We start from the raw sequence: 115,343 nt of genomic DNA on the forward strand, positions 1-115,343 counted from the left end.
CAGCGCCGCCTCACACTCCGCCAACCGAGCCGCGAACACCGCACTCACCTCGGCGAGTTCACGACCCATACCGACCCACTGCGAACCCTGACCCGGGAAGACGAACACCGGGCGCACATCGGCCCGGGCCACACCTGACACCACCGAACCGGCGGACGCACCCGCCGTCAGGCTGTCCAGCCCCGCCACGAGTTCCGCGCGGTCACCGCCGACCACGACGGCCCGGTGCTCGAACAGGGACCGGGTCGCGGCCAGCGACCACGCCAGGTCGGCCGGCTCGGCCTCCGGCCGGGCGGCCACCCACTCGCGCAACCGGCCCGCCTGCCCCGACAGGGCCTTGGCCGACCGGCCCGACAGCACCCACGCGCCGACACCCGACAGCACCGGCCCGGTGGCCGGTGTCCGCGGTTCGGCGGCGTCCTCGGCGGGCGCCTCGGCGGGGGCCTCCTCCAGGATGACGTGCGCGTTGGTGCCGCTCATCCCGAACGAGGACACCCCGGCCCGGCGCGGGCGCTCCCCCGCCGGCCACGGCACCGACTCGGTGAGCAGCCGCGAGTGCCCGGCCGACCAGTCGATGTGCGGCGACGGCTCGTCCACGTGCAGTGTGGGCGGCAGTTCCCCGTGCTGGAGCGCCAGCACCATCTTCATCACACCGGCCACACCGGCCGCGGCCTGGGTGTGCCCGATGTTGGACTTCACCGAGCCGAGCAGCACCGGCCGCTCCTCCGGCCGGTCCTGGCCGTAGGTGGCCAGCAGCGCCTGGGCCTCGATCGGGTCGCCCAGCTTGGTGCCCGTACCGTGCGCCTCCACGGCGTCCACGTCACCCGCGGCCAGACCCGCGCTGTCCAGGGCGGCGCGGATGACACGCTGCTGGGAGGGGCCGTTGGGCGCCGTCAGACCGTTGGACGCACCGTCCTGGTTGACCGCCGAACCGCGGATCACCGCCAGCACCGGGTGCCCGTTGCGGCGCGCGTCCGACAGCCGCTCCACCACGAGCATGCCCACACCCTCGGCCATGCCCATGCCGTCGGCGGACGCGGCGAACGCCTTGGAGCGCCCGTCCACCGCCAGGCCGCGGGCCTGGGAGAAGGCGATGAAGCCGTCCGGGGCCGCCGTGACCGTGACGCCGCCGGCGAGCGCGAGCGAGCACTCCCCCGCCCGGACCGACTGCCAGGCCAGGTGCAGCGCCACCAGCGACGAGGAGCACGCCGTGTCCATCGTCACCGCCGGGCCCTCCAGGCCGAGCGTGTACGACAGCCGGCCGGACAGCACGCTGGTCGCGTTCCCGGTCATCACGTGGCTGTCGATGCCCTCGAACTCCGAATCGCCGTCAAGGCTCATCGCGGCGTACCCCGAGCTGTAGCCGCCGACGAAGGCGCCGGTCTGCGAGCCCCGGAGCGAGGCCGGGTCGATCCCGGCCCGCTCGAAGGCCTCCCAGGAGGTCTCCAGCAGCAGCCGCTGCTGCGGGTCCATCGCCAGCGCCTCGCGCGGGCTGATCCCGAAGAACGCCGGGTCGAAGCCGCTGACGTCCTGGAGGAAGCCGCCCTCCCGGGTGTAGGAGGTTCCGGCGTGCTCGGTGTCCGGGTCGTACAGGGCGTCGAGGTCCCAACCGCGGTCCTGCGGGAACGGGCCGATCGCGTCCCGGCCCCCGGCCAGCAGTGCCCACAGCTCCTCCGGTCCGTCGACGCCGCCGGGGAACCGGCAGGCCATGCCGACGATCGCGACCGGCTCGTCCGTCACCGCGCCGGACGGCCGGACCGGGCCGGCCGCGGCGGGCAGGTCGCCCGCCAGCTCGCCGCGCAGCAGCGCGGCCAGGGCGACGGGGGTGGGGTAGTCGAAGACCAGCGTGGCCGGCAGCCGCAGCCCGGTCTCCGTCCGCAGCCGGTTCCGCAGCTCCACCGCGGTGAGCGAGTCGAAGCCCAGGTCGGTGAACGCCCGGGTGGGCTCGACCGCCTCGGCGGAGGCGTGCCCCAGCACCACGGCCACGTGGGCCCGCACCAGGTCCAGCAGCGTACGGTCGCGCTCCTGGCCGGACAGGCCGGCCAGCCGGCGGCGCAGCGCGTCGGCCGCGTCGGCGCCGCTCACGGCCTGGGCGGCGGCCGACCGGCGGACCCGGCCCCCGGCCAGCGCCCGCCACAACGGCGGGACGTCACCGGTACGGGCGGCGCGCGCCCGCAGGTCCGCCAGGTCCAGCCGGGCGGGCACCAGGACGGCCTCGCCGCGGGCCATCGCCTCGTCCATCACGGCCAGGCCCTCGTCCGCGCCCAGGGCCGTGACCCCGGAGCGGCTGATCCGGGTCAGCAGGTGCTCGCCCAGGTCCCGGCCGATGCCCGCCTCGTGCACCCACGGGCCCCAGGCCAGCGACAGGCCCGCCAGGCCGGCGGCCCGCCGGTGGCCGGCCAGCGCGTCCAGGAAGGAGTTGGCGGCCACGTAGTTGCCCTGCCCCGGCGCGCCGAAGATCCCGGCCGCCGAGGAGAACAGCACGAAGTTCTCCAGGTCGAGACCCCGGGTCAGTTCGTGGAGGTGCCACGCGGCGTCGGCCTTCGGCCGCATGACCGCGGCCAGCCGGTCGGCGGTCAGGGTGCCGATCACGCCGTCGTCGATGATCCCGGCGGCGTGGACGACGGAGCCCAGCGGGCAGTCGGCCGGGAGCGCGGCCAGGAGCGCGGCCAGCGCGTCCCGGTCCGCGACGTCGCAGGCCACGACCCGGACCCAGGCACCGAGCTGCGCCAGCTCGGCGGCGAGCCCGGCCACCACAGCGGCGGCCGGCCCGGAACGGCTGGTCAGCACCACGCCGCGGGCCCGCCCGGTCACCACCAGGTGACGGGCCACCAGACCGCCCAGCGTGCCCGTCCCACCGGTCACCAGGAGCGTCCGGGGGCCGTCGGCGACGGGGCCCGAAGGCTGTTCAACCGCTGCTCCAGCGCCGGACGGACGGTTGAGCCGACGCCCGAAGGCACTCTCGCCGCGCAGGGCCAGCTCGGGTTCGCCGGCCGCGAGGACCGACGGGAGGAGGGCGATCCGCCCGTCCGTTCCGGCGGCGGGCAGGTCGACCAGGACCAGTCGGCCCGGGTTCTCCGCCTGCGCCGAGCGCAGCAGGCCCCGGGCCGCGGCGGCGGCCAGGTCGGCCACGGCCTCACCGCCCCCGACGGCCGCACCGCCGCGGGTGACGACCACCAGCGTGGCGGACTCCAGGCGCTGTTCGTCCAGCCACTCCTGGGCCAGGGCCAGCGCGTCGGCGGCGAGCCGGCGGGCGGCCTCCGGGACCGCCCCGGCCTCCGCGGCCTCCGCGGCCTCAGCCGTCGCCGGTGTCGCACCGACGCAGACCAGCACCACGTCCGGCGCGGCCGCACCCGCCTCCGTCGCCGCCGCGGCATCGGCCAGGCCGGCGAACGACCGGACCGGCACGCCGGCGGCCGCCAGCTCCTCGACCAGGCCGAACCGGTCGGCACCGATCAGCGCCCAGTCCCCGGCCCGGGCCTCGGCAGCGGCGATCGGCGCCCACTCCTCGACGAACAACGCGCCCGCCGCCCCGCTGTCGGCGGCCCGCAGCTGCTCGGCCGACACCGGTCGGCTGACCAACGACTCCACCGACACCACCAGGGCACCGGCCGGGTCCACGGCCGTCAGCGCCAGACCACCCCGGGCGTCGCGCCGCAGCCGGGCGCGCAGCACCGACGCGCCGCCGGCGTGCAGCTCGACCCCGGTCCAGGCGAACGGCATCCGGACCCCGTCCGGCCCGCCCTCCGGCTCCGCATCCGACAGCGGCGTGCCCTCCAGCAGGGCGGCGTGCAGGGCCGCGTCGAGCAGCACCGGGTGCAGACCGAACGCCCCCGCCTCCCGCGCCACCGACTCCGGCAGCACCACCTCGGCGAACACGTCCTCACCCCGGCGCCAGGCGGCCCGCAGACCGTGGAACGCCGGGCCGTACACCTCGGCCAGCCGGACGTCGTACACCTCGTCGACGGCGAGCGCGGTCGCGCCCTCCGGCGGCCAGACCGCCAGCTCCCCCGGCGCCCGCGAGGCCGCTTGGGCCGCCGGGGCCGGGGCCACCACGCCGCTCGCGTGCTGCGCCCAGCCCTGCTGCGCGTCGGCGGTATCGGGGCGCGAGTACACCTCGACCGTCCGCCGACCGTCCCCGTCGGCGTCGGCGACGACGACCTGGACCTGGACGCCGGAACCGTCGGCGGGCAGCACCAGCGGCGCCTGGAGCGTCAGCTCCTCCAGCAGACCACAGCCCACCTGGTCACCGGCCCGCACCACCATCTCCACGAACCCGGTACCCGGCAGCAGCACCGCCCCGCCGACCACGTGATCGGCCAGCCACGGGTGGCTACGCACCGACAACCGCCCGGTGCACACCAGACCCGCACCACCGGCCAGTTCGACCGCCGCACCCAGCAGCGGATGACCCACCGCACCCAGCCCCAGCGAGGCCGCGTCCTGACCGGCGCCCGCCAGCGACAGGGGCAGCATCCCCTGCGGCCAGTAACGCTCGTGCCGGAAGGCGTACGTCGGCAGCTCGACCCGCTCGGCGGCGGGCAGCACCACGCGCCAGTCGACGGTGGCGCCGCTCACGAAGGCCTCGGCGAGGGAGGCCACCAGACGGGCCGTCCCGCCCTCGTCACGCCGCAGCGTGCCGCAGACGGCCGCCGGGACGATACCCGGGCCGGCCTCGTGGGCGACCTCTTCGAGGGTGTCGTTCATCGCACCCATCAACACCGGATGCGGAGTGACCTCCACGAACACCTGGTGACCCTGGCCCGCGAGGGTGCGCACCGCACGGTCGAAGTGCACCGTCGCCCGCAGGCTCGCGTACCAGTAGCCGGCGTCCAGCTCCTCGCCCGTCAGCGTCTCGCCGGTCATCGCGGAGACCATCGGGACACGGCCCCGCCGAGGGCTGACCCCGGCAAGAACAGCGGTGATCTCCGCTTCGAGACGGTCCACCTGCGCGGAGTGCGAGGCGTAGTCCACCGCGACCAACCGGGCACGCACACCCTCGGCCTCGAACTCCGCCTTCAGCTCCTCCAGACCCTCCGGATCACCCGAAACCACCACGGCGGAAGGCCCGTTGACCGCCGCCAGCGACAGCCGCTCACCGAAGCGCGCGATCCGCTCCTCCACCACAACGGCCGGGCTGCTCACCGAGAGCATCCCGCCCAGACCCGCCAGCACCTTCAGCGACCGGGAGCGCAGCGCCACCACCCGGGCACCGTCCTCGATGCTGAGCATCCCGGCGACCGTCGCCGCCGCGATCTCACCCTGCGAGTGACCGACGACCGCATCCGGCGTCACCCCCGCGGCCTCCCACACCGCCGCCAGCGACACCATCACCGCCCACAACGCCGGCTGCACCACATCGGCGGCCTCCAGCGCGGGAGCGCCCTCGGCACCCGCCAGCACATCAGCGAGCTTCCAGTCCACATACGGCGCCAGCGCCTGCGCGCACTCCGCCAGCCGAGCCGCGAACACCGGACTCACCTCGGCGAGTTCACGACCCATACCGACCCACTGCGAACCCTGACCCGCGAACGCGAACACCGTCCGCGCACCCGGCCGCGCCACACCCGACACCACCGAACCCGACGGCACACCAGCCGCCAAGCTCTCGACGGCGCCCAGCAGTTCGGCGCGCTCGGTCCCGACCACGACCGCCCGGTGCTCGAACACCGAACGCGTCGTCGCCAACGACCACGCCACCTCCGCCGGCTCCAGCCCCGGCCGCACGGCGACCCACTCCCGCAGCCGCTCCGCCTGGGCCTCCAGCCCCTCGGCCGACCGACCCGACACCAGCCACGCACCGGCACCCGCCACCACCGGCACCGTCTCCGGCGCCTCGACGGTCTCCATGGCCTCGGCCGCCGGCGCCTCCTCCACGATCACATGGGCGTTGGTGCCGCTCATCCCGAACGAGGACACCCCGGCCCGGCGCGGGCGCTCCCCCGCCGGCCACGGCACCGACTCCGTCAGCAGTTCCACCTCACCGGCGGACCAGTCCACGTGCGAGGACGGCTCATCGGCGTGCAGCGTCTGCGGCAGCCGCTCGTGCTGCAGGGCGAGGATCATCTTGATGACACCGGCCACACCGGCCGCGGCCTGGGTGTGCCCGATGTTGGACTTCACCGAGCCGAGCCACAGCGGCCGGCCCTCCGGCCGCTCCTGGCCGTAGGTGGCCAGCAGCGCCTGCGCCTCGATCGGGTCGCCCAGCGTGGTGCCCGTACCGTGCGCCTCCACCACGTCCACATCCGCGGCCGACAGCCGCGCGTTGGCCAGCGCCGCCCGGATCACCCGCTGCTGCGAGGGACCGTTCGGGGCGGTCAGACCGTTGGACGCACCGTCCTGGTTGACCGCCGAACCACGCAGCACCGCCAGCACCTTGTGCCCGTTGCGGCGGGCGTCCGACAGCCGCTCCACCACGAGCATGCCCACGCCTTCGGCCCAGCCCGTGCCGTCGGCGTCCTCCGAGAACGCCCGGCACCGACCGTCCGCGGACAGCCCCTGCTGCCGCGAGAAGTCGACGAACATGCCCGGCGTCACCATCACCGTGGCGCCGCCGGCGAGCGCCAGCGTGCACTCCCCCGAGCGCAGCGCCTGGGCGGCCAGGTGCAGGGCGACCAGCGAGGACGAGCACGCGGTGTCGATCGTCACCGCCGGGCCCTCCAGGCCCAGCACGTACGACACCCGGCCGGAGAGCACGCTGGTCGCGTTGCCGGTCAGCAGGTGGCCCTCGACACCGGAGCCCTCCTCGCCCGCCAGGGTGAAGCCGTATCCCGAGGCGTAGCCACCGGCGAAGACGCCGGTCGCGCTGCCGTTCAGCCCCGACGGGTCGATACCGGCCCGCTCCAGGGCCTCCCAGGAGGCCTCCAGCAGCAACCGCTGCTGCGGGTCCATCGCCAGCGCCTCACGCGGGCTGATCCCGAAGAACCCCGCGTCGAACTCGGCCGCGTCCCGGACGAAGGCGCCCTGCGCCACGTAGGAGGTGTTCTCCCGCTCACCGTCCGGGTCGTACACACCCTCCAGGTCCCAGCCGCGGTCGGTCGGGAACCCGCCCACCGCGTCACCGCCCGCGTTGAGCAGCTCCCAGAACTCCTCGGGAGTGCCCGCGCCGCCCGGGAAGCGGCAGGCCATGCCGACGATCGCCAGCGGCTCGTCCGCGGCCGCGGCGTTCACCGCGACGGCCGCGCCCGATCCGGCCGCCTCGCCGGTCAGTTCACCGCGCAGGAAGCGGGCCAGCAGCAGCGGGGTCGGGTAGTCGAACACGAGGGTGGCGGGCAGCCGGACGCCGCTCACCGCGTTGAGGCGGTTGCGCAGCTCGACGGCGGTCAGCGAGTCGAAGCCCAGGTCCTTGAACGAGCGCCGGTCCTCGACCGCGTCGGCCGAGGCATGCCCCAGCACGACCGCGACCTCGGCCCGGACCACGTCGGCGAGCACCCGCTCCTGCTCGGCCCGGCCCAACCCGGCCAGTCGGCGGGCCAGTTCACCCTCGGTACGGGTTTCAGCCCCGGCTCCTCGGGCGGCGAGCCGGCGGACCTCGGGCAGGTCGCGGAAGAGCGGCACCTCCCGCAGGTCCACCGAGCCCGACGCGGAGACCAGCAGGGCCCAGTCGACGTCCATCACGGTGACGACGGCGTCCGGGCCGTCCAGTGCCCCGCCGAGGGCGCGGGCGGCGAGCTGCGGGTCCATGGCCGGCATCGGGCCGCGCTTGACCCGGGCCCGCGCCGCCTCGCTGGACTCGGCGAACCCGCCACCGCCCCACGCGCCCCAGGCCACCGACAGGCCGGGCAGTCCGCGGCCCCGGCGGTTCTCCGCCAGGGCGTCCAGGAAGGCGTTGGCCGCCGCGTAGTTGCCCTGGCCGGATGCGCCCAGCGTGGACGCGGCCGAGGAGAACAGCACGAAGGCGTCCAGGTCCAGGCCTGAGGTCAACTCGTCGAGCAGGACGGCGCCTTCGGCCTTCACCCGCAGCACGGATGCCAGCCGCTCCGCCGAGAGGCCGTCCACCACCCCGTCGTCCAGGACGGCGGCGGTGTGCAGCACCGAGGACAGCGCCGGACCGGTCCCACCGATCCAGTCCACCAGCCCGGCCAGCGCCGAACGGTCGCTGACGTCGCACGCCACGACGTCCACGCGCGTACCCCGCCCGGCCAAAGCCGCGACGGTCGCGGCGATGCCGGTGGCGGCGGGGCCGGACCGGCCGGTCAGCACCAGCCGCTCGGTGCCGCGTTCGGCCAGCCAGCGCGAGACGTGCCCGGCGATCGCGCCGGTGCCACCGGTGATCAGCACACTGCCGCGCGGCGCCCAGCGGTCCTTGCCCCGCAGCTGCGAGGCCCGGGTGAGCCGACGGCCCAGGATCCCGGCGGACCGGACCGCGACCTCGTTCTCACCGCAGCCCGCGAGCACCGCGACCAACCGGGCACCGGCCCGCTCGTCCAGCACCTCGGGCAGGTCGACCAACCCGCCCCAACGGTCCGGGTGCTCCAGGCCGACGACCCGACCCAGACCCCACACCTGCGCCTGCACCGGGTTGACCAGCGCCTCACCCGCACCGGCCGCCACCGCACCACGCGTGGCCAGCCACAGCGGCGCCTCGACCCCGACGTCACCGAGCGACTGGATCAGGGCCAGGGTGGCGGCCAGACCTCCTGCCACCACCGGGTGCTCGGGCAGCGCCGTCCCGTCCAGCGCCAGCAGCGACAGCACACCCGCCACCGAGGACGGCTCGACGGCCTCGGCCAGCAGCCCGGCCACCTGGGACCGGCTCACCAGCCCGGCCGGCACCTCGACCACCACGACCTCGGCACCACGGGCAGCCAGCGCGGAACCGTACGCCTGCCCGTCGAACCCGGCCGGAACCACCAGCACCCAGGCCCCCGACAGCACCCGGGCGTCGGGCTCGGCGACCGTCGCCCAGTTCACCCGGTAACGCCAGCCCGTGGTCGCCAGCCGGTCCTTCTCGCGGCGCCGCCAGGACGCCAGGGCCGGCAGCACCTCGCTCAGCTGCTGCCCGTCCTCGATGGCCAGCGTGTCGGCGATGCGGGCCAGGTCCCCGTTCTCGACAGCGGCCCAGAACTCGGCCTCCGCCGCACTGCTCGCGCCGTCCGCGCCGACCGCCGGCGGGGTGAGCGACACCACGCCCTCCGGCCAGAACCGCTGGTGGCGGAAGGCGTAGGTCGGCAGCTGGACCGGCGTACCGGCCGGCAGCACCGAACTCCACTCCACCGAAGCGCCGTTGACATAAGCCCGGGCCAGGCCCGCCACCAGACTCGGGACGCTCTCGTCGTCGCGCCGCTGGAGCGGGACGAACACAGCCTCCTCGTTCCCGCTGCCCGCGACGATGTCCGAGCCCAGCGAGGACAGCGAGCCGTCCGGGCCGACCTCGATGAACACCGTCACACCCTGCTCGGCGAGCGCGGCAACCGCATCCGCGAACCGCACCGCCTGACGCGTCTGCGCCGGCCAGTAACCCGCCTCGCACTCCGTCACCAGCTCACCGGTCAGCGCACCCGCCCACATCACCTGCGGACGACCGAACTCCAACCCGGCCGCCACAGCAGCGAGTTCGCCCAGCACCGGGTCCATCGCCGGCGAGTGGAACGCGTGCGAGACCCGCAGCCGCCGCACCCGACGACCCCGCTCCCGCCACACCTCCACCACCCGGTCCACAGCCTCGACCTCACCCGAGACCACCACCGACTCCGGCCCGTTGACCGCAGCGATCACCGCACCCTCGGCAAGCGTCGCAACGACCTCCGCCTCCGACGCGTTGACCGCCGCCATCGCACCACCACTCGGCAACGCCTGCATCAACCGGGCCCGCGCCGCCACCAGACGCACCGCATCCGGCAACGACAGCACCCCGGCCACATACGCGGCCGCGACCTCACCCACCGAATGACCCACCACCGCATCCGGCACCACACCGGACGCCGCCAGCACCGCCGCGACCGCCACCTCGAAGGCGAACAACCCCGCCTGCGCATACAGCGTCCGGTCCACCAGCGCCTCATCGACGCCCTCGGTCCCGAGCACCACATCCCGCACCGAGATCCCGAGCTCCAACTCCAGCAGCCCGCTCACCCGGTCGAAGACCTCCGCGAACACCGGACTGCCCTCGTACAGCCCCCGGCCCATCCCGGCCCACTGCGAACCCTGACCGGCGAACACCAGACCAACCCGGGCATCCGCCCGGGCCACACCCGACACCACCGCACCGGAGGAAACCCCGGCGGCGAGGCCCTGCAGACCCGACATCAGCTCGTCGCGCGCGGCACCGAGCACGACTGCCCGGTGCTCGAAGGACGTACGCGTCGCGGCCAGCGACCACGCCACATCCACCGGCTCCAACTCCGGCCGCGCGGCGACCCACTCCCGCAGCCGACCCGCCTGAGCCGTCAGACCCTCCGCCGTCTTGCCCGACACCACCCACGCACCCGCACCCGGCAGCACCGAGTCCGCGATCGGCGCCGCCGGCTCCGCCTCGGCAGCCTCGACGGCCTCGGCCGCCGGCGCCTCCTCCACGATCACGTGCGCGTTGGTCCCGCTGATGCCGAAGGAGGAGACGCCCGCACGCCGCGGGCGCTCCCCCGCCGGCCACGGCACCGACTCCGTCAGCAGTTCCACCTCACCGGCGGACCAGTCCACGTGCGAGGACGGCACCTCGGCGTGCAGCGTGGGCGGCAGTTCCTCGTGCTGGAGCGCCAGCACCATCTTCATCACACCGGCCACACCGGCCGCGGCCTGGGTGTGCCCGATGTTGGACTTCACCGACCCCAGCCACAGCGGCCGGCCCTCCGGCCGCTCCTGGCCGTAGGTGGCCAGCAGCGCCTGGGCCTCGATCGGGTCGCCCAGCGTCGTACCCGTACCGTGCGCCTCCACCACGTCCACATCCGCGGCCGACAGCCGCGCGCTGGCCAGCGCCGCCCGGATCACCCGCTGCTGCGACGGACCGTTCGGCGCCGTCAGACCGTTGGACGCACCGTCCTGGTTGACCGCCGAACCACGCAGCACCGCCAGCACCTTGTGCCCGTTGCGGCGGGCGTCCGAGAGCCGCTCGACCACGAGCATGCCCACACCCTCGGCCCAGCCGGTCCCGTCGGCGTCCTCCGAGAACGCCCGGCACCGACCGTCCGCGGACAGCCCCTGCTGCCGCGAGAACTCCACGAACGTCCCCGGGGACACCAGCACCGTGACACCGCCGGCCAGGGCCAGCGTGCACTCCCCCGAGCGCAGCGCCTGGGCGGCCAGGTGCAGGGCGACCAGCGAGGACGAGCACGCGGTGTCGATCGTCACCGCCGGGCCCTCCAGGCCCAGCACGTACGAGACGCGGCCCGACAGCACACTCGTCGCGTTGCCGGTCATCAGGTGGCCCTCGACGCCGGACCCGGCCTCGGCGGACCAGGAGACGCCGATCCCGTAGTTGGACCCGAAGCCGCCGGCGAACACCCCGGTCGCCGTCTCCCGCAGGGCGGCCGGGTCGATGCCCGCCCGCTCCAGCGCCTCCCAGGAGGTCTCCAGCAGCAGCCGCTGCTGCGGGTCCATCGCCATCGCCTCGCGCGGGCTGATCCCGAAGAACCCGGCGTCGAAGCGGGTCGCGTCCCGCAGGAACGCGCCCTGCGCCACGTACGAGGTGCCCTCGCGCTCGCCGTCCGGGTCATAGACGTCGTCCAGATCCCAGCCGCGGTCGGTCGGGAACCCGCCCACCGCGTCACCGCCCGAGGACAGCAGCTCCCAGAACTCCTCCGGGCTGTCCGCACCACCCGGGAAGCGGCACGCCATGCCGACGATCGCCACCGGCTCCGCGGCCTGCTCCTGCACCTCGCGCAGCCGGGCGCGGGCGTCCTGAGCGTCTGCGATGGCCCGCTTTAGGTAACTACGAAGCTTGTCCCCGTCGGACACGGTCGTCTCCCAGCAGTGGTTTTTCGGGCAAAGTCAGGGGCGGGCTGCCCCGCGCGCACGGAACGCGCGGGACAGCCCGGTTCGAGCAGAGCCCCTCAGGGCCGGACAGGCGTCACTCGAGCTCGTCGACGAGAGCGAACAGCTCGTCGTCGGTCGCGCCCTCGAGTTCCGCTTCGCGCCGCTTCTTGCTCTTGTCGGCGGCCTGGTCGCCGATGGCGTCCAGCAGCCGACGGAGTCGGTCGGTGGCCTCCTCGCGCACCGGGTCGTCCATCGACCCGGTACGCAGGGCGGCCTCGAGCCGGTCGAGCTCGGCAAGGATCGGCACCGACACCGCTGCGTCCGAGACAATCTCGGTTCGCAGCCAGCTGGCAAGGGCGTTCGGGGTCGGGTAGTCGAACACCAGCGTGGCCGGCAGTCGAAGACCCGTCGCGCCGTTGAGCCGGTTGCGCAGTTCGACCGACGTCAGCGAGTCGAAGCCCAGGTCGTTGAACGCGCGCCGGTCCTCGACCGCGTCGGCCGAGGCGTGCCCCAGCACGACCGCGACCTCGGCCCGCACCAGGTCGGTGAGCACCCGCTCCTGCTCGGCGCGGGTCAGCCCGGTCAGCTGACGGACCAGTCCGCCCTCCTCGCGGACCGCGGCACCGCCGTCGGTGCGCGCGGCGGCCAGCCGACGGATCTCCGGCAGCTCCCGCACCAGCGGCATCTCCCGCGGATCCACCGGGCCGGGCGAGGCGACCAACTCGGCCCAGTCGACGTCCATCACCGTGACGACGGCGTCCGGCCCGTCCAGCGACTCGCCCAGGGCCCGCACCGCGAGCTGCGGGTCCATCGCCGGCATCGGGGCCCGCTTGACCCTCGCCCGGACCACCTTGCTGGACTCGGCCATGCCGCCGCCGGCCCAGGCACCCCAGGCGACGGTGAGCGCGGCCAGACCGCGGCTGCGCCGGTTCTCCGCCAGGGCGTCCAGGTAGGCGTTGGCCGCCGCGTAGTTGCCCTGACCGGCTGCGCCCAGCGTGGACGCGGCCGAGGAGAACAGCACGAAGGCGTCCAGGTCCAGGTCCGCGGTCAGCTCGTCCAGGAGCGCCGCGCTCGCCGCCTTCGCGGCCAGCACCGTCTCCAGACGGTCCACCGACAGCCGGTCCACCACCCCGTCGTCCAGGACTGCCGCCGTGTGCAGCACCGAGGACAGCGCCGGACCGGTCCCACCGATCCAGTCCACCAGCCCGGCCAGCGCCGAACGGTCCGTCACATCACAGGACACGACGTCCACCCGCGCGCCCTGCCCGGCCAGCTCCGCGACGGTCGCCGCGATGCCGGTGGCGGCGGGGCCGGACCGGCCGGTCAGCACCAGCCGCTCCGCACCGCGACCGGCCAGCCAGCGCGAGACGTGCCCGGCGATGGCACCCGTGCCACCGGTGATCAGCACACTGCCGCGCGGCGCCCAGCGGTCCTCACCCCGCGGCTGCGAGGCCCGGGTGAGCCGACGGCCCAGGATTCCGGCGGACCGGACCGCGACCTCGTTCTCGCCGCAGCCCGCGAGCACCGCGACCAACCGGGCGCCCGCCCGCTCGTCCAGCACCTCCGGCAGGTCGACCAACCCGCCCCAGCGGTCCGGCTGTTCCAGGCCGACGACCCGGCCCAGACCCCACACCTGCGCCTGCACCGGGTTGGCCAGCGCCTCACCCGCACCGGCCGCCACCGCACCACGCGTGGCCAGCCACAGCGGCGCGGAGATCCCGGCATCGCCCACTGCCTGGATCAGGCTCAGGGTGGCGGCCAGGCCACCGGTCACCGCCGGGTGCTCCGGCAGCACCGTCCCGTCCAGCGCCAGCAGCGACAGCACACCCGCCACCGAGGACGGCTCCGCGGCCTCGGCCAGCAGCGCGGCCACCTGGGACCGGTCCACCAGCCCGGCCGGCACCTCGACCAGGACGACCTCGGCACCACGGGCAGCCAGCGCGGCCACGCTCTGCCGCGTCAGGTCATCGGCCGAGCCGGTACGGGCGGCGACCAGCCAGGTGCCGGAGAGTACCCGGGAGTCGGGCTCGGCGATAGCCGACCAACCGCCCCGGTAGCGCCAGTTGGCCGTCAGCGACCGGTCCTGCTCGCGACGTCGCCAGGACGCCAGAGCGGGCAGCACCGCGCCGAGCTGCTGCTGGTCCTCGATCGCCAGCGTGTCGGCGATGCGGGCCAGGTCCCCGTCTTCGACGGCCGCCCAGAACCGGGCCTCCGCCTCGGTGCTCGCACCGTCGCCGCCCACCGGGGACACCGTCGGCAGCGTCAGGATGCCCTCCGGCCAGAACCGCTGGTGGCGGAAGGCGTAGGTCGGCAGCTCGACCGGCGAACCGGCCGGAAGCACCGGACTCCACTCCACCGAAGCGCCGTTGACGTACGCCCGGGCCAGGCCCGTCACCAGGCTCGGAACGCTCTCGTCGTTGCGCCGCTGGAGCGGGACGAACACAGCCTCCTCGTTCCCGCTGCCCGCGACGATGTCCGAGCCCAGCGAGGACAGCGAGCCGTCCGGGCCGACCTCGATGAACACCGTCACACCCTGCTCGGCGAGCACGGCAACCGCATCCGCGAAACGCACCGCCTGACGCGTCTGCGCCGGCCAGTAACCCGCCTCGCACTCCGTCACCAGCTCACCGGTCAGCGCACCCGCCCACATCACCTGCGCACGACCGAACTCCAACCCGGCCGCCACAGCAGCGAGTTCGCCCAGCACCGGGTCCATCGCCGGCGAGTGGAACGCGTGCGAGACCCGCAGCCGCCGCACCCGGCGACCCCGCTCCCGCCACAACTCCACCACCCGGTCCACAGCCTCGACCTCACCCGAGACCACCACCGACTCCGGCCCGTTGACCGCCGCGATCACAGCACCCTCGGCGAGCGTCGCAACAACCTCCGCCTCCGACGCGTTGACCGCCGCCATCGCACCACCACTCGGCAACGCCTGCATCAACCGGGCCCGCGCCGCCACCAGACGCACCGCATCCGGCAGAGACAGCACCCCGGCCACATACGCGGCCGCGACCTCACCCACCGAATGACCCACCACCGCATCCGGCACCACACCGGACGCCGCCAGCACCGCCGCGACCGCCACCTCGAAGGCGAACAACCCCGCCTGCGCATACAGCGTCCGGTCCGCCAGCGCCTCATCGACGCCCTCGGTCCCGAGCACCACATCCCGCACCGAGATCCCGAGCTCCAACTCCAGCAGCCCGCTCACCCGGTCGAAGACCTCCGCGAAGACCGGGCTGCCCTCGTACAGCCCCCGGCCCATCCCGGCCCACTGCGAACCCTGACCCGCGAACACCAGACCAACCCGGGCACCGGCCCGCGCCACACCCGACACCACCGACGCCGCCGACACACCGCCAGCCAGGCTCCGCAGACCCGACATCAGCTCGTCGCGCCCGGCACCGACCACCACAGCCCGGTGCTCGAACACCGAACGCGTCGTCGCCAACGACCACGCCACATCCACCGGCTCCAACTCCGGCCGCGCGGCGACCCACTCCCGCAGCCGACCCGCCTGAGCCGTCAGACCCTCCGCCGTCTTGCCCGACACCACCCACGCACCGGCACCGGACACCACCGGCGCCGTCTCCGGCGCCTGGTCGGCCTCGGCGGCGGCCTCGGCGGCGGCCTCGGCGGTCGGGGCCTCCTCCAGGATGACGTGGGCGTTGGTGCCGCTCATGCCGAACGCCGACACACCCGCACGCCGCACCCGGCCGTCGGCCGGCCAGGCCACCTGCTCGGTCAGCAGCCGCACCTCGCCCGCCGACCAGTCCACGTGCGAGGACGGCACCTCGGCGTGCAGCGTCTGCGGCAGCCGCTCGTGCTGCAGGGCGAGGATCATCTTGATGACACCCGCCACACCGGCCGCGGCCTGGGTGTGGCCGATGTTGGACTTCACCGAGCCGAGGAGCAGCGGCCGGTCCTCCGGCCGCTCCTGGCCGTAGGTGGCCAGCAGCGCCTGGGCCTCGATCGGGTCGCCCAGGGTGGTGCCCGTTCCGTGCGCCTCGACCACGTCCACGTCGGCGGCGGTCAGTCGGCCGCTGGCCAGCGCGGCCCGGATCACCCGCTGCTGCGAGGGACCGTTCGGCGCGGTCAGACCGTTGGACGCACCGTCCTGGTTGACCGCCGAACCACGCAGCACCGCGAGGACCTTGTGCCCGTTGCGCCGCGCGTCCGACAGCCGCTCCACCACGACCACGCCCGCGCCCTCGGCCCAGCCCGTGCCGTCGGCGTCCTCGGAGAACGCCCGGCACCGGCCGTCGGCCGCCAGGCCCTGCTGGCGCGAGAAGTCGATGAACGTGCCCGGCGTCGCCATCACGGTGACACCGCCGGCCAGGGCCAGCGAGCACTCGCCCGAGCGCACCGCCTGGGCGGCCAGGTGCAGGGCGACCAGCGAGGACGAGCACGCCGTGTCGACCGTCACCGCCGGGCCCTCCAGGCCCAGCACGTACGAGACCCGGCCGGAGAGCACGCTCGTCGCGTTCCCGGTCATCACGTGGCCCTCGGCGCCGGAGTCACCCTGGCTCGCCAGCGTCACACCGAAGCCGTAGCCCGAGGCGAAACCGCCCGCGAACACGCCGGTCGAGGATCCGCGCAGCGAGGCCGGGTCGATACCCGCCCGCTCCAGCGCCTCCCACGAGGTCTCCAGCAGCTGACGCTGCTGCGGGTCCATCGCCAGCGCCTCACGCGGGCTGATCCCGAAGAACCCCGCGTCGAACTCCGCCGCGTTCCGCAGGAACGCGCCCGACTGGGTGTACGAGGTCCCGGCGTTGCCGCGCTCCGGGTCGTAGAAGCCCTCCAGGTCCCAGCCGCGGTCGGTCGGGAACCCGCCCACCGCGTCACCGCCCGAGGACAGCAGCTCCCAGAACTCCTCGGGAGTGCCGGCCCCGCCCGGGAAGCGGCAGGCCATGCCGACGATCGCCAGCGGCTCGTCCACGACCGGGCCCGTGACCGCGGCCACCGGGGCGGCGGCAGCCGCCACCTTGCCGGTCAGTTCGCCGCACAGGAACTCGGCGAGGACCGTCGGGGTCGGGTAGTCGAACACCAGCGTGGCGGGCAGTCGGATGCCGGTCGCGGCGTTGAGCCGGTTGCGCAGTTCGACGGCGGTCAGCGAGTCGAAGCCCAGGTCCTTGAACGCGCGCCGGTCCTCGACCGCGTCGGCCGAGGCGTGCCCCAGCACGACCGCGACCTCGGCCCGCACCAGGTCGGTGAGCACCCGCTCCTGCTCGGCGCGGGCCAGCCCGGCCAGCCGGTGCGCCAGCTCGCTCTCACTGCGGACCACGGCGGCCGTGGCCCCGCCGGCCGCGGCCAGCTGACGGATCTCGGGCAGGTCCCGCACCAGCGGCCGCTCGGGCAGGTCCGCGGCGCCGGGCCCGGAGGCCAGCTGCGCCCAGTCCACGTCCATCACGGTCACCAGCACGTCCGGCCCCTCCAGCGCCTCGCCCAGGGCCCGGGCGGCGAGCTGCGGGTCCATGGCGGGCATCGGGCCGCGCTTGACCCGGGCCTGCACCACACTGTTGGACTCGGCCATGCCGCCGCCGGCCCAGGCTCCCCAGGCGACGGTGAGCGCGGCCAGGCCTCGGCTGCGCCGGTTCTCCGCCAGGGCGTCCAGGTAGGCGTTGGCCGCCGCGTAGTTGCCCTGCCCTGCGGCCCCCAGTGTGGAGGAGATCGAGGAGAACAGCACGAAGGCGTCCAGGTCCAGGTCCGCGGTCAGCTCGTCCAGGAGCGCCGCGCTCGCCGCCTTCGCGGCCAGCACCGTCTCCAGACGGTCCACCGACAGCCGGTCCACCACCCCGTCGTCCAGGACGGCGGCGGTGTGCAGCACCGAGGACAGCGCCGGACCGGTCCCACCGATCCAGTCCACCAGCCCGGCCAGCGCCGAACGGTCCGTCACATCACAGGCGACGATCTCGACCGTGGAGCCGGCCGTCGCGAACTCGGCGGCGAGCGCTGCCGCGCCCTGAGCGGCGGGGCCGGAGCGGCTGGTCAGCACCAGCCGCTCGGTGCCGCGTTCGGCCAGCCAGCGCGAGACGTGCCCGGCGATGGCACCCGTGCCACCGGTGATCAGCACGCTGCCGCGCGGCGCCCAGCGGTCCTTGCCGCGCGGCTGCGAGGCGTGGGTGAGCCGACGGCCCAGGATTCCGGCGGACCGGACCGCGACCTCGTTCTCACCGCAGCCCGCGAGCACCGCGACCAGCCGGGCACCGGCCCGCTCGTCCAGCACCTCGGGCAGGTCGACCAACCCGCCCCAGCGCTCCGGGTGCTCCAGGCCGACGACCCGGCCCAGACCCCACGCCAGTGCCTGCACCGGGTTGGGCAGCGCCTCACCCGCACCGGCCGCCACCGCACCGCTCGTGGCCAGCCACAGCGGCGCGGAGATCGCCGCGTCACCCAGCCCCTGTACGAGGGCGAGCGTCGCCGCCAGGCCACCGGTCACCGCCGGGTGCTCCGGCAGCGCCGTCCCGTCCAGCGCCAGCAGCGACAGCACACCCGCCACACCGGCCGGCTCGACGGCCTCGGCCAGCAGCCCGGCCACCTGGGACCGGCTCACCAGCCCGGCCGGCACCTCGACCACCGCGACCTCGGCACCGCGGGCAGCCAGCGCGGAACCGTGAGCCCGCCCGTCGAACCCGGCCGGAACCACCAGCAGCCAGGCCCCCGACAGCACCCGGGCGTCGGGCTCGGCGACCGTCGCCCAGTTCACCCGGTAACGCCAGTTCGCGGTCAGCGAGCGGTCCAGCTCGCGGCGCCGCCAGGACGCCAGCGACGGCAGCACCTCGTTGAACGGACGGTCACCGTCCACCGCCAGCGTGTCGGCCAGCTGGGTCAGGTCCCCGCCCTCGACGGCCGCCCAGAACCGGGCCTCCGCCTCGCTGCTCGCACCGTCCCCACCGGCCACCGGCATCGCCAGGATGCCCTCCGGCCAGAACCGCTGGTGGCGGAAGGCGTAGGTCGGCAGCTCGACCGGCGAACCGGCCGGCAGCACCGAACTCCACTCCACCGAAGCACCGTTGACGTACGCCCGGGCCAGGCCGGTCACCAGGCTCGGAACGCTCTCGTCGTTGCGCCGCTGGAGCGGGACGAACACAGCGTCCTCGTTCCCGGTGCCCGCGACGATGTCCGAGCCCAGCGAGGACAGCGAGCCGTCCGGGCCGACCTCGATGAACACCGTCACACCCTGCTCGGCGAGCACGGCGACCGCATCCGCGAACCGCACCGCCTGACGCGTCTGCGCCGGCCAGTAACCCGCCTCGCACTCCGTCACCAGCTCACCGGTCAGCGCACCCGCCCACATCACCTGCGGACGACCGAACTCCAACCCGGCCGCCACAGCAGCGAGTTCGCCCAGCACCGGGTCCATCGCCGGCGAGTGGAACGCGTGCGAGACCCGCAGCCGCCGCACCCGGCGACCCCGCTCCCGCCACACCTCCACCACCCGGTCCACAGCCTCGACCTCACCCGAGACCACCACCGACTCCGGCCCGTTGACCGCAGCGATCACAGCACCCTCGGCGAGCGTCGCAACGACCTCCGCCTCCGACGCGTTGACCGCCGCCATCGCACCACCACTCGGCAACGCCTGCATCAACCGGGCCCGCGCCGCCACCAGACGCACCGCATCCGGCAACGACAGCACCCCGGCCACATACGCGGCCGCCACCTCACCCACCGAATGACCCACCACCGCATCCGGCACCACACCGGACGCCGCCAGCACCGCCGCGACCGCCACCTCGAAGGCGAACAACCCCGCCTGCGCATACAGCGTCCGGTCCGCGAGGTCGGCGTCCACACCCTCGACGCCCAGCACCACGTCCCGCACCGAGATCCCGAGCTCCAACTCCAGCAGCCCGCTCACCCGGTCGAAGACCTCCGCGAACACCGGACTGCCCTCGTACAGCCCCCGGCCCATCCCGGCCCACTGCGAACCCTGACCCGCGAACACCAGACCAACCCGGGCATCCGCCCGGGCCACACCCGACACCACCGCACCGGAGGAAACCCCGGCGGCGAGGCCCTGCAGACCCGACATCAGCTCGTCGCGCCCGGCACCGAGCACGACCGCCCGGTGCTCGAAGGACGTACGCGTCGCGGCCAGCGACCACGCCACATCCGCCGGCTCCAGCTCCGGCCGCTGCGAGACCCACTCCCGCAGCCGACCCGCCTGGGCCGTCAGACCGTCCGCCGAGCGACCCGAGACCACCCACGCACCGGCACCGGACACCACCGGCGCCGTCTCCGGCGCCTCGGTGACCTCGGCCGCCGGCGCCTCCTCAACGATCACGTGCGCGTTGGTCCCGCTGATCCCGAACGCCGACACACCCGCACGCCGCGGACGTCCGCCCGCCGGCCACGGCACCGACTCCGTCAGCAGTTCGACCTCGCCCGCCGACCAGTCGATGTGCGAGGACGGCACCTCGGCGTGCAGCGTCTGCGGCATCCGCTCGTGCTGGAGCGCCAGCACCATCTTGATGACGCCCGCCACACCGGCGGCCGCCTGGGTGTGCCCGATGTTGGACTTCACCGACCCCAGCCGCAGCGGGCCGTGCCCGCCCCGCTCCCGGCCGTAGGTGGCCAGCAGCGCCTGGGCCTCGATCGGGTCGCCCAGCGTGGTGCCCGTTCCGTGCGCCTCGACCACGTCCACGTCGGCGGCGGTCAGCCGGCCGCTGGCCAGCGCGGCCCGGATCACCCGCTGCTGCGAGGGACCGTTCGGCGCCGACAGGCCGTTGGACGCACCGTCCTGGTTGACCGCCGAGCCCCGGATCACCGCGAGCACCTTGTGCCCGTTGCGCCGGGCGTCCGACAGCCGCTCCACCACGAGCACGCCCGCGCCCTCGGCCCAGCCCGTGCCGTTCGCGTCCTCGGAGAACGCCCGGCACCGGCCGTCCGTCGCCAGACCCTGCTGCCGCGAGAACTCCACGAAGGAGAACGGCGTCGCCATGACCGTCACACCACCGGCCAGCGCGAGCGAGCACTCGCCCGAGCGCACCGCCTGGGCGGCCAGGTGCAGGGCGACCAGCGAGGAGGAGCACGCCGTGTCGACCGTCACCGCCGGGCCCTCCAGGCCCAGCACGTACGAGACCCGGCCGGACAGCACACTGGTCGAGTTGCCGGTCATCAGGTGGCCCTCGACGCCCGAGCCGTCCTGGCCCGTGAGCGCCATGCCGATGGCGTAGCCCGAGCCGAAGCCGCCGGCGAACACACCGGTCGAGGATCCGCGCAGCGAGGCCGGGTCGATGCCCGCCCGCTCCAGGGCCTCCCAGGAGGTCTCCAGCATGAGCCGCTGCTGCGGGTCCATCGCCAGCGCCTCGCGCGGGCTGATCCCGAAGAACCCGGCGTCGAAGCCGGCCGCGTCCCGCAGGAACGCGCCCGACTCGGTGGAGGAGGTGCCGGAGCTCCCTCCGTCCAGGTCGAAGAACCCGTCCAGGTCCCAGCCGCGGTCGGTCGGGAACCCGCCCACCGCGTCACCGCCCGCGTTGAGCAGCTCCCAGAACTCCTCGGGAGTGCCCGCGCCGCCCGGGAAGCGGCAGGCCATGCCGACGATCGCCAGCGGCTCGTCCACGACCGGGCCCGTGACCACGGCCACCGGGGCGGCGGCCTCGGCCGTCTGCTCCCCGACCAGCTCGCCGCGCAGGAACTCGGCGAGGGCGACCGGGGTGGGGTAGTCGAACACCAGCGTGGCCGGAAGCCGCAGCCTGGTGGCCGCGTTGAGCTGGTTGCGCAGTTCGACGGCGGTCAGCGAGTCGAAGCCCAGGTCCTTGAAGGCCTGCCGGGCCTGCACCATGTCCGCCGAGGAGTGGCCCAGGACGGCCGCCGCCTCGGCCCGCACCACGTCGGTCAGCACCCGGTCCTGCTCGGCGCGGCCCAACCCGCCCAGGCGGCGCGCGAGTTCGCCGTCGCTGCGGGTGGCGTCGCCGGCCCCCGCCCGGTCGGCGGCCAGGCGCCGGATCTCGGGCATGTCGCGAACCAGCGGCATGTCCAGCACGTCCGCCGTGCCCGGCGCCGAGCCCAGCTGCCGCCAGTCGACGTCCATCACGGTGACGACGGGCTCCGGGCCCGCCATCGACTCGGCCAGGGCGCGCACGGCCAGCTGCGGGTCCATCGGCGGCATGGGGATCCGGCGCATGCGCGAGCGGATCGCCTCGTTGGACTCCGCCAGGCCGCCACCGCCCCACAGGCCCCAGGCCACCGCGAGACCGGCCAGGCCCCGGCTGCGCCGGTTCTCGGCCAGGGCGTCCAGGAAGGCGTTGGCCGCCGCGTAGTTGCCCTGGCCCGGGCCGCCCAGCGTGGACGCGGCCGAGGAGAACAGCACGAAGGCGTCCAGCTCCAGGCCCGCGGTCAGCTCGTCCAGGTACACCGCGCTCGCCGCCTTCGCGGCCAGCACCGTCTCCAGACGGTCCACCGACAGCCGGTCCACCACCCCGTCGTCCAGGACGGCGGCGGTGTGCAGCACCGAGGACAGCGCCGGACCGGTCCCACCGATCCAGTCCACCAGCCCGGCCAGCGCCGAACGGTCCGTCACATCACAGGACACGACGTCCACCCGCGCGCCCTGCCCGGCCAGCTCCGCGACGGTCGCCGCGATGCCGGTGGCGGCGGGGCCGGACCGGCCGGTCAGCACCAGCCGCTCCGCACCGCGACCGGCCAGCCAGCGCGAGACGTGCCCGGCGATGGCACCCGTGCCACCGGTGATCAGCACGCTGCCACGCGGCGCCCAACCGTCCTCGCCGCCTCGCTGCGGCACCCGCGAGAGCCGGCGGCCGAGGATCCCGGCCGTCCGGATCGCGACCTGCTCCTCGCCGCAGCCCGCGAGCACCGCGACCAGTCGGGCACCGGCCCGCTCGTCCAGCACCTCGGGCAGGTCGACCAACCCGCCCCAGCGCTCCGGGTGCTCCAGGCCGACGACCCGACCCAGACCCCACACCTGCGCCTGCACCGGGTTGGCCAGCGCCTCACCCGGGCCCGCCGCCACCGCACCACGCGTGGCCAGCCACAGCGGCGCGGAGATCCCGGCGTCACCCAGCCCCTGCACGAGGGCGAGCGTCGCCGCCAGGCCACCGGTCACCACCGGGTGCTCGGGCAGCGCCGTCCCGTCCAGCGCCAGCAGCGACAGCACACCCGCCACACCGGCCGGCTCGACGGCCTCGGCCAGCAGCGCGGCCACCGCGGCCCGGTCCACCAGCCCGGCCGGCACCTCGACCACCACGACCTCGGCACCGCGGGCAGCCAGCGCCGAACCGTACGCCTGCCCGTCGAACCCGGCCGGAACCACCAGCACCCAGGCCCCCGACAGCACCCGGGCGTCGGACTCGGTGATCGCCGCCCAGTTCACCCGGTAACGCCAGTTCGCGGTCACCGACCGGTCCAGCTCCCGGCGCCGCCAGGACGCCAGCGACGGCAGCACCTCGTTGAACGGACGGTCACCGTCCACCAGCAGCGTGTCGGCCAGCTGGGTCAGGTCCCCGCCCTCGACGGCCGCCCAGAACCGGGCCTCCGCCTCGCTGCTCGCACCGTCGCCGCCGAGGACCGAGCCCGCCGAGGTCGGCAGGGCCAGCACGCCCTGCGGCCAGAACCGCTGGTGCTGGAAGGCGTACGTCGGCAGCTCGACCCGCTCGGCGGCGGGCAGCACCACGCGCCAGTCGACGGTGGCGCCGTTGACGAAGGCCTCGGCCAGCGAGGTGATCAGACGGGCCGTCCCGCCCTCGTCGCGGCGCAGCGTGCCGCAGACGGCCGCCGGCACCGCGCCGGGGCCGGCCTCCTGGGCGGCCTCTTCGAGGGTGTCGTTCATCGCGCCCATCAGCACCGGGTGCGGGGTGACCTCGACGAACACCTGGTAGTACTGGCTCGCGAGGGTGCGCACCGCGCGGTCGAAGTGCACCGTCGCGCGCAGGCTCTGGTACCAGTAGGCGGCGTCCAGCTCCTCGCCCGTCAGCGTCTCGCCGGTCATCGCGGAGACCATCGGGACGCGTCCGCGACGCGGCGTCACTCCGGCCAGGACGGAGCGGATCTCCTCCTCCAGGCGCTCGACCTGGGCGGAGTGCGAGGCGTAGTCCACCGCGACCAACCGGGCACGCACACCCTCGGCCTCGAACTCCGCCTTCAGCTCCTCCAGACCCTCCGGATCACCCGAAACCACCACCGCCGACGGCCCGTTCACCGCCGCCAGCGACAGACGGTCACCGAAGCGCGCGATCCGCTCCTCCACCACAACGGCCGGGCTGCTCACCGACAGCATCCCGCCCAGACCCGCCAGCACCTTCAACGACCGCGAGCGCAGCGCCACCACCCGGGCACCGTCCTCGATGCTGAGCATCCCGGCCACGGTCGCCGCAGCGATCTCACCCTGCGAGTGACCGACGACCGCATCCGGCGTCACCCCGGCGGCCTCCCACACCGCCGCCAGCGACACCATCACCGCCCACAGCGCCGGCTGCACCACATCGGCGGCCTCCAGCGCGGGAGCGCCCTCGGCACCGGCCAGCACCTCGTCCAGCGACCAGTCCACATACGGCGCCAGCGCCTGCGCACACTCCGCCAGCCGAGCCGCGAACACCGCACTCACCTCGGCGAGTTCACGACCCATACCGACCCACTGCGAACCCTGACCCGCGAACGCGAACACCGTCCGCGCACCCGGCCGCGCCACACCCGACACCACCGAACCCGACGGCACACCAGCCGCCAGACTCTGCAGCCCCGACACCAGCCCGGCCCGCTCGCCGCCGACCACCACGGCCCGGTGCTCGAACACCGAACGCGTCGTCGCCAACGACCACGCCGCCTGCGCCGGCTCCAGCTCCGGCCGGGCCACCGCCCAGGCGCGCAGTCGGCCCGCCTGGGCCGCCAGCCCCTCCGCCGAGCGGGCCGACACCAGCCAGGCACCGGCACCCGCCACCACCGGCACCGTCTCCGGCGCCTCGACGGCCTCGGCGGCGCCGTCCGCCGCGTCGTCCACGCCCGCGGCGTCCTCGGGCTCGACCTCCTCTGCCGGGGCCTCCTCGACGATGACGTGCACATTGGTGCCGCTGATGCCGAAGGCCGACACGCCGGCCCGGCGCACCCGCTCCCCGGCCGGCCACGGCACCGGCTCGTTCACCAGTCGGACGTCACCGGCCTCCCAGTCGACGTGCGAGGACGGGACGTCCGCGTAGAGCGTCCGCGGGAGCTGCTCGTGCTGCAGCGCCAGCACCATCTTCATCACACCGGCCACACCGGCGGCCGCCTGGGTGTGCCCCAGGTTGGACTTCACCGAGCCCAGCCACAGCGAGCCGCGCTCGCCGCGGTCCTGGCCGTAGGTGGCCAGCAGGGCCTGGGCCTCGATCGGGTCGCCCAGGGTGGTGCCCGTACCGTGCGCCTCCACCACGTCGACGTCGGCCGTCGAGAGTCGGGCGCTGGCCAGCGCGGCGCGGATGACGCGCTGCTGCGAGGGGCCGTTGGGCGCGGTCAGACCGTTGGAGGCGCCGTCCTGGTTGATCGCCGAGCCGCGGATCACCGCGAGCACCGGGTGCCCGTTGCGCCGGGCGTCCGACAGCCGCTCGACCACGAGCATGCCCGCGCCCTCGGCCATGCCCATGCCGTCGGCGTCGTCGGAGAAGGCCTTGGACCGTCCGTCCTCGGCCAGACCGCGGGCGTGCGAGAAGGCCAGGAACCCGTCCGGGCTCGCCATGATCGTGACACCGCCGGCCAGCGCGAGCGTGCACTCGCCGTTGCGCAGGGCCTGGGCGGCCAGGTGCAGGGCGACCAGCGAGGAGGAGCACGCGGTGTCGATCGTCACCGCCGGGCCCTCCAGCCCGAGCGTGTAGGACACCCGGCCGGACAGCACGCTGGCCGCGTTGCCGGTCATCAGGTGCGCCCCGAGGCTCTCCACCTCCTCCTCGTCCGCCATGGTGACGGCGAGGTACGAGGAGCCGTAGCCGCCGACGAAGGCGCCGGTCTGCGAGCCCCGGAGCGAGGCCGGGGCGATCCCGGCGCGCTCCAGCGCCTCCCAGGAGGTCTCCAGCAGCAGCCGCTGCTGCGGGTCCATCGCCAGCGCCTCGCGCGGGCTGATCCCGAAGAACCCGGCGTCGAAGGCGCTGGCGTCCTGCACGAAGCCGCCCACCTGGGTGTACGAGGTGCCGACGTTGTCCACGTCCGGGTTGTAGAGGGCGTCGAGGTCCCAACCGCGGTCGGTCGGGAAGGTGGACAGCCCGTCCGTGCCGGCGGCCAGCATCTGCCACAGCTCCTCCGGGCCGACCGCGCCGCCCGGGAAGCGGCAGGCCATGCCGACGATCGCGATCGGCTCGTCCATGGCCAGCGCGACGGTCGTCGCCGGGCCGACCGCGTCCGCGATGTCGGCGAGGTCTCCGGCGAGCTGTTCGCGCAGCATGGCGGCGAGGGAGACCGGGCTGGGGTAGTCGAACACCAGGGTGGCCGGCAGGCGCAGTCCGGTCGCCGGGTTCATCCGGTTGCGGAACTCGACCGCGATCAGCGAGTCGAAGCCCAGGTCCGTGAACGGGCGGTTCGCCTCGATCGCGTCGCCCGAGGCGTGTCCGAGCACCGCGGCCGCGTGGGTGCGGACCAGGTCCAGCAGCACCCGGTCGCGCTCCGCGGCCGGCAGCCCGGCCAGCTGCTGGCGCAGCACGTCCGCGGCGCCGGTGCCGGTGGCGCCGGCGGCGGAGGTGACGGCGGCCCGGCGGGGCATGATCTCGTCGGCCAGCACCTGCCACAGCGCGGGGACGCCGGTGGCGGCCGCCTGCGCGCGCAGGGCGGCCTTGTCCAGCCGGGCCGGGACCAGGATGGCCTCGGTCCGCTCCAGGGCCAGGTCCAGCAGGGCCAGGCCCTCGTGCTCGCTCAGGGCGGCGAGGCCCGAGCCGGTCATCCGTCGGAGCATCACCTCGTCGAGGTCGCGGCCGATGCCGGCCTCGGGCATCCAGGGGCCCCAGGCCAGTGCGGTGCCCGCCAGTCCGGCGGCCCGCCGGTGGCCGGCCAGCGCGTCCAGGAAGGCGTTCGCGGCCGCGTAGTTGGCCTGGCCCGCGCCACCGAAGGCCGCCGCCACCGAGGAGAACAGCACGAAGTGGTCGAGGTCGAGTCCCCGGGTGAGCTCGTGCAGGTGCCAGGCGGCGTCGACCTTGGGACGCATGACCGCCGCCACGCGCTCCGCGCTCAGCGAGTCGACCATGCCGTCGTCGATGATGCCCGCCGCGTGGAAGACCGAGCCCAGCGGGCCGTCGGCCGGGAGGCCGGCCAGCACACCGGCCAGCGCGTCCCGGTCGGCCACGTCGCAGGCCAGCACCCGGACCCAGCCGCCCAGCCCGGCCACCTCGGCGGCCAGCGCGGCGACGCCCGCGGCGCCCGGGCCCGAGCGGCTGAGCAGCACGGCGCCGCCCGCCCGCCCGGTGGCCACCATGTGCTTGGCGACCACGCCACCGAGCGTTCCGGTGCCGCCGGTCACGAGCACCGTGCGCCGGTCCTCGCCCTCGGGGCGCTGCGCGGCGGCCGCGGTCCAGTCGGGGACGACCAGCTCGCCCGAGGGGCGGGTCAGGCGCCGGCCGTAGCCCTTCCGGTCCCGGACGGCCACCTCCGGCTCGCCGCTGCCCAGCACGGTCGGCAGCGCCGCGACCTCGCCCTCGCCGCCGTCGGCGGGGAGGTCGGCCAGCACGATCCGGCCGGGGTTCTCCAGCTGCGCCGAGCGCAGCAGGCCCCAGACCGCACCGGCCGCCGGGTCCGCCACCCGGTCGCCGGCCTGCACGGCCATCCCGCCGCGGGTCAGGACCACCAGCTGCGCGGCTTCCAACTCGGCTGCGCCCAGCCACTCCTGGGCGAGGTGCAGGGCCTCGCCGGCGGCCTGCCGGGCGGCCACGGTCACGCCGTGGGCGTCCTCGCCGCCGACGCAGGCGAGCACCGCGCGGGGGGCGGTCCCGCCCGCGCCGGTGGCCGCGGCCAGTTCGGCGATGTCGGCGTAGCGGTGCACCTGGACGCCCGCGGCGGCCAGCTGCTCGGCCACGGCGAAGCGGTCGGCGCCGACCAGCGCCCACGGCCCGTCGAGGACCGCGCCCTGGGCCAGCGGGGCCCACTCCACGGTGAAGAACGCGTCCCGGATCCACTCGTCGCCGGCCGCCCGCAGCTGGTCCGGCGAGACCGGCCGGGTGATCAGCGAGGCGACCGAGACCACGGGCGCGCCGGTGGCGTCCGCGGCGGTGAGGGTCAGGCCGCCCTGGGCGTCCCGGCGCAGCCGGGCCCGCAGGACCGGTGCCCCGGCGGCGTGCAGTTCCACGCCCGTCCAGGCGAACGGCATCCGGATCTGGCCCTGCTCGGCGTCGCCGCCGGACTCCTGGGCCTCGGCGGCCTCGGCGACGACACCGGCCAGCAGCGCCGCGTCCAGCAGCACCGGGTGCAGCCCGTACGAGCCGGCGTCGCCGGCCTCCTCGGGCAGCGCGACCTCGGCGAAGATGTCCTCGCCGCGGCGCCAGACGGCCTGGAGGCCCTGGAACGCCGGGCCGTAGATGTCGGCCAGGTGGACGGTGTAGAGGTCGGTGATGTCGAGCTTCTGGGCGCCGCGCGGCGGCCAGACGGTGAGGTCCTCCTCCGCCCGGGGGGACGTCTGCGCCGGGGCGACCACCGCGGCGGCGTGCTTGACCCAGACCTGCTCCTCCTCCTCGGGGCGGTCGGGGCGGGAGAACACGTCGACCTGGCGCCGGCCCTCCTCGTCGGCGGGGGCCACCACGACCTGGACCTGGACGCCGGCGCCGTCAGCGGGCAGGACGAGCGGCGCCTGCAGCGTCAGCTCCTCCATCAGCGAGCAGCCCACCTGGTGGCCGGCGCTCACCACCATCTCGACGAAGCCGGTGCCCGGCAGCAGGACCACGCCGCCGACGGCGTGGTCGGCCAGCCAGGCGTGGGTGCGCAGCGACAGCCGGCCGGTGCACACCAGCTCGGCCTCGCCGGCCAGTTCGACCACGGCGCGCAGCAGCGGGTGGCTCACGGAGCCCAGGCCCAGCGAGGCCGGGTCGCCGTCGCCGGCCTTGGCGGCGCCGGGCAGCGCCAGCATGCCCTTGGGCCAGTACCGCTGGTGGCGGAAGGCGTAGGTGGGCAGTTCGACGGGCTCGGCGGCGGGCAGCACCTTGGCCCAGTCGACGGCCACACCGGCGACGAAGGCCTCGGCGAGCGAGGTGAGCAGGCGCATCGCGCCGCCGTCGTCGCGGCGCAGCGTGCCGAGGACGGCCCCGGGCCGGACGGCCGGGCCGGCCTCGACGGCGGCCTCCTCCAGGGTGTCGGTCATCGGCGCGAGCAGCACCGGGTGCGGGGAGACCTCGATGAACACCTGGTGGTCGAGGCCGGCCAGGGTGCGCACCGCCTTCTCGAAGCGGACGGTGGCCCGCAGGCTCCGGTACCAGTACCCGGCGTCCAGGTCCTCGCCGTCCAGCGGCTCGCCGGTGACGGCGGAGACCATCGGTATCCGTCCGGCCCGCGGCGTCACGTCGGCGAGCAGGGCGGCGATCTCCTCCTCCAGCCGCTCGACCTGGGCGCAGTGCGAGGCGTAGTCGACGGCGACCATGCGCTCGCGCACGCCGTCGGCCTGCAGTTCCTCCTGGAGTTCGCGCAGGGCGGCCGCCTCGCCGGAGACCACGACCGCGGAGGGCCCGTTGACGCAGGCCAGGGAGAGCCGGCCGTCCCAGCGTCCCAGCCGCTCCTCGACCCGGGCGGCCGGCTCGGTCACCGACAGCATCCCGCCGATGCCGGTGATCGCCCGCAGTGCCCGGGAGCGCAGCGCGACGATCCTGGCGCCGTCCTCCAGGCTCAGCATGCCCGCGACGGTGGCCGCGGCGATCTCGCCCTGCGAGTGGCCGACGACCGCGTCGGGGGTCACCCCGGCGGCCTCCCACACGGCCGCGAGCGAGACCATGACCGCCCACAGCGCCGGCTGGACGACATCGGCGGCCTTGAGCTCCGGAGCGCCGTCGGCGCCGGTCAGCACGTCGTCGAGCTTCCAGTCCACGTACGGCGCCAGCGCGGCCTCGCACTCGGCCAGGCGGGCGGCGAAGACGTCGCTGCAGGCGGCGAGGTCCCGGGCCATGCCGAGCCACTGCGAGCCCTGGCCGGGGAAGACGAAGACGGACCGCGCACTGGTGTGCGCCACCCCGGTGACGACCGAGGCGTTCTGCAGGCCTCCGGCCAACTGGCCGAGACCGCCCATGAGTTCGGAGCGCTCGGCGCCCAGGACGACGGACCGGTGCTCGAAGGCGGCGCGGGTGGTCGCCAGCGACCAGGCCACCTCGGCGGGCTCCAGCGCGGGCCGGGCGGAGAGCCAGTCGCGCAGGCGGTCCGCCTGGGCGGCCAGCCCGTCCGCCGAGCGTCCGGAGACCAGCCAGGCCGCGGCGCCCGAGACCACCGGCGGGGCGGCCTCGGGGGCGCTCTGCTCGGCCGGGGCGTCGGCCTCGACGGCCTCCGCGGGCTCGGCGTCCTCGGCCGGGGCCTCCTCGATGATGACGTGGGCGTTGGTGCCGCTGACGCCGAACGAGGAGACGCCGCCGCGGCGCACCCGCTCGCCGGCGGGCCAGGCCTGCGGCTCGTTGAGCAGCCGGACGTCACCGGCCGACCAGTCGATGTGCGGCGAGGGCTCCTGGGCGTGCAGGGTCTGCGGCATCCGCTGGTTGCGCAGCGCCAGCACCATCTTGATGACACCGGCGACACCGGCGGCGGCCTGGGTGTGGCCGATGTTGGACTTCACCGAGCCGAGGAAGACCGGGGCCTCCTCCGGCCGGCCCTGGCCGTAGGTGGCGATCACGGCCTGGGCCTCGATCGGGTCGCCGAGGGTGGTGCCGGTGCCGTGCGCCTCGACGACGTCCACGTCGGTGGTCGACAGTCGCGCGTTGGCCAGCGCGGCGCGGATGACGCGCTGCTGGGACGGGCCGTTCGGCGCGGCCAGGCCGTTGGAGGCGCCGTCCTGGTTGATCGCGGAGCCGCGGATCACCGCGAGCACCGGGTGCCCGTTGCGCCGGGCGTCGGACAGCCGCTCCAGGACGACCATGCCGGCGCCCTCGGCGATGCCCATGCCGTCGGCCTCGGCCGAGAAGGCCTTGCAGCGTCCGTCGTGGGCCAGCCCGAGCTGCTTGGAGAACTGGGTGAACATGATGGGGATGGCGGTCACCGTGACACCGCCGGCCAGGGCCAGCGAGCACTCGCCCGAGCGCACCGCCTGGGCCGCCAGGTGCAGCGCCACCAGGGACGAGGAGCACGCGGTGTCCACGGTCACCGCGGGGCCCTCGAGGCCCAGCGAGTACGAGACCCGGCCGGAGATGACGCTGGTGGAGGTCCCGGTCATCAGGTGGACGTCGAGGTCCTCGTCCGTGCCGAAGCCGTAACCGGACAGCGCGGCACCGGCGAACACGCCGGTGAGCGAGCCGCGCAGGGAGGTCGGGTCGATGCCCGCGCGCTCCAGCGCCTCCCAGCAGACCTCCAGCAGCACGCGCTGCTGCGGGTCCATCGCCACCGCTTCGCGCGGACTGACGCCGAAGAATCCGGCGTCGAATCCGCTGGCGTCCGCGATGAATCCGGCCTCGCGCACCTGCGAAATTCCGTCCGGGTCCTCCGCGTAGAGGTCATCGAGGTTCCAGCCGCGGTCGGTCGGAATTCCGGCGACGCCGTCACGGCCTTCGGCCAGCAGATTCCAGAAGTCCTCGGGGGCCTGGATCCCGCCGGGGTAACGGCAGCCGATGCCGACGATCGCGATCGGCTCGTGGCCCCGTTCCTCCACCTCACGCAGGCGTTGCCGCGTGTTGTAGAGGTCGGTCGTCACCCATTTGAGGTAGTCGCGGAGAGTCTCTTCGTTCGCCATCGGATCTCACCATTCCAGTTCTTGAAAAGCAAGCCTGCTAGCCGCAAGCACGGACAACCAATTACCTGCCGAGTTCCCTGTGAATGAACTCGAATATCTCGTCGTCCGTTGCGGACCCGATCTTCTCCGCGACCGCCTGGCTTTCCGCCGGGGCGCCGACCTCCAGCCACTGGGAAAGGAGCCCCTGCAGGCGATCGGTGATCATTTGATGTGTCTTCTCATCCGGTGCCGCCCCGGTCAGCAGCGACCCGAGCCGGTCGACCTCCTCGACCAGGGACGCCGGGCCGGCCTCGTCCTGGAACTCCTCGTTCCAGAGGTACTCGGCCAGCACCACCGGGGTGGGGCAGTCGAACAGCAGCGTGGCCGGCAGCTGGAGTCCGGTGGCGGCACCGATCCGGTTGCGCAGCTCGACCGAGGTCAGCGAGTCGAAGCCCAGGTCGCTGAAGGCCCGGGTGGCCTCGACGGCCTCGGGCGAGGCGTAGTCGAGCACCGAGGCCGCCTGGGCCTGGACCAGCTTGACCAGCGCCCGGTTCTGCTCGGCCCGGGACAGGCCCGCCAGCCGCTGCCTCAGGGACTCGCCCGCCGCCGGGTCGGCCGCCGGGTCCGACGCCCCGCCGGCCAGCGCCGCGACCACCTCGGGCAGGCCCTCGATCAGCGGGCTGCGGCGGCGCAGCGTGAACGGCGGGGCGAACCGCGCCCAGTCCACGTCGGCCACCGTGACCGCGCCCTCGCGGCCGTCCAGGATCTGGGCCAGCGCCTGCACGGCGTGGTCCTCGTCCATGACCATCAGGCCGCCCCGCGCCATCCACGCGGCGGTGTCGGCGTCGGTCATGCCGCCGCCGCCCCAGGGGCCCCAGGCCACCGAGGTGCCGGGCAGCCCCTCGGCCCGGCGCCGCTCGGCCAGGCCGTCCAGGAAGGTGTTGGCCGCGGCGTAGGCGGGCTGGACGCTGCTGCCCCAGGTCGCCGAGATCGACGAGAAGAGGACGAACGCGTCGAGGTCCAGGCCGGCGGTCAGCTCGTCCAGGTGGACGGCGCCGGCGGCCTTGGCGGCCAGCACCGCGGCCGTCTCGGCCAGGTCGGTGTCCGCCACCGTGGTGGCCTGTCCGATGCCGGCGGTGTGCATCACCGTCGACAGGGCCGGGCCGGTCGCCGGGATCCGGTCGAGCAGGCCGGCCAGCTGCGACCGGTCGGCGGCGTCGCAGGCCACGACGTCCACATCGCTGCCCAGGGCGGCCAGTGCGGCGGCCCTCGCGGCCAGACCGGCGGCGGCCGGGCCGGACCGGCTGGTCAGCACCAGCCGCCGTGCACCCCGGCCGGCCAGCCAGGCGGCCACGTGCCCGCCGATCGCACCGGTGCCACCGGTGATCAGGACACTGCCGCCGGGCGTCCACTGCCCGGCGCCGGCGTGCGGCTGACCGGCCCTGGTGAGCCGGCGGCCGAGGATCGCGGCCGGGCGGATGGCGACCTGGTCCTCGCCGCAGCCGGCCAGGACGGCGACCAGCCGGCCCGCGGTCTGCTCGTCGACCGTGCCGGGCAGGTCGACCGACCCGCCCCAGCGGTCCGGGTGCTCCAGCGCCACCACGCGGCCCAGGCCCCAGACCTGCGTCTGCACCGGGCGGGCCGGGCCGGTGCCCGGTCCGTCGGCCACCGCACCGGAGGTGAGCACCCACAGCGGTGCGCCCACCTCGGCGTCGCCGAGCGCCTGCACCAGGGCCAGCGTCGCGGCGAAGCCCCCGGGAACCACCGGGTGCTCGGGCACCGGAGTCTCGTCCAGGGCCAGCAGCGACACCACCCCGGCGAACCCGGCCTCCGGCAGCACCGCACGGATCCGCTCCGCCGTCGGCTTCCGGTCGGCCGCGGCCTCGACCTCCAGGACGACGAGCTCGGCACCACGGGCGCTCAGCGCCGCCGTGCACTGCTCGGCGAAGGCGGCATCCGCCCCTCCGGCGGGGAGCACGACCAGCCACTGCCCGGACAGCCGGGCGGGAGCGGGGTCGGCGACCGGCGCCCAGGTGACGCGGTAACGCCAGTTCTCCGTCACCGAGCGGTCCTGCTCCCGACGGCGCCAGGATGCCAGGGCGGGCAGCACCGCACCGAGCTGCTGCTGGTCCTCGATCGCGAGCGTGTCGGCGAGCCGGGCCAGGTCGCCGCCCTCGACGGCGGCCCAGAACGCGGCCTCCGCCTCGGTGCTCGCACCGTCGCCGCCCACCGGGGACGCCGTCGCGGCGGCCTGCAGCCAGTAGTGCTGGTGCTGGAAGGCGTAGGTCGGCAGGTCCACCGGCTCGGCGGCCGGCAGCACGGCCTTCCAGTCGACCGGAAGGCCGCCGACGTGGGCCTGCGCCAGCGCGGTGACCAGACGGGCGGCGCCGCCGTTGTCGCGCTCCAGCGAGCCCACGCTCAGGACGTCGAGGCCGGCGTCCTCGGCGGTCTCCGTGACGGCGGCGGTCAGCACCGGGTGCGTCGACACCTCGACGAACGACCCGTAGCCGCCGCTCAGGAGCGTACGGACGGCCTCCTCGAAACGGACCATCCGCCGCAGGTTGGCGTACCAGTACGCGGCGTCCACCTCGGTGCCGGTGAGCCACTCGCCGGTCACCGTCGAGACCATCGGCACCCGGCCCGCCCGCGGCGCGATCCCCGCCAACTCCCCGGCCAGCACCGCCTCCAGCGGCTCCACCGCCGGGGAGTGCGCGACGAAGTCCGTCTCGGGGATCCGCCACCGCAGCACCTTGCGCGAGGCCAGCTCACGCTCGAACTCCGACAGCGCCTCCGGCTGACCGGACACCACGACGGCCGCCGGGCTGTTCACCGCGGCCACCGACAGCCGCTCACCGAAGCCGTCGACGATCTCGCGCACCGCCGGCGAGGGCATCACCACCGACACCATCGAGCCCTGGACGGCGAGACCCGTCAGGGCTCGCGCCCGGACGGTCACCACCCGGGCGGCGTCCTCGATGCTGAGCATCCCGGCCACCGTGGCAGCCGCGATCTCACCCTGCGAGTGACCGACGACCGCATCCGGCGTCACCCCCGCGGCCTCCCACACGGCCGCGAGCGACACCATGATCGCCCACAGCACCGGCTGCACCACATCCGCCGTGTCCAGCCCCGGAGCACCCTCCACACCCTCGACGACCTCGGACAGCTTCCAGTCCACGAACGGCGCCAACGCCGCCTCGCACTCCGCCAACCGCGCCGCGAACACCGGCGACGACGCCAGCAGCTCCCGGCCCATCCCGACCCACTGCGCACCCTGACCCGCGAACACGAACGCCGTCCGACCACCGGTCCGGGCCACACCCGACACCACCGAAGCGGCCGAGGCACCGAGCGCCAGACCCTCCAGACCCGACACCAGCTCGGTACGGTCGCCGCCGACCACCACGGCCCGGTGCTCGAACACCGAACGCGTCGCCGCCAACGACCACGCCACCTCGCCCGGCACCAGCTCCGGACGCGCCGACACCCAGTCCCGCAGCCGGCCCGCCTGGGCCGTCAGCCCCTGGGCCGACCGGCCCGACACCAGCCACGCCGCCGGCCCGCCCTCGACCACCGCGGGAGCGGCCGGAGCCACCTCGACCTCGGTGTCCACCGGTCCGCCGTCCGCGACCGGGGCCTCCTCCAGGATGAGGTGGGCGTTGGTGCCGCTCATGCCGAACGACGAGACACCGGCGCGACGCACCCGGTTCTCGGCCGTCCACGGCACGGCCTCGGTCAACAGCTCGACCTCACCGGCCGACCAGTCGATGTGCGGCGAGCGCTCGGCGGCGTGCAGGGTCCCCGGCAGTTCCCGGTTCCGCAGCGCCATCACCATCTTGATCACACCGGCCACACCGGCGGCCGCCTGGGTGTGCCCGATGTTCGACTTCACCGACCCCAGCCGCAACGGACCGCTGTCGCCCCGCTCCTGACCGTACGTCGCCAGCAGCGCCTGCGCCTCGATCGGGTCACCCAGCGGGGTGCCCGTCCCGTGCGCCTCCACCACGTCGACCTCGTCCGCACGGACCCCGGCGTTGGCCAGGGCAGCGCGGATGACGCGCTGCTGAGAGGGGCCGTTGGGCGCCGTCAGGCCGTTGGACGCACCGTCCTGGTTGGTGGCGCTGCCGCGGATCACCGCGAGCACCGGGTGCCCGTTGCGCCGGGCGTCCGACAGCCGCTCGACCACGAGCATGCCAGCGCCCTCGCCCAGGCCCATGCCGTCGGCCGCGGCCGAGAACGGCTTGCACCGGCCGTCGGGCGCCAGCCCCATCTGCCGGCTGAACTGGTCGAACAGCAGCGGGTTGGCCGCCACCATGACACCGCCGGCCAGGGCCAGCGTGCACTCCCCGGAGCGCACCGCCTGGCAGGCGAGGTGCAGGGCCACCAGCGAGGACGAGCACGCGGTGTCGACCGTCACCGCCGGGCCCTCCAGGCCCAGCACGTACGACACCCGGCCGGACACCACGCTGGTCGAGATCCCGGTGACCAGGTGCCCGTCCAGCTCGCCCTGCAGGCCGGAACTCCAGCCGTAACCCGAGGCGGACGCGCCCGCGAACACACCGGTCGCCGAACCGCGCAGCGCCGCCGGGTCGAGACCGGCCCGCTCCAGCGCCTCCCAGGCCACCTCCAGCAGCAGCCGCTGCTGCGGGTCCATCGACACCGCCTCACGCGGGCTGATCCCGAAGAACCCCGCGTCGAAGCCGGTCGCGTCGTAGACGAAGCCGCCGGCCCGGACGGGACCGCCCTCGGCGGCGTCGCCCTGGCCCTCGATGACCCAGCCGCGGTCCTCCGGCAGGACGGAGATGGCGTCGGTCCCGCCGGCCACCAGGTCCCACAGCGCCTCGGGGCCGGTCACACCGCCCGGGTACCGGCAGGCCATCCCGACGATCGCCAGCGGCTCGTCGGTCGCCGCCGCCACCACCGGAGCGCTCTGCGCGGCGTCGGGGAGGCCGGCCAGCTGCGCCAGCAGGAACTCGGCGGCGGACGTCGGCGTGGGGGCGTCGAACAGCAGGGTCGCGGGCAGCCGGAGTCCGGTCGCGGCGCTGAGCCGGTTGCGCAGCTCGACCGAGGTCAGCGAGTCGAAGCCCAGGTCGCTGAAGGCCCGGGTGGCCTCGACGGCCTCGGGCGAGGCGTAGTCGAGCACCGAGGCGGCCTGGGTCTGCACCAGGTGGACCAGCGCCCGGTTCTGCTCGAGGCGCGACAGGCCCGCCAGCCGCTGCTTCCACGACGCGCTCGCGTCCGAACCGCCGGCCGGGTCGTCCCCGGGGGCGTCCGGCAGCTCGTCGGCCAGGGCCGCGACGACCTCGGGCAGGCCCTCGATCAGCGGGCTGGGACGGCGCAGGGTGAACGGCGGGGCGAACCTGTCCCAGTCGATGTCGGCGACGGTCAGCTGCTCCTCGCCGCCGTCCAGGATCTGGGCCAGCGCCTGCACGGCCCGGTCCTTGTCCATGACGACCAGACCGCGGCGGCTGCCCTGGGCGGCGCCCGCCTCGTCGGTCATGCCACCGCCGCCCCAGGAGCCCCAGGCCACCGAGGTCGCGGTCCGGCCCCGGGCCCGGCGGTACTCGGCCAGGCCGTCCAGGAAGGTGTTGGCCGCGGCGTAGGCGGGCTGGAGACCACTGCCCCAGGTCGCGGCGATCGACGAGAAGAGGACGAACGCGTCGAGGTCCAGCTCGGCGGTCAGCTCGTCCAGGTGGACCGCGCCGGCGGCCTTGGCGGCCAGCACCGCGGCCGTCTCGGCCAGGTCGGTCTCGTGCACGGTGTTGTGCTGGACGACACCGGCGGTGTGGAACACCGCGGACAGGGCGGGGCCGGTCGCCGGGATCCGGTCGAGCACCCCGGCCAGGTCGGACCGCTCGGCGGCGTCGCAGGCCAGGACGTCCACGTCGGCGCCCAGGGCGGCCAGTTCGGCGGCCTTCGCGGCCAGACCGGCGGCGGCCGGGCCGGACCGGCTGGTCAGCACCAGCCGCCGTGCACCCCGGCCGGCCAGCCAGGCGGCCACGTGCCCGCCGATCGCACCGGTGCCACCGGTGATCAGGACACTGCCGCCGGGCGTCCACTGCCCGGCGCCGGCGTGCGGCTGACCGGCCCTGGTGAGCCGGCGGCCGAGGATCGCGGCCGGGCGGATGGCGACCTGGTCCTCGCCGCAGCCGGCCAGGACGGCGGTCAGCCGGCCCGCGGTCTGCTCGTCGAACTCGGCCGGCAGGTCGATCAACCCGCCCCAGCGGTCGGGGTGTTCGAGGCCGACGACGCGGCCGAAGCCCCAGATCTGGGTCTGCAGCGGGTTGGTCAGGGCCTCCCCCGGCGTGGCCGCGACGGCGCCGCGGGTGAGCACCCACAGCGGCGCCTCGATGCCCGAGTCGCCCAGGGCCTGCACCGCGGCCAGCGTGGTGGCGAAGCCCCGGGGGACCGCCGGGTACCCGGGTACCGGAGTCTCGTCCAGGGCCAGCAGCGACACGATGCCGGCCGGCGCCTCGGAGCCGTGCAGCGCCTCGGCGATGGCGAGCGCCACCTCGGACCGGTCCACGGCGTCGGCCGGCAGCTCGGCGACGGTGACGTCCGCGCCGCGGGCGGCCAGCGCCCGGACGCAAGGCCCGGTCAGCTCGTCCTCGGCCCGGTCGGCGAGCACCAGCCAACGGCCGGTGAGCGCGGCGGAGTCGGGGTCCGAGACCGGCGCCCAGGTCACCTGGTAGCGCCAGTTCTCCGTCGCCGAGCGGTCGCGCTCGCGGCGGCGCCAGGAGGTCAGCGCCTCCAGCACCTCGCCGAGCGAACGCCGGTCGTCCAGCTCCAGGACCTCGGCGATGTGGGCCAGGTCGCCGCCCTCGACGGCGGCCCAGAACGCGGCCTCCGCCTCGCTGCCCGCGCCGTCACCACCGACAACGGCCGTACCCTCGGCCGAGGGCTCCAGCCAGTACCGCTGACGCTGGAACGCGTACGTCGGCAGGTCCACCGGCTCCGCGGCCGGCAGCACGGACTTCCAGTCGACCGCAAGACCACCGACGTAGGCCTGCGCCAACGCCGTCACCAGCCGGGCCGCACCCGCGTTCTCACGCTCCAGCGTGCCGACCGCCAGCACATCCGCGACACCCGCGTCCTCCGCCGTCTCCGCCACCGCCGCGGTCAGCACCGGATGCGTCGACACCTCCACGAACGACCCGTACCCGCCGCCCAGCAGCGTACGGACGGCCTCCTCGAAACGGACCATCCGCCGCAGATTCGCGTACCAGTACCCGGCATCCACCTCGGTACCCGTGAGCCACTCACCGGTCACCGTCGAGACCATCGGCACCCGACCCGCCCGCGGCGCGATCCCCGCCAACTCCCCGGCCAGCACCGCCTCCAACGGCTCCACCGCCGGGGAGTGCGCGACGAAGTCCGTCGCCGGGATCCGCCACCGCAGCACCTTGCGCGAAGCCAGCTCACGCTCGAACTCCGACAACGCCTCCGGCTCACCCGACACCACGACGGCCGCCGGGCCGTTCACCGCCGCCACCGACAGCCGCCCACCGAAGCCGTCGACGATCTCACGCACCGCCGGCGAGGGCATCACCACCGACACCATCGAGCCCTGGACGGCGAGACCCGTCAGCGCCCGCGCCCGGACAGCCACCACCCGGGCGGCATCCTCCAGCGACAGCATCCCGGCCACCGTCGCCGCCGCGATCTCACCCTGCGAGTGACCCACCACCGCATCCGGCGTCACCCCCGCGGCCTCCCACACGGCCGCCAGCGACACCATGATCGCCCACAGCACCGGCTGCACCACATCCGCCGTGTCCAGCCCCGGAGCACCCTCCACACCCTCGACGACCTCGGAGAGCCTCCAGTCCACGAACGGCGCCAACGCCGCCTCGCACTCCGCCAACCGCGCCGCGAACACCGGCGACGACGCCAGCAGCTCCCGGCCCATCCCGACCCACTGCGCACCCTGACCCGCGAACACGAACGCCGTCCGACCACCCGAACGCGCGACCCCGGAGACCACCGAAGCAGCCGAGACGCCACTCCCCAGGGCGCCGAGCCCGGACAGCAGCTCGCTACGGTCGTCACCGACCACCACGGCCCGGTGCTCGAACACCGAACGCGTCGCCGCCAACGACCACGCCACCTCGCCCGGCACCAGCTCAGGCCGCGCCGACACCCAGTCCCGCAGCCGGCCCGCCTGGGCCGTCAGCCCCTGGGCCGACCGGCCCGAGACCACCCAGGCCGCCAGCCCGTCCAGCTCCACCACCGCGGGAGCGGCCGGAGCCGCCTCGATCTCGGCGGTCGACTCGTCCACGGCGTCGGCACCCTCGGCGCCCTCGGCGTCGCCGTCGGGGGCCGCCGTGGCCCCGTCGTCCTCGGCCGGGGCCTCCTCCAGGATGATGTGCACGTTGGTGCCGCTCATCCCGAACCCGGACACGCCGCCACGGCGCACCCGCTCCCCGGCGGGCCACGCCACCGGCTCGGCCAGCAGCTTGACGTCACCGGCCGACCAGTCCACCTCATGCGTCGGTTCGTCGACGTGGAGCGTGGCCGGCAGCTGCTCGTTCTGCAGCGCCAGCACCATCTTGATGATCCCGGCCATGCCCGCGGCCTGCTGGGTGTGCCCGATGTTGGACTTCACCGACCCCAGCCACAGCGGCCGGTCCTCCGGGCGGTTCTGCCCGTAGGTGGCCAGCAGAGCCTGGGCCTCGATCGGGTCGCCGAGCGGGGTGCCGGTGCCGTGTGCCTCGACCACGTCCACGTCGGCCGTGGAGAGCTTGGCGCTGGCCAGCGCCGCGCGGATGACGCGCTGCTGGGACGGACCGTTCGGGGCGGTCAGACCGTTGGACGCACCGTCCTGGTTGATCGCCGAACCGCGCACCACGGCAAGGACCTTGTGCCCGTTGCGGCGCGCGTCCGACAGCCGCTCCACCACCACGACACCGGCGCCCTCGGCGACGCCCATGCCGTTCGCCCCGGCCCCGAAGGCCTGGCAGCGCCCGTCGGGCGACAGGCCGAGCGAGGTGCTGAAGTCGGTGAACAGCACCGGGGTGGCCGCCACGAACGCGCCCCCGACCAGCGCCATCGAGCACTCGCCGGAGCGCAGCGCCTGGGCGGCCAGGTGCAGCGAGACCAGCGACGACGAGCACGCGGTGTCGATCGACACCGCCGGGCCCTCCAGGCCCAGCGTGTAGGACACCCGGCCGGACAGGATGCTGGTGGCGTTGCCGGTCATCACGTGACCGTCGAGCTCGCCCTGCTTGCCGGTGATCCAGCCGTACCCGGAGGCGGACGCGCCGGCGAACACGCCGGTCTGCGAGCCCCGGAGCGTGGCCGGGTCGATCCCGGCCCGCTCCAGTGCCTCCCAGGCCACCTCCAGCAGCAGGCGCTGCTGCGGGTCCATCGACAGCGCCTCACGCGGGCTGATCCCGAAGAAGCCGGCATCGAACTCGGTGGCGCTGTAGATGAAGTTGCCCGCCTGCACCTCCGCGGCGCCGGGGCCGCCGGGCTCGCCGAAGGCCCACCCGCGGTCCTGCGGCAGCCCGGCCACCGATTCCCGCCCGGCGTCCAGCAGGTCCCACAGGGCCTCGGGGCTGCGCACGCCCCCGGGGAAGCGGCAGCCCATGCCGACGATGGCGATGGGTTCGCCGCCGGCGTCTTCCAATTCCTGCAGACGCTGCCGGGTCTCGTGCAGATTAGCGGTCACCCGCTTGAGGAAGTAGCGGAGCTTGTCTTCGCTCACTTACGTCACCTCGTCGAAGAAGTCGCGGCGTTGGCCGTGTCAGTGGATTCCGAGTTCCTTGCCGATGAAATCGAAGACTTCGTCGTCGGTTGACGATTCGAGCTTCTCCGCAACTCCGGTCTCGGCGGTCTGTGCCCGAGCCTCCCTCCACTTGGAGAGCACGACTTCGAGGCGGTTCGTGATCAGGGCGGATTCGGCGTCGCCGGCGATCCCGGCGAGCATGCCCTCCAGCTTGTCCAGCTCGATCAGCACCGGCCGGGCCGGGCTGGTCTCCTCGGTCAGGCCCGCCCGCAGGTGGTCCGCGAGGGCGGCCGAGGTGGGGTAGTCGAACAGCAGCGTGCTGGGCAGGCGCAGTCCGGTGGACGCGCCCAGCCGGTCCCGCAGTTCGACGGCGGTCAGCGAGTCGGCCCCGAGGTCGTTGAAGGCGCGGTCGGCCTCGACGGACTCGATGCTCGCGTGTCCCAGGACGGCGGCGGCCTCGGTCCGGACCAGGTCGATCAGCAGTCGGTCCTGTTCCACCCGGGACAGGCCCGCCAGTTGCAGCGCCAGCGCGTTCCCGGCCGACGGGTCGGCCTGGGCGTCGTCGTCACCGTTGCCGGCCAGGGCCTCGATGACCTCGGGCAGGCTCTCGATCAGCGGGCTGGGGCGGCGCAGGGTGAACGGCGGGGCGAACCGCGCCCAGTCCACGTCCACGACGGTGAGCAGCCGGTCCTGGCCGTCAAGTGCCTGGGCCAGGGCCTGGATCGCCTGGGCCGGGTCGATCAGGCGCAGGCCGCGGCGGGTCATCGCGGCCGCGCCCTCCGCGTCGGTCATCCCGCCGCCGCCCCACGGACCCCAGGCCACCGAGGTGGCAGCCAGGCCGCGGGCGTGGCGGTTCTCCGCCAGGGCGTCCAGGTAGGCGTTCGCCGCCGCGTAGCCGGCCTGGAGACCACTGCCCCAGGTCGCCGCGATGGAGGAGAACAGCACGAACGCGTCCAGGTCCAGGTCGGCGGTCAGCCGGTCGAGACTGGCGGCGCCGGCGGCCTTGGCCGCCAGCATGGCGGCGGTCTCCTCCACCGTGACGTCGTCCAGTGCGGTGGCCTGCCCGAGGCCGGCGGCGTGCATGACCGCGGTCAGCGGCGGGCCGCCCGCCCCGATCCTGGCGAGCACTCCCGCCAGGGCGGCGTCCTCGGCGGCGTCGCAGGCGAACACGTCCACCTCGGTCCCCGCGGCCGCCAGTTCGGCCGCCAGGGCGGCCGTCCCCGCGGACCCGGCCCCGGAGCGGCTGGTCAGCACGAGCCGCTTGGTACCGCGATCGGCCAGCCAGCGGGCGACGTGCCCGCCGATCGCACCGGTTCCGCCGGTGACCAGTACGGTGCCGCGCGGCACGAACTGCCCTGCCACGCCGCGCGGTCGGGCGGCCCTGGTGAGCCGGCGGCCGAAGATCCCGGCCGGACGGATCGCGACCTGGTCCTCGCCGCACTCGGCCAGCACCGCGCAGAACAGCTCCGCGGCCCGGTCGTCGAACTCGGCCGGCAGGTCGATCAGACCGCCGCCGTGGTCGGGGTGTTCCAGGGTGGCGACCCGGCCGAGCCCCCAGGCCTGCGCCTGCACCGGGTTGGTCAGGGCCTCGTCCGAGGTGGTGGCCACCGCACCGCGGGTCAGCGCCCACATCGGTGCGTGGACGCCCTCGGCGATCAGGGCCTGGATCAGCGTCTGGGTCCCGGCGAGACCGTTCGCCAGCACCGGGTGACCGGGCAGCGGCGTCTCGTCCAGGGCCAGCAGCGACACCACGCCGGAGACCTCGGCCTCGGGCAGCGTCGCGGCGATCCGCGCGGCCATCAGCCCCTGGTCGGCGGTCTCGGTGGTCGACAGTGTCACGACCTCGGCGCCGCGCGCGGTCAGCGCCCGCACGCACGCCTGCCACAGCTCGCCCCCGGCCTGCTCGGGCGTGCCCACCAGCAGCCAGTGCCCGTCGAGCACGGCCGGGGCGGGGTCGGCCACCGGCGCCCAGCTCACCTGGTAGCGCCAGTTCACGGCCGCCGACCGGTCCAGCTCGCGGCGCCGCCAGGACGCCAGAGCCGGCAGCACCTCGCCGAGGTGCCGCTGGTCCTCCAGGGCCAGGGTGTCGCCGAGTCCGGCCAGGTCGCCGTTGTCGACGGCGGCCCAGAACCGGGCCTCGGCGGCCGTGCCCGTCCCCTCCCCGCCGGTGTTCGGCGAGGTCTGGACGCCCTTGGGCCAGTACGTCTCCTGTCGGAAGGCGTAGGTCGGCAGCTGGACCGGCGTACCGGTCGGAAGCACCGAACTCCACTCCACCGAAGCGCCGTTGACGTACGCCCGGGCCAGGCCCGCCACCAGACTCGGAACGCTCTCGTCGTTGCGCCGCTGGAGCGGGACGAACACAGCGTCCTCGGTCCCGGTGCCCGCGACGATGTCCGAGCCCAGCGAGGACAGCGAGCCGTCCGGGCCGACCTCGATGAACACCGTCACACCCTGCTCGGCGAGCACGGCAACCGCATCCGCGAACCGCACCGCCTGACGCGTCTGCGCCGGCCAGTACCCCGCCTCGCACTCCGTCACCAGCTCACCGGTCAGCGCACCCGCCCACATCACCTGCGCACGGCCATACTCCAACCCGGCCGCCACAGCCGACAGTTCACCGAGCACCGGGTCCATCGCCGGCGAGTGGAACGCGTGCGAGACCCGCAGCCGCCGCACCCGACGACCCCGCTCCCGCCACACCTCCACCACCCGGTCCACAGCCTCGACCTCACCCGAGACCACCACCGACTCCGGCCCGTTGACCGCAGCGATCACAGCACCCTCGGCAAGCGTCGCAACAACCTCCGCCTCCGACGCGTTGACCGCCGCCATCGCACCACCACTCGGCAACGCCTGCATCAACCGGGCCCGCGCCGCCACCAGACGCACCGCATCCGGCAGCGACAGCACCCCGGCCACATACGCGGCCGCCACCTCACCCACCGAATGACCCACCACCGCATCCGGCACCACACCGGACGCCGCCAGCACCGCCGCGACCGCCACCTCGAAGGCGAACAACCCCGCCTGCGCATACAGCGTCCGGTCCGCGAGGTCGGCGTCCACACCCTCGACGCCCAGCACCACGTCCCGCACCGAGATCCCGAGCTCCAACTCCAGCAGCCCGCTCACCCGGTCGAAGACCTCCGCGAACACCGGACTGCCCTCGTACAGCCCCCGGCCCATCCCGGCCCACTGCGAACCCTGACCCGCGAACACCAGACCCACCCGGGCACCGGCCCGCGCCACGCCCGACACCACCGACGCCGCCGACACACCGCCAGCCAGGCTCCGCAGACCCGACATCAGCTCGTCGCGCCCGGCACCGACCACCACAGCCCGGTGCTCGAACACCGAACGCGTCGTCGCCAACGACCACGCCACATCCGCCGGCTCCAGCTCCGGCCGCTGCGAGACCCACTCCCGCAGCCGACCCGCCTGAGCCGTCAGACCCTCCGCCGTCTTGCCCGACACCACCCACGCACCCGCACCCGGCAGCACCGGGTCCGCGATCGGCGCCGCCGGCTCCGCCTCGGCAGCCTCGACGGCCTCGGCCGCCGGCGCCTCCTCCACGATCACGTGCGCGTTGGTCCCGCTGATGCCGAACGCCGACACACCCGCGCGGCGCACCCGGCCCTCGGCCGGCCACGGCACCGGCTCGGCCAGCAGCCGCACCTCGCCCGAGGCCCAGTCCACGTGCGGCGAGGGCTCGTCCACGTGCAGTGTGCGCGGCAGTTCCTCGTGCTGGAGCGCCAGCACCATCTTCATCACACCGGCGATCCCGGCGGCCGCCTGGGTGTGCCCGATGTTCGACTTCACCGAGCCCAGCCACAGCGGCCCCTGGCCGGCCCGCTCCTGACCGTACGTCGCCAGCAGCGCCTGCGCCTCGATCGGATCCCCGAGCGGGGTGCCGGTGCCGTGCGCCTCGACCACGTCCACGTCGGCGGCGGTCAGCCGGGCATTGGCGAGGGCCGCCCGGATCACCCGCTGCTGCGACGGACCGTTCGGCGCGGTCAGACCGTTGGACGCACCGTCCTGGTTGACCGCCGAGCCCCGCACCACCGCGAGCACCCGGTGCCCGTTGCGGCGGGCGTCGGACAGCCGCTCCAGCACCACCATGCCGGCGCCTTCGCCCATGCCCATGCCGTCGGCCCGGGCCGAGAAGGCCTTGGAGCGGCCGTCCGCCGCGAGTCCGCGCTGACGGGCGAAGCCCACCATCTCCCACGGCGTCGCCATCACCGCGACGCCGCCGACCAGGGCCATCGAGCACTCGCCCGAGCGCACCGCCTGGGCGGCCGTGTGCAGCGCCACCAGTGCGGAGGAGCACGCCGTGTCCACCGTCAGCGCCGGGCCCTCCAGGCCCAGCACGTAGGACACCCGGCCGGAGATGATGCTCGTCGCGTTCCCCGTCACCAGGTGGCCCTCCACCTGCCCGGCGCCCTCCCGGCCGCCCAGCTGCATGCTGGCCAGCGCGTAGTTCGACGAGTAGCCGCCGATGAACACGCCGGTGCGCGAGCCGCCCAGCGAGGCCGGGTCGACCCCGGCCGACTCCAGGGCCTCCCAGGACAGTTCGAGCATCAGTCGCTGCTGCGGGTCCATCGCCAGCGCCTCACGCGGGCTGATCCCGAAGAAGCCCGCGTCGAACCGGCTCGCCTGGTGGAGGAAGCCGCCCTCCCGTGCGTAGGTCGTCCCGGCGTTCGCCGGGTCGGGGTCGAACAGCGCGTCCGCGTCCCAGCCGCGGTCCTGCGGGAAGCCGGAGATGCCCTCGCCGCCCGCGGCCAGCAGCTCCCAGAGTTCCTCGGGGGTGTTCAGCCCGCCGGGGAAGCGGCAGCTCATCGCGACGATGGCGACCGGCTCGTCATCGGTGACCACCGCGGTCGGCACGAGCGGCGCCGCGTTGTCGGCCAGCGCGCCGAGCAGCTCGGCGCGCAGGTGCTCGGCCAGCACGGTCGGGGTCGGGTAGTCGAACATCAGCGTCGCCGGCAGGCGCAGCCCGGTCGCGGTGGCGATCCGGTTGCGCAGTTCGACCGACGTCAGCGAGTCGAAGCCCAACTCGCTGAACGCACGCCCGGCTTCGACCTCGTCGGAGCTCGCGTAGTCGAGGACGGCGGCGGCCTCCTCGCGGATCGTGTCGACCAGGATCCGGTCCTGCTCGGCCCGGGACAGGCCGGTCAGGCGCTGGGCGAGCTCGCCCTCCGCCTGCCGCCCGCCGACGGTCCCGGTCTGCTGGGCCGCCTTCAGCTGCTGGGCGTCGGGCAGGTCGCGCAGGAACGGGACGTCCAGGATCTTCGCCTGGCCGGGAGCGGCCGCGAAGGCGGGCCAGTCCAGGTCCATCACGGTCAGGACGGTGTCCGGGCCGGTCGCCGCGGCGCCCAGCGCCTTGACCGCGGTCCCGGGGTCCATCAGGACCTCCCAGCGGTTGCGGCGCAGCCGCTGCCGGGCCGCCTCGCTGCCGCCGGAGACGCCCTCGCCGGCCCACGGGCCCCAGGCCACCGAGACGGCGGGCAGGCCGCGCGAGCGCCGGTTCTGCGCCAGCGCGTCCAGGAAGGCGTTGGCGGCCGAGTAGTTGGCCTGGCCGGCGCCGCCGAAGGTGGCGGCGGCCGAGGAGAACAGCACGAACGCGTCGAGCTCCAGACCGGCCGTCAGCTCGTCGAGGTGACGGGCACCGGCGGCCTTGGGCGCGAGGGCGCTCGCCAACCGCTCGTTGTCGAGGCCGTCGAGCACGCCGTCGTCGAGCACGCCGGCGGTGTGCATGACCGCGGTGAGCGGCGGACCGCCCGCCCCGATGCGGTCGATGACCGCGGCGAGGTCGGCGCGGCTCGCGCTGTCGCAGCCGGTGATCTCGACGTCGGTCCCGGCGGCCGCCAGGCTCGCGGCCAGCGCCACGGCGCCGGGGGCGGTGCTGCCGGACCGGCTGGCCAGGACCAGCCGTTCGGCGCGGCCGGCCAGCCAGCGGGCCACGTGCCCGCCGACGGCTCCGGTCCCGCCGGTGATCAGCACGGTGTCGCGCGGCGTCCAGTCCCGGCCGTCCTTGGGCTGGGGGGCGCGGTTCAGGCGGCGGCCCAGGATGCCGGCGGGCCGGATGGCCACCTCGTCCTCGCCGCAGCCGGCGAGCACCGTGCACAGGCGGCTCGCGGCTCGGTCGTCGAGCACGGCGGGCAGGTCGATCAGGCCGCCCCAGCGGTCCGGCTGCTCCAGGAAGACCACCCGGCCGAGGCCCCAGGTCTGGGCCTGCACCGGGCTGGTCAGCGGGTCGCCCGGGCCGGTGGCGATCGCCCCGGAGGTGAGCGTCCACAGCGGGGCGACGATCGCGGCGTCGGTCAGCGCCTGGAGCAGGGCCAGGGTGCCGGCCAGGCCGGCGGGCACGGCCGGCAGGCCGGGGAGCGGCGCCTCGTCCAGGCCGAGCAGCGACACCACGCCGGTCACCCGCACCGGGGCGTCCGCGTCGTCGTCGTTGCGCAGGGCCCGGCCGAGGTCGGCGGCCAGCGACTCGCGGCGCGCCGCGCCGTTGTCGACCTCGACCACCTCGACGCGGTCGGCCCGCGCGGTCAGCGCGCGGACGCAGGCCCGGACCAGGTCGGCGGCGGCGCCGGTGCGGTCCGCCGGGACGGCCACCAGCCAGGTGCCGGCCGGCTTGGCCGGTGCCGGGTCGGTGACCGGTGCCCAGGTCACCCGGTAGCGCCAGTTCCCGGTGACGTCCCGGTCCCGTTCCCGGCGTCGCCAGGTCGCCAGGGCCGGGAGCACCTCGCCGAAGGAGCGCTGTCCGTCCACCGCCAGGGTGTCGGCGAGCTGTTCGAGGTCGCCGCCCTCGACGGCCGCCCAGAACCGGGCCTCGGCCTCCGAGGAGGCGCCGTCGCCACCGAGCGCCGCCGGCGGGGCCAGGCGGGAGCCGGTGAGCCAGTAGCGCTGGTGCTGGAAGGCGTAGGTGGGCAGGTCGGTGCGCCGCGCGGCGGGCAGCACCCGCTGCCAGTCGACGCAGGTGCCGCCCACGTGCACCTGGGCGAGCGCCGCCAGCAGCCGCGCGGGGCCGCTGTTCTCGCGGTCGAGCGTCCCGGTGATCACCGGGGTCCCGGCCGTGCCCAGGTCCTCGATCGTCTCGGCGATCCCGCCGGTCAGCACCGGCTGCGGGGACACCTCGATGAACGTGCGGTTCCCGGCCGCGGCCAGCTCGCGGACGGCCTCCTCGAAGCGGACGGTCCGGCGGACGTTGGCGAACCAGTACCCGGGGTCCAGCTCCGCGCCGTTCATCCACCGGCACTCGACCGTGGAGAACAGCGGGACGCGGCCGGCCTGCGGCCGGATCCCCGCCAGCCCCTCGGTCAGCACGCCCTCCAGCGCGGACACCCCGGCCGAGTGCGCCACGAAGTCGGTCACCGGGATGGGCCAGCGCATGACCTTCCGGGCCGCCAGCGCGGCGCCGAACTCGGCCATCGCCTCCGTCTCGCCGGACACCACGGTGGCGGCGGGCCCGTTCACGGCCGCGACCGCCAGCCGGTCGCCCCAGGGGGCGAGCAGCTCGCGCACCGCCGCGGCGGGCATGACGACCGACAGCATCGCGCCGCCGGTGCCGAGCCCGGACAGCGCCCGGCTGCGGACCGTCACGACCTCGGCCGCGTCCTCCAGCGACAGGATCCCGGCCACCGTCGCGGCCGCGACCTCGCCCTGGGAGTGTCCGACCACCGCGCCCGGCACCACGCCCGCGGCCTCCCACACGGCGGCCAGCGACACCATGACCGCCCACAGCGCCGGCTGGACCACGTCGGCGGTGTCCAGTGCGGGCGCGCCGTCGGCGCCGGCCAGCACCTCGCTCAACGACCAGTCCACGTACGGCGCGAGCGCCTGCTCGCACTCGGCGATCCGGGCCGCGAACACCGGCGACGCCGCCAGCAGCTCCCGGCCCATGCCGGCCCACTGGGCACCCTGGCCGGGGAAGACGAACACCGGCTCGCTCGACTCGGCGGCGGCCGACGTCGCGGCGACCACGCCGGGCGCGGGCTCCCCGGCCGCCAGCGCGGCCAGGCCCGCGGCCAGCTCCTCGCGGGCGGTCCCGGTCACCACGGCCCGGTACTCGTAGACCGAGCGGGTCGCCGCCAGCGACCACGCCACGTCCGCCGGGTCCGCCTCCGGCCGCGCGGCCAGGTACTCCGCCAGCCGGGCCGCCTGTCGGCGCAGGCCGTCGGAGGTCCGTCCCGACAGCACCCAGGCACCGGCCTCGGGGGCGTCGAGGAGAGCGGGGGCCTGCGGCTGCGCGAGGTGGGCGACGACCTCGTCCGCCGGGTCGGGGGCCTCCTCCAGGATCAGGTGGGCGTTGGTGCCGCTGACCCCGAACGAGGACACCCCGGCCCGGCGCGGGCGGCCGTCCGTCTGCCACGGCCGCGACTCCGTGAGCAGGCGGACGTCGCCGGCCGACCAGTCCACGTACGGCGAGGACTCGTCCGCGTGCAGGGTGGCCGGCAGGTTCTTGTGCTGGAGTGCCAGCACCATCTTGATCAGGCCGCTGATGCCGGCCGCGGCCTGGGTGTGGCCGATGTTGGACTTCACCGAGCCCAGCCACAGCGGCCGGCCCTCCGGCCGGTCCTGGCCGTAGGTGGCGATCACGGCCTGCGCCTCGATCGGGTCGCCCAGCACCGTGCCGGAGCCGTGCGCCTCGACCACGTCGACGTCGGCGGTGGTCAGTCCGGCCTCGGCCAGGGCGGCGCGGATGACGCGCTGCTGCGAGGGGCCGTTGGGCGCGGTCAGGCCGTTGGAGGCGCCGTCCTGGTTGATCGCGGAGCCGCGCACCACGGCCAGCACCGGGTGCCCGTTGCGCCGGGCGTCCGACAGCCGCTCCAGGACGACCATGCCCGCGCCCTCGGAGACGCCCATGCCGTCGGCCGCGGCCGCGAAGGACTTGCACCGGCCGTCGGGGGACAGGCCGCGCTGCTTGCTCACCCAGACGAAGAGGTCCGGGGTGGAGGCGATGAACGCGGCACCGGCCAGCGCCAGCGAGCACTCACCCGAACGCAGCGCCTGGCTGGCCAGGTTGACCGCCACCAGCGCCGAGGAGCACGCCGTGTCGACGGTGACCGCCGGGCCTTCCAGGCCGAAGGTGTAGGACACCCGGCCGGAGAGCACGCTGGTCGTGGTGCCCGTCAGCAGGTGGGCCTCCAGGCCCTCCGAGGCGTCCGGCCCGACCAGGCCGTAGCCCGTGTAGCTCGCGCCCGTGTAGACGCCGGTACGGCTGCCGCGCAGCGCCGACTGGGTGATGCCGGCCCGCTCCAGGGCCTCCCAGGAGGTCTCCAGCAGGAGCCGCTGCTGCGGGTCCATCGCCAGCGCCTCACGCGGGCTGATGCCGAAGAACCCGGCGTCGAACTCGGCCGCGTTGTAGACGAATCCGCCCTGGCGCACGTACGCCGTGCCGGGATTCTCCGGGTCCGGGTCGTAGAGGCCGTCCAGGTCCCAGCCGCGGTCCTGCGGGAACGCGCCGATCGCGTCCGTGCCCGAGTCCAGCAGCTCCCACATGTCCTCCGGGGTCCGCACCCCGCCGGGGAAGCGGCAGGCCATGCCGACGATCACCACGGGGTCGTCGTCCAGCGGCACCGTGCTCGCCGGGACGCGCGCGCCGGCGCTCGCGGCCCGGTCGCCCAGCAGCTCCTCCCGCAGGTAGCCGGCCAGCACGGTCGGGCTCGGGTAGTCGAAGAGCAGCGTGGCGGGCAGCTTCAGCCCGGTCGCGGCACCCAGGCGGTTGCGCAGTTCGACGGCGGTCAGGGAGTCGAAGCCCAGCTCGCTGAAGGCCCGGCTGCTGCCGACCGCCTCCGGCGAGGAGTACTCCAGCACGCCGGCGGCCTCGGCCCTGACCAGGTTGACCAGGGTGCGGTCCTGCTCGGCGGCCGGCAGGCCGGCCAGCTGCTGGCGCAGGGGCGTGGCGGCGGCCTGGTCGGCGGCCTGCTCGGCCCCGTCACCGGCCAGGGCCGCGACGGCCTCCGGCACGCCCTCGATCAGCGGGCTGGGGCGGCGCAGCGTGAACGGCGGGGCGAACCGCGCCCAGTCCACGTCCACGACCGTCGTCAGCGCCTCGCCCCCGTCCAGGATCCGGGCGAGCGCACGGGTGGCCAGGTCGGGGCCCATCAGGCGCAGGCCGCGGCGCTCCAGCTGGGCGCCGTCGGCCCCGGCGCCCATCGCGCCGACGCTCCACGGTCCCCAGGCCACCGAGGTGGCGGCCAGGCCCCGGGCCAGGCGGCTCTCCGCCAGGGCGTCCAGGTAGGCGTTGGCCGCCGAGAACCCGGGCTGCTGCCCGCCGCCCCAGACCGCGGCGACGGAGGAGAAGAGGACGAAGGCGTCGAGGTCCAGGCCGGCGGTCAGCTCGTCCAGCCAGGCCGCCGCGTCCGCCTTGGCCGCGAGGACCTCGGCGAACTCCGCGAGGTCCAGCGCGTCGACCGGCGTGTTGTCGATGGCCTCCGCGAGGTGCAGGACGGACGACAGGGCGGGGCCGGTCGCCGGGATCCGGTCGAGCAGGCCGGCCAGCTGCGACCGGTCGGCGGCCTCGCAGGCCACGACGTCCACATCGCTGCCCAGAGCGGCCAGTTCGGCCGCCAGCGCCGCGGCACCGGGGGCGGCGGGGCCGGTGGTGCCGGTCAGCACCAGTCGGGCCGCACCCCGCTCGACCAGCCAGCGGGCGACATGCCCGCCGATCGCCTCGGTGCCACCGGTGACGAGCACGCTGCCGCGCGGCGTCCAGTCCCGGGCGTCCTTGGGCTGCGGGGCGTGGACCAGTCGGCGGGCCAGCAGACCGGTCCGCCGGACGGCGACCTGGTCCTCGCCGCAGCCGGCCAGGACGGCGGTCAGCAGGCCCGCGGTCCGCTCGTCGAACTCGGCCGGCAGGTCGATCAACCCGCCCCAGCGGTCCGGGTGTTCAAGTGCGACGACCCGGCCGAAGCCCCAGACCTGCGACTGCAGTGGGCCGTCCGGCGCCTCGCCGGGCGTGGCCGCGACGGCGCCGCGGGTGACCACCCACAGCGGGGCGGGGACCTCGGCGTCACCGAGGGCCTGCACCAGGGCGAGGGTCGCCCCGAGGCCGCCGGTCACCGCCGGGTGGGCGGGCAGGCGCGACTCGTCGGTCGCGAGCAGCGACAGCACGCCGGACACCTCGGTGCCCTGCTGCGCCGCACCGATCAGCTCGGCGGTCCCGGCCCGGTCGACGGTGCCGGCCGGAACCTCGACGAACACGACCTCGGCCCCGCGGGAGGAGAGCGCGGCGGCGCACTGCCGGGCGAGTCCGTCCTCGCTCCGGCCCTCCGGGGTGACGACCAGCCAGGTGCCGGACGGCGCACCCGAGAGCCGCTCGGTCACCGGCGTCCAGGTGACGCGGTAGCGCCAGCCCTCCGTCGCCGAGCGGTCGCGCTCGCGGCGGCGCCAGGACGCCAGGGCGGGCAGCACCTCGGCCAGCTGCTGCTGGTCCTCGATCGCGAGCGTGTCGGCGATGCGGGCCAGGTCCCCGTTCTCGACGGCGGCCCAGAACGCGGCCTCCGCCTCGCTGCCCGCGCCGTCACCACCGACAGCCGCCGTACCCTCGGCCGAGGGCTCCAGCCAGTACCGCTGACGCTGGAACGCGTACGTCGGCAGGTCCACCGGCTCGGCGACCGGCAGCACGGACTTCCAGTCGACCGCAAGACCACCGACGTAGGCCTGCGCCAACGCCGTCACCAGCCGGGCCGCACCCGCGTTCTCACGCTCCAGCGTGCCGACCGCCAGCACATCCGCGACACCCGCGTCCTCCGCCGTCTCCGCCACCGCCGCGGTCAGCACCGGATGCGTCGACACCTCCACGAACGACCCGTACCCGCCGCCCAGCAGCGTACGGACGGCCTCCTCGAAACGGACCATCCGCCGCAGATTCGCGTACCAGTACGCGGCGTCCACCTCGGTACCGGTGAGCCACTCACCGGTCACCGTCGAGACCATCGGCACCCGACCCGCCCGCGGCGCGATCCCCGCCAACTCCCCGGCCAGCACCGCCTCCAACGGCTCCACCGCCGGGGAGTGCGCCACGAAGTCCGTCGCCGGGATCCGCCACCGCAGCACCTTGCGCGAAGCCAGCTCACGCTCGAACTCCGACAACGCCTCCGGCTCACCCGACACCACCACCGCCGCCGGGCCGTTCACCGCCGCCACCGACAGCCGCTCACCGAAGCCGTCGACGATCTCGCGCACCGCCGCCGACGGCATCACCACCGACACCATCGAACCCTGCACCGACAGACCCGTCAGCGCCCGCGCCCGGACAGCCACCACCCGGGCGGCATCCTCCAGCGACAGCATCCCGGCCACCGTCGCCGCCGCGATCTCACCCTGCGAGTGACCGACGACCGCATCCGGCGTCACCCCGGCGGCCTCCCACACGGCCGCCAGCGACACCATGATCGCCCACAGCACCGGCTGCACCACATCCGCCGTGTCCAGCCCCGGAGCACCCTCCACACCCTCGACGACCTCGGAGAGCCTCCAGTCCACGAACGGCGCCAACGCCGCCTCGCACTCCGCCAACCGCGCCGCGAACACCGGCGACGACGCCAGCAACTCCCGGCCCATCCCGACCCACTGCGCACCCTGACCCGCGAACACGAACGCCGTCCGACCACCGGTCCGGGCCACACCCGACACCACCGAACCCGACGGCACACCAGCCGCCAAGCTCTCCACACCACCGGCCAGTTCGGCCCGCTCGCCACCGACCACGACCGCCCGGTGCTCGAACACCGAACGGGTCGCCGCGAGCGACCACGCCACCTCCGCCGGCACCAGCTCCGGACGCGCCGACACCCAGCCGGCCAGCCGCTCCGCCTGCCCCGCCAGCGCCTCCGCCGTACGACCCGACACCAGCCACGCCGCCGGCCCGCCCTCGACCACCGCGGGAGCGGCCGGAGCCGCCTCGACCTCGACGACCGACTCGTCCACGGCGTCGGCACCCTCGGCGCCCTCGGCGTCGCCGTCGGGGGCCGCCGCGGCCTCGCCGTCCTCGGCCGGGGCCTCCTCCAGGATGATGTGCACGTTGGTGCCGCTCATCCCGAACGACGACACGCCACCGCGGCGCACCCGCTCCCCGGCGGGCCACGCCACCGGCTCGGCCAGCAGCTTGACGTCACCGGCCGCCCACTCCACGTGCGGGGTCGGCTCGTCCACGTGCAGCGTCTGCGGCAGCTGCTCGTTGCGCAGCGCCAGCACCATCTTCATCACACCCGCCACACCGGCGGCCGCCTGGGTGTGCCCGATGTTCGACTTCACCGAACCCAGCCACAGCGGCCGGCCCTCCGACCGCTCCTGGCCGTAGGTGGCGATCAGCGCCTCGGCCTCGATCGGGTCGCCCAGTGTGGTCGCCGAACCGTGCGCCTCCACCACGTCGACCTCGTCGGCACGGACCCCGGCGTTGGCCAGCGCCGCCCGGATGACGCGCTGCTGCGAAGGACCGTGCGGCGCCGTCAGACCGTTGGACGCACCGTCCTGGTTGGCCGCCGAACCGCGGATCACCGCCAGCACCTGGTGCCCGTTGCGCCGGGCGTCCGACAGCCGCTCCACCACGAGCACGCCGACGCCCTCGGCCCAGCCGGAGCCGTCCGCCTCCGCGGCGAAGGACCTGCAGCGCCCGTCCACGGACGTCCCGCGCTGTCGGGAGAAGCCCACGAAGACGGACGGGCTGGAGATCACCGTCGCGCCGCCGACCAGGGCCAGCGAGGACTCACCGGAGCGCAGCGACTGGGCGGCCAGGTGCAGGGCCACCAGGGACGAGGAGCACGCGGTGTCGATGGTGACGGCCGGGCCCTCCAGGCCCAGGGTGAACGCCACCCGGCCGGAGGTGACACTGGTCGAGATCCCGGTGAGCAGGTGGCCCTCGGACCCTCCGCTCTGCGCCGCCGGATCCGTGCCGTAGCCCTGGCTGTAGGCGCCGGCGAACACACCGGTCCGGCTGCCGCGCAGCGAGGCGGCGTCGATGCCCGCCTGCTCCAGCGCCTCCCAGGCCACCTCCAGCAGCAGGCGCTGCTGCGGGTCCATGGTGACCGCCTCGCGCGGGCTGATCCCGAAGAAGCCGGCGTCGAACTCGGTGGCGTCGTACATGAATCCGCCGTGGCGCGCGTACGAGGTGCCCGGGTGGTCGGGATCGGGGTCGTACAGGTTCTCGAGGTCCCACCCGCGGTCCTGCGGGAACGGGCCGATCGCGTCCGAGCCGTCGACGAGCAGCTTCCACAGCTCCTCGGGGTTGCGCACCCCGCCGGGGAAGCGGCAGCCCATGCCGACGATCGCGATCGGCTCCTGGCTCCGTTCCTCGACCTCAGCGAGGCGACGACGGACCTGACGCAGATTAGCCGTCACGAGCTTCAGATAATCGCGGAGCCTGTCTTCGTTGGCCATTTAATTCCGCCACCCCTGCTTGCCGAGGATATGCCATTTATGGATCTGCACAGCCGCGGTGCGGGATTACCGCGGGATTACGCTGAATCGGGATTTCCCAATACCTGCAAAAGATCGAGCCCACCAGCCACAGGAACGTATCCAGCCCCGTTTGGGCGGCGCAACGTGGCAGTTGAACACTTGAACCGGCCATCCCGCGCTTCGGAATCGAGGAATCCGACACTCGATCCACCGGCCCGCACGGGAGCCGGATTGCATTGATTACCACGGCGGGCTATTCAGGTCCAGTGGTTCCTCCGGCGGACCGCCCGGTGACAGTACGGTGACCGTACGGGTCCGCTCGCAGCGCCCGTCACGGACACGGAGGGTGGCGCCCGGCCGCTGCGAGCCGGTCACCACCCTCCGCTGTCCTCCTGCGCCGGACCACCGTCCGGCCGCGCCTCAGGGCCTCAGAGCGCGCTCTCCCCGCGCATCCACTGTCCGAGCGTCCGACGCGGGTACCTGACCACCACGTCGCCGGCCCGGAGCCGCCCGGTCACGTTCACCCGCAGCTCGACCGGCACGTTCCCGTCGGACTTGGGCACCCGGATCTTGAGGTCGCCCCCGCCCACGTTGAGTTCGTGGGTCGCCACCACGATGCCCGGCCGGACCACGATGACCAGGTCGCCGCCGATGCTCAGGTAGACATCCAGGTCGAGGGTGTCGTGGGTGATCACCGCCTGGGTGAAGTCGAGCTTGACGTCGCCGCCGTGCATCCGCAGTTCCAGCCGGCGCGGAACCTCCCAGGGGCCCGTCCGCCGGAGGGTGCCGAAGCGCTGGTTGATCTCCACCAGGTCCTTGCCCCCTCGTCGGCCCACCTCGGCGCGGGAGACGGGGGTGGGCACGGGAAGGGGGGCGACCGGCAAATCGCGGGTCAGCCTGGCCAGTTCGCCGAACGTACGGGCGTTCAGCGCCGCCGTGAGGCGTTCGTCGAGCTCCTCGGCCGTGAGTCGGCCGTCCGCGGCGGCGTCGCGGAGGATCTCGACGACCTCGTCCCGGTCGGCGTGCGAAGCCCTGATGCCCCCCGCGGGCACCTCCCCGACGCTGTGACCGTCCGACGACCTGTCTTCCGTCATGTCACCAGCCTGATCTTCCTCTGGGAGATTCACGTCCAAACGGTACATGACAGTGCGTCGGCCCCCCACCGCAAGCCGGAGATCCGCCGCTGTTCAACTGGCGGGCGCTTCGCGTCCGGACCGGGCGCGAAGCGCCACCCGGTCCGCCGGGGCCGGTGAACTCACCTGACGGCACAGTGCAGTTGAACGACGCGACGCGGGGCAGTGGCCGCCGCTACCGTCTGCCGCAAGGACCGTCGTCCGCAACCCGCCATCGAAGCTTAGGAAGTGAACGGGGCCATGGGAACACCGCTGCTGGGTCTGGTCATGGGATCCTTCACCTCCGCCACGGTCGGCGCGGCGGCGCGCCTGGGCATCGCCGACGCCCTCGCGAACGGCCCGGCCACGCCCGAGGAGCTGGCCGAGGCGGTCGGGGCGGACCGCACCGCGCTCGTCTCCCTCATGACGGCCCTCACGGCGCTGGAGGTCTTCACCGAGGACGAGGACGGCCGCTACGCCAACTCGGCGCAGTCCGAGCAGCTCCGGACCGACCACCCGGAGTCGATCCGCCACCTGACCTCGCTGCTCTGCGGCCTCTACGGCCAGGCCGCCGCCGGCGGGCTCACCGAAGCCGTCCGGACCGGCACCTCGGTCATGCCCCACGTGTTCGGCGTCCCGCTCTACGAGTACCTGGACAAGGACCCCGAGACCGCCCGGATCTTCGACCTCGCGATGCAGGACTGGGCCCGTCCGATCGGAACGGTGCTGGCCGAGCACGTCCCGTTCGAGGGCGTCCGCACCGTGATCGACGTCGGCGGCGGCAACGGCACCCTCCTGAAGACCATCCTCAAGGCCCACCCGCACCTCCGGGGCATCTGCGTGGACCGCCCGGACACCTGCCGGCGGGCCGAGGCCGACCTGCGCACCTCCGGCGACCAGGACCTCGTCGAGCGGCTCGGCTTCCAGCCCGCCGACATCCTCGCCGAGGTCCCCACGGGCGGCGACCTCTACATCCTCAAGAACGTCCTCCACGACTGGAGTTCGGAGAGCGGCGTGCGGATCCTCCGCAACATCCGCCGCGCGATGGGCGCCACCGCCGGCGCCACCGCCGACGCCGTCCCGACCCTCCTGGTCATCGACCCCCTGGCCGAGCACGACTCCGGCGCCGCCTTCCGCAACGTCATCAAGATGGTCGTCGGCGAGCCCGACACCCGCGAGCGCACCGAGGCCGACATGCGCCGCGAGGCAGCCGCCGCCGGCCTCCAGGTCCTCTCCATCACCCCCTGCCCCGCCGACCTCAGCGTCACCGCCTGCACCCTCGCCCCCACCACCCCGACCGCCTGACCCGGCACCACCCGCCGGACGGGGCGGGCCGGCCGCCCTCGCGCGGCCGGCCCGCCCCGTCCGCGCCGGGTCGCCGCGGCTCAGGCGGTGTCGAACCGGTAGCGGTAGACGTTGGTCTCGCGGCGGGTGAACCCGGCCCGCTCGTAGAGCCGGTGGGCAGCCGTACGGCTGGGCCGCGAGGTCAGGTCGACCTGGACGGCGCCACGGCTGCGGGCGGCCGCCAGCGCGGCTCGCACCAGCGCGAGGCCGGCGCCCAGCCCCCGCGCGGGCTCGTCGACCACCACGTCCTCCAGCCTGGCGCAGACGCCGGTGGGCAGGGTCAGGATGACCAGGGTGAGCAGGCCGACGGTCCGCGTCCCGATCCGGGCGGCGAGCACCAGGTTGGACGGACAGTCGAGCACCTGCGCGAGCCGCACCGCGTCCAGCGGCGGCGAGTTCTTGTGCAGCTGCGGGATGAGGCGATTGAAGTCCTCGACGGTCTCCTCGTCGGCGCGGTCGACCCGGTCGACGACGGTGATGACCGGATTCGGCACGGCGGGTACCTCCTGGCAGGCATGGACGGGATGACGGGGCGTTACGGCAGCGGGATCAGATGGCCGCGCAGCGGTACGGCCCGGCAGCCCTGGAGCCGCTTGGTCGAGCCGTGCCCGATGCTGTAGTCGATGCGGTCCAGGTGCTCGCTCGACGCGCTGAGCATCGGCCCGTGGTAGGTGGCGGCGAGGTGTGCGAAGGGCGTGTTCCGGCCGGACTCGGTGGTGCCGGTGTAGACGTTCTGCAGGGTCCGGTTCTGCAGGACGAAGAGGCTGTGGGCGACGATCCGGCCCTCGCGCTCGGTGGTGTACAGCCGCAGGTCCGGGCCGAAGGTGTCGATCAGGGTGCGCAGCCGCCGCCGTTCGCCGGCCTCGTCCACGGGCTGTCCGTACCAGCGGACGAGTTCGCAGCGGCCTTCGATCACCTCCTCGAACCTGGCCGCCGGGTCGGCCTGTCCGAGTTCGGCGCCGAGGTCGGCCAGCCGGTTCAGCTGGCGGTTCATCTCGGCGCGGTGCCGCCGGCTGATCGCCTGCCGAAACCCCTCGGCGTCCGTCCAGGTGACCTCGCGGGCCGAGCGGGTGGTCAGGTCGAAGCTCTCGCCGCCGAGCGCCGCCACCGCCGGTTCGAGGACCGCCGAGCCCGCGGGGGTGGTGTAGAGCACGGTGACGGTGGCCAGGCCGGCCGACCGGGCCCAGGCGCAGATGCCGGCCAGGCACGCCCGCACCTCCTCGGGCTGCCCGGCGGCCGGGCCGACCGGATCCCCGATGTAGCCGGGAGCGGTCAGGACCAGCCCGGGCAGCATCCGCTCGGGGGCGTCGCCGAGCTGCGGCGCCACCTGACGGCCGGAGGCGTACACCTCCTCGAAGACGGGCTGGGGACCGCGCAGGATCAGCCAGGGGTTGTACGCCTCGTAGGCCTCCGGGTCCTCGACCACCGCGCCGACGAAGCCGACCGCATCGCCGAGGCCGTCCGGTCCGGCGTGCACAGCCGTCACCGGCCGGCCGGGCAACCGGCTGAGCATGGTGCTCAGCCACCGACCGCCCTGCACCACGGTGCCGGGGCGCAGGGCGTCCCAGCGTGCGGCGTGGAACGTGTCGGACACCGTCGTCGCCCGCATGTCTCTCTCGCTCTCTGTCGTTCTCTGTCGTTCTCGCGTTCCCACCCGGTTCAGCGGGCCGGGGCGGCGTCGGTGCCCGGACCGGCCGGGGTCGGGAGCTCGGCTCCGGCCGGCTCGGGACCGGCGTCCTGGGACGGGACGGTGGCCAGCCTTCGGATGCTCGGCGACAGCAGTGCCGCGAGGCTGACGCAGCCCGCCGCGACGCCCGCGGTGAGCGCGGCGTCGCCGGCGTCCAGGACAGCGATCAGCGGGCCCATCAGCAGTGCGCCGAGTGGCATCAGGGCGTTGAAGCCGAGCAGGGCGAAGCTGCCCACCCGGCCCATCAGGTGCTCCGGCACCTTGCCCTGCAGCAGGCTGGGGAAGAGGGAGTTGAAGAAGTGCAGGCCGACGCCGTACAGCACGGCCATCGCCAGTGCGCCGTTGCCGCCGCCGATCAGGCCGGCGGCGGCCAGCGAGCAGGCCATCAGCGCGAGCATCAGGTAGAGCGTCACCCCGAGCCGGCGGACAGTCAGCTTGACCAGGACGGCCGCGCCCAGCAGCGCGCCGACGCCCTGCAGGGTGTAGAAGGCCCCGAGCGAGCCGGCGTCCCGGGCGCCGTTCGGTGCCATCAGCAGGGGGACCGCGACGTCCAGCACCCCGGCGTAGACGGCGTTGGTGCAGGCACCGACCACGATGGAGATCAGCAGCCAGTGCACTCCGCGGACGTAGCTCAGGCCCTGGGAGACGTCCCCCAGCAGCTGCCGCAGCCGCCCGCTGCCGGCGTCCGCACCGTGCTTGTCCTCCGACGTCCCGGCCTGGTCGCCCTGCCCGTCCTGCCCGGCAGGCGCCGAATCGCCCTGCCCGGCGGATCCGGCAGGCCCGGCAGCCGTCGCCGCCGGCGCCTTGCCGATGGCCAGCAGCAGCACACCGGAGAGCAGGAAGGTGAGCGAGTCGAAGGCGAAGGTCCACGGCGCGCCGGCGAAGCTCACCAGGAACCCGCCGAGCAGCGGACCGCCGATCAGCCCGATCTGCTGACTGACCGACAGCGCCGAGTTGGCCGCGACCAGTTTCTCCTTGGGGGTGATCTCCAGCATGTACGCGAACGCGACCGGCTGGAAGAACCCGTCGGCGATGCCGATCAGCGCGGCGAGGACCACCAGCAGCGGCACGCTGTCCGTCCAGAGCGTGCTCAGCACGATCAGCACCAGGGTGAGGAACCGGGCCGCGTCGGCGGACACCATGATCCTCCGCCGCGAGCCGGCCCGGTCCCCGACCGCCCCGCCCACCAGGTAGAACAGCAGGGACGGCAGCAGCAGCACCGCCGTGGCCGTGGCCAGGACGGACGCCGATCCGCTGACGGTGATGATGTGGGTCGCGAACGCCGTCCGGAAGGCGTAGTCGCCGATCAACGACAGCGTCCGGGCCGACCAGTAGCAGCCGAAGCCGCGCTCGCCCACGATGCCCAGACGCCCTGTCGGTCCTGCTTGCACGGGCCTGCTCTCCCTCTCCGTCACTGTGTGTCCGAGCCGGCGGCGCCGCCCGGCCGCACCAGGGCGCCGGCCAGCGAGGCCGCGGCCTCGCGCGCCGGGCCGAGCCCGGCCGAGTCCAGCGGCAGGACGAACGAGGCCACCTCGTCCAGCCGGCAGCCCCGTTCGAGTTTGTTGGCCTCGGCGCCGTAGCTGAAGGACAGCTCCCGGCATCCCGTCCGGTACGCCTCCTCGATCGGCGCGTGGTAGCAGACCTCGAAGTACGTGCCGTCCGCCCTCGGATCGGCGTAGTCCGTCCCCGTCATCCAGGCGTGCCGGATGCCGCCGGCGTCGAGGAACAGGCAGAAGCCGACGGTCCGCCCGTCGGCCACCGCCAGCTGGAGCCGGCCGCGTTCGCCGAAGGACTCCCGCAGCGTGTGCAGCTGACTGCGCTCCCCGGCGGCGTCCGGCCGGCGTCCGTACTTGGCACGGTGCGTCATCCGCAGCCCGACCAGCTCCTCGACCAGCCGGTCGTCCGCGTCGCGCAGCAGCAGCTGCCGGACGGTGACGCCCTGGCGGTCCAGGCGCCGACGGATCCGGGCGACGCCCTTGCGGGCATCGCGGCCGAGCGAGGCCAGGTAGTCCTCGAAGGTGGTGCCGGGCAGTCGGAGATTGGCCCGCAGAGCGGTCGGCACCTCCAGGAAGGCGGCCCGGCGCAGGGCGGCGGACAGCTCCGTCTCCTCCGGCTGGACGTACAGGAACGCCACACTGCCCAGCCCCGCGGCCCGGGCCTCGGCCACCACCTCGGCGACGGCGCCGTCCAGGGCCTGCGCCGAGTGCCGCCCCGGGCCCAGCGGGAAGCACTCCAGCCCGGGGTAGGTCACCACCAGGGACGGGAACCAGTGCTCCGGCGCCGGCCCGGCCGCACGCGCCGCGGCCTGCCGCTCCAGCGCCGGCCGGCCCAGCGACCGGGCGCTGCCCGGCTCGAACAGCAGCCTCCAGGGGTTCTTGGCCTCGGAGACCGCACTGTCCTCGCTCACCGAGCCGAAGAACCCGACGTCCCGCCCGTCCCCGGGCTGGTGGACGAACCACCAGTGCTCCCCGTCGATCCGGTCGCCCATCCGGGCGAGCCAGCGCGCGGAGGCGAACAGCGGTGGCTCGGCGTCCAGTGCGGCCCACTGCGGCGGGCACTGGCCCACGGCTCTCATCCGCGGCCCGTCAGGCCCGGGCGCCCGGCCCACGCCCAGGACTCCCGGAAGGGCGCCAGCATGTCGATGACCAGCGCGGGGCAGCGCTCGTCGGGGAAGGACGCGTACAACTCCTGCGCCAGGTCCAGGACGAGCTCCAGCGCCTCCCGCCGCGGCAGCCGGTCGACGAACAGCAGCCGCTCCCGCTCGGCGAAGAGCGCCGGCACCCCGGGCGCGCCGGCCAGCGCGGCGGCCCGCCGCATCAGGTGCTTGCCGTCGTGGGTGATCCGGCCGAAGGCGTTCACCCCAGACATCAGCAGCGCCTCGGCGGAGCCCCGCAGCATCAGCTCGCGCGCGGGGGACTCCAGCACCGTGGTGTCCTCCAGCAGGCTCATCGCCCCGACGAAGGCCAGCGCGGCGGCGGAGGCCCGCACCACCTCGATGTCCACCAGGCGCCGCAGCCGGTCCAGGCGTTCGGCCCCGGCCAGCGGGATGCCGCTGTGCACGCGCTGCGCCAGGCGCAGTTCCAGGCCCTGGAGGTTGGGCAGGTCCACCTGCCCGCCGTCCGTCACCGTCCGCGTGACGTTGCCGAGGTCCTCCAAGCGCCCCTCGGCCACGTACTCGATGTTGACCGGCAGGTCCGCGACCAGCCCGTCGAAGCTGTCGCCGAAGATCGACGGGTGGTTGACCGTGCCGGGCACCCGGCGGGTGCGCGGGTGCCGGGTGAGCACCAGAACGTCCAGGTCGGAGGTGGGGTTGAATTCGCCCGAGGCGTACGAGCCGGCGAGCAGCACGGGCTCGTCCGGGTCGGCGTCGATCAGGTCCGCCACGGCCGGCAACTCGACGCCGCGCCGGGCGAGTTCGGTCCGTACGTGATCCGGCAGCGCTTCCAGCAGTGCCACGTCCATGGGAGTGTCCTCTCTAGCGGTCGGCGGGCGGCAGTGCCCGGCGCGGCCGCGCCGGGCCGGTCATCCGGCCACCTGTCGGCTGGCCCGCAGCGGCGGGAAGTGCAGCGAGGACTCCAGCACCACGCGCTCCCAGGCGTCCAGGGTCACGCCGTGCACGCGCAGGGCGGCCTCGGCGACACCGATCCGCATCGTGTCCGAGCTGCCGTCCGCGCTGCCGTGCTCGAACTCGCAGCGCAGGGTCGCCAGCAGTGCGGCCGGGGCGTGCCCCTCCAGCAACGCGGCGAGCCGCTCACCCGCTCCGATCACGCCGAGCCCGCCGGCCCCGGGGAAGGCGGAGCGGACCGCGTGCCGGACGGTGTCCGGCAGCTGCTCCCAGAGGGCCGCGAGCGCCCGGGTGCGGACGGCGACGAGCACCTGCTCGAAGTCCCGGTGCTCGGGGGTGTGCGGGGTGATCAGCCGGCACAGGTAGTCGATCTCCTCCGCCGCGCGCTCCGGGTCGGCGATGGCGTCCTGTTCGGTCAGGCCGAACACCGCGGCCTCCCGCTCGGACTCCACCGGGCCGTCCGAGCTGTGCATCAGCCCGACGATGCTGTTGATGGCACCGAAGTCGCGCCGCAGGGTGCCGTGTTGGGCCTGCTCCGGGTGCTGGTAGCCCTTGCGGCGGGCCAACTGCCCGTGCACGTCCGTCTCCTGCCCGTCCCCCTCGTAGCGGCAGATCAGCGCGACCGCGGGCCCCAGCTCCAGCACGGCGTCCACCAGCCGGTAGCGCCAGGTCTGCCACTGGCCGGCGATGAGGTCGGCGTACAGGTCGTCGACCAGCTCGGGGTCCGCGTCGATCGCCCGGGCCGCGACCGGCGCGAACCCCTCCTTGCGAAGGCGCGCCACCATCTCGCCGTGGACGCCCCGGTAGACGGCGTCCGAGCTCAGGAGGACGAAGACATGGCGGGACCAGAAACCTGGAGCGGGCACTGAGCAACTACCTTTCAGCCGAACGGCGGACGGGGGGTGCGGACAGGGTCGGCGCTCGGCCGGTGCGGCCGGGCCCGTAGGCCTCAGTGGGCGAACGGGCAGGGCGAGGAGTCGACCGACTGGTCGTCGGGAAGCACGTACTGACGCCACTTGTGCGCCGAGGACAGCAGCGGATCGCCGAGGTACGGGTGCGGCGGCACTTCGTCGTAGTCCAGCAGCCGCTCGCGGATCCGCTTCTTGGCGGCCTTGCCCGCGACGGTGGAGCCGCCGAGGCCCTCGAAGACCCGCCTGGTCTGGAAGATGACGGTCAGGCAGGGTCCGAGGTTGCGGCTGCGCCGGTGCCGGTAGCCGGGGCTGCCGGCGAAGATGAACCAGGGCTCACCTCCGAAGCACCACTGCCAGCGCGGGTCGCTCGCGTCCTTCGGGACGTCGGCCGGCCAGGGGGCCTGGTCGAGTGCGCTGAGTTCGTTGAGCAGGTCCCAGAGCCGGGTGCCGTGCGCGGCCAGATCCGCCTCGGGCTCCGGTGGACCGATGAAGGCGATCAGGGTCTGGCGCTTGACGCCCGACCAGGCTCGTTCCCGGAATTCCAGCAGGGTTCGACCGAGCTGGTCGACACCGTACTCCCCGGGGTACTGCGGATCAACGACGGTGCACGAATTATGTCCGCGCTGCTCCCCCTGCGTACCGAAATGACAGGGATAGTCATCGGCCGGATCGAGAAGCTTGCCGACAAGAATGTCCCAGACCCCTGGGAGCCAGTCGACGGATTTCCCGGACGGCCGCGCAGAACAATCATCAGGGGTGGACCAAAGAGGAATATCGGACATCTCTACCAGCTCCCCCGTTCTTGCAGCACGCAAAGGAACCCGCCGCCGCTGATGCTTGATCAGAACATCACGGCTGTTCGAGTCCTGTCAAGGATTGATCTTGGGAGTCCAACATATCCCCAGTTCAGAACACTTTATCCCCGACGTTCAGTGAGCCCGCCGGACCGAACGCCAGATGAATTCGGAGCGAAACATTCCGCTTGAACTCCCTGGACAGTGCTCGAAGGTCCATGCAAACATCAGTGCCTGTTTCGGCCGAAGTGCCGATCCACACCTGAACGAAGAACGGGGGATCCAGGTGTCTTTGGACGACCAGAGGCCAAAAACTCCTGTGGTGCTTCTCGACCGAATCGGATACGCCTTTTACCGGGATTCCGAGGGGCGCTCCTTCCTGCCCGCCGACCGATTCGACGTACGACTGGTGACTGCACTCGCCAAGGCCGCCGAAGCGAACGGCGAGGAACTGGAATCGGTGCTCGCCGTCGACGGCCACGACGAACGGGCGCTCAGCGAAGCCGTCCGCTTCCAGAGCACCTTCGGCGGGCGGCGGGCCGCGCGCCTGGTCGCCGTCACGGAACGCTTCCTGCTGCTCGCCGCCCGACTGCGTGAGGAACTCGGCATCCCGGGACAGCGCGTGCCGCAGACCCTGCCCTTCCGGGACAAGGTCGTGATGAAGGAGCACCTGGCGCGACACGGCATCAGGGTGCCGGCGTTCGCGCCCTTCACCGAGACGGCCGCCCGCGAACTGCTCCGCTCCCATCCCGCCGTGGTCGCCAAGCCGCGGCTGGGCACCGGCTCGACGGAGATCACGGTGCTGCGCGGCGAGGCCGACCTGGCCGCGTTCACCGCCGCCCATGCGGACCGACTCGCGAACTTCGAGGTCGAGCAGTTCGTCACCGGCCGGCTCTACCACGTGGACAGCATGGTCGAGGACTCCAAGCCGGTCGCGGCGATCGCCGGCGGATACATCGACGAGACCACCTCGTACGAGCGGCTGCTCCCCTGCCGGGACGTCGGCGTACCGCCCGGCCCGCTGCTGGACACCCTGCTGGACTTCAACCGGCGGGTGCTGGAGACCTTCCCCGGGTTCACCGGGGTCACCCACCACGAGATGTTCGTCGCCGAGGACGGCGAGGTGTACCTCTGCGAGATCGCTGCCCGGGCCGGCGGCGGCGGCGTCATCGCGGGCTTCCTCTCCCGCACCGGGGTCAACCTGGACGAGGCGATGATCCGGGCGCAGCTGGGCGAACCCCTGCCCACGACCGAGGGGCCCGCGGACCACCTCACCGGGTTCATCGTCATCTACGCCGGTCCGGGCACCCTCCGCGAACCGCTGACCGCGCCGGACGAGGCCTGGGTGCTGGAGAGCCAGATCCTGGCGGAGCCCGGTACGGCGCTCACCGGACCGCAGAACTGCAACGACGCTGCGGCCATCGTCTCGGTCCGCGGCGACTCGCCGGAAGAGGTCGTGCGCCGGCTCGACCAGGTCCACGCCCACATGGCCGCGGCCCTCGGCTCCATCTCCGCCGGCTGACCGCCCCCCATTCCGGCCCGGCGTCGGCGAACGGCCCACTCTGTCGAACGAAGGGAAGCCCCCACATGTCAAGCCCCCAAGAGCGCGTGCTCACCCCGGCCGACTGGACCACCGGCCCAGTGGCGGACCTCTACTCCTCCTATGTCGCGGCCGCCGCGCTGTCCGCGGCCCAGGAGCTCGGTCTGCTCGACGAACTCGCCGAGCAGGGAAAGACCTCGTACGGCAACGGTGACCACCCGGACCTCGACGACGGGGTGGTCCGCACCATCCTGCGCGCGCTGCACTGGGCCGGGGTGGTCGTGATCGAGGAGGACGGCCCCGTCCTGACCGGGCCCCGCTTCGCCGAGGCGTACGCGGCCCGCGGCTACTTCTACTGGCTGGTCAAGGGCTGCGGTGAGCTCTTCAGCATCGCGCCGCAGGTGGCGAAGACGGAGAACAGGGTCGGGGACTTCTACCACCGTGACATGCGGGCGGTTGCGATCGGCTCGCGGATCATCGGCGAGGAGGAGGTGGAGCGGCTCTTCGACCGGGTCCTGGCCGACCGCCCGCCGCGCAAGGTCGCCGACCTCGGCTGCGGCTCCGGCCAGCGGCTCATCCGGATCGCGGGCAACCACCCGGAGGCGAGTGGCGTCGGCGTCGACATCGCCCGTGCCTCCGTCCAGCTGGCCTCCGAGTCCGTGGCCGCCGCGGGCCTGGCCGACCGGATCACCATCCACCGCGGCAACGTCCTGGAACTCGACCCGTCCCCGGCCTTCACCGACGTCGACACCATCACCTGCGTCTTCATGGGGCACGACTTCTGGCCGTACGACAGCTGCGTGGCGACACTGCGCGCGCTGCGCGCGGCCTTCCCCCGCGCGGAGCGGCTGCTGCTCTGCGACGTCGTGCGCACCACCGAACTGCCCGGGCCCGACACCACCGTGTTCACCCTCGGCTTCGAGGGAGTGCACGCGCTGATGGGGGACTACCTGCCCACCCTCGACGAGTGGCGGCAGGCGTTCACCGAGAGCGGCTGGGAGTGCCGCACGATCCACCCGACCGTCACGCCGCCGAACGGCCACTTCTTCGAGCTGGTCCCGTCGGCCGGCTGACCCGGGGCACGCCGTGGGGTGAGCCGCCGCGCCGCCCCACGGACCCCCCGCCACAGCGTCAGGGCGTCGGCCCGCGGCCGTCGTGCGGAGCGAAGATCCCGAACGCGTCGTGCTCGGTGGTCCGCGCGTTGAGGCAGTAGTCCGCCCACTCGGCCGCCTGGTGGAAGGCGGAGCCCTCGGCGATCCGGGCCGCCGCGGCGTCCACGTCGAAGCGGGTCGAACGCAGCTGGACGCCTGGGCCCAGCAGGGCCCAGTGCGCGCCGGCCCGCCCGTACGGCATGCCGAGACTGCCCGGGTTGACCACCAGCCGGCCCAACGCCAGCCTGGTGTACGGCATATGGGTGTGCCCGCAGACGACGGTGGTGACGGCCGGGTCCACCCCGGCGAGGACCTCACCCCAGCGCTCCAGACTTGAGTCGACCAGCACCACCTCCTGATCGTCCCGGGGCGTCGCGTGGCAGAACAACACCTCGCCCAGCCCGCGGACTTCGAGCGTCAGTGAGGTGGGCAACCCCTCCAGCAGATCGACCTGGTCCTCGCGCAGCTGCTCCGCCGCCGAGGGGGCGATCGGGTCCGGGATGGAGGCTCGCAGGCCGCGCCGGTACTCGACCAGCTCGCGATCGGCGTTGCCGCGGATCCACGCCACCCGGTCACCGAGACCGGTCAACAGGTCGAGCACCTCCACCGGTTGCGGCCCGCACGCGATGTCCCCGGTCAGCACGATCAGATCCGCCTCCCGCACCTCCCGCTCCGCCAGCACGGCCTCCAGCGCGGGCAGTACACCGTGGATGTCGGACAGCACAGCTACCTGGCTCACCATGACAGCCAGTATGCGACACGGCACTGTCCCGGATGGGGTGGTTCGTGGAACGACCACGGACCGGGCGGCTCACGCGGGACCGGCACCCCGGCTCGCCGACTCTCGGGCAGAGCAGCAGCGCGCCCGGGGCGGCGAACCAGTGGTCGGCGCTCGTTCCGCTCACCCCGCCCTACCGACTACGCGGCACGAGACCGTTCTCATAGGCGATGATCGCCAGGTGGACGCGGTCCCTGGCCTCGAGTTTGGCGAACAGACGCGCGACATGGGTCTTCGCCGTCGCCGCGCTGATCACCAGCCGCTCGGCTATCCCGGCGTTCGACAGTCCCTGTCCGACCAGTGCCAGCACCTCGCGCTCCCGGTCGGTGATCCCCGCGATGGGACTCGGGTCCGCGGCGGGCTCGGCGGCCGGTTCGGGGGCCGCAGGGGTGGCGGAGGTTCCGGCGAAGTCGGCGATCAGCCGTCGGGTGACGCTCGGCGCGATCAACGCGTCGCCGGCCGCCACCACGCGGATCGCTTCCAGGATCGTGTCCAGGGCCATGCTCTTGAGCAGGAATCCGCTGGCGCCGGCGCGCAGGGCGCCGTAGACGTACTCGTCGTCGTCGAAGGTCGTCAGCACCAGCACCTTGGGCGGGTCCGGCTCGGCGGTCGCCTGCCGGGTCGCCTCGATCCCGTCCATGCCCGGCATCCGGATGTCCATCACCACGACGTCCGGCCGCAGCTCACGCACCAGGCGCACCGCCTCGCGGCCGTCGCCGGCCTCGCCGACCACCTCCAGGTCGTCGGTGTCGCCGATCAGGATCCCGAGCCCGACCAGCATCAGCGGCTGGTCGTCGACCAGCAGCACCCGCACGCTCATGCCGGGAGCCTCGCCGTCACCCGGAATCCGCCCTCCGCACGCCGGCCCGCGCTGAACTGGCCGGACAGCAGCGTCACCCGCTCACGCATGCCGAGCAGTCCGAAGCCGCTCCCGCCGGCCGCCGCCGAGTGCCTCGGACGGCTGGGCCCGCCGGAACCGTCGTCCCCGTCGTCCACCACCTCGATCCTCACTCCCTCCGGCTCGTAACCGACCGCGACCCGGCATGTTCGCGCCCCGGAATGCCGCACCACGTTGGTCACCGACTCCTGGATGATCCGGAACGCCGACAGTTCGATCTCCGGCGGCAGCGGACGCCGCTCGCCCTGCCAGCTCACGTGGACCCGCACCCCGGCGCCGGCCGTGCGTTCGGCGAGCAGCGGGACGTCGGCCAGGCTGCCGGCCGGCGCCAGCGGAGCGGCCTGCGCCATGGCGTCGTCCGGCTCGGCGCGGCGGAGCGCCCCGAGCATGCGCTGAAGCTCCAGCAGCGTCTGGCGGCTGGTGGTCTCGATGCCGGTCAGCGCCTGCCGCGTCTGCTCGGGCTTGGTCTCCACGACCCGCGCCGCCGCTCCCGACAGCACCGTGATGATCCCGATGCTGTGCGCGACGCTGTCGTGCAGCTCGCGGGCGATCCGCAGCCGCTCGGTCACGACGGCGCGGGCCGCCCTCTGTTCCTGCAGGGCGGCGAGGTATTCGCGGCGTTTGCGGTACACCCCCGCGAAGACCCACGCGACCGCGCACCAGAACGCGGCCCCGCCGGCCCACTGGGCCGCGTCGCCGACGGACTGCCCGGGGGCATGGCTGTCGTGGACGAACACGGCCGCGACGCCCGCGACGGAGCCGACGGCGACGGCAGCCTTCGGCCGCCGGACGGCGAGGTGGCCACCCAGGACGGCGAGCAGGAGGAACACGATCCAGGGCCGCACGCCGAAGAGGTCGCCGAGGACCGTCTCGCCCAGGATCACCAGGAAGACGGTCGCCGGCCTACGGCGCATCAGCAGCAGCGGAAGGGCGAGCAGGACGCACAGACCCGTCATCTGGATCTGGCAGGGCCCGAGGCCGGGAAACCGGAACAGGCCGTCGTGGTGCGGAACCTGAGCGATCGACCGGCAGAGCATCACCGCGTACAAGCAGGCGGTGGCCGGCACCACGGCCTGTGACATCAGCCAGGTCACGCGCTTCGATGTCGAGCGACGCTGGAGCAACTGTTCCATGCGGAGATCGTATTCAGGGGTGTCGGCTCTGCGCGTCGCCCCGGGGATGTACGCCGGATACGCCCCCGGGCCGATGGCCTGCGAAGTGGTGCCGTCCGTCGGCCGAAGCGGTCGGGTTCAGGACGACCGGAGGTGTCCTCGGTGAGGTGGTCGAGGACGAGGGGCACCGTCGACGCCGACCTCGCCGAACTCGTCGACCGGGGTGGGCCGCCGGTCAGCCGGTGGTGCGGCAGTCGGGGCACAGGCCCGCCAGCTCGACGGTGTGGTGGACCTGGTCGAAGCCGGATACCGCGGCGATGTGCTCGGCCCAGGCCTCGACGGCCGTGGAGTCGACCGGCAGGCTGAGCCCGCAGCTCCGGCAGATCAGGTAGTGCCGGTGGTCCGGGCCGGGCCGGTAGCGGAACAGCCGCTCGCCATTGGCATCGCGCACCATGTCGGCACGGCCGACCTGCGCGAGTGCGCTCAGGGTGCGGTAGACGGTGCTCAGGCCCACCCGCGAACCGGCCTGCACCAGCCGGGCGTGGAGCACCTGGGCGCTGACGAACTCCTCGGCCCCGGCCAGCGCCCGCAACACCTCGGCCCGGCGCGGCGTGGGCCGTCCGAGCAGTCCGACGTCCCCGTCGACCGGGTGCGCGGGCCTACCGCCGGGCCGGCCTCCGGGCCTACCGGCGGCGACCGCGGCGTTCGGCTTCGGGTCGCTCATGCTCTCCCCCGTTCCACGTCCACGCGGTCAGCCCACCGCCGGGCGGGCGGTGCGGGCCACCGGGCGGACCAGGAAGGTGACCGCATAGACGGCACTGGCGACGGCCATGATCGCGAAGCTCGGCGGCAGTTTCGGCGCCGCCGCGCTGAGCAGCAGCCCGCCCCACATCTCCGCCACCGCGAGCGCGGCGGACAGCGCCAGCGCCCGGAACGGACGGTCGGTGAGCCGGATCGCCGCGCCGGCCGGGGCCGCGAGCAGGCCGAGCAGCAGCAGCGAACCGACGGCCTGGGTGGCCTCGCCGGCGGTCGCGCCGACCAGGGCGAGGAAGCCGAAACCCAGCAGTCGTACCGGAACACCGCGGGCGGCGGCCACGGCCTCGTCGAGCGTGGCGAAGAGCAGCGGCCGGGCGATCAGCAGCAGGACCACGCAGATCGCGCCCGCGATGGCGACGGCCACCGTCGTCTGGCTGCCGTGCAGGCCGAAGATCGAGCCGAACAGCACGCTCGTCCCCGCGCCGCCCTGGGCCCCGCTGCGCGAAGTGGTGTAGACGGTCAGGAAGAACGCGCCCAGGCCGAGGATCCACGCGAAGACACTGCCGATCACCACATCGTCCGCACGGCCCCGGCGCCCGAGCCCGCCGATCAGCAGCCCCACCCCGATGGTCGCGGCGAACAGCCCGAGCCGCAGGTCGTAGCCGCCGGCCAGGGCGGCCATCGCGCCGGTGAACGCGACATGGCTGAGCGCGTCACCGGTGAAGATCTGCGCCCGCAGGACCAGGAAGTAGCCCACCAGCCCGCAGGCCAGCGCGATGAACGTCCCGGCCAGCACGGCGTGTTGGAAGAAGGCCTGGGTGACGACCGTGCTCATGCGGCACCTCCGAGCGCGATCGGCGGGCGGGCCCGGCCGATCGCCTCGCGGGCGAAGCGCAGCAGACGGGCGAGGACGAATCCGGCGAAGGCGAAGCCGGTGACGAAGAAGCCCAGCGGGTACGGCTGGTAGTAGGCCGCGATCAGTCCCGCCCAGCACGCCGTCAGCCCGATCGCCACCGACAGCAGCAGACTCGGCCCGGGCCGGGCGGTGAGCTGCTGGGCGGTCGCGGGCGGTATCACCATCAGGGCGAACACCAGCAGCGTGCCGGTGATCTGGCTCGCCTCGGCGGTCGCCGCGCCCAGCAGCACCAGGAACAGCGTGCCCAGCAGCCGCACCGGCACCCCGCGCCCGGCGGCCACCTCCGGGTCGACGGAGGCGAACAGCAGCGGCCGTCCGATCACCGCCAGCACGGCCAGCACCACCGCGCCGACCACCGCCAGGGTCACGACCTGGCCGGTGGTGACGCCCAGGAAACTGCCGAACAGCAGCGCCGTCGGCCCCTCCAGCAGGCCCTTGTAGAGGCTGATGAACAGGTAGCCGCAGGCCAGCACGAACGCCTGCACCGTACCCGTGACGGCCGACTCCTCGGCACCGCCGTCCCGCCCACCGCGAGAGAGAGCCGCTATCACCAGCGCCGCGGCCACGCAGAAGCCGAAGTAGCCCAGCGAGGTCGAGAAGCCGAGCAGCACCGCCAGGGACGCGCCGGGAAAGGCCGCGACCGACAGGGTGTGCCCGGCGAAGGTCTGCCGGCGCAGCACCATGAACCAGCCCACCACCGCGCACACCACGGCCACGACCAGGCCGGCCCGGAAGGCGTTCACCATGAAGTCGTAGGACCACATGTCCTGGAGGTCGGCGAGCAGGTTCCAGGTGAAGACCGGCGAGGCCGCGTCAGAGGCCAGCAGCATGACCGCCCCCGTTCCCGTGCCGGTCGGTGTGGACGGCCGGGGCCTCCGGCTGGCCGACGACCACCAGCCGCCCGTCGCCGGTGCGCAGCACCTCGACGGGCGTGCGGTACAGGCGGGTCAGCGTCGCGGAGGTGATCACCTGTTCCGGGGTGCCGGACACGGCGCCGCCCTCGGCGATGTACACCACCCGGTCCAGGTGGTGGAGGATCGGGTTGACGTCGTGCGCGACCATCACCACCGACACCCCTTCCTCGCGGCAGATCCGCCCCAACAGCGCGGCCACGGCGCTCTGGTTGGGCAGGTCGAGGCTGTCCAGGGGTTCGTCCAGCAGCAGCAGGCGCGGGCGCCGTATCAGCGCCTGGGCGATCAGCAGCCGTTGCTGCTCGCCGCCCGAGCACTGCCCGATCGGCCGGTGCGCGTACGTGCCCGCTCCGACCAGTTCGACGACCTGGTCGACCCGCTCCCGGGCGGCCCGGCGCCTGGCCCGGCCCAGGCCCGGGACGGGGATCCCCCACAGATCCCCGTCCAGGCCCAGCCGCACCACATCCACCCCACGGATGCGGACGCTCGCGTCGAAGTTGCGGCGCTGCGGCAGGTACCCGACGGCGGCGTTCCGCTCGCCCGGCGCGGCACCGAGCACCCGGACCTCGCCGGCCGCTGCCGGAAGCACGCCGAGCAGGACCTTGACCAGGGTGGACTTGCCGACCCCGTTCGGGCCGAGCACGGCGCTGAACTCCCCGGCCCCCACGGCCAGATCGACACCCGACCACAGGGTCCGCCCGCCCACGCGCACGGCCGCCCCGCGCAGCGACAGCACCGGCTCCGCGCCTGGCCCGGTGCGCACCGTCTCCGTACGGACCTCTTCGGCCGGGTGGATGCTCACGCGCCCGCCTCTCCCTCAGCCTCTGGCCGGGGGTACCCCCATCGCTCGCCAGGGGCATTCGCCCGTGCGCACCTCTTGACGGTGAGCCCGCTTCGCCCGCTCACTTGCCCGTCGCCTGCTTCAGTGCGTCGGCGAGGCCCTGCAGCTGCTGGGCCTGCCAGTCCTGGAAGGTGGCGTTCGCCGGGGCGAGGGTCTCGGTGACCTGGGCGACCGGGATCCCCTGCGCCTTCGCGGCGTTGACCTGGGCGACCACGTCGGGGTTGGAGTTCTGCGTGTTGTAGACGTAGACCTTGATCTGCTTGCCGGAGATCTGCTGGTCGATGGTCGCCTTGTCGGCGGCGGTCGGGTCGGTTCCCTCGCTCTCCGCGTCCAGGAACGTCTCCGGGGTGAGCATCTTCAGGCCGACGCTCTCCGCGAGCGGGGTGACGATCGACTCCGAGGCACCGATCGGGGTGCCCGCGTACGTGGCCTTGATGTCGGCCTCGAGCTTGTTGTACGTGGCCAGCGTCTGGGTGGTGAACGTCTTCTTCTGGGCGTCGAAGTAGGCCGCGTCGGCCGGGTCTATCGTCTTGTAGTCGGCCGTGATCCGGTCGATCACCTTGGTGACGCTCTCCGCCGAGTACCACTGGTGCGGGTTGTCGCCCTCCTTCTTGCCCAGCAGGTCGCCGACCTTCAGCGCGGTGCGGCCGGAGGCGGGGTTGGCCGCCAGCAGCTTGTCCGACCAGGCGTCGTAGCCGATCCCGTTGCTGACCACGTACTCGGCCCCGGCGACGCTGCGCCCGTCGGCGGCGGTCGGCTCGTAGGAGTGCGGGTCGGTGTCCGGGTTGGTGATGACGCTGGTCACCTTCACGTGGTCGCCGCCGAGCTGGGTGGCGATGGAGCCCCAGAAGTTCTCCGCCGCGACCACCTGGATCACCTTCGGACTCCCGCCGCCGGCACTGCTCGCACCGGCCGAGGCGGTCTTCGCCGGGGAGGAGGTCGAGCAGGCGGTGGCCGTGGCGAGCGCGGCGACGACGGTCGCGCCGAGCGCGACGCGGAGGGTACGGCTGGCCGATCTGGACGGGGTGGCACGCATGACGGGGCTGCTCCTCGAAACCTGCCGGCCCCGCCGCCTGGCAGGGTCCGGCTCCGTTGGACACCGCCACCCTAGATGGAAACGGTTTTCAAAACCATGGACTTCGTGGGCGCAATGGAAATCATTGCCAGAACTTGCCGAACCTTGACTGCGCCCGAGCAGGGAGGGGTGACCGATCCGGCCGAACCGTCCAGGTGCCCGAGGTCCCGCGACGGCTCGGCTTCTGGCAACGCCCTAGACTCACCCCGGTCTCAACGCGAAAGACGGCCGCACCCGAGGAATCCCGAAGCATCCCGAGCGAAGGAGCGCCCAGCCGCCCATGGCTGACGAGATGGCAGTCGAGGCCCGGCCCCACCCGGTCGCGGAGCCGGAACCGGAACCGGAACCAGGACCGAAACCGGAACCGGAACCGAGACCGACGAATCATGCCCCTTACCCGATCGGCTCGCTCGGAGTACTGGTCGCCGGCATGCTCGCCGTCCTGGTCGGCCGCCACGTCCTCGGCGACCGGACAGGACCGGCGTGGCTGGAGGCCTGGGGCGCGGTCTTCGTCGCCGTCTGCGTGCAGGCGCTGCCGTTCCTGCTGCTCGGCGTGGTGCTGTCGGCCGCGATCGCCGGGTTCGTCCCGGCCCGCCTGCTGGAGCGGGCGCTGCCGAGGAACCCGCTGCTCGCCGTACCGATCGCCGGTGCCGCCGGAGTCGTGCTGCCCGGCTGCGAGTGCGCCTCGGTTCCGGTGGCCGGACGGCTGATCGCGCGCGGAGTGGCTCCGGCGGCCGCGCTGGCGTTCCTGCTCTCCTCACCGGCCGTCAACCCGGTGGTGCTGGTGGCCACTGCCGTCGCCTTCCCCGGGCGGCCCGAACTCGTGGCCGCGCGCTTCCTGGCCTCCCTCGCGACCGCGGTGGTGATGGGGCTGCTCTGGTCACGCTTCGGCCGCCCGGAGTGGCTGCGGCCCAGGACACCGTCGAACGGTCCGACCGGATGGCCGGCATTCCGCGCCTCGCTGGAACACGACGTCCTGCACGCCGGCGGCTTCCTGGTGATCGGCGGGATGACCGCGGCCACCCTCAACGTCGCCGTGCCGCGCGGCCTGCTCAAGAGCCTGGCCGGACTGCCGGGCGTCGACGTCCTGGTGCTCGCCGTGCTCGCCGTCCTGCTCGCGGTCTGCTCGGAGGCGGACGCCTTCGTCGCAGCCGGGCTGACCTCCTTCTCCACCACCGCCAAGCTCGCGTTCATGGTCGTCGGCCCGATGGTGGACGCCAAACTGATCGCCCTTCAGGCCGGCACCTTCGGACGGGCCTTCGCCTGGCGCTTCAGCTCCACCACCTTCGTCGTCGCCGTCACCGCGGCGACCCTCACCGGCTGGTGGCTCCTGTGAGGCGCGAGGTCAGGGCACTGCTGCACATCCTGCTCGGCGCGGCGGTGCTGCACATCTCGCTCTTCAGCGAGCTGTACCTGCGGTACGTGCGCCGGGGCCTGCGGCCGTACCTGATCGCGAGCGGCGTGCTGCTCGTCGCGGTCGGGCTCGTCGGCGCGGTCAGCGCCGCGCGACAGCTGCTCCGCCCCGGCCACGACGAGCCCGATGCCCACGACGGGCCCGATGCCCACGACGGTCCCGATGCCCACGACGGATCCGAGGGCCACCAAGGGCACGGCCACGACCACCACGGCGCGCCCCGTACGGCGTGGCTGCTGCTCCTGCCCGTCCTGGCGATCTACCTGCTCCAGCCCCGGGCCCTCGGCGCCTTCACCGCGCAGCGCTCGGACAGCACCGCCGTCAGACCCGCCGAGGCGGCGGGCGGCTTCGCGCCGCTGCCCGCGACCGACCCGGTCGGCATGCGGCTCGCCGACTTCGACTCCCGCGCGCTCTGGGACAGCACCGGCTCACTCAAGGGCCACCGGATCCGGCTCACCGGCTTCGCCACGCCCGGCCCCGGCGACGGGACTTGGGACCTCGCCCGGCTGACGATCTCCTGCTGCGCCGCCGACGCGTCCAGCAGCAAGGTGGTGATCCACGGCGCCGACGCACCGCCCGAGGGCACGTGGGTCGAGGTGACCGGCGAGTGGCAGCCGGGCGGACCGAGCGGCCAGGACGGGGCGGTTCCCGCCCTGACCGCGAGCCAGGTCCGCCGGATCGGCGAACCGGAGAACCCCTATGAGTGAGCGCCCTTCGGCTCCGACCACCGAAGCGGCCCGGGGCCGGCGAGGGCAGCGGGGGCAGGTCGGTGAAGCCGGTCCCCCTCCGGAACAGGCGAGGTGCTCTCCGCGAACCAGCCCCCGCAGACGTACCTGAACGCCTTCGACCGGGCCTACCACGGCAGCCGCGCACCGCTCGTCATCGACACCGATCTCGCCCCCGGGCACGGCACCGGCCCCGGCCTCCCGGCGGCCGAGACGGCCCTGCTGGACCTGTGCCGCCGCGACGGCGTCCGCTGCGTGCGCAGCGTCTCCGCGCACTTCGGGGCGCCTGGCAGCCCGGTCAGTCGGTCGGGTGGGAGGCGGCCCAGCCGTGTTCGAGCAGCGCGAAGGCCTCGTCGGCGGCTCGGCGCGGTTCGGCGTGCCGCAGGATGAGGCCGCGGGCCTCCAGGGCGAAACGGGCCAGGGCGGCGCAGCTGACGTCGTCCTCGGGGGCGCCTACCGCCTGGGCGATGACCCTGGCCAGGGCCGCCTCGTGGCGCATCCACATGCGCTGGGCGTAGTCGCGCAGCGCGGGGGTCTCCTGCACCAGACGCGTGAAGTCGGCGAAGCGCGGGTCATCGGCATGGACGGCGAGCTGGGTCTGCTTCAGCAGGAGGTGCTCGCGCAGCGCCTGCGGGATCGACCGGCCCGGGGGCCGTTCGCGCACGGCGGCGACGAGTTCTGCTTCCAGTTCGTCGTCCTGGTCGAAGACCAGGGCTTCCTTGCCGGAGAAGTGCTTGAACAGCGTGGTGACCGAGACGTCGGCGCGATCGGCGACGTCTTTGACGCCGACCTGGTCGTAGCCGCGTTCGAGGAAGAGCTCAAGCGCGGCGTCGGCCAGGGACTGGCGGGTCTGGGCCTTCTTGCGCTCGCGGCGCCCGGTCGGTTCGGTCACTCGCACACCGTACCTCGAAGTACATCCGCTGCGAAAGTTGAGTCATTGCACTTATTTAGCGAGTGTGCTTTCTTAGTGATGCCGGGTCTCCCGGCGGATCACCCCACCTCCCGAGGGACACCCCATGAACTCTGCTCGTGATCCCCGCATCGCGATCGTCGGCGCCGGCCTCGGCGGCCTCACCTGCGCCCGAATCCTCCAGCAGCACGGCCGCTCCGTCACCGTCTTCGAACGCGAGGCCTCCGCCGATGCCCGCCCGCAGGGCGGCTCCCTCGACATGCATCCCGGTACCGGCCAGGCCGCGCTCGGTGCGGCAGGGCTCCTGGACCGGTTCCACGCCCTGGCCCGCCCCGAAGGAGACGAGTGGCGCGTGATCGACTTCGCCACCGCCGCCCTCCTCACGCAGCAGGGGCCCACCCCCGACGGAGGACGGCCCGAGATCGACCGGGGCCAGCTGCGCGGTCTGCTCCTGGACTCGCTCACCGAGGGCACGGTGCGGTGGGACCGCGCCGTCACCGGCGTCACCCCGCTGGCGGACGGCACCTGCCGGCTGCTGTTCGGTGACGGCACCGCCGAGGACTTCGACCTGGTGGTCGGTGCCGACGGCGCCTGGTCACGCGTGCGCCCGGCCCTGTCGCCCGCCGTACCCGACTACACCGGCGTCACCTTCATCGAGACCGGATTCGACGACTGCGAGACCCGCCATCCCGACCTCGCGCGGCTGGTCGGCAACGGCTCGATGCTGGCGAAGGGCGCCGGCCGGACCCTGGTCGCCCAGCGCAACAGCAACGGCCACATCCGCGCCTACATCGCGCTCCGCGCGCCCGAGGACTGGCACGTGGCCGCCGGTGTCGACCCCGGCGACCAACGGGCCGTGCGGACCCACCTGTTGAGCGTGTTCGACGGTTGGGACGAGAGCCTGCGCTACATCCTGCGGGGCGGCGACCACGGGTTCGTCCACCGGTCCCTGTCCGTCCTGCCCGCCCCGCACACCTGGGAGCACGTTCCCGGCGTCACGCTGCTCGGCGATGCCGCGCACCTGATGCCCCCGGTCGGCCTCGGCGCCAATCTCGCCATGCTCGACGGCTGCGACCTCGCCCGAGCCCTCGTCTCCGAATCCCGGCTCGACGACGCCGTCCGCGCCTACGAGAGCATCATGCTGCCGCGCTCGGCCGAGGCCGCGACGGGCAGTGCGCAAGGGCTCGACCACCTCGTTCCCGCCACGGCCCCCTGACCCGACGCCGTCGGCCTTCGGGGGCGGGCCGCCCCCGGAAGGCCGGCGACGAGGAGGACGGGCGTGTCCTTCACGCGGATCCGCACCGGTAGCGGCTGTCAGACCGCGACGGGCTCCTGCTTGCGGACCGGCGTCGTGACCTTGGGCTTCCTGTTCGGCAGTGAGAGCCGGAAGACCTTGTGCCAGGCGGAGAACACCTGCTTGGGCAGCGGCCCGGTGACGTACTCCAGCTCGTACTTCTCGAACAGCGCGCGTACCTTCACCGCGACTTCGGCGTACCGGTTGCTCGGCAGGTCCGGGAACAGGTGGTGTTCGATCTGGTGCGACAGGTTGCCCGTCATGAAGTGCATGGCCCTGCTGCCGCTGATGTTCGCCGAGCCCATCATCTGGCGCAGGTACCACTGGCCGCGCGTCTCGCCCTTGACCGACTGGCGCTCGAAGACCTGTACGCCCTCCGGGAAGTGCCCGCACATGATCACCGAGTGGGTCCAGATGTTGCGGACCAGGTTCGCGGTGAACGTGGCGGCGAGCGTGGTGAGGAACGACGGGCCCGACAGCAGCGGGTGGATCACGTAGTCCTTGAGCACCTGCTTGCGGATCTTGCGCCCCACGGCCTTGGCCCGCGCGCGGAACTCCGGGTTCCTGCGGCGGCGCTTGTGCAGGTTCTTGCCGAGTTCGAGGTCGTACGCCGCGATGCCGTACTCGAAGAAGCAGGCGTTGACGAAGTTCCACAGCGGCTGGCCGAGGTGGAACGGGTGCCACTTCTGGTCCTCGTCGACGCGCATGATGCCGTAGCCGAGGTCGTTGTCCTTGCCGATCACGTTGGTGTACGTGTGGTGCAGCTCGTTGTGCGAGTGCTTCCACTGCGCGGCCGGCGAGACGTGGTCCCACTCCCAGGTGGTGGAGTGGATCTTCGGGTCCCGCATCCAGTCCCACTGGCCGTGCAGGACGTTGTGGCCGATCTCCATGTTGTCCATGATCTTCGCCACGGACAGCCCGGCGGTGCCGAGCAGCCACGCGGGCGGGAAGATCGAGAACAGCAGCACGCCCCGGCTGGCCAGCTCGAGCTTGCGCTGCGCCGAGATGACCTTGCGGATGTAGGCGGCGTCCTTCTCACCGCGGTCGGCGATCACCTCGTCGCGGATCGCGTCCAGCTCGCGGCCGAGCTCCTCGATCTGCTCCGCGGTCAGATGGGCGGTGGGGTCGATGGCGGTCAAGGTGCGCCTACCGTTCGATGTCGCAGGGGCCCGCCGCGGCGGACACGCAGGTCTGGATGAGGACGCCCGGCTCGGCCTCCGTGATCTCGCCGGTGCGCAGGTCGCGGACGGCGCCCGCCTTGAGCGGCGTGACACAGCCGAAGCAGATGCCGATGCGGCACCCGGAGGGCATGAGCACGCCGGCTTCCTCGCCGATGTCGAGCAACGGCGTGGCGCCGTCCGCGTCGACGGTCTTGCCGGTGGCGCTGAAGGTGACCTCGCCGCCGTCGCCGGTGCCGACGACGACGCGGGGACGGAACCGTTCGGTGTGCAGGCGGTCTCGGACGCCGTGTCCGGTCCAGTGCTCCTCTGCGGCGTCGAGCAGGCCCGCGGGCCCGCAGGCCCAGGTCTCGCGCTCGGCCCAGTCGGGCACGAGTTCGCCGAGACGGGCGATGTCGAGCCTGCCGTCCGTGGCGGTGTGCACCTCGGTGAGGCGCAGCTTCCCGTCCGCGACCAGGCCTTGCAGTTCGTTGCGGAAGAGCACGTCCTGCGGCTGCGGCGCGCAGTGGACCATGACGGCGTCGTCGAACCCGGTGTCGCGCAGCATGCCCATCACGGGCGTGATGCCGCTGCCGGCCGTCAGGTACAGCACCTTGGCGGGCGTGGTCTGCGGCAGCACGAAGTCACCGGTCGACTGGTCGAGCTGGATCAGCGTGCCCGGTGTCGCCCTGCGGACGAGGTGGTTGCTGACCTTGCCGTCCGGGATCGCCTTCACGGTGATCGTGATGCGGCCGTCCCGGCGGTCCGTCGGCGAGGTGATGGAGTAGGCGCGCCACAGGCGCCTCCCGTCGACGTCGACCCCGATCCGCACGTACTGGCCGGCCTGGTGGCCGCGCCAGCCCCGTCCCGGCCTGATCACGACGGTCGCGGCGTCACCCGTCTCGGGGTGCACGGCCTCGATGCGCCCCCGCAGCTCGGCGCCCGCACGCAGCGGGCTGACCAGGTCGAGGTAGTCCGACGGCAGCAGCGGCGTCGTGACCATCTCCAGCAGTTTCCATGCCCTGCTGCGGAGGGCTGCACTCGTCATGACTCCAGCTTGCTGCGCCGCAGGGCGTAAAGTCCTGACCGTAGGACGTAAATCTGGTCGGCTGAATTGTTCGTAGGGAACAAGAACGTGAGCCATGCCACCCGGAGGGCCGGCGAACTGGTCCTGGACGAGACGACGGTCACCGCACTTCGGGCCGCGCTGACGGCGACCGCCGACGAGGTCGTCGAGGCGATCATCGACGAGGTCCCTCCCTACGCCAACGCGCTTTCGGGCCGCATGGGCGCCACCATCCGCCGAGCCGTCCGCACCGCCCTGGGGCACTACCTGGACCGCGCCAGCGGGAACGCCACGGGCGGCGACGCCGGTGACGCGGCCTACGAGCTGGGCCGCGGCGAGGTGCGCGACGGCCGTTCGATGGACGCCCTGCTCAGCGCCTACCGCGTCGGCGCCCGGGTGGCCTGGCGATGCCTGGCGGCGGGTGCCGTACCCGCGGGCCTGCCCGCCGCGGAGGTCGCCAAGTTCGCCGAGCTGACCTTCGCCTACATCGACGAGCTCTCCGCCGCGAGCGCCGCGGGCCATGCCGACGAACTGGCCGCCCGGGGCAGGGCCAAGGAGCGCCACCTGGAACACCTGGCCCGCGACCTCCTCGCCGGCGCGAGCCCGGACGTGCTGCTGGCCGCTGTCCAACGGGCCGGGTGGCAGCCTCCGGTCTCGCTGACCGCGGTCCTGCTGCCCGCCGCCCAGGCCCGGCCCGCCTACCGCGTGCTCGACCCGAGCACCCTCGTCCTCGACGATCTGCCGGACGCCACCGGCGTACTGCTCGTCCCCGATGCCGACCGGCCGCACCTCCTGCGGCAGCTGACCGACCGCACCGCCGTGGTCGGCCCGGCACGGCCCTGGACTCGCGCGTCCGCCTCGTACGCACGGGCCGTACGTGCGCGCTCCCTCTCCTCCGAGATTCGCGACACCGAGGACCACCTGCCCGAGCTGGTGCTGAGCGCCGACGTGGACGCGTTCGCAGACCTGCGTGCCCGAGCCCTCGCGCCGTTGCGGACCGTGCCTGTCGCGACCGCACGGCGGCTGGAGGAGACGTTGCGGGCGTGGCTGCTGCACCAGGGCAGGCGGGACGAGGTGGCGGCGGCGTTGTTCGTCCATCCTCAGACAGTCCGGTACCGGATGTCGCAGCTGCGGGAGCTGTTCCCGGATCTCGCCTCGCCGGAGCGGGTCCTTGAACTGACCCTGGCGGTGGGTCTCCGGGACAACCGGGCCATCGGGGCGGGGCCCGCGGGGTGAGCGGCAGTCGGGTGCCGGCGAGGCACCCGCCGCGCGGTCTGCGGCACTTCCGCGATGCCTCCTGCCCACTCGTCCTCCCGGCCCCACGTACGTGCTATGCGACGAGGGCGACGCGGCGCGGTGCCCGGCGGCGACCGGAGGAGCCCTTGTTGTCGCGGCCCGTGGCGGTCACACGGGTGTCGCCGCCGGTGGAGGCGGGGCGGCCGCGGCGGCCGCGGCTCGTGGACGCGCTGCGGCGGGGGCGTTCGACGACGGGGTCGGCGATCACGGTGGGGATGCCCGTGGGCACCCGGGCGCCGGTGATGCGGGCCAGCTCCTCGTCGCCGGCGCTGACCCGGGTGGTGACAGGGGTGATGGCGGCCGTGGTCATCATGCGGGCCATCGCGCGGCGCTGGTTGGGCAGGACGAGGGTGACGACGGTGCCGGACTCGCCGGCGCGGGCGGTGCGGCCGCCGCGGTGCAGGTAGTCCTTGTGGTCGCTCGGCGGGTCGAGGTTGACGACGAGGTCGAGGCCGTCGACGTGGATGCCCCGGGCGGCGACGTTGGTCGCGATCAGCGCGGTGACCTGGCCGGTCCGGAACTGCTCCAGGGTGCGGGTGCGCTGCGGCTGGGACTTGCCGCCGTGCAGGGCGGCGGCCTTCACCCCGTTCGCCAGCAGGTCCTCCACCAGGCTGTCGGCACCGTGCTTGGTGTCGATGAACATGATCACACCACCCTCGCGGGAGGCGATGTGCGCGATCGTGGCGGCCTTGTCGTAGTTCTGTACGTGCAGCACGTGGTGCTCCATCGTGCTGACCGCGCCTGCGGACGGGTCCACCGAGTGGGTGACCGGGTCCTTCAGGAAGCGGCGGACCAGGCGGTCGACGTTGCGGTCCAGGGTGGCGGAGAACAGCATCGTCTGGCCGCCTTCGGCGACCTGTTCCAGCAGTTCGGTGACCTGCGGCAGGAAGCCCATGTCGGCCATCTGGTCGGCCTCGTCGAGCACCGTGACACCGACCCCGTCCAGCTGGCAGTCACCGCGCTGGATCAGGTCCTTGAGCCGGCCGGGGGTGGCCACCACGACCTCCGCCCCGCGGTTCAGCGCCTGCGCCTGGCGGCCGATCGACATCCCGCCGACCACGGTCGCCAGCCGCAGGCGCACCGCGTGGGCGAACGGGGTGAGGGCGTCGGTGACCTGCTGCGCGAGCTCGCGGGTGGGGACCAGCACCAGGGCCAGCGGGCGGCGCGGTTCGGCGCGCCGGCCGGCGGTGCGGGCCAGCACGGCGAGGCCGAACGCGATGGTCTTGCCGGAGCCGGTGCGGCCCCGGCCGAGGACGTCACGGCCGGCCAGCGAGTTCGGCAGTGTCGCGGCCTGGATCGGAAACGGCGTGGTGACGCCCTGGCGGGTCAGCACCGACAGCAGCGCCTTCGGCATGTCCAGCTCGTCGAACGCTTCGACGGCCGGCAGCGCCGGAGTGGTGCTCACCGGCATCGCGAACTCCCCTTGCAGGGGGGAGCCCTGACGGGAGTTCCGGCCGCCGGCGGGCCGGTCGCCGTAGAAGGAGCTGCCGCCGGAGCGGGAACCGTAGGCGGTGCCGGCGGATCGGGAGGAGGCCGAGGAGCGGGAGTTGGCGTTCTGGTACGAGGATCGGCGGGACCGGTTCATGGAAAAACCTTCCTGGGGCGGCACGTCGCGAGGCGGCTCCGCAGCGCGGGGCGCCGGCAGGAGACCGCGGGGAACGGCCGAAAGCATGGAGAGGGCGGGGCGTGGACGGTGAAACCGTGCGGCACGTCACCTCAGGCCCGCGCTCACCGCGAAGGGCGGGAGCGAAGATCCTCGAACCGTGGGTGTCACGGCAGGGCGCCGATCCGGACGCGGCGCTGAGCGTCTCGCGTGGGAATGGCCGCCGGTGGCGGAGCCGGGGGGCCTGAACGGCCGGGGTGTGCGTTGTGGCGCAATGCCGAGGGGCCCGCACCGGGCATCATGTACGCGGTGCGGGCCCCTCGCTACCAGGCGGGTGCCGTGGCGGAAAACTACAGCGGACGAATGTTCTCGGCCTGCGGGCCCTTCTGGCCCTGCGTGACGTCGAACTCGACCTTCTGGCCCTCGAGCAGCTCACGGAAGCCGTTGGCGTTGATGTTCGAGTAGTGGGCGAACACGTCAGGACCGCCACCCTCCTGCTCGATGAAGCCGAAGCCCTTTTCCGCGTTGAACCACTTCACAGTGCCATTAGCCATAAAAAAATCTCCTTCAAGGGCTGTCCGAAGCGTGCACAGCGCGCGCTTCGAGTCGCCGCGATGAGCACCCACCCGGGGAAGAGCCGGGAAACAAAAATGCGCCTGCGAAACATCAGCAGGCGCACACAAAGTTCATGGGAACCACTACTGCAACTACAACGACTGTAGCAGGCCCAGGCCCGCCGCGGGCGGAATTTCCACCCCGGTTCCGCCGGCCGGGCCATCGAGGTCCTCCGCGCGGCCCACGGACGGCGTCCGCGTGAGGGTTCGCGGCGGGACTGCTTCGAGCACATCGCGGCGGACCGATCGGCACCGGTGGCCAGGAGTACGGTCCCGGCCGGGGGCGGCTCCCGGAGTCTGCTCCCGGGCGCGGTTTCGTCCTGGGTGCGGACGAACTCCCCTGCCGCTGAATGGTCCTCTTGATCAAGGCCGGGAACCACCGGCGCCATTCATCGGAGGGGTCCTTTCGTGTACGAGCATGCACCGAGCAGCCGCTTCCCGCTCTCCCGCCGGAGCTGCCGACACCGGGCGGCGGCGGTCGTGACCGCCGCGGCCGCCGTGGCCGTGATGGCCGGGGCACTGGCACCGGGCGCGGCGTTCGCGGGCGGCAGGCCGGACAGCGTCCAGTCGAGCCTGAACGCGCTGGTGAAGGACGACGGCCTGCCCGCCGCGCTGGCCTCCGCCAAGGGCCGCGACGGCCGCACCCACACCTACACCGCCGGCGTCGGCGACCTCGCCACCGGAACCAAGGTCCCCAAGGACGGGCAGGTACGGATCGGCAGCAACACCAAGCCCTTCACCGCCGTCGTCGTCCTCCAGCTCGTCGCCGAGGGAAAGGTCGGCCTGGACTCCCCCGTCGAGACCTACCTGCCCGGCCTGCTGCGCGGCGACGGCATCGACGGGCGGAACATCACCGTCCGCCAGCTGCTCCAGCACACCAGCGGCCTGCCCGAGTACGTGGACAAGGGCTCGATCCTCGCCGACCCGAAGCGGTACTTCGAACCGCGGGAACTGCTCGACGCGGCCCTCGTCCAGAAGGCTCACTTCGCCCCTGGCACGCGCTGGGAGTACTGCAACACCAACTACCTGATGGCGGGCCTGATCATCCAGAAGGTCACCGGACGGCCGCTCGGAGAGGAGATCAACCGGCGCATCGTCGACCGCGTCGGCCTGCGCCACACCTACTTCCCCACCCCGGGGGACATGAGCATCCACGAGGCCCACCCCAAGGGTTACCACCGGGGCGCAGACGGCTCGCTCCGCGAGTACACCGAACTGGACCCGTCCTGGGGCTGGGCGGCGGGCGCCGTCGTCTCCACCGACACCGATCTCAACGCGTTCTACGCCGCGCTCCTCGGCGGCCGGCTCCTGCCCGCGGCGCAGCTCGCCGAGATGCGCACCACCGTCCCCGCCGACGAGGTGGCTCCGGGCGCCCGCTACGGGCTGGGCCTGATGAGCCGGCCGCTGTCGTGCGGCGGCGTGTACTGGGGCCACGGCGGGACCATTCCGGGCTACGACACCTCCGGGGGCGCCACCGACGACGGCCGCGCCGTCAGCATCACGGTGACCACGATCCCGAGTGACCCGGCCAAGCAGCACGTGTTGGCCGCGGTGGACTCCACCCTGTGCCGCTGACCCTCCCCGCTCCGGCCTGATCCGGCCTGAGCGTGCACACCGCTAGGGCCGGGGGGTTCTGCGCGCGGAACCCCCCGGCCGTACCGATTCCCCCCTCCAGCAGAGGAGTTCCTCGATGCACGAGCACGTACAGCACAACCGGGCCGGCCGACTCCGCCGCGGCCGGCGCGGGTTGGCGGTGGCCGTGGCCACCGCGGCCGCCGGGGCCGTGATGGCCGGGGCGCTGGCACCGGGTGCGGCGTTCGCGGGCGGCAGGCCGGACAGCGTCCAGTCGAGCCTGAACGCGCTGGTGAAGGACGACGGCCTGCCCGCCGCGCTGGCCTCCGTCAAGGGCCGCGACGGCCGCACCCACACCTACACCGCCGGCGTCGGCGACCTCGCCACCAGGGCCAAGGTCCCCATGGACGGGCAGGTACGGATCGGCAGCAACACCAAGCCCTTCACCGCCGTCGTCGTCCTCCAGCTCGTCGCCGAAGGAAAGCTGGGCCTGGACTCCCCCGTCGAGACCTACCTGCCCGGCCTGCTGCGCGGCGACGGCATCGACGGGCGGAACATCACCGTCCGCCAGCTGCTCCAGCACACCAGCGGCCTGCCCGACTACATGGAAACCCCCGCGCTCCCGGACTTCACCACGATCCAGTACCGCTACTTCGAGCCCCGCGACCTCCTCGACAGCGCCCTCGCCCAGAAGGCCCGCTTCCCCGCGGGCACCAGCTGGGAGTACAGCAACACCAACTACATCGTCGCCGGACTCCTCATCCAGAAGGTCACCGGACGGCCGGTCGGCGAGGAGATCACCAAGCGCGTCATCGACCGCGCCGGCCTGCGCCACACCTACTTCCCCACTCCCGGGGACATGAGCATCCACGAGGCCCACCCGCACGGCTACTACCGCAGCTCGCCGGACGCGGCTCCGATCGACTACACCGAGATGGACTCCTCGGCGGCCTGGGCCGCGGGAGCGCTCGTCTCCACCAACACCGACCTCAACGCGTTCTACGCCGCGCTCCTCGGCGGCCGGCTCCTGCCCGCGGCGCAGCTCGCCGAGATGCGCACCACCGTCCCCGCCGAGCTCCTGGGCCCGGGGGTCCGCTACGGGCTGGGCCTGCAGAGCAAGCCGCTCTCCTGCGGCGGCCTCCTCTGGGGCCACGGCGGGACCACCGCGGGATACCGCTCCCGCAACGGGATCACCGACGACGGCCGCGCCGCCGCCATCACGGTCACCGCCATCCCGGGCGAGGCCGGCGCGCAGCACATGGCGGACGCCCTGGACGCGGCCCTCTGCCGCTGACCCACCCCTAGGCGTGTCCAGGGTGCCGGACACCGGGTCCGCGGCCCCCAGGTCCACGGGCCGAACCCGCATGGCGCCTCCCCGGCCCCGCACGTTCCGGGCAGTCACGGTGCCGGCCCTCATCCGGTGGTCGAGGGCTTGATCCGGCCACCGGAGTTCATGACATGGCATCGCCCGCGGCGGGCAGCGTCACCGTGACCAGCGCGCCGCCTTCGACCGCCGCGCCGATGGACACCGTCCCCTGGTGCGCGATCGCGATCTCCCTGACGATCGCCAGGCCGAGCCCGGTCGAGCCGCTGACCAGCTCGCGGCTGGCGTCGAGGCGGACGAACCGGTCGAAGACCCGGTCCCGGTCCTCGGCGGGGATGCCGGGGCCGTCGTCCGCGATGGTGATCCGGACCAGGCCGTTCGCGGTGCTGCCGGCTGCGGGCGGGGAGGCGGTGACACGAATCGTCGTGCGTGCGTGGCGGACAGCGTTGTCGAGGACGTTGCGGAAGAGCCTCGACAGGTCCTCGGTAGCGCCGGTCACGGCCAGCCCCGGCGGCACCTCGACCGAGACGGCGACGCCGACCGGCGCGGTCGTCTCCGTCAGCTCGGCCAGCAGCGGTGCCAGTTCGACGCGGCCGCGGCGGGCGGCGGCCTTGCCGGCGTCGGTCTTCGCGAGCAGCAGCAGATCGCTGATCAGCGCCTCCAGCCGGGTGGCCTGTTTCACCGCGCGCGTGGCGATGTCCGGCCACGGCGCGCGGTCCGGGTGGGCGAGGCCGACTTCCAGACCGGCGCGGATCGCGGTGAGGGGGCTTCGCAGTTCGTGGCTGGCGTCGCCGACGAAGCGGCGCTGCCGGGAGGCTGAGTCCTCCAGCCGGGCCAGCATCGCGTTCATGGTCTGCGCGAGGTGGCCGATCTCGTCGTCGGTGCCGGGTTCCGGGACCCGTTGGGTCAGGTCCGCCGCCGAGAGGTCGGTGATGTCGGTGACCGCGCGGCGGATCTGCTCGACCGGTCGCAGGGCCCGGCCGGCCACGAGCCAGACCGTGGCGCAGGCCAGGAGCAGCAGCGCCGGCAGTCCGATGATCAGCAGTCGCGCGAAGGTCTCGTTCACCTGGGCGAGCAGTGAAGTGGGCGTCAGGGTGACGACGGACACCGGTTGTCCGCCGACCGTGTCGTGCTCGCCGTAGACCGTGACCTCGCCGGGGACGACGCCGTCGGCGGCCTTCTGACGGACCGGGGACGTGGCACCGGGTGGCAGGTCGTAGACGGGGCGTACTGCGCTCAGGGTGCGGGTGGCGGCGAGGACGCGGCCGTCGGCGGCCAGTACCTGGGCCTCGGCGGCCGGGTCGAGGGAGGAGGCCGGGAGCGGGCTCGGGAACGTGCCGTCGGCGGAGGCCGACTGCTGGACCTGGGTGGCGTAGGTGCGCACCTGGCTCTGCACCGTGCGTCGAGCCGAGTCCGCCTGGAGCAGGTACATGATCACGAGGCCGAGCGTGACGGCCGCGGTCAGCGCCAGGCCCGCGGCGACGGTCACCCGCGAGCGCACCGTCGCGGGCCGGAACCTCCTGAGCGCCTCAGCCGTGGTCACGAGTGCTCCCGGATGACGTAGCCCTGCCCTCGCACCGTCTCGACGACCGACCCGCCGCCCGCGCCAGGAGCCTCGATCTTGCGCCGCAGCCGGTGCACCAGCACTTCGACGGCCGTCGGGTCGCCGTCGAAGTGGACGTCCCAGCAGTGTTCCAGCAGCTCGGTCTTCGACACGACCCGTCCCGCCGCCCGCAGCAGGTACTCCAGCACCGCGGCCTCACGTGCCGTCAGCTCCAGTGGCCGACCGTGGCACGTGACGGTGCGTGCGGCGGGGTCCAGCGCCAGGCCGGCGGCGGCGAGCACGGCCGGCCTGGCGCCGAGTGCGCGCCGGGTCAGGGAGCGCAGGTGGGCGAGGAGCACCGGGTAGGAGAACGGCTTGGGCAGGTAGTCGTCGGCGCCGCTGTCGAGGCCCTCGGCGTGGTCGAGGTCCTCGTCCAGTGCCGTGAGCATCAGGATCGGGGTCCAGATCCCGCGCTCGCGCAGCGTGCGGCACACCTGGTAGCCGTCCATCCCCGGCAGCATCACGTCCAGGACGATCACGTCGTGCGGGCTCTCGGTGGCCTTCCACAGCCCGTCCACGCCGTTGCCCGCGACGTCCACGACGTAGCCCTCCTCCGCCGCCAGGCCCCAGGCCAGGGCCTCGGCGACGTCCGGCTCGTCCTCGACCACCAGCACTCGCATCTATCCAGCGTCCCTTGCGGTCGGCGCGGTGTGCGCGGGTGTGCACCGTGCCGCGGGCAGGTCGGGGCCCGCTACGGCTGCGGGCTTCAGGCGCAGGATACGGCGGGCCCGGTCCGGCAGCCACCAGTTCCAGGCGCCGAGCAGCGAGACCAGCGCGGGCAGCAGCAGCATCCGCACCACGATCGCGTCCAGCACCACTCCGGACGCCAGCCCGGCGGCGATCTCACGGACCGTCATATCGTTGGCGGTGGACAGCGAGGCCAGCGCGAAGAACAGGATCACGGCGGCCGAGCTCACCAGGCGCCCCGTTCGGGACACGCCCTCGATGATGCCTTCCCGGGTGGACCCGGTGCGATCAAAGCCCTCGCGGACCCGGGCCAGGATGAAGACCTCGTAGTCCATCGAGACGCCGAACAGGAATCCGAAGATCAGGACCGGCGCGAAGGCGTCGATCGTGCCGTAGGTGCCGGTGCCCCACAGCGCCCGCATGCCGATGCCGTACTGGAACACCAGGACCAGGATGCCGTACGTCGCGGCCACCGAGAGCATGTTCAGCAGCACCGCCTTCGCGGGCAGCAGGAGCGAGCGCATCCCCCGGGCCAGCAGCAGGAACGTCACCAGCGCCACGATCCCGAACAGCAGCGGGAACGAGCCGTACGTGGCGTTCGTGGCGTCGATCCGCTGAGCGCCGTCGCCGCCGACCAGCGCACCGGGTGCCGCCGAGCCGCCCGCCGCGCGGATGTCTGCCAGCGCGGTGCCACTGTGCGAGCTGCCGATCTCGGTCTGCGGGATCGCGACGACCAGCGCCGAGCCGTCGCTCGCCGACCAGCCGGGTCCGGCCGCCACGGCGGCGCCGCGCAGGCTGGACAGCGAGTTCAGCGACGCGACGAGCGCCGGGGCGTCGGCGGCGTGCGGGACGTGGACGGGGACGGCGGTCAGCGTGCCGGACGGGAAACCGTCGGTCTCCAGCGCGTGCAGACCGTCGGTGTAGCTGCCGGCCGAGGCCATGGCGTGGGTGGTCGGCTGGGCGACGTCGATCGTGGCCGCGGTGCCGGCCAGCGCGCCGAGCAGGCCCAGGCCTACGACCGCCGCGAGCACCCGGTGCTTGATCACGCCGACCGACCAGGCGGTCCAGAACCGGCTGGCCGCCGTGCGGCGCGACGCGCGGCGGGGCCAGTCGACCCGAGGCCCGACCTTGGACAGGATCGCGGGCAGCAGGGTCAGCGCGACGAGCGTCGCGGTGGACGGGATGAACAGCCCGGAGATCCCGATGCCGCGCACGACCGAGTTGGGGATCACGATCAGCGCGAACAGCCCGAGCGAGGCGACGACGCCGCTGAACCAGACGCTGTGCCCGGCCCGCTTCATCGCGGCGAGCACCGCCTCGTCGTTGGACTTCCCCGCGCTGCGCTCCTCGCGCCAGCGGGTGACCACCAGCAGTGAGTAGTCGATCGACAGGCCGAGCCCCAGCAGCGCGACGATGTACTGCACCGAGGGGTTGAGCGGCGAGGAGGACGGCACGAGGTAGGTGAGGCCGTAGATGAGGACCTGCATCGTCAGGACGCTGATGACGGCGGTGAGCAGCGGCAGCAGCGCCAGGAGCGAGCCGAACACCCACGCCAGGACCAGTAGTGCGCCCGCGGCCCCGATCAGCAGCTCGGTCAGCACCGAGGAGTTGCCGCTGCCCGTGGTGTTCCCGGCCTCCAGGGCGTGGTAGCCGGTGCCGTGGACGGTCAGAGCCGGCGCGGCCTGCCGCGCGGCGGCGGTCAGTCGGTCGACCTGCTCCGGGCCGATGTCGTCGTTCGGCCTCGGCGGGTAGGCGAGCACGATGGTGCTGGTCCGGTCCGCGCCGACCAGCGCGGCGTCACCGGCGGCCGCGAAGGAGACGACGCGCAGATCCGGCGCGGTCCTGGCGAGCATGGCGTCGATCCGGGTGAGGTCCTGTTTGACCTGCGGTGTGTCGACGGTCTGCCCGGCCGGGGTGTTGAGGATCAGCACGCCGGGGTCGGCGGCCGCGCCGCCGTAGTGCGCGGAGATCGCGGTGTTGGCTGTGAACGCGGGGCCGTTGACGTGGCTGCCTGGCTGCAGCCGGCCGGACAGCGAGGGCGCGAGCACCACGCCGACAGCGGTGACGAGGAGCCACAGCAGCCCTACGGCCAGGCGGTGCCGGGTCACCCAGGTTCCGAGTCGTTCCATCTGAATCTCCCTGCGGACGGGTCCGGGCAGGTGTCTCCCGGTCACCCGCACCGTAGGGAGGCGCAGCTTTCAGAACCCTTTCGCGCTGAGGCCACCGCTCCGCCCGGCCCGCGCCCCCCACCGGCGCGGGCACCGGCACGGCCCGGACCACGACGGCGTCCAGCGGGGCGGCGGAGCCGAAGGCGCGTCATCGTCCTACCGGACCGGCCCGTTCCTCTTGAAGAAGTCGATCAGCCCTTGCGTGTCCGACGGCTCTCGTCGTCATCCGGGGGCTGACGTGAGAAGCCCGAGCCGTGCCGGGATTCACGCCGACATGGCCTGGTCGCCGCCGTCGGCATCCTCCGCGCAGGCGGCGGCCAGGTCATCCAGCGACAGGTCCAGCGCGTAGGCCAGGGCCGCCACGGTGAAGAAGGCCGGGGTCGGGGCCCGACCGGTCTCGATCTTGCGGAGCGTCTCCGCGGACACCCCGGCCATCGCCGCCACGTCGACCATGCTGCGGTCACCGCGGGCCTGGCGGAGCAGGGCCCCGAAGCGCTCCCCGCGTTGCCGCTCGTGCGGACTCAAAGGAACTCTCACCATGACCGTGATACTAATACCGGTATAAGTATTGGGCAACGTCGCATCGCAGGGAGACCCGACACATGGTGGAGATCAAGACCGACACAGCACTGGAGCTGATGCGTGAGGCAGGACGCATCGTGGCCCACGCACTCGAAGCCGCCCGCGCGGCGGCAGCCGTGGGAGTTCACCTGCGCGCGCTCGACGAGGCCGCCCGCACCGTCCTGACCGAAGCCGGGGCACGCTCACCGTTCCTGGGCTACCAGCCCTCCTTCGCCCCCGCGCCCTTCCCCGCAGTGATCTGCACCTCCGTCAACGACGCCGTCGCACACGGCATCCCCGACGGCTACCGGCTGCGCGACGGCGACCTCGTCAGCATCGACTGCGGCGCCGAACTCGACGGCTGGACCGGCGACGCCGCCATCAGCTTCACCGTCGGCACCCCCCGCCCGGCGGACCTGGCCCTCATCGCCGCCACCCAGCAGGCGCTGGACGCCGGCATCGCCGCCGCCACCGTCGGCCACCGCATCGGAGACATCTCCCATGCCATCAGCACGGTCGCCCGCAAGGCCGCCTGCGGCATGCCGACCGACTTCGGCGGCCACGGCATCGGCCGCCGGATGCACGAAGACCCCCACCTCCCCAACCACGGACGCCCCGGCCGCGGCTTCCCCCTTCGCCACGGCCTCACCCTCGCCATCGAACCCATGCTCATGGCCGGAGGGCGCAACGACTACCGCACCGACCGCGACGGATGGACCCTGCGCACGATCGACGGCAGCCGAGCCGCCCACATCGAACACACCGTCGCCGTCACCGAGAACGGCCCCCGCATCCTCACCCTGCCCTGACCTCGAATCCGCTCATGCCCGGTGCAACGACGTCGGCCGCTGTCGGGAAAGTACCGACCAGCGGCCCCGGGCTCCGATGCGGGGGAGGGTCGTGGCGGCAGGTGCGGATCACCCCGGTTGGTGCGCGGGTGGTGTTCTCACGCGTGCTGGGGCGTGGCGTGCAGTCCTTCGAGGAGTGTGGCCAGGTAGCGGCGCGCGGTGTCGATCCGGTCGGCGGGTGTGCCGCCGTGGACGTTGACGGCGTAGGCGATGCCGCACATGAGCGGGACGAGGTCGGTGGCGGTCAGGTCGCGTCGGACCGCTCCGGCATCGCGAGCCCGGCCGAGGAGTGCGGTGCCGACCGACCGAAGTGTCTCTTTGAGCTCCGTGGTGCGCGGCAGGGCGTCGGCGGCTGCCGCGGCGACCGGGGCGAGGGACGCGTCGGTGACCTGCGCTTCGACGGTGCGGAACAGGAAGCCTTCGAGGGCGCGCCAGGGGTCGGTGCCGGTCAGAGCTTGCCGGCCGTGGTCGGCCAGGGCTTCCAGGCAGGGGGTGGCGACGGTCTCCAGCAGCGCCTCGGGGGTCGCGAAGTGCCGGTAGACGGTGCCGACTCCGAGTCCGGCGCGGCCGGCGACGTCGTTCAGCTGCAGGGGTGTGCCCTGGTCGACCAGGGCACGGGCGACCGCGACGATCCGTTCCCAGTTGCGGGCCGCGTCCTTGCGCAGGGGCATCGTCATGGGGGACATGATAACCGGATTCTCCATCCGGATGATGCCCCCGACGGCACTCGCACCGCCTGGCTGGTCAGGTGACGGTGAGAGGTGCGCACCGTTCACTGAGCCGGCGCACGTCCCGGACGATGCGGGGGTCGGTCGCTGCGCGCAGCGGCGCCACCGGGTGCGCCTGGGCCCCGATGACGACGCCGGTCCGGCCCGCGAGGGCTTCGTCGGTGGCGGCGACGATCGAGGGCCGGGCAGCCACGGACGCCGGACCCGAGGTGGAGCGTTCGAACTTGCGGCGCACCAGCGGCCACAGTAGCCGTAGGGCCGGTGAGACGATCCGCGGGTCGGTCATGGTGCCGTTGGTCATGTCGGTCGCGGCGCCTCCCGGGTCGGCGGCGAAGACGGAGGCGGCCGTGCCCTTCAGTCGGTTCGCCAGGTCGAGCGTGTAGGCGAGGTTGGCGAGCTTGGCGCGGCCGTACCAGTGGAAGCCGTAGTAGCCGCCGGGCGGCTCGACGGCGTCGAAGACCTTCTTCGCGAGCCCGACCGCGCCCGAGGTCACGTTCACGATCCTGCTCGGCGCCCCGCCTGTCAGCGTGGGCAGCAGCAGTTCCGTCAGCAGGTACGGCGAGAGGTGGTTGACGACGAAGGACGCTTCGATGCCATCCAGGGTCCGTCGCTGCGGGAACATCGCCCCCACGTTGTTGACCAGCACGGTCAGCGGGTCGCCGGAGGCGGCGTGCTCGGCGGCGATCCGGTCGGCGAGCGCGCGCACCTGGTCGAGCGAGCCGAGGTCGGCGGGCAGGAACCGTCCGGGATGCGCCGGGTTCGTTGCGTTGATCCGGTCGACCGCCCGGGCACCACGGTCGGCGTTGCGTCCGACCACGGTGACCGAGAACCCGGCGCCGGCCAGTCCCAGGGCCGTCTCCAGCCCGATGCCGGCCGTCCCCGCCGTGACCACAGCCGTCTTCACCATGTGCACCTCCACCCAGATATTCGGATAGTTCATCCGCTTGCTGGGACGGTAGCACACAATCGGATGAACTATCCGCTTAGCGGTGTCGGGCGGCGGGCAGGCAATGCCGGGCGCCGTTAAGCCGCGCCGGTCCGAGCACGCCGGACGGCCCGGGGAGTCCGGGGTGTGCTGTAGAACCTTTGACGCGACCGGTCACCCCCGACCGGCAACAGCGCAGATGCCTGCTGTCGCCGATAGTGCGGAGTCCGCAGCCGACCGGCGAGCAGAACCCCGATGCCCGACTTCAGCCGACCGCCGTAAGCGACTACCGAGGTGCAAGGTGCAGGAACTGATCCTCCGTCACGCGATGGATCTCGAAGACAAGATCGCCTTTGCCGATGCCGATGACGCGGTGGGCTACGGTGACCTCGCGGACCGCACCGCCCGGGTGGCCGGCAACCTCCGTGTCGATCGCGGCAGTCGGGTGGCGCTGTGTCTGGGCAGCGGGGTGCCTGCTGTCACGGCCACGCTCGGCGTCTGCCGTGCGTCCGCGGTGGGCGTCCTGCTCGACCCGCGAAGCGGCGACGACGAGCTCCGGTTCCGGCTGGAGGACAGCGGTGCCGGGTTGGTGGTCACCGACCGCGAACACCTGGCGCAGGTCCGGCGGGTGGCCGGAGTCCGTGCGGTGACCGTGGACGACCTGCTCGCGCCCGCCGGCGCGCCGCCGCGTGACGACCTTGAACCGGATGCCCCCGCCTGGCTCCACTACACCTCCGGGACCACCGGGGACCCGAAAGGCGTGCTGTCGGCCCAGGGCACCTGGCTCAGGTCGGCCGATCACGCCTACCGCGGGCTCCTGGGCATGTCCGGCGACGACCACCTGCTGTGGCCGCTGCCGCTGTTCCACGCCTTCGGGCATTCCATGTGCGTGGTGGGCGTTCTGGCCCTGGGCGCGAGCGCATACGTCATGGACCGTTTCACCGCGGACGCGGCTGCCGCCCTGCTGCGCCGGACACCGTTCACCGCACTGGGCGGCGTGCCGACGGTCTTCACCCAGCTCCTGGACGCCGGCGCCGCGTTGCCGTTGCGGTGCCTGTCGGCCGGGGCGCCGCTGCCGGAGGAGCTGCGGGCCCGGTTCCGCCGCAGGTGCGGCCATGAGCTGCACGACGGCTACGGCAGCACGGAGACGTCCGGCAAGATCGCCGTCGACGGCGTTGTGCTGCCCGGGATCGACACCCGGTTCGTGAACGGTGAGATCCACCTGCGGATGCCCGGTGCCGATCGGTGGCACGCCACCGGGGACCTCGGCCGCGAGGAGGGCGGTCGTCTGGTGGTGACCGGGCGCGCCGGCGAAGTGATCATCCGGGGCGGGGAGAACATCCACCCGGCCGAGATCGAGCAGGTGCTGGCCCGCTGCCCGGGCGTCCGGGAGGTGGCCGTGGCGGGTGAGCCCGATGCGGTGCTCGGTGAGGTGCCGGTCGCCTACGTCGTGGGCGACGTGGATCCGGCGACGCTGCTCGCCTTCTGCCGCCGCCGGTTGCCACCGCACCGGGTGCCGGAGGGAATCCGCCCGGTCAGCCGGATTCCGCAGACCTCCTCGGGCAAGCCGGTGCGCAAACGGCTCCGGTTCCACTACCTGCTCGACGTCGTCCGACGCGAGACCGCGGGGATCACCGGCCGCTCCCCCGCCGCGGACCAGCCGTTCGCCGAAGCCGGTCTGGACTCGCTCGGCACGGTGCGACTGCGGGACCGGCTGGGCGCGGAGCTGGGTGTCGCACTGCCGCCGTCCCTGGTGTTCGACCACCCCACGCCCCGCGCGGTGGCCGACCACCTCGCCGGCGGGGCCGCCGGCCCACCGCCGCCCGCTCGCAAGGCCACCGAGCCGATCGCGATCGTGGGCATGGCCTGCCGCTACCCCGGGGACATCAACAGCCCCGAAGACCTCTGGCGGGTGGTCGCCGCCGGACAGGACACCATCACGGACTTCCCCACCGACCGGGGCTGGCCGCTGGACGAGCTGTTCGACCCCGACCCCGACCACGTGGGCACCAGCTACGTCACGCGCGGTGGCTTCCTGACCGGCGCGGCCGACTTCGACGCCGGGTTCTTCCGGATGTCGCCGCGCGAGGCCTTGGCCACCGACCCGCAGCAGCGCCTGCTGCTGGAGACGGCCTGGGAAGCGCTCGAACGCGCCGGAATCGCGCCCGAGTCGGTGCGGGGCACCGCCACCGGCGTGTTCGTCGGACTGATGTACAACGACTACGCCGGCCGCTTCCTGGGCACGCCGCACCCGCTGGAGTCCCAGATCGCACTGGGCGCGGCGGGAAGCGTGGCCTCCGGCCGGATCGCCTACGGCCTGGGCCTGCACGGGCCGGCGCTCACCCTGGACACGGCCTGCTCCTCCTCGCTGGTCACCCTGCACCTGGCGGCCGACTCCCTCCGGGCCGGCCAGTGCGACCTGGCCCTGGCCGGCGGCGCGACCGTCATGGCCACGCCGGACAGCTTCGTGGCGTTCAGCCGGCAGCGCGCCCTGGCCCCGGACGGACACGTGAAGCCGTTCTCGGCGGCGGCCGACGGCACGGCCTGGTCGGAGGGGGTGGGGCTGTTGGTCCTTGAGCGGGTCAGCGACGCGGTGCGGGGCGGTCACCCGATCCTGGCCCTGCTGCGGGGCTCGGCGGTCAACCAGGACGGGGCGTCCAACGGCCTCACGGCGCCCAGCGGCCCGGCCCAGGCGGCCGTGATCCAGCAGGCGCTGGCCGATGCCGGGCTGAGCGGCGCCGAGGTGGACGTGGTCGAAGCCCACGGAACCGGCACCGCCCTGGGCGACCCGATCGAGGCGGCCGCGCTGCTCGCCACCTACGGCCAGGACCGTGCGGATCCCGTCCTGGTCGGCACCGTCAAGTCCAACCTCGGGCACACCCAGGCCGCCGCCGGGGTCGCGGGCGTGATCAAGACCGTGATGGCGATGCGGCACCGCACCCTGCCCGCCACGCTGAACGTCGACGAGCCCAGCCCGCACGTCGACTGGTCCGCCGGTGCGCTCCGCCTGGTCACCGAGCCGACGCCCTGGCCGTCGCGGGACCGTCCGCGCCGGGCCGGCGTATCGGCCTTCGGTATCTCGGGCACCAACGCGCACGTGATCGTCGAGGAGTACGAGCAGCTGCGGCTGGCGTACCTCTTCCCGGGGCAGGGCGCGCAGCGGCCCGGCATGGGACGGGACCTGGCCGCCCGGTACCCGGTGTTCGCCGCGGCGTTCGAGCAGGCGTGCGCCCAGCTGGATCCGGAGCTGCGAACGGCGATCGACACCGACCTGGTGCACCGGACGGACTTCGCCCAGGCGGCTCTGTTCGCCTACGAGGTGGCGCTGTTCCGCCTGTTGGAGTCCTGGGGATACCGCCCGGACGCGCTGATCGGGCACTCGGCCGGGCAGATCGCGGCGGCTCACGTGGCGGGCGTCCTGTCCCTGCCGGACGCGGCGAGACTGGTCACCGCCCGCGGGCGGCTCATGCGCGAACTGCCGGCGGGAGGCGCCATGGTCGCCGTCCGGGCCGCCGAGAGCGAGATCCGGCTCACTCCGCGCACCTCGATCGCGGCCGTCAACGGACCGGACTCGGTCGTCGTGTCCGGCCCGGAGGAGGAAGTGCTGGCCGTCGCCGCCGAGTTCGAGCAGGCCACGCGGCTCACCGTCAGCCACGCCTTCCACTCCCCTCTCATGGAACCCGTCCTGGCCGAGTTCGCGCGGGTGACACGGAGCCTGACGTACCATCCACCGCTCATTCCGGTCATCGGCGCCCGCCCGGACGATCCGGAGTACTGGGTGCGGCACGTGCGCGAGACGGTCCGCTTCGCCGACCACGTGGCCATGGTCGACGGCGCCGCCCTGGTCGAACTGGGTCCGGGCAACACGCTGGCCGCGGTCGTCGAGGGGGTCATCTCCACCACCGACCCCGAGCAGGCGGCGACCCGGCTGCGGGGCACCAGAGCCTTCCAGCGGCAGCGCTACTGGCTCGACCGCGCCGCCGAGCACCCGTTGATCGAGTCGACCGTCATCGTGCCCGGCTCCGGTGAGGTGGTGTGCATCGCCGACCTCAGCCCGGTGTGGCTGCGCGACCATGTCGTCGACGGAACGGCGATCGTGCCCGCCACGGCGATCGTGGAGCTGGTGCTGTACGCCGGGGAGCGGGCCGGCTGCGACACCATCGACGAACTGGTCCTGCACACGCCGATGCTCCTGCCGCAGACACGGCGGGCCGAGATCGTCGTCCGCCCCGAGTCCGACGGCGCACGGCCGTTCGAGGTGCACGCCGACGGAGTCCGCTGTGCCGGCGGCCGACTGACCTCCCGGCCCGCGCCGCAGGTGGACATCGGTGAGTGGCCCCCGCCGGACGCCGAGCAGCTCGAAGTCGAGCACGCCGACTACGGACCCGCGTTCCGCGGGCTGAACCGGATGTGGCGCCGCGGCGACGAACTCTTCGGCGAGGTGCGCGGGGAGTTCCCGGACGCAGGGCGGTTCGGGCTGCACCCCGCCCTGTTCGACGCGGCGCTGCACCCGGCACGCCTGCTCGGCGACGGAGTGCCGTTCGCCCTGCGCGGCGTGCACCTGCTGGCGCGCGGCGCCACGGCGTTGCGCGTCCGCATCCGTGCGGGGCGGATCGCCGTGACCGATCAGACGGGTCGGCCGGTGGCGTACGTCGAATCATTCACCGTGCGGGCGACCGGAACCGGCCGGGGCACGCTGTTGCGCCCGGAGTGGCAGCGGACCCCCGGCGAGCCGCGCGGCCGGGTCCTCGAAGTGCCGTCGGGCGGCGCGCCCGACGCCCTGGCGCTCGCGCTGCGGGAGCTGCAGGCCGATCACGAGCACCTCACCGTTCTGGTACGGCCGGCAGACCTGGCCGGAGCGGCGGTGGCCGGCCTGGTCCGGGTCGCGCAGACGGAGCATCCCGGCCGGTTCACCCTGGCCGAAATCGGCGATGGGCGGACGGAGATCGTGTCCGAACGCCCGGAGCTGGTCCCGGTGCCGGGCGGCGCCTTCACCTGGCGAGGGACCGTCCTGGTCACCGGTGGCGGCGCGCTGGGCCAGGCGGTTGCCGACCATCTGCGGGACAAGGGGGTGCCAGTCGTGGTCGCCGGCCGCAGCGGTGAGACGCGTCTGGACGTCACCGACCGGGAGGCACTGGCCGCGCTGGTCGACTCGATCGAGGACCTGCGGGCCGTCGTGCACACCGCCGGAGTGCTCGACGACGGGATCCTGGCGTCGATGACCCCGGCACGGATGGAAACGGTGTGGCGCCCCAAGGCCGAAGCAGCCTGGCATCTGCATGAGTTGACCGAGCACCTGGAACTGGACGCCTTCGTGCTGTTCTCCTCGGCGGCCGGCGTGCTCGGTCACGCCGGACAGGCCAACTACGCGGCGGCCAACAGCTACCTGGACGAGCTCGCTCGCCACCGGCGGCGACTGGGGCTCCCCGCTCTCTCCCTGGCCTGGGGCCCGTGGACGGTCGGAATGATGGCCGACCGGACCGCCGATCCCGGCCTCCTGCCCCTCACGCCCGCCGAGGGCGTGGCACTCCTGGAGGCCGCGCTGGGCACCGACGAGCCGGTCCTGGTCCCGATCGCGTTCGACCGCCCGCCCCGGCCGAAGACCCGGAGCACGCCGGAACCGACCCCGCCGACCGACGTACTGGAGATGGTGTGCGCCGAGGTCGCCGCCGTGCTGAGCTACCCGGACGTGCATCCGGACACCCCGATCCTCGACCTCGGCTTCGACTCGCTGACCTCGATCGAACTGCGCAACCGCCTGGAGGGACGGACCGGCCTGCGCCTCCCCGCCACGGTGGTGTTCGAATCCGCCACGCCCAGAGCCCTGGCCGAGCAGCTCCGCCCGCCGCCGCCCCCGGGAACGCTCGCGTACCTGTACCGCAAGCTGTGTGAGCTGGGCCGCCCTCAAGAGGCCATGCACCTTCTCGTCTCCGCGTCGTGGGCGCTGCCGTCGGCGGCGGAGCTCCCTTCCGCCGCCCCGCAGAGACTCAGCGGCGGCGAAGGCCCGGCGATCGTCTGCTTCCCCGCCTTCGCCTCACCCCCCGGCGAGTACGGCCTCCTGGCCCGGCACCTGCCGGGCATGTGGGTGCTCCCGCACCCGGGCTACCAGGGTGGCCCCGTGCCGGAGGACGTGGAGGCCCTGGTCCGGACACATGCCGCCTCGATCAAGCGGTTCGACCGACCGGTGGTGCTGCTGGGCCGCTCCACCGGCGGCCTGGTCGCGCAAGCCGTCGCGGAGCGAGTCGGCGCCGAGGCGGTGGTGCTGGTGGACACCCACCCCGTCCGGGACGAGGAATGGCTCACCGAACTGCCGGTCCGCAGCGCGATCAGGCTCGACGAACCCGCTCTCGCGGCAATGGGCGCGTACGCACGCATCTTCCTGGACTGGCAGGGGGAGACGACCGTTCCGACACTGCGCCTGCAAGCCGGCGAAGTCCCAGGTGACCACCACTCGATCCTCGAGGAGCACGCGGCCACGACAGCGGGAGCAATCCAGATGTGGCTCTCCCGGACAGTGCCACCCAAGCCGGGACTGCGGTGTGAAACCCCCGGAGCACCACCCGGTCCGGTCACCGTCACGGAGACCGGACCGGACACGACCTGAATCACCGACATTGCTGCCGGAACACCTCCGCGGGACCGCCGGGCTGCGGCTCACCCAGGTCGTCCCGGTGCTCCGGCCATCCGGTGGTCGGCCATCCGGTGGTCGGCCATCCGGTGGTCGGCCATCCGGTGGTCGCCCAGATCGACGGCGGCATCCGGGTGCCACGGGAGCAGCCCGACGTCCTGGTCCTGCAGGGCCAGTACCAGCGCCGAGTCCGGCAGCGCCCGGCGCAGCTCGCGCAGCAGCGCCTCGGCGGTCGGCCGGTCGAGTCCGGCGGTGGGTTCGTCGAGCAGCAGGATGCGCGGGCGGCGCAGGATCGCTCGGGCGATGGCGAGGCGGCGCCGCTGTCCCTGGGACAGTGCGCGGCCGGCGGGGCCGACCGGGGTGTCCAGGGGCAGGGAACCGAGCCCGACCGCCGCCAGTGCCGCGCGGAGCCGCTCCGGGTCGGCAAGCGGTGCGGCCAGGCACAGGTTGGCCACGATGGTCGTGTCGGCGAGCCAGTCGTCGGCCTCGACCAGGGTGACCACGTCGGCGACCACGTCGGCGGGCAGCTCCGTGACAGGGGCTGCGCCCAGTCGCACCTGTCCGGAGGCAGTCGGCAGTCGTCCGGCCAACTGACCCAGGAGCGTGGACTTTCCGCTGCCGTTGGGCCCTGTGACGACGACCGTCCCGGGACCCCGGACGGTGAACGAGAGGAGCCGCCCGTCGTTGCCGGCGGGCAGGTCCAGCACGTCGAGAGCAGCGACTGCGCTCGTCGCCGCGTGCGGCGGCCGGTCGGTGGCGGTCACGGTGAACGGGGCGAGACGTGCGGCCGCGTCCTGGCCGGCGGTCAGCTCCCGGAGCAGCTGGGGAAGGCGGTCCAGCAGCTCCCACACCGCCGCGAGCAGCAGCACCTCGCCGACGACGTCGGCCACCGGCTGCGGCCGGGCACCCAGCCGCAGGCCGAGCAGCAGGGCGAGGCCCTGGCCGAGCGCGGCGAGCAGCCGCAGGCCCAGGCGGCCCAGCCGCTGCTCGGCCGCCGCCGCGGCGGTGCCCGCCTCCTCGCGTTCCTGCGCCGCCGCGACGACGCCGCCGGCCCGCGTCACCGCGTCCAGACAGCGCAGTTCGTCGAAGGCGGCCCGGGCGGCGATCAGGTCCGTCCGCGCACCGGCCCGCGCGGCGGCGGCGGCCGCGAGGTGCCGTCGGGCCCGGTGGCTGGTGCGCACCGCCCACCAGCCACCGGCGGCGAGGACGGCGAGCTCGGCGGCGCCGAGCGCCGGGCTCGCCCGGAGCAGCAGCACCTCCACCAGCACCGTGGTCACGGCAGTGCCGACGAGTGGCGCGACGACCTGGGCGGGCAGTCCGGCGACCGTCTCCACGTCGGTGGTCAGCCTGTCGAGCAGTGTTCCGTCCCGTTGGGCGCGCAGCTCGCGCGCGCTCAGTTCGCCCGCGCCCCTGACCAGGCGGCCGCGCAGGGCCACGGTCGTGCCGAGGACGACCCGGTGGCCGGCCAGCCGTTCGAGGTAGCGCAGTGCGGTGCGTGCCAGGGCCAGGACGCGGACCGCGCCCGACGGGTACATCCACGACCAGGTGGTGTTGGCCAGCAGCGTCACCAGCGCGCAGGTCGCCAGGAACCAGCCGGACAGTCCCAGCAGGGCCGCGGCGCTCAGTTCCGCCGCCGCGGCCAGCAGGATGCCGGCGACCAGGTCGCGGCGGGGCATGGAGTGGCGCAGCAGTCGCCAGGCGCTCATCGCGTCCTCCCCCGGTCCAGGGCGATCGTCCGGTCCGCGAGCGGGAGCAGCTCGGGACTGTGGGTGGCGAGCAGCACGGTCCGACCGCACGTCAGGGTGCGCAGCGCCGCGACCACGCGGGCCTGCGCCACCGGGTCGAGGTGGGCAGTGGGCTCGTCCAGGCAGAGCAGTGGCGCGTCCCTCAACAGTGCCCGCACCAGGGCCAGTTGCTGGGACTGGCCGGAGGAGAGTCCGCTCCCCCGCTCGCCGGCCGGGGTGTCCAGCCCGCTGGGCAGACCGGCGAGCAGGTCGCCGAAGCCGAGCGCGTGGAAGGCGGCGGTGAGGTCCGCGTCGGTGGCGTCGGGCCGGGCGAGGAGCAGGTTGTCGCGGACGGTTCCGGGCAGCAGGTGCGCGGGCTGGCCGACCCAGGCGACCGAGGCGGGGGACGCCGGCCGGAGGATGCCGTCCTGCTGGTGGGCGACGGTTCCGGCGGTGGGTGCGGTCAGACCCGCGGCGACGGCGAGCAGCGTCGACTTGCCCGCGCCGCTCGGCCCGGTGACGGCGAGGAAGACACCCGGGGCGAGGTCGAGGCTCACATCGTCCAGGGCCGGGGCCGAGCGGTCGGGGTGACGGACCGTCACATGGTTCAGACGTACGCCGACGGCACCGCCACCGCGCCGGGCGGGGACGGGCGGGTGCCCGTCCTCGTCCTCGCCGCCGGAGCTGCCGAGGATCCCGTCGATCAGCTCAGCCGCGGCGCGGGCCTCGGCGCGGGCGTGGTAGCCGCGGGCCAGGTCACGGGCGGGGGCGAAGTAGGCGGGGGTGAGCACCAGCACGAAGAGTGCGGTGGCCAGGCTCATCTGGCCCGGTACCAGCGGCAGTCGGAGGTAGTCGAGCAGCACCAGTCCGCAGTAGGTCGCCACCACGGCGAGGGTGCCGGTGATCAGCAGCTCGATCCAGGCGGTGGAGAGGAAGGCGACCCGCAGCACCGCCTGGGTGCGGCGGGCCAGTTCCTCGTCATCCTCCCGCAGGGCGGTCGCGGCCGTCTCCCGCGCACCCAGGCCGATCAGGGTGGGCAGGCCGCGCAGTTGGTCGAGCAGGCGGGCGCCGTGCCGGCGCACCGCCGTGAGCTGTGCGTGGACGGCGGCCTGCGTGCCCAGCCCGATGACCTTGAGGTTGGCCGGCAGCAGCGGGGTGGCGACGACCAGGATCAGCGCCACGAACCAGCTGCGGACCGCGATCGCGGCGAGCACCAAGCCGCTGCCGAGCAGCATGGTGGTGCGCGCGGGGACGTACTCGGTGAGCCACTCGGTCAGCCTGGCGACCTCGCCGGTCATGGACTCGGCGAGGGCGGCATCGCCGGGGCCGGTGCGGGCGGGGCCACGCGCGGGTAGCGCGGCGGCGAGCAGGCGCCCGCGCAGCGCCGCGCGTACCCGGCAGGCCCCGCGCGCGGCGGCCGCGTCGGCGCTGGACAGCAGCACGGCTCGGACCGCCAGGCCCGCCGCGACGAGCCCGGCGGCCGGCAGGACCCGCGCCGCGATCCGCTCGCCGTGCTGGGTGGTGAGCCCGCTCTGGGCGGCCCAGGCCAGGCCGGCCGCCGAGAGCACGGTGCCCAGCTGGGCCAGTCCCCGCAGCAGGCCCGCCCACCGCAGCTCGCTGCGGCCGGGTGCGGCCCACGCGTGCAGCCGGGCCGACACGTCATCGCCGTGTCCCCGGTCCCGCTCATCGCCGAGTTCGGCCAGCAGGGCGGTCGATGTGCTCACGTCTTGACCTGCTCGGAGTCCGGGTCGGCGGGATCGAGGTCGAAGACCCCGTCCCGCTGGTCGCGCCGGTCGCCGACGATCCAGGCGATCAGGGCCGTCCCCGACAGCAGGGCGATGCCCACGGGGTCGATCCAGGCGGCGACGCCCCCGAAGACGTCCTGGGACATCGCCGCCAGCCCGACGCCCAGCACGGTGAGCACGGTGCGCCGAACGGCGAGCACGAAGCCGCTCGGCTCGACCGGGACCCGGCGGGACGGACGCGTGCGTACCCGGAGCGGGGCGAGCGGCGCCTCGGGCGCCTGCGTGAACTTGCCGCGGAAGGCCCACCACGCGTACCCGTTGTAGGCGAACACCACGGGCATGCACAGTCCCACGCCGACCACCAGGAAGGCCTGCGAGCCGAGTGGACTGGAGGCCTGGTGAAGCGTCAGTCCTGGTGGCACGATCACCGGGAAGGTCGCGATCACCAGCGCCAGCAGCCCGCAGACCTGAGCCGCGACCACCCCGGCGAAGGGCCGCCAGTCCGGCCGCCGCCCGAAGCCGTGCCAGGCCACCGCACCCGAGGCGACCGCACCGGCGACCGCGATCCAGTAGAGCGTCGCGCGCACGGGCTCGTCGAACCGGAACCGCTCCGGATCCGCGACCTCCAGGCCGAACCCGAGGATCAGCGCGGCCACCGCCGTACCCGCCAGCAGCGGACGCCCGGCCCGGCCCGCCCGCTCGCGGGCGGCGCCCTCGGTCTTGTCCTGCAGCCAGGCGGCGCCGGCCAGCAGGTAGAGCACCACCAGGCCGAGTGCGCACAGCACGCTGTAGGGGGTGAGCCAGTCGAAGGCCCCGCCGCTGAACGAACCGCCGTGCTGCCGCAGGCCGGAGAGCACCCCGCCGAGCACCAGGCCCTGGCAGGCGGTCGCGGCGAGCGACGCCGCGCCGAACAGCAGGGCCCAGCCGCGCCGGTAGCCGGTGGCGGCGCTCTGGAACTCCAGCCCCATGCCGCGCAGGATGATCGAGAGCAGCATGCCGGTCAGCGGCAGGTAGACCCCCGGCAGCACGGTCGCGGAGACGCCGGGCAGCCCGGCCCACAGGACGACGCCGGCCAGCACCAGCCAGCTCTCGTTGGCGTCCCAGGCGGTGGCGATCAACTCGCCGTACTCACGCCGGCGCTCTCCTCCGGCGAACAGGCTGAGCATCCCGACGCCCAGGTCGTAGCCGTCCAGGACGACGTACATGCCGAGCGACAGCAGGAGCAGGGCGTAGGTGGCGTACTCAAGCAACGGTGGCCTCCGTTCCGAGGGTCGACTCCGCCGCGTCCGCGGGCGTCGCGGGGCCGGCCTTGACCGTACGGACGATGTAGCGGATCCAGACGGCCAGCAGGGTCGCGTAGAGGAGCACGAAGGCGGTCAGGGTGGTCGCGGCCTGCGCGGTGGTCAGCTGGGACAGCGCGTCGGAGGTGCGCAGCTTGCCGTACACCACCCAGGGCTGCCGCCCGGTCTCGGCGGTGATCCAGCCGCCGGTGATGGCGATGACACCGGCCGGTGTCATCCAGACCATCCAGCGCAGGAAGCGGCGGGAGTCGAACAGCCGCCCGCGCAGGCGCAGCACCAGGCCGGCCAGCGCGGTGGCGAACATGGCGAGCGCGGCGAAGTACATGGCGCGGAAGCCGTAGAAGGCGCTCCACATGTTGGGCCGCTGGTCGGGCGGGGTCTGCAGCAGGCCGGGCACGTGCGCCTCGCCGGTGAGGTCGCGGCCGATCACCGCGCCCAGGTGGGGAACCGTGATCCGCAGGTCGTTCCGGCCTTGGTCGGTGTCGGGGACGACGACGAGGTTGTAGCCGTTGTTGTCGGTGCGCCAGTTCCCCTCGAAGGCCTGCAGCTTCGCGGGCTGGTGCCCACCCATGAAGATGGCGGTGGCGTCGCCCGCGTACAGCTGGATCGGCATCAGGACGGCGAGCACGCCGAGGGCGATCGACAGGCAGCGGCGGGCGAACGGCAGCGCGGCACGGCGCCGCCGGACCAGGAACCAGGCGGAGATGCCGCCGACGAACCAGCTCGCGCTGATCAGCACGGCCAGCAGCATGTGCGGGAAGCGGTAGGTGAAGGCCGGGTTGAGCAGGACCTCGGTCCAGTCGCTCACCTGGAACTGACCGGCCGTCTCGGTGTACCCGACCGGATCCTGCATCCAGCTGTTGGCGGAGAGGATCCAGGTGGTGGACAGCAGGGTGCCGAAGGCCACCATCCAGGAGGCGAAGGCCATGGTGCGCGGGCTGACCCGGCCTTCGCCGTAGAGCATGACGCCGATGAAGCCGGCCTCCAGGAAGAAGGCCGTGATGACCTCCATGCCGATGGTGACGCCGATGACGGGTCCGACCGCGTGGGCGAAGACGCCCCAGTTGAGACCGAACTCGAAGGTCATCACGGTGCCCGCGACGACGCCGAGACCGAAGCCGACCGCGAAGATCTTCTTCCAGAACCGGAAGATCTGCTGGTAGAGCGGATTGCCCGTGCGCACGTAGACGGTCTGCACGACGGCGAGCAGGACGGAGAGGCCGACCGTGAGGGCCGGGAAGGACATGTGGAAGATCGCCGTGACGGCGAACTGCCACCGGGACAGTTCTATGGCAGCCGGTGAGGCCATGGGGTCTCCGGGAGGAAGGTGCGCGGGACGGGCGGGTGCAGAGGTCGGGGCGCGGGATGTTCCGCGGATCGACCGCGCGCCAGGCGGGTCATGGATCCGCCTCCTCGGTGTGGCGGAGCGGCCATGAGCCACCGTCAGGCTAGGTGGCACCAGCCGACCGGTTTGCCCGTCAGCGCACTGCTTGCTGTCGGACGATGCACCCGTACCGGCGTGACGGCGGGGGGCGATCCCCCGATCGGCTCGGGCCCCTGGAGAGATCCCCGTCCAGGGGCCCGAGCCCGTCGACACCCCCGGGAGCGCCGACCGCGAATCGTTCGAGGGCCTCGGAGTCCGTGGGCCTCAGAGACCGAACCGCGCGCGGTGGGAGGCCGGAACCAGGTCGGCGTACTCGGGGTGCTTGACGATCCAACCGCGGATGAACGGGCAGTAGGGCAGGACGGCGAGCTCCTGCCCGCGCGCCGCGTCCAGCGCGGCGCGCGCCAGCCGACCGCCCAGTCCGCGGCCCTCGAACCGCGGGTCGATCTCGGTGTGGATGAAGGCGATCTCGTCGCCGGAGCGGTGGTACTCGGCGAAGCCGGCGAGCTCTCCGCCGTCGCTGATCTCGAAACGCGACTTCTCCGCGTTGTCGCCGACGATTTGCTGCTCCATCGTTCCTCCTGCTGGGCGTGGCCGATGGCCGTAGGGGTGCGCGGCACCGTTCCGCGGTGCCCGAAGCATAGGGACCGCCGAACACGCCGCCGGCCCGCAACCACACTCCTGTGCACTGCGAGGACAGCACAGGGCACACCCGGACAGCGCCCGGCCGGCCGAACCGCCTAGCGTCGGCCCCGACCGGCGCCGCGCTGCCCGGAACCACCGGCGCACGTCCGCGCGATGACGAGGAGACGACTGACAGATGAGTGGAACCGACGAGTTCGACGTTGTGGTGCTGGGCGCCGGCCCGACCGGGGAGAACCTCGCCGAGCGCGCGAGGGCCGGCGGGCTGAGTGTGGCGATCGTGGAGCGGGAACTCGTCGGTGGCGAGTGCTCGTACTGGGCCTGCATGCCGAGCAAGGCGATGCTCCGGCCGGCGGCCGCGCTGCGGGACGCGCGGCGGTTGTCCGGCGCCCGTGCGGCGATCACGGGTGTGCTGGATGCCGAGGCGGTGCTGCGGCGACGCGACGGCTTCGCGTCCCGGTGGCGGGACGACGGTCAGGTGTCCTGGCTGGGATCCGCCGGGATAGCACTGGTCCGCGGGCACGGCCGGCTGGACGGTGAGCGGCGCGTGCTGGTCGACGGTCCTGACGGCACCCGCCGCGTCCTGACGGCACGTCACGCGGTGGCGGTCTGCACCGGAACTCGCGCCGCCGTGCCCGACCTGCCGGGGATCGAGCAGACGGGCGTGTGGACGAGTCGTGAGGCGACCGGCGCGCGGCAGGTGCCCGCCCGGCTGGCCGTCGTCGGCGGCGGAGCCGTCGCGGTGGAGATGGCCACGGCCTGGCACGCACTGGGCAGCCAGGTGACCCTGCTCGTCCGCGAGTCGGGGCTGCTGTCGCGGATGGAGCCCTTCGTCGGCGACCTGGTCGCCGCCGCTCTTCAGGAGTCCGGTGTGGACGTGCGGTTCGGGGTGCCGGTGAGCGGCCTGGCACGTGACGGCGAGGTGGTCCTGGACCTCGGCGAACGGGGCGCACTGCGGGTGGACGAGGTGCTGTTCGCCACCGGGCGGCGGCCCGCGACCGGCGATCTGGGGCTGGAGACGGTCGGGTTGGCACCCGGCGACTGGATCGAGGTGGACGACACCGGGCTCGCCGTGGGCGTGGCCGGCGGGTGGCTCTACGCCGCCGGCGACGTGAACCACCGCGCGCTGCTGACTCATCAAGGCAAGTACCAGGGACGGCTGTTCGGCACGGCGATCGCCGACCGGGCGGCCGGCCGTGAGCTCGACCTCGCTCCGTGGGGGCGCAGTGTCGCCACCGCCGACCGGGCCGGCGCGCCTCAGGTGGTGTTCACGGACCCGGAGGTCGCCTCGGTCGGGCTGACCCTCGCCGAGGCCGAGGCGAGCGGCCGGCGCGTGCGCGCCGTCGACTACCGGCTCGGCGACGTGGCGGGGGCCTCGCTGTACGCCGACGGGTACCGCGGCCAGGCGAGGGCCGTCATCGATCTGGACCGGGAAACCGTGGTGGGGGCGACCTTCGCGGGATCCGGGGTCGCGGAACTGCTGCACTCGGCGACCATCGCCGTCACCGCGGAGGTACCGCTCCACCGGCTCTGGCATGCGGTGCCCGCCTATCCGACCATCAGCGAGGTGTGGCTGCGCCTGCTGGAGACCTACCGCGGCTGAGGCTCGGACCCGGTGGGCCGGGGAACGCCGGGGCCTGGCCCGTCATCGTGACGGGCCCGGCCCCGGGCGTTCACGCCCCGGCCTGCGGGGTGACGACCAGGTGCTCGGCGAGGAACCAGACCTGGGTCTCGGCCGTACGGATGACCTGGGAGACCAGCAGGTCCTGGGTGCCGTCGTCGCCGAGCTCCGCCGTGCGGGTGGCCGCGTCCCGGGCCTCGGCGAGGATGCTCTCGTGGGCTTCGAGGAGCCGCGAGACCATCGCGTGGACGTCCTCGACACCGTCCGGCGGACGCGGAACGGACGTGAACTCGGCGGCGTGACGGGGGTCGCCCACCGCGACGCCGCCCAGGCTCTGCACCCGCTCGGCGAGCACGTCCACCAGGGCCAGCTGCTCCTGCGCGTGCTTGTCGAAGAGCAGGTGCAGCTGGTAGAACGTCGGCCCGCGCATGCCCCAGTGGTGCTTCTTGTACATCGCGTACAGGAACTGGGTGTCGGCGAGGATGCGGTTGAGCCGCTGGCACGAGTACTGCCGGGCGTCGTGGGACAGGGCGATCGGCAGCTGGGTGACGGTGCCGAACTTCTGGATCTCGGGGCTGTGCTGGTGCAGGCGCGGTTGGCTGGTCATGGTTTTCCTTGGGCTCCTTGGAGTCGGGTCGTCAGTGGTTCACGGACCGGACGGCCGGCGCCGTACGTGCTCACGCAGGGCGGCGACCGGCCTCGGCGTGGGTGGTCCGGCGCCGCTCATCAGGCTAGGAATGCGCGGGCCTGCCGCCTGTTCCGACAACGCACCGCCCAGAGCCGGTCCGCGCACCCGGGCCGGATTCGACCGCCGGTCACCTGAGCGGCGCCACGGGTGTGCCCACCCGTGGCGCTCTCGGACGACACCGGGGGTGCACTCAGAGGTGACCAGCCCCCGTCGACCCGTCCCGGGCGGCCGCACGGCCCGTCACCGGCCCCGCCTGCCACTCACGGGGGGAGACTCCGTAGGCCGCCCGGAACGACCGGCTGAAGTGACTGGCACTCACGAACCCCCAACGGCCCGCGACCGCCGCCACGGTCGACCTGGCCGCCGCCGGGCGGGCCAGGTCCCGCCGGCACATGGCCAGGCGCTGCCGCTGGATCCAGCGGGCCACCGTCACGTCCTCGAACCGGAAGAGCTTGTGCAGGTACCGCACCGACACGTGGTGTGCGGCGGCGATCCGCTCCGGCGCGAGATCCGGGTCCCCCAGGTGGCGCAGGATGTAGTCCTTCACCCGGGCCAGGGTGGCGAGGGCCGCCTCGGGCGCGTCGGGGGCGAACCGACCCCGGCGCTCATGGGCGAGCACGACGAGCAGGTCCAGCGCCGTCGCGGCGAGCCGGCCGGCCACACCGGGCTCCAGCGAGCCGGCCGACCGGGAGAGGCGTTCCAGGTAGGCGGCCACCAGCGCCGCGGTGCCGTCGGCGGCGTCGAAGACCGTCGCGGTGAGCTCCCGCAGGTCCTCGCCGGACCCGCCCATCGCCGACCGCGGCCAGTGGAAGGCCGTGAACGCGAAGGCCTCGTGCAGTTCCACCGCGAACGGCCGCCCGGCGTCGGAGACGGCGAAGGTGCCCGGGCCCAGCAGCACCTGGCGGCCGTCCTGGTCCAGCCGGACGGTGCCGTGGTGCTGGAGCGCCAGCGTGACGTGGTCCTCCCCGCCACCGGCGATGAGCCCCGCGCCGCGGACGACCCGCTGCGGGCCGGCCTCCACCAGGGAGACCTGTAGGGCACCCAGGTGGTGACGGGTGACGGTCGCGGGGGCGGGCGCGGATTCGAGCAGGGACACGTCCAGCGGGATGAAGGTGCGGGAGAGCACCTCGTGCCAGTACTCGGCACGGTCGGCGGACGGTACCGCGGCGGTGTCGAGAACGACGGACATCAGCACTCCTGTGACAGCTGTCTGGGCGGGCCGGACCGGCCGGTCCGGCGACGCCGGGGATCGGGCGGGCGCGGAATCGCCGCGAGCCGTCCTGGCGGACCAGGAGGAACGGCGGGAACAACCGACGCGCGGCGGGCGGCACGGCGGTGAGTCAGGTGGCAGCGGCCCGGAGCACCCGCCACTCGCGCGGCGAAACCCCGTACGCGGCCCGGAAGGCCCGGCTGAAGTGCGCCGGGTTGACGAAGCCCCAGCGCTGGGCGACCGCCGACACCGTCGGCGCGGTACGGCTGCGGCGGGCCAGTTCGCGGGCGCACTCGTCCAGCCGGCGCCGCTGGATGAGTCGGCCCACCGTCACCTCCTCGCCCTCGAACAGCCGGTGCAGGTACCGCACGGAGATGTGGAGGGCCCGCGCGATCGTCTCGGGTGACATCTCCGGATCGCCCAGGTGGAGGTCGATGTGCTCCCGCACCCGCCGGACCAGATGGCCGTTCGGCGTACCGGGCCCTACGGCGTCGTCGGCCTCCCGCTCGGCGGCCAACTGGGCGACGAGCGTGCCGACCAGGTCGGCGACGCTGCCGGCCAGTCGGTCGCCGACCGGGGCGGAGTAGGAGTGCGCGGACGCGGCGAGGGTTTCGAGGAACGGCAGCAGAACGGATCCGCACCCCTCCTCCGGGGTGACGGCCGTCCCCGCCACCTGCCGCAACTCGCGCTCCGGCACGCCCAGCAGCCGGCGCGGCAGGTGGAAGAGATGAGTGCGGAAACGCTCCGGGAAGTCGACGGAGTACGGCCGCCCGGTGTCGTACAGGACGAGCCCGCCCTCGGCCACCTGCGCCCGGCGCCCGTCCTGTTCCAGCACGGCCCGGCCGGACAGCTGTACCCCGACCCCCACCTGCGGCTCGACCTGCGGGGAGCGTGCGATCAGCCCTGCGGTGCGGGAGACCCGCGCCGCGTCCGCCTCCAGCGTCGAGATCCGGAGGTAGCCGAGCCGGTTCGACACCAGGCGCCCGTCGAAGGGCGCACCCGCGAGCGGGACCACCTCCACCGGCACCAGCGTCCGCGACATCGCCCCGCCCCAGAACGCCGCCTTCTCGTCGTCCGGGACGGACGCCGTCGTCACCTGCAAAGCCATCTGACTGCCCTCCGCCGAAGTCCTGCGACGAGCGTGCTGCGCGGACCGGGGGGACGCTTAGGTCATCTGACTGCTCCGGGGCCGTGGTGCGCTGCGAGAACGAAGGCGGTGCACGCTGGGCACACCACCGGGCTCAGCCGTCACCGAGGACGTGGGCGAGCGCGGCCCGCGAGGTGATGCCGAGCTTGGGGAACACCTTGTAGAGGTGCGCCGCGACGGTCCGGGGTGACAGCTGGAGCATGGTGCCGATCTCCTTGTTGCTCAGGCCGGTCGCGGCCAGCCGGGCGATCCGCAGCTCCTGGCCGGTCAATCCGGCCGGCTCCGCGGCCGGGTCGGCCGGTGACGGTGCCACCGGGTCGCCCGCGGCCCGCAGCTCCTCCTCGCACCGCCGCACCCAGGGATCCGCCCGGAGTCGGCGGAACACGTGGTGCGCCACCCGCAGGACCTGCCGGGCCCCGGGCCGGTGCCGGCGGCGGAGCCATGAACCGTGGGCCAGCCGCAGCCGGGCGAGGTCGAACACCCATCTCTCGGCCCCGGGCACGGCGTAGGCGGCGCGGTAGGCGGCGTCCGCCTCCCCGTCGGGGGCGGCCAGTGCGGCGGCGGCCGCCAGCAGGAAGGCGTGGCGGTCGGAGATCGTCACCGGGTGCGCCGCGAGGTGCGCCCTCGCCTCGTCGTGCCGGCCGGTGTGCACGGCGGCCGTCACCAGGTCGAAGACCAGCGTACGAGGCCAGGGCGGGCCGCCGGGCAGCCGGCCGGGCGGAGTGATCTCGCAGAAGTGCGCGTACGCCTCCTCGTAGCGCCCGTGGGCGAGCGCGACCAGGCCGCGCAGGTGGGTCAGGCGGTCGAGGACGAACCGCATCCGGGCGCGCGTCGCGATCGGCCCGATGGCCTCTTCGATCTCCCGCAGCCCGCTCTCGTCCCCCCGGCCGGCGAGGAAGTGGGCGTAGTGGTGACGGAACATCAGGGCGTTGCAGTGGTAGCCGAGTTCGTCCGCCGCCTCGGCCTCACGCAGGCAGACGGATGCCTGGTCCCAGCGGCCGAGCAGGAAGTCCTGATGGCACCTGGCCTTCGCCACCGAGCCCTGGCTGGCGTAGCCGTGCAGCCCGGCGAGGCGCTGCCACAGGTCGCTCTCGGGGCAGTCGAGTGCCGAGGCGGTCCACAGCAGGAGCCAGGCCGTGCCGTCCTGCTGCTCCTGCGTCAGGCGGTCGGCCAGTGTCCGGAGCGCGCCGACGGTGTCCGGGCCCGGGTCGGTCCAGGCCTCCAGGCAGAGCCTCCCCGCCTCCGAGACGTTGTCCCGGTGCTGTTCGAGGGCCCGCCACGCGCAGGGGTCGTCGGTGTAGCTGGCGGCCAGCAACAGCTTGAAGTAGACCTGGTCGACCAGCCCGCCGAAGGTGTCGGCGCCCGGCGCGGTCAGGGCGTCGAGCGCCGCGGGCAGCAGGACGGCGGAGGACGTGAAGTCGACGTGGTGGCTCTGGTCGGCGTACACCGTCGCGTACCCGAACAGCGGGGCCACGTCGTCGGGGACCGGCCCGCTCCTCAACTCCTCGACCAGGGCCGCGGTGTGGCGC

52 protein-coding genes (1 of these 52 running past the window's edge) are annotated in these 115,343 nt (G+C 73.8%); 12 read left to right on the plus strand and 40 right to left on the minus strand.

Annotated elements, in window-relative coordinates:
• The 5 genes from ABTY61_RS16605 to ABTY61_RS16625 all read right to left on the minus strand — a co-directional run.
• The coding region (locus tag ABTY61_RS16605) for a type I polyketide synthase (RefSeq protein WP_350505705.1) at positions 1-11,892 on the minus strand (11,892 nt) is incomplete at its 3' end.
• Positions 11,893-12,004: 112 nt separating this feature from the next.
• Complete coding sequence (locus tag ABTY61_RS16610) at positions 12,005-31,729, minus strand: type I polyketide synthase (RefSeq protein WP_350505706.1); 19,725 nt, start codon at positions 31,727-31,729, stop codon at positions 12,005-12,007.
• A 61-nt stretch (positions 31,730-31,790) separates the two neighbouring features.
• The gene (locus ABTY61_RS16615) at positions 31,791-41,414 is read right to left on the minus strand and encodes a type I polyketide synthase (protein WP_350505707.1); all 9,624 of its coding nucleotides are present in this window, start codon (positions 41,412-41,414) and stop codon (positions 31,791-31,793) included.
• A 39-nt stretch (positions 41,415-41,453) separates the two neighbouring features.
• On the minus strand, positions 41,454-55,817 hold the full coding sequence (locus tag ABTY61_RS16620; protein WP_350505708.1) for a type I polyketide synthase: 14,364 nt from the start codon (positions 55,815-55,817) through the stop codon (positions 41,454-41,456).
• A gap of 449 nt (positions 55,818-56,266) precedes the next feature.
• The gene (locus ABTY61_RS16625; RefSeq protein ID WP_350505709.1) at positions 56,267-56,932 is read right to left on the minus strand and encodes a DUF1707 domain-containing protein; all 666 of its coding nucleotides are present in this window, start codon (positions 56,930-56,932) and stop codon (positions 56,267-56,269) included.
• A gap of 279 nt (positions 56,933-57,211) precedes the next feature.
• Here ABTY61_RS16625 and ABTY61_RS16630 point away from each other — a divergent pair, with 279 nt between their 5' ends.
• Complete coding sequence (locus ABTY61_RS16630; protein WP_350505710.1) at positions 57,212-58,255, plus strand: methyltransferase; 1,044 nt, start codon at positions 57,212-57,214, stop codon at positions 58,253-58,255.
• Between the two features lie 80 nt (positions 58,256-58,335).
• Here ABTY61_RS16630 and ABTY61_RS16635 read toward each other — a convergent pair whose 3' ends face one another.
• From ABTY61_RS16635 to ABTY61_RS16665, 7 genes are all read right to left on the minus strand, one after another.
• Positions 58,336-58,788 (minus strand): GNAT family N-acetyltransferase, encoded by a 453-nt coding sequence (locus ABTY61_RS16635; protein ID WP_350505711.1) that lies wholly within the window; start codon positions 58,786-58,788, stop codon positions 58,336-58,338.
• Between the two features lie 41 nt (positions 58,789-58,829).
• Positions 58,830-59,888 carry a GNAT family N-acetyltransferase gene (locus ABTY61_RS16640; protein WP_350505712.1) on the minus strand — a complete coding sequence of 353 codons (1,059 nt, stop codon included), beginning with the start codon at positions 59,886-59,888 and terminating at the stop codon, positions 58,830-58,832.
• A gap of 65 nt (positions 59,889-59,953) precedes the next feature.
• Positions 59,954-61,372 carry an MFS transporter gene (locus tag ABTY61_RS16645; protein ID WP_350505713.1) on the minus strand — a complete coding sequence of 473 codons (1,419 nt, stop codon included), beginning with the start codon at positions 61,370-61,372 and terminating at the stop codon, positions 59,954-59,956.
• A gap of 20 nt (positions 61,373-61,392) precedes the next feature.
• A complete protein-coding gene (locus ABTY61_RS16650) occupies positions 61,393-62,556 on the minus strand; it encodes a GNAT family N-acetyltransferase (protein WP_350505714.1) in 1,164 nt (387 codons plus the stop codon).
• On the minus strand, positions 62,553-63,443 hold the full coding sequence (locus ABTY61_RS16655) for a nucleotidyltransferase domain-containing protein (protein ID WP_350505715.1): 891 nt from the start codon (positions 63,441-63,443) through the stop codon (positions 62,553-62,555). Before ABTY61_RS16655 ends, ABTY61_RS16650 begins: the two co-directional genes overlap by 4 nt.
• Positions 63,444-63,503: 60 nt before the next feature.
• Complete coding sequence (locus tag ABTY61_RS16660) at positions 63,504-64,412, minus strand: nucleoside-diphosphate kinase (protein WP_350505716.1); 909 nt, start codon at positions 64,410-64,412, stop codon at positions 63,504-63,506.
• 83 nt (positions 64,413-64,495) lie between these two features.
• Positions 64,496-65,239, minus strand: a complete 744-nt coding sequence (locus tag ABTY61_RS16665) for a YqcI/YcgG family protein (protein WP_350505717.1) — start codon at positions 65,237-65,239, stop codon at positions 64,496-64,498.
• A 421-nt stretch (positions 65,240-65,660) separates the two neighbouring features.
• Between ABTY61_RS16665 and ABTY61_RS16670 the strand changes: the two genes are divergently transcribed.
• Together ABTY61_RS16670 and ABTY61_RS16675 are read left to right on the plus strand one after the other, a co-directional pair.
• Positions 65,661-66,773, plus strand: a complete 1,113-nt coding sequence (locus tag ABTY61_RS16670) for an ATP-grasp domain-containing protein (protein WP_350505718.1) — start codon at positions 65,661-65,663, stop codon at positions 66,771-66,773.
• 65 nt (positions 66,774-66,838) lie between these two features.
• The gene (locus ABTY61_RS16675) at positions 66,839-67,864 is read left to right on the plus strand and encodes an SAM-dependent methyltransferase (RefSeq protein WP_350505719.1); all 1,026 of its coding nucleotides are present in this window, start codon (positions 66,839-66,841) and stop codon (positions 67,862-67,864) included.
• Between the two features lie 58 nt (positions 67,865-67,922).
• Here the strand turns inward: ABTY61_RS16675 and ABTY61_RS16680 are convergent, their stop codons facing one another.
• The 8 genes from ABTY61_RS16680 to ABTY61_RS16715 form a co-directional block, all read right to left on the minus strand.
• Complete coding sequence (locus ABTY61_RS16680; RefSeq protein ID WP_350505720.1) at positions 67,923-68,684, minus strand: metallophosphoesterase family protein; 762 nt, start codon at positions 68,682-68,684, stop codon at positions 67,923-67,925.
• A 169-nt stretch (positions 68,685-68,853) separates the two neighbouring features.
• Complete coding sequence (locus ABTY61_RS16685) at positions 68,854-69,540, minus strand: response regulator (protein WP_350505721.1); 687 nt, start codon at positions 69,538-69,540, stop codon at positions 68,854-68,856.
• Positions 69,537-70,751, minus strand: coding sequence for a sensor histidine kinase (locus ABTY61_RS16690; RefSeq protein WP_350505722.1), 1,215 nt, complete (start codon positions 70,749-70,751; stop codon positions 69,537-69,539). Before ABTY61_RS16690 ends, ABTY61_RS16685 begins: the two co-directional genes overlap by 4 nt.
• A gap of 214 nt (positions 70,752-70,965) precedes the next feature.
• Positions 70,966-71,454, minus strand: a complete 489-nt coding sequence (locus tag ABTY61_RS16695; protein WP_350505723.1) for a Fur family transcriptional regulator — start codon at positions 71,452-71,454, stop codon at positions 70,966-70,968.
• A gap of 27 nt (positions 71,455-71,481) precedes the next feature.
• Positions 71,482-72,321: a metal ABC transporter permease gene (locus ABTY61_RS16700; protein ID WP_350505724.1), complete on the minus strand. Its 840-nt coding sequence runs from the start codon at positions 72,319-72,321 to the stop codon at positions 71,482-71,484.
• Positions 72,318-73,232, minus strand: a complete 915-nt coding sequence (locus ABTY61_RS16705) for a metal ABC transporter permease (protein ID WP_350505725.1) — start codon at positions 73,230-73,232, stop codon at positions 72,318-72,320. Before ABTY61_RS16705 ends, ABTY61_RS16700 begins: the two co-directional genes overlap by 4 nt.
• On the minus strand, positions 73,216-74,115 hold the full coding sequence (locus ABTY61_RS16710) for a metal ABC transporter ATP-binding protein (protein ID WP_350505726.1): 900 nt from the start codon (positions 74,113-74,115) through the stop codon (positions 73,216-73,218). The genes ABTY61_RS16705 and ABTY61_RS16710 overlap by 17 nt, the downstream gene beginning before the upstream one ends.
• A 100-nt stretch (positions 74,116-74,215) precedes the next feature.
• Positions 74,216-75,190 carry a metal ABC transporter solute-binding protein, Zn/Mn family gene (locus tag ABTY61_RS16715; RefSeq protein ID WP_350505727.1) on the minus strand — a complete coding sequence of 325 codons (975 nt, stop codon included), beginning with the start codon at positions 75,188-75,190 and terminating at the stop codon, positions 74,216-74,218.
• Between the two features lie 331 nt (positions 75,191-75,521).
• Between ABTY61_RS16715 and ABTY61_RS16720 the strand changes: the two genes are divergently transcribed.
• On the plus strand, positions 75,522-76,565 hold the full coding sequence (locus ABTY61_RS16720) for a permease (protein WP_502895339.1): 1,044 nt from the start codon (positions 75,522-75,524) through the stop codon (positions 76,563-76,565).
• Positions 76,553-77,350, plus strand: a complete 798-nt coding sequence (locus ABTY61_RS16725; RefSeq protein ID WP_350505729.1) for a TIGR03943 family putative permease subunit — start codon at positions 76,553-76,555, stop codon at positions 77,348-77,350. The genes ABTY61_RS16720 and ABTY61_RS16725 overlap by 13 nt, the downstream gene beginning before the upstream one ends.
• 316 nt (positions 77,351-77,666) lie before the next feature.
• Here ABTY61_RS16725 and ABTY61_RS16730 read toward each other — a convergent pair whose 3' ends face one another.
• Entirely contained in the window at positions 77,667-78,260 is a 594-nt protein-coding gene (locus ABTY61_RS16730) for a TetR/AcrR family transcriptional regulator (protein WP_350505730.1), read from the minus strand.
• 124 nt (positions 78,261-78,384) lie between these two features.
• Between ABTY61_RS16730 and ABTY61_RS16735 the strand changes: the two genes are divergently transcribed.
• Positions 78,385-79,494, plus strand: coding sequence for an FAD-dependent oxidoreductase (locus ABTY61_RS16735; protein ID WP_350505731.1), 1,110 nt, complete (start codon positions 78,385-78,387; stop codon positions 79,492-79,494).
• A gap of 98 nt (positions 79,495-79,592) precedes the next feature.
• Here the strand turns inward: ABTY61_RS16735 and ABTY61_RS16740 are convergent, their stop codons facing one another.
• Entirely contained in the window at positions 79,593-80,711 is a 1,119-nt protein-coding gene (locus ABTY61_RS16740; RefSeq protein WP_350505732.1) for a fatty acid desaturase family protein, read from the minus strand.
• A 7-nt stretch (positions 80,712-80,718) separates the two neighbouring features.
• Positions 80,719-81,777 (minus strand): ferredoxin reductase, encoded by a 1,059-nt coding sequence (locus tag ABTY61_RS16745; protein WP_350505733.1) that lies wholly within the window; start codon positions 81,775-81,777, stop codon positions 80,719-80,721.
• 87 nt (positions 81,778-81,864) lie between these two features.
• Between ABTY61_RS16745 and ABTY61_RS16750 the strand changes: the two genes are divergently transcribed.
• On the plus strand, positions 81,865-83,031 hold the full coding sequence (locus tag ABTY61_RS16750; protein WP_350505734.1) for a PucR family transcriptional regulator: 1,167 nt from the start codon (positions 81,865-81,867) through the stop codon (positions 83,029-83,031).
• Between the two features lie 94 nt (positions 83,032-83,125).
• Here the strand turns inward: ABTY61_RS16750 and ABTY61_RS16755 are convergent, their stop codons facing one another.
• Together ABTY61_RS16755 and ABTY61_RS16760 are read right to left on the minus strand one after the other, a co-directional pair.
• On the minus strand, positions 83,126-84,676 hold the full coding sequence (locus ABTY61_RS16755) for a DEAD/DEAH box helicase (protein ID WP_350505735.1): 1,551 nt from the start codon (positions 84,674-84,676) through the stop codon (positions 83,126-83,128).
• A gap of 368 nt (positions 84,677-85,044) precedes the next feature.
• The gene (locus ABTY61_RS16760) at positions 85,045-85,248 is read right to left on the minus strand and encodes a cold-shock protein (protein ID WP_030918248.1); all 204 of its coding nucleotides are present in this window, start codon (positions 85,246-85,248) and stop codon (positions 85,045-85,047) included.
• A gap of 468 nt (positions 85,249-85,716) precedes the next feature.
• On the opposite strand from ABTY61_RS16760, the gene ABTY61_RS16765 reads away from it, so the two are divergent.
• Both ABTY61_RS16765 and ABTY61_RS16770 read left to right on the plus strand, forming a co-directional pair.
• Positions 85,717-86,883 carry a serine hydrolase domain-containing protein gene (locus tag ABTY61_RS16765; RefSeq protein ID WP_502895335.1) on the plus strand — a complete coding sequence of 389 codons (1,167 nt, stop codon included), beginning with the start codon at positions 85,717-85,719 and terminating at the stop codon, positions 86,881-86,883.
• A 115-nt stretch (positions 86,884-86,998) separates the two neighbouring features.
• The gene (locus ABTY61_RS16770; RefSeq protein ID WP_502895336.1) at positions 86,999-88,174 is read left to right on the plus strand and encodes a serine hydrolase domain-containing protein; all 1,176 of its coding nucleotides are present in this window, start codon (positions 86,999-87,001) and stop codon (positions 88,172-88,174) included.
• A 157-nt stretch (positions 88,175-88,331) separates the two neighbouring features.
• Here the strand turns inward: ABTY61_RS16770 and ABTY61_RS16775 are convergent, their stop codons facing one another.
• From ABTY61_RS16775 to ABTY61_RS16790, 4 genes are all read right to left on the minus strand, one after another.
• Positions 88,332-89,747 (minus strand): sensor histidine kinase, encoded by a 1,416-nt coding sequence (locus ABTY61_RS16775; RefSeq protein WP_350505736.1) that lies wholly within the window; start codon positions 89,745-89,747, stop codon positions 88,332-88,334.
• Complete coding sequence (locus tag ABTY61_RS16780) at positions 89,744-90,427, minus strand: response regulator transcription factor (protein WP_350505737.1); 684 nt, start codon at positions 90,425-90,427, stop codon at positions 89,744-89,746. The genes ABTY61_RS16775 and ABTY61_RS16780 overlap by 4 nt, the downstream gene beginning before the upstream one ends.
• Entirely contained in the window at positions 90,428-92,623 is a 2,196-nt protein-coding gene (locus tag ABTY61_RS16785; RefSeq protein WP_350505738.1) for an MMPL family transporter, read from the minus strand.
• Between the two features lie 303 nt (positions 92,624-92,926).
• Positions 92,927-93,202: a helix-turn-helix domain-containing protein gene (locus ABTY61_RS16790; RefSeq protein WP_350505739.1), complete on the minus strand. Its 276-nt coding sequence runs from the start codon at positions 93,200-93,202 to the stop codon at positions 92,927-92,929.
• Positions 93,203-93,264: 62 nt separating this feature from the next.
• On the opposite strand from ABTY61_RS16790, the gene map reads away from it, so the two are divergent.
• Positions 93,265-94,032: a type I methionyl aminopeptidase gene (gene map, locus ABTY61_RS16795; RefSeq protein WP_350505740.1), complete on the plus strand. Its 768-nt coding sequence runs from the start codon at positions 93,265-93,267 to the stop codon at positions 94,030-94,032.
• 137 nt (positions 94,033-94,169) lie between these two features.
• Here the strand turns inward: map and ABTY61_RS16800 are convergent, their stop codons facing one another.
• Together ABTY61_RS16800 and ABTY61_RS16805 are read right to left on the minus strand one after the other, a co-directional pair.
• Positions 94,170-94,748: a TetR/AcrR family transcriptional regulator gene (locus tag ABTY61_RS16800; protein WP_350505741.1), complete on the minus strand. Its 579-nt coding sequence runs from the start codon at positions 94,746-94,748 to the stop codon at positions 94,170-94,172.
• A gap of 67 nt (positions 94,749-94,815) precedes the next feature.
• Complete coding sequence (locus tag ABTY61_RS16805) at positions 94,816-95,706, minus strand: SDR family NAD(P)-dependent oxidoreductase (protein WP_350505742.1); 891 nt, start codon at positions 95,704-95,706, stop codon at positions 94,816-94,818.
• Positions 95,707-96,052: 346 nt separating this feature from the next.
• Here ABTY61_RS16805 and ABTY61_RS16810 point away from each other — a divergent pair, with 346 nt between their 5' ends.
• A complete protein-coding gene (locus ABTY61_RS16810) occupies positions 96,053-102,328 on the plus strand; it encodes a beta-ketoacyl synthase N-terminal-like domain-containing protein (RefSeq protein WP_350505743.1) in 6,276 nt (2,091 codons plus the stop codon).
• Positions 102,329-102,378: 50 nt separating this feature from the next.
• Here the strand turns inward: ABTY61_RS16810 and ABTY61_RS16815 are convergent, their stop codons facing one another.
• The 5 genes from ABTY61_RS16815 to ABTY61_RS16835 form a co-directional block, all read right to left on the minus strand.
• On the minus strand, positions 102,379-104,058 hold the full coding sequence (locus ABTY61_RS16815; RefSeq protein WP_350505744.1) for an ATP-binding cassette domain-containing protein: 1,680 nt from the start codon (positions 104,056-104,058) through the stop codon (positions 102,379-102,381).
• Entirely contained in the window at positions 104,055-105,800 is a 1,746-nt protein-coding gene (locus ABTY61_RS16820) for an ABC transporter ATP-binding protein/permease (protein WP_350505745.1), read from the minus strand. Before ABTY61_RS16820 ends, ABTY61_RS16815 begins: the two co-directional genes overlap by 4 nt.
• On the minus strand, positions 105,797-107,071 hold the full coding sequence (locus ABTY61_RS16825) for a cytochrome d ubiquinol oxidase subunit II (protein ID WP_350505746.1): 1,275 nt from the start codon (positions 107,069-107,071) through the stop codon (positions 105,797-105,799). The genes ABTY61_RS16820 and ABTY61_RS16825 overlap by 4 nt, the downstream gene beginning before the upstream one ends.
• The gene (locus tag ABTY61_RS16830) at positions 107,064-108,431 is read right to left on the minus strand and encodes a cytochrome ubiquinol oxidase subunit I (protein WP_350505747.1); all 1,368 of its coding nucleotides are present in this window, start codon (positions 108,429-108,431) and stop codon (positions 107,064-107,066) included. The genes ABTY61_RS16825 and ABTY61_RS16830 overlap by 8 nt, the downstream gene beginning before the upstream one ends.
• A 339-nt stretch (positions 108,432-108,770) precedes the next feature.
• Positions 108,771-109,079: a GNAT family N-acetyltransferase gene (locus ABTY61_RS16835; RefSeq protein ID WP_350505748.1), complete on the minus strand. Its 309-nt coding sequence runs from the start codon at positions 109,077-109,079 to the stop codon at positions 108,771-108,773.
• A gap of 247 nt (positions 109,080-109,326) precedes the next feature.
• Between ABTY61_RS16835 and ABTY61_RS16840 the strand changes: the two genes are divergently transcribed.
• Positions 109,327-110,751 (plus strand): dihydrolipoyl dehydrogenase family protein, encoded by a 1,425-nt coding sequence (locus ABTY61_RS16840; protein WP_350505749.1) that lies wholly within the window; start codon positions 109,327-109,329, stop codon positions 110,749-110,751.
• A gap of 70 nt (positions 110,752-110,821) precedes the next feature.
• Here ABTY61_RS16840 and ABTY61_RS16845 read toward each other — a convergent pair whose 3' ends face one another.
• From ABTY61_RS16845 to ABTY61_RS16860, 4 genes are all read right to left on the minus strand, one after another.
• Positions 110,822-111,376, minus strand: a complete 555-nt coding sequence (locus ABTY61_RS16845) for a Dps family protein (protein WP_350505750.1) — start codon at positions 111,374-111,376, stop codon at positions 110,822-110,824.
• Between the two features lie 271 nt (positions 111,377-111,647).
• Entirely contained in the window at positions 111,648-112,646 is a 999-nt protein-coding gene (locus ABTY61_RS16850; protein WP_350505751.1) for an AraC-like ligand-binding domain-containing protein, read from the minus strand.
• Between the two features lie 151 nt (positions 112,647-112,797).
• Positions 112,798-113,775, minus strand: coding sequence for an AraC-like ligand-binding domain-containing protein (locus ABTY61_RS16855; protein WP_350505752.1), 978 nt, complete (start codon positions 113,773-113,775; stop codon positions 112,798-112,800).
• Positions 113,776-113,908: 133 nt separating this feature from the next.
• Positions 113,909-115,343, minus strand: partial view of a helix-turn-helix transcriptional regulator gene (locus ABTY61_RS16860; protein ID WP_350505753.1) — the 3' portion only. Its footprint extends 1,280 nt past the window's final position; only the last 1,435 of its 2,715 coding nucleotides appear in the window; the start codon falls outside the window, past its right edge — the gene reads right to left on this strand; its stop codon occupies positions 113,909-113,911.

The organism is Kitasatospora sp. NPDC096128 (assembly GCF_040303105.1).
In the GTDB taxonomy this organism is placed as follows: domain Bacteria; phylum Actinomycetota; class Actinomycetes; order Streptomycetales; family Streptomycetaceae; genus Kitasatospora.

Bases quoted from the DNA above. Each gene is read 5' to 3' on its own strand.
- ABTY61_RS16720 (WP_502895339.1), top strand. From the start codon at position 75,522: ATGGCAGTCGAGGCCCGGCCCCACCCGGTCGCGGAGCCGGAACCGGAA.
- ABTY61_RS16655 (WP_350505715.1), bottom strand. From the start codon at position 63,443: ATGGACGTGGCACTGCTGGAAGCGCTGCCGGATCACGTACGGACCGAA.
- ABTY61_RS16620 (WP_350505708.1), bottom strand. From the start codon at position 55,817: ATGGCCAACGAAGACAGGCTCCGCGATTATCTGAAGCTCGTGACGGCT.
- ABTY61_RS16780 (WP_350505737.1), bottom strand. From the start codon at position 90,427: ATGCGAGTGCTGGTGGTCGAGGACGAGCCGGACGTCGCCGAGGCCCTG.
- ABTY61_RS16850 (WP_350505751.1), bottom strand. From the start codon at position 112,646: ATGTCCGTCGTTCTCGACACCGCCGCGGTACCGTCCGCCGACCGTGCC.
- ABTY61_RS16700 (WP_350505724.1), bottom strand. From the start codon at position 72,321: ATGAGCACGGTCGTCACCCAGGCCTTCTTCCAACACGCCGTGCTGGCC.
- ABTY61_RS16665 (WP_350505717.1), bottom strand. From the start codon at position 65,239: ATGTCCGATATTCCTCTTTGGTCCACCCCTGATGATTGTTCTGCGCGG.
- ABTY61_RS16770 (WP_502895336.1), top strand. From the start codon at position 86,999: ATGCACGAGCACGTACAGCACAACCGGGCCGGCCGACTCCGCCGCGGC.
- ABTY61_RS16625 (WP_350505709.1), bottom strand. From the start codon at position 56,932: ATGACGGAAGACAGGTCGTCGGACGGTCACAGCGTCGGGGAGGTGCCC.
- ABTY61_RS16855 (WP_350505752.1), bottom strand. From the start codon at position 113,775: ATGGCTTTGCAGGTGACGACGGCGTCCGTCCCGGACGACGAGAAGGCG.
- ABTY61_RS16705 (WP_350505725.1), bottom strand. From the start codon at position 73,232: ATGCTGCTGGCCTCTGACGCGGCCTCGCCGGTCTTCACCTGGAACCTG.
- ABTY61_RS16695 (WP_350505723.1), bottom strand. From the start codon at position 71,454: ATGAGCGACCCGAAGCCGAACGCCGCGGTCGCCGCCGGTAGGCCCGGA.
- ABTY61_RS16675 (WP_350505719.1), top strand. From the start codon at position 66,839: ATGTCAAGCCCCCAAGAGCGCGTGCTCACCCCGGCCGACTGGACCACC.
- ABTY61_RS16610 (WP_350505706.1), bottom strand. From the start codon at position 31,729: ATGGCGAACGAAGAGACTCTCCGCGACTACCTCAAATGGGTGACGACC.
- ABTY61_RS16785 (WP_350505738.1), bottom strand. From the start codon at position 92,623: ATGGAACGACTCGGAACCTGGGTGACCCGGCACCGCCTGGCCGTAGGG.
- ABTY61_RS16810 (WP_350505743.1), top strand. From the start codon at position 96,053: ATGGATCTCGAAGACAAGATCGCCTTTGCCGATGCCGATGACGCGGTG.
- ABTY61_RS16835 (WP_350505748.1), bottom strand. From the start codon at position 109,079: ATGGAGCAGCAAATCGTCGGCGACAACGCGGAGAAGTCGCGTTTCGAG.
- ABTY61_RS16745 (WP_350505733.1), bottom strand. From the start codon at position 81,777: ATGACGAGTGCAGCCCTCCGCAGCAGGGCATGGAAACTGCTGGAGATG.
- ABTY61_RS16685 (WP_350505721.1), bottom strand. From the start codon at position 69,540: ATGAGCGTGCGGGTGCTGCTGGTCGACGACCAGCCGCTGATGCTGGTC.
- ABTY61_RS16830 (WP_350505747.1), bottom strand. From the start codon at position 108,431: ATGGCCTCACCGGCTGCCATAGAACTGTCCCGGTGGCAGTTCGCCGTC.
- ABTY61_RS16840 (WP_350505749.1), top strand. From the start codon at position 109,327: ATGAGTGGAACCGACGAGTTCGACGTTGTGGTGCTGGGCGCCGGCCCG.
- ABTY61_RS16735 (WP_350505731.1), top strand. From the start codon at position 78,385: ATGAACTCTGCTCGTGATCCCCGCATCGCGATCGTCGGCGCCGGCCTC.
- ABTY61_RS16790 (WP_350505739.1), bottom strand. From the start codon at position 93,202: ATGGTGAGAGTTCCTTTGAGTCCGCACGAGCGGCAACGCGGGGAGCGC.
- ABTY61_RS16630 (WP_350505710.1), top strand. From the start codon at position 57,212: ATGGGAACACCGCTGCTGGGTCTGGTCATGGGATCCTTCACCTCCGCC.
- ABTY61_RS16755 (WP_350505735.1), bottom strand. From the start codon at position 84,676: ATGAACCGGTCCCGCCGATCCTCGTACCAGAACGCCAACTCCCGCTCC.
- ABTY61_RS16760 (WP_030918248.1), bottom strand. From the start codon at position 85,248: ATGGCTAATGGCACTGTGAAGTGGTTCAACGCGGAAAAGGGCTTCGGC.
- ABTY61_RS16680 (WP_350505720.1), bottom strand. From the start codon at position 68,684: ATGGTGAGCCAGGTAGCTGTGCTGTCCGACATCCACGGTGTACTGCCC.
- map (WP_350505740.1), top strand. From the start codon at position 93,265: ATGGTGGAGATCAAGACCGACACAGCACTGGAGCTGATGCGTGAGGCA.
- ABTY61_RS16650 (WP_350505714.1), bottom strand. From the start codon at position 62,556: ATGAGAGCCGTGGGCCAGTGCCCGCCGCAGTGGGCCGCACTGGACGCC.
- ABTY61_RS16800 (WP_350505741.1), bottom strand. From the start codon at position 94,748: ATGACGATGCCCCTGCGCAAGGACGCGGCCCGCAACTGGGAACGGATC.
- ABTY61_RS16845 (WP_350505750.1), bottom strand. From the start codon at position 111,376: ATGACCAGCCAACCGCGCCTGCACCAGCACAGCCCCGAGATCCAGAAG.
- ABTY61_RS16715 (WP_350505727.1), bottom strand. From the start codon at position 75,190: ATGCGTGCCACCCCGTCCAGATCGGCCAGCCGTACCCTCCGCGTCGCG.
- ABTY61_RS16805 (WP_350505742.1), bottom strand. From the start codon at position 95,706: ATGGTGAAGACGGCTGTGGTCACGGCGGGGACGGCCGGCATCGGGCTG.
- ABTY61_RS16690 (WP_350505722.1), bottom strand. From the start codon at position 70,751: ATGGAACAGTTGCTCCAGCGTCGCTCGACATCGAAGCGCGTGACCTGG.
- ABTY61_RS16815 (WP_350505744.1), bottom strand. From the start codon at position 104,058: ATGAGCGCCTGGCGACTGCTGCGCCACTCCATGCCCCGCCGCGACCTG.